The organism is Klebsiella terrigena (genome assembly GCF_012029655.1).
Lineage (GTDB): Bacteria > Pseudomonadota > Gammaproteobacteria > Enterobacterales > Enterobacteriaceae > Klebsiella > Klebsiella terrigena.
In genome coordinates, this window is record NZ_CP050508.1 from 4,170,376 (window position 1) to 4,285,718 (window position 115,343).

The following is a 115,343-nucleotide window of genomic DNA, read 5'->3' on the forward strand; positions in this document are numbered from 1 at the left end:
ATGATATTAATTATGCTTTTTAAGCATAAGCTTATCCGCATTTTGACTTTACGCCTTTGGTGAAGGGGCCTAATTTAGCGGCACATCAATAATCAAAACATCATTTTTCAGGGATTGCTCATGACTAAAAAACTGCTGTCATTACTGGTGCTGACCGCGCTATCCGCCGCCGTCCATGCCGCCACGCCGCCAACCACCCTGGTGGTTGCCCAGGGCCTCGACGACATCGTCAGCCTCGACCCGGCGGAAGCCAACGAACTCTCCAGCATTCAAACGGTACCGAGCCTCTACCAGCGTCTGGTGCAGCCGGACCGCGACAACCCTGAAAAAATCACCCCCGTTCTGGCCGAAAGCTGGCAGGCGGACCCGGCGGCGAAAACCCTGACCGTTAAACTCAAGCCCGACGCGAAGTTCGCCTCCGGCAACCCGCTACGCCCGGAAGATGTTATTTTCTCCTACACCCGCGCGGTGACCCTGAATAAATCCCCGGCCTTTATCCTCAACGTTCTCGGCTGGCAGCCGGACAACATTGCCAGCCAGCTGAAAAAGGTGGATGACCACACGCTGGTGCTGCACTGGACCGCCGAGGTGAGCCCGGCGGTGGCGCTGAATATTCTCTCCACGCCTATCGCCTCTATCGTCGATGAAAGGCTGGTGGCGCCGAATGCCAAAGATAACGATTTCGGCAACGGCTGGCTGAAGATGCACTCGGCGGGCAGCGGAGCCTTCAAAATGCGCGTTTACCAGCCGCATCAGGCCATCGTGCTGGAGGCCAACGACAGCTCGCCCACCGGCGCGCCGAAGCTGAAAAGCATCATCATCAAGAACGTTCCAGACCCGGCCTCCCGCCGCCTGCTGATCCAGCAGGGTGACGCCGACGTGGCGCGCGATCTGGGTGCCGATCAGATTGCCGCCCTGCAGGGCAAGCCCGGCGTGAAGGTGTTGAGCATTCCGTCGGCGGAGCAAAACTACCTGGCGTTTAACACCGGCAACGACGCCAACCCGCTGCTGAAAAACCCGGCGCTGTGGGAAGCCGCGCGCTGGCTGGTGGACTACGACGGCATCACGAAGGACCTGCTCAAGGGCCAGTATTTTGTCCACCAGAGCTTCCTGCCGGTGGGTCTGCCGGGGGCGCTGGACAACAATCCGTTTAAATTCGACCCGGCGAAGGCCAAAGCGATCCTCGCCAAAGCCGGAATTAAAGACGCCCACTTCACCCTCGATGTCGAAAACAAGCCGCCGTTTATCACCATCGCCCAGTCCATGCAGGCCAGCTTCGCCCAGGGCGGCGTCAAGATTGACCTGCTGCCGGCGGCCGGCAGCCAGGTGTACGCCCGGGTGCGGGCGAAGCAGCATCAGGCGGCGATTCGCCTGTGGATCCCCGACTACTTCGACGCCCACTCCAACGCCAGCGCCTTTGCTTACAACGACGGGAAGTCGAGCACCGTGGCCGGCCTTAACGGCTGGCAAATCCCGGAGCTGAATAAAGCCACCCTCGCGGCGGTGGCCGAGCCGGATGCCGCCAAACGCCTCGGACTCTATAAACAGATGCAGGAAGAGCTGCAGCGCAGCTCGCCGTACGTGTTTGTCGATCAGGGGAAAACGCAGATCGTGGTTCGCGACAACGTCAAGGGCTACCAGCAGGGGCTGAACGCCGATATGGTCTGGTACGATCGGGTCAGCAAATAGCGACGCGTTAGCCACCCGGGCGCGGATTGACGCCGCGCTCCGGGGATGTTATCCGCAACGTCCATACGGCACCCTTTACCTACGGAATAACCATGTCTGCTGTTGCACCCACCGGAGCGGAGCGGCGCGCAAAGCGCCCTCTGCTCGCGCTATTTCAGGGGCTGCTAACCCTGGCGCTGACCCTGCTCGGCCTGCTGCTGGTGACCTTCGCGCTCTCGGCGCTGTCGCCGGTTGACCGGGTTTTGCAAATCGTCGGCGACCACGCCAGCCAGTCCACCTACGATCAGGTACGCCATCAGCTCGGCCTTGACCGGCCGCTGCCGGTCCAGTTCTGGCACTATCTGACCCGGCTCGCACACGGCGATCTTGGCACCGCCAGCGCGACCGGCCAGCCGGTGCTTCACGACCTGCTCTCCACCTTCCCGGCAACGCTCGAGCTGGCGACGCTGGCGCTGATTATTGGCGCCCTGCTTGGCGTGACTGCCGGCGTGCTCTGCGCCCGCTACGTCGGCTCGCCCTGGGACCTGGCGGTACGCACCTTTACCCTGCTCGGCAACTCGGTGCCGATTTTTTGGCTCGGCCTGCTGATGCTGGCACTGTTCTACGCCAGGCTGCAGTGGACGCCTGGCCCCGGGCGGCTGGACGATATTTATCAGTACAGCGTCGAACCGCGCACCGGGTTTGCGCTGATTGACACCTGGCTGTCGGGTGATAGAGAGGCGTTTAAAAATGCCGTCGGCCACCTGCTGCTGCCGGTGCTGCTGCTGGCCTACTACTCGCTGGCGAGCATCACCCGCCTGACGCGATCCGCCTGCCTGAGCGAGATGAACAAAGAGTACGTCCTGCTGGCGCGCGCCAAAGGGGCCGGCGAAATGACGATCCTCTTTCGCCACGTGCTACCCAATATTCGCGGCACCCTGCTGACGGTCATAGCTCTGGCCTGGACCGCCATGCTGGAAGGCGCGGTGCTCACCGAAACCGTCTTCTCGTGGCCGGGAATCGGCCGCTATCTCACCACCGCGCTGTTTGCCGGCGACACCACGGCGATCATGGGCGGTACGCTGCTGATTGGCGCCAGCTTCGTCCTGATTAATAACCTTACCGACCTGCTGGTACGGTTAACCGACCCGAGGGTGCGCTGATGCCGACCTGGTTGTTTTTACGCCGCCTGCGCCGCTCCCCCGCCGCCTTCTGCGGGCTGGTGATTATTCTGCTGCTGGTGCTGATGGCGCTGTTCGCGCCGTGGCTGGCGCCGCTGGACCCCAACTGGCAGGATGCCGCCGCCCGCCTGCAGGGGCCGAGCGTCCAACACTGGCTCGGCACCGACAGCTACGGCCGCGACCTGCTTTCGCGCCTGATTTACGGCACCCGGCCGGCGCTGGGGCTGGTGGCGCTGGTCACCCTGATCACCCTTCCCGCCGGCCTGCTGGTGGGTATTCTCTCCGGCTACTACGGCGGCTGGCTGGAGCGCGGGCTGATGCGCTTTACCGACGTGGTGATGTCGATGCCGCGGCTGATTCTGGCCTTTGCCTTTGTCGCCATGCTCGGCCCGGGGCTGGTCAACGGCGCGCTGGCGCTGGCGCTCACCGCCTGGCCGGCCTACGCCCGCCAGGCGCGCAGCGAAATTCAGCGCCTGCGCCACAGCGACTACCTGGCGGCGGCGGAAATGATGGGTATTGGCGGCCGGCGGCTGCTGATGGGCCATATTCTCCCGCTGTGCCTGCCTTCGGCCATCGTGCGCCTGGCGCTGGATCTGGCGGGCATCATCCTCGCCGCCGCCGGACTGGGCTTTCTCGGCCTCGGCGCCCGCCCGCCGATGGCGGAATGGGGGGCGATGATCGCCGATGGGATGCAGGTGATTTTCGACCAGTGGTGGATTGCCGCCGCGCCCGGCGCGGCGATCCTGATTGCCAGCCTGGCGTTTAACCTGCTGGGCGACGGCCTGCGCGACGTACTGGAGCCACAACATGACTGATATCCGACTCAACGTCCAGGGGCTCTCCATTGACTACCCCAGCGCCAGGGTAGTGAACGATTTAAGCTTTACGCTCGGCAACGAACGCCTGGCGCTGGTGGGCGAATCGGGCTCCGGGAAATCGATGACCGCCCGCGCCCTGATGGGGCTGGTGCGCAGGCCGGGCGTGGTCAGCGCCGGCGCGCTCAACGTACTCGGCCGCGACGCGCTAACCCTCAGCAGCCGCGGCTGGCGCGCCCTGCGCGGCAACGATATGGCGATGGTGCTGCAGGACCCGCGCTATGCGCTAAACCCGGTGCTCAGCATCCAGGCGCAGCTGGAGGAGGCGCTTACGCTCCACCAGCGCCTGAACCGCCGCCAGCGCCTGGAGGCGGTGAAAGCCGCCGTGGCCGCCGTGGGCCTCGATTTACCGGTGCTGGCCCGCTATCCGGGGGAGCTCTCCGGCGGCATGGGCCAGCGGGTGATGATCGCCCTGGCGCTGCTTAATAACCCAAAGGTGCTGATTGCCGATGAGCCCACCTCGGCGCTCGACGCCCGCCTGCGCAACCAGATCCTCGAGCTGCTGGTCGAACAGTGCGAGCAGCGCCAGATGGCGATGCTGCTGATCAGCCACGACCTGCCGCTGGTCGCCGAGCACTGCCATCGGGTGCTGGTGATGTATCAGGGGGCGCAGGTCGACGGGATGGCGGCGCGCGACCTGCCTGCGGCCACCCACCCCTATACCCGCACGCTGTGGACCTGCCGTCCCGACGCGCAGACCTACGGCCGGATGCTGCCGACCCTCGACAGAAATCAATCTTTTACGGAGGCGACGCATGACGGTCGTTAATCTCGCGGCGTTACGGGTCATTTTCGGCGCTAAAACGGCGGTTTCCGCCGCCAGCTTCAGCGTTGACGCCGGGGAAACCTTCAGCCTGATCGGTGCTTCCGGCTGCGGAAAATCCACCATTCTGCGGGTGCTGGGCGGGCTGCAGCGCGACTGGAGCGGCGAGGTGGCGCTGTTCGGCAAGGCCATTACGCCGGGCGTTCGCTTCCAGGGCCCGCTGCGGCGCAACGTGCAGATGGTGTTTCAGGACCCCTACGCCTCGCTGCATCCAAACCATACCCTGTGGCGCACCCTCGCGGAGCCGCTGGAGATTCACGGCATCAGCGATATTGCGCAGCGGGTGACGACCGCCCTGGAGCAGGTTGGGCTGCCCGCCGACGCCGCGCGTCGCTATCCGCACCAGCTTTCCGGCGGTCAGCGCCAGCGCGTGGCGATTGCCCGCGCGCTGCTGCTGCGCCCGCAGATTCTGCTGCTGGATGAGCCGACGTCGGCGCTGGATATGTCGGTACAGGCGGAGATCCTCAACCTGCTGAACCAGCTGAAGCAGGAGCACGGTATGACCTACCTGCTGGTGAGCCACGACGCCGACGTGGTGGCGCATATGTCGGACCGGGCGGCGTTTATGGCTGAAGGGGCGATCCAGCGCTTCTTCGACCGCGAAGCGCTGGTTAACGGCGAGCATCGGATGAGCTGAGATTCGCGAACCGCAGGCCGCTCCCGGCGTAAACGCCCTGGTCGGGAAGCGGTCGCGGCGTCTGTTCTACTCCGCCAGAGAGGCAAACCGGGCGAATACCGCGTCAAAAATAGCCAGCCCTTTGGCGACCTGCTCGGCGCTGATGGTGCACGGCGGCACCACGTGGATGCGGTTTTCCACCACGAAGGCCAGCAGTCCGGCCTCGGTTAATGCCCCCTTGATCGCCGCCATATCGGAGGCCGCCAGCGGCGTTTTGCGCGCGCGGCTGCTGACCAGCTCCAGCGCCTGGAACAGCCCACGCCCGCGCACCTCGCCGATGATAGCGTGCTTCTGCGCCAGCGCCTCCAGCCCCTGGCGCAGTACGCCGTTGCCAATCGTCGCCGCATTTTCGACGATCTTTTCCTCTTTCATCGCGTCGATAGTGGCCACGATGGCCGCCATCGCCAGCGGGTGGCCGGAGTAGGTCAGGCCGCCGGCAAAGAAGTGGTCGTCAAAGTGGCGGGCAATCGGCTCGCTGATCAGCACCCCACCCGCCGGTACGTAGCCGGCGTTAACCCCTTTGGCGAAGGTCACCAGATCCGGCACAATCCCATCCTGCTCAAAGGCAAACCAGCTGCCGGTGCGGCCAAAGCCGGACATCACTTCATCGAGGATCAGCACGATGCCAAACTCGTCGGCCAGCGCCCGCACGCCCTGCATATAGCCATCCGGCGGCACGAGGATCCCGGCGGTGCCCGGAATAGACTCCAGCAGGATCGCGGCAATCGCGCCGGGACCTTCGCACTCGATCATTCTGCGCAGGTGCGCCAGCGCGCGCTGGCACTCCTCCTCTTCGCTGGTGGCATTGAATTCGCTGCGGTAGAGGTACGGGTTGAAGAAGTGAACGTGGCCGCGCGAATACTCGTTCGGCACCCGGCGCCAGTCGCCGGTGGCGGCAATGGCGCTGCCGGTATTGCCATGATAGGAGCGGTAGGCGGAGAGCACCTTATCGCGCCCGGTATACAGCCGCGCCATGCGGATCGCGTTTTCGTTGGCGTCCGCGCCGGCGTTGGTGAAGAACACCTTGCTAAAGCCTTCCGGCGCCAGCTCGACGATGCGCTTTGCCGCTTCGCCGCGCGCGAGGTTGGCGGTAGCCGGCGCGATGGTCACCAGCTCCTCCAGCTGCGCCTTCATCGCCGCCAGCACCCGAGGATGCTGATAGCCGATATTGACGTTGACCAGCTGGCTGCTGAAATCAAGGTACGTTTTCCCTTCGTAATCCCACAGCTCGCAGCCTTTGGCTCCGGCAATCACCAGCGGGTTCAAATTGCCCTGCATCGACCATGAGTGAAATACATAAGCGCGATCCAGTTGGCGTACGTCATCGTTGCTTACCGATACATCGTCTTGTAGTGCCAGCTTCATACCCTGCCCCTCTGATGGCGTTGTTGTTGTCACTATCATTGGGCGCATTGGCGAAAAAGGGATAGAGCCAGTGCGCGGCAGGCGATGTGACACGGTGTCACATCGCCGCATGACGACTGGCCCTGTGCGCGCCCGCCGCGGGTTTTTATAGTGGGAGGACCAGGCACACAGGAGAATGAAATGACGACCAACAACGTGGTATTTATTACCGGGGCAACCTCGGGTTTTGGCGAAGCGGCGGCGCAGGTTTTTGCCGAGGCCGGCTGGTCGCTGGTGCTTAGCGGCCGCCGTCTGGCGCGGCTGGAGAAGCTAAAGGATGCGCTGAGCCAGAAGGTGCCGGTGCATATTATCGAGCTCGACGTGCGCGACAGCGACGCGGTGGAGGCGGTGGTGGCCGCGCTGCCGGCGGATTTCGCCGATATTAAAACCTTAATCAACAACGCCGGGCTGGCGCTGGCGCCGCAGCCGGCGCAAAAGGTTGACCTGCAGGACTGGAAAACGATGATCGATACCAACGTCACCGGGCTGGTCAACGTCACCCACGCGCTGCTGCCGACGCTGATTAAGCACGGCGCCGGGGCCTCGATTATCAACATCGGCTCGATCGCCGGCCAGTGGCCCTATCCGGGCAGCCACGTCTACGGCGCAAGCAAGGCGTTCGTGAAGCAGTTCAGCTACAACCTCCGCTGCGACCTGCTGGGGACCGGCGTACGGGTCACCGACCTCGCGCCGGGGATCGCCGAGACCGAATTCACTCTGGTACGCACCAAAGGCGACCAGGCGGCATCCGATAACCTCTATCGCGGCACCACGCCGCTGAGCGCGCAGGATATTGCCGGGCAGATGTTCTATATCGCCACCCTGCCGGATCATATGAATATCAACCGCGTGGAGGTGATGCCGGTACGTCAGGCCTGGCAGCCGTTCGCCATCGATCGCGATTAACGCAGCGTATTGAGAAAGCCCGGTCGGCCAGCCGACCGGGCTTTTTAGCGCTAGCGGCTGCTCTGCAAAAACTGCCGCACCCGCTCGGAGTCCGGGTTAGTGAAGAACTTCTCCGGCGGCGCTTTCTCGATCAGCAGCCCCTTCTCCAGAAACACCACCTCGTCGGAGACCTGGCGGGCAAAGTCCATCTCGTGGGTCACCACCACCATGGTGTAGCCCTCGGCCGCCAGCGCTTTCATCACTCCCAGCACTTCGTTGACCAGCTCAGGATCCAGCGCCGAAGTCGGTTCATCGAACAGGATCACCTCTGGAGACATGGCCAGCGAGCGGGCAATCGCCACCCGCTGCTTCTGCCCGCCGGAGAGAGTGATCGGCCAGGCGTCGGCCTTGTGCGCCATGCCAACCTTCTCCAGCTGGCGCAGGGCTATCTCGTTGGCTTCGCCGCGCTTCATGCCCTTCACGTGCAGCAGGGCTTCGCTAACGTTCTGCTGCACGGTCAGGTGCGGCCACAGGTTGAAGCTCTGGAAGACCATGCCCACCCGCTCTCGCACCTTCGACAGCTGGCGGTGGGACATCGCCCGGCCGCTGTGTTCATCGACCCCGAGGCGCAGGCCGCCGATATGGATCTCGCCGCGATCCGGCTGCTCCAGCCAGTTCATGCAGCGCAGCAGCGTCGATTTTCCGGAGCCCGACGACCCCAGAATGCTGACCACCGAGCCTTTTTCAACCGTCAGGTTGATGTCGCGGAGCACTTCAATATTATCGAACTGTTTGGAGACGTTTTTAATGCTGACAGCGGTTGAATCAGGCATGGCTCATTCCTCTTTTCGCTCCCCAGGCGCTCAGCCGCTTAATCAGCAGCTCCAGCAGAATGCCGATCGCCCAGTAGAGCGCAATGGCGACGATAAACGCGTTGAACGGGATAAAATAGGTCGCCTGGACGCTGTTGGCGGCGGCGGTAATTTCCTGGACGGTGATAATGCTCAGAAAGGCGGTATCTTTCAGGCAAATAATCAGCTGGTTGCCCATCAGCGGCAGCGCCGACGAAACGATATTGGGCAGAATAATGCGGGTAAATATTTTGTAGCGCGAAAAGCCCTGGGCCACCGCCGCCTCAATATAGCCGCTGGAGAAGACCCGCCGCTGGCTGCGCAGTATTTCAAAGAAATAGGCGCCGTGATAGATAATCAGCGCCACCAGCCCCGCCGTCCAGGCCTCGAGGCTAATACCGATTTCCGGCAGTCCGTAATAAAGCAGATAGGCGAGAATTAAAAACGGAATGGCCCGCATCAGGCTGACGAAGCCAATAATGAGCCGGTTAAGGAACTTCTTCTGATATTCGCTGAGATAGCACAGCGCAATCCCGATAAATAAACCGGCCAGCGCCGCGATGATAAAAAGTTCAAGGGTGGCAAGCAAACCGGCAATAAAGCTCTCGCGCACCGACCAGATAACGGCCCACTGATTCATAGGATCTCCTGTTTTAGCGCGCCAGGCGTTTAGCTTTGCGTTCCGCCATACTCTGCAGCTTCAGCAGCAGCCCGATAATGACCACATACAGCAGCCCCGCGGCGAGGATCGGCGAGAGGGGTTCGTAGGTCACCGAGGAGATGCGGTTAGTGACGCGGGTCAGGTCCACCACCCCAATCACCGCAATCGCCGGGCTGCCTTTAATCAAAAAGGACATTTCGTTCACCAGCGCCGGCAGGCTCTCGATCCACATTTGCGGCAGCATAATGTAGCGGAAGTAGGTCCAGCGCCGCATGCCGACGGATTCGGCGGCCTCGCGCTGGTCGCGGGGGAAAGTGCGAAACGCGTTGCGCCAGATCTCGGCGTTAAAGGCCGAGGTATTCAGCGTCAGAGCCACGATTGCCGACAGGTTCTTATCGAGGTTAATCCCCATCGTCGGTAGCGAAAGGAACAGAAACAGCACCAGCGTCACCAGCGGCGTGGCGCGGGCGAGGCTGATATAGACGACCAGCAGCTGATCGACAAGCGGAATTCGCATCATCCGAACCAGGGCGATCAGCAGGCCAATCACTACCCCGAGGGCGATGGCAATGGCCGAAATCCAGAGGGTCGTCCACGCGCCTTCAATCAATAACTGCCAGGAAATTGCATCCATGTGGCCCTCCTTCGCATCAACAGGCGGCGGTTGCCCGCCGCGACGTGTTACAGACCCGCCAGCTTATGGAACTGCTCAGGACTGGTTATCGCCTCCGTCGGGAGGTTATCGTAGGTTTCGCCAAACCATTTTTTCTGCAGCTCAGCCAGACGCCCCGTTTCATGCATGTGGTTCATAAATTTGGTCATATAGGCCAAAAGCTGCGGTGAGTTTTTCGGAATAGGCCACGCCATATAGCCCGGACCGGACACCGCCAGCCCTTTGGCAAAGACTTTGGGCTTCGACTTCGCCAGATCGTTTACCGAAATCACCACGTTAATCACGTAATCAAGGCGCTTGTTGGCAAGATCGGCATAGGCTTCCGGATAAGAGGGATACTCCACCACTGGGCCAAGCTTGCCGCCGGTTTTCTCCAGCATCGCTTTCAGCTCCGGCAGTCGCGCCAGCAGTGCGCTACCGGCCTGCAGGCCGACCTTTTTGCCGCTGAGGGCGGCGATGGTGTCGAGGGAGTTGTCCCCGGCGCGTTTCACGAAGTAGTGCTGGGCCGACGCCCACGGCGGAGTGAAGTCAAACACCTTCAGCCGGTCGTCGGTAATCACCGCGCCGGTGAGGGCCATATCGTACTGGCCGGTTGAGACCGCCGCCAGCAGGCCGGTCCACGGTAGGATGCTCTGGTCAACGTTGAATTTCGCGTACTTGCGTAACTCATCGAGCATATCTTTGTTAAAACCATCCGCCTGGCCGTTATTCATAAAGTTAAAAGGCGCGTAGTCATCCTCGGTCGCAACCTTCAGGGTGCCCGATTTTTCTATTGCCGGAAGATCGGCGGCGGCGGCATGCCAGGAAAAGGCCATTGCCATCACGGCCCCCAGACAAACTGAACCCAATGATTTTTTCATCAATCTACCCCTTATTAATTCGCCAGACTGGTTCACTCCGGAACACGGAAAGGTTGTGCAAAATATGTGCCGACGGACGTTCCGGTCCACGACTGATAGACGGTTTCTTACTGTAGGGAGCGTTTTCAATTTCCCCATAGAGCCAGATTCGCCGCGCAGATGTGTCAGTCATTTTCAGGGTGGTATGGAGTTTGCAGCATGACCGATACCGTTTTTGCGTAAGGAGCTGAGCATGATCCGTCACCTTTTACACGTCGATTTCGACCCGCATCGCGGGCTGCAGGAACAGGTGCGAGAGACGCTGATTAACGCCATTCTGAGCGGCTTCTTCGCCGCCGATACCCCGCTCCCCTCCTGCCGTCAGCTGGCCAGCCAGCTGCGGGTCTCGCGCAATACCACGGCGCTGGTTTTTGAAAGTCTGGTCAACGAAGGCTATCTCATCAGCCGGCCGCGCAGCGGGTTCTATCTGCACCCGGATTATGTGCAGCCCGCCGCCGGCGCCGCCGTGCAAAGTGCACCGCAGGACGAGGCCGCTGCACCACGCTGGAGCGCCCGGCTGCAGATGACGCCCAGCCAGCAGGAGTCGATTCTCAAACCCGCAGGCTGGATGAACTACCGCTATCCGTTTATCTACGGCCAGCCGGATACCCGCCAGTTCCCGCTGGCCACCTGGCGCTCGGCGGCCAACTGGCTGCACGGCGGCGTGCGCGATCCGGCGTGGGTGGTCGATCACGTTGACCAGGACGTGCCGATGCTGATTGAGCAAATCCGCACCCGGGTGCTGCCGAAGCGCGGGATTGTGGCCGCCGCGGATGAAATTCTGATAACCCTCGGTTCACAGAACGCGCTCTACCTGCTCACCCGCCTGCTGATGTCCTCCGCCACCCGGGTCGGCGTGGAGAACCCCTGCTTTCGCGAGGCGATCAATACCTTCCTGCTGGCGGATGCCGACATCGTGCCGCATCCGGTGGATGACGAAGGGATTGTGCTCAACGAGGCCCCCTGCGATTACTACTACGTGACGCCCGGCCACCAGGTCCCCACCGGCGTGGCGATGAGTAAAGCCCGGCGCAGCCAGCTGCTGGAATACGCCGCGCGCCACGACGCGGTGATCGTGGAGGATGATTACGATTCGGAGAGTAACTTTATGCTCAACCCGCTGCCGGCGCTGAAGGCCAGCGATCGCAGCGGGCGGGTGGTGTACGTCAGCAGCCTGTCCAAAGCGCTGTCGCCGGGGCTGCGCCTGGGCTTTATGGTGGCCGACCCGGATCTTATCGACGAGGCGCGGGCGCTACGGCGCCTGATCTATCGCCATCCGCCCACCAATATTCAGTATCAGATGGCGCACTTCCTCGCCCAGGGGCACTATGAAACGCACCTGCGGCGCTACCATTACGACTCAGCCCAGCGCTGGGATCGGCTCAATAGCGCCCTGCAGAACCATCTCCCGGAGTGCCGGATCATCCCCGGCAGCGAGTACGCCAACGCCTTTTGGCTGGCGACGCCGGAACATATCAATACCCAGCAGCTCACCTGGCGCGCCGCCCATGCGGGAGTGCTGATTGAGCCCGGCGCGCGCCATTTTCTCAGCGACGCGCCGCCGGATAACTTCTTTCGTATGGGGTTTCACGCCATCAACCCCGACGCCATCGAGCAGGGAGTTGAGGTACTGTGCGGTCAGCTGGAGCAGATGGGGTAGCCCGGCTAAGGGCTACCGTTGCGCGAGTCGGACTATAGCGCCCGGGCGTACTGCAGCATCACCTGCAGCAGCACGTTAGCACCGGCGGTGACGTGCTCCGGCGAGGCGTACTCAATTTCGTTATGGCTGATGCCGTCCTTGCAGGGGATAAAAATCATGCCGGTGGGTGCCAGATAGCTCATGTAGACCGCGTCATGCCCGGCGCCGGAGACGATCTCGCGGGCCGGATAGCCCAGCCGCTGGGCCGCTGCGGCAATCGCCGCCTGACACTCGGCGTGGAACGGCGCCGCCGGATAGTGGCTGACCTCCTTTAGCGCCACCGCGAGGCCGCTCTCCTGCTCGATTTTGGCGATAAACTCCCGCAGCTGGCGGTCCATCTCATCCACCAGCGCGTCGCTGAGATTGCGCATATCAATAGAGAAGGTCACTTCGCCCGGCACCACGTTGCGGCTGTTGGGATAGACCTGCACCCGGCCCACGGTCCCGCGCCCCTCTTCGCTGCGCCCGGCGATCGCCACCACCTCCTGCATAATGTGGGTAGCCACCTGCAGGGCATCTTTGCGCAGGCGCATCGGCGTCGGCCCGGCGTGTGACTCCTGGCCGCTGACCACGCAGTCGTACCAGCGAATGCCCAGCACGCCCTGCACCACGCCAATCACCTTCTCTTCGGCTTCGAGGATCGGGCCCTGCTCAATATGCGCTTCAAAGTAGGCGCCGATCGGCCGCTCCCCCGGCGTCTGGCTGCCGATATAGCCAATGCGCGCCAGCTCTTCGCCCACCGTTTTCCCTTCCGCATCCTGTACGGCATAGATCTCTTCCAGCGCAAACATGCCGGCAAAGACCCCGGAGCCCATCATCACCGGCACAAAGCGCGAGCCCTCCTCGTTGGTCCAGAACACCACTTCAATCGGCGCTTCGGTTTCGATCTCAAGATCGTTGAGCGTGCGCACCACCTCCAGCGCCGCCAGCACGCCGTAGTTGCCGTCAAACTTGCCGCCGGTGGGCTGGGTATCGATATGGCTGCCGGAAACGATCGGCGGCAGCTGCGGGTTACGCCCTTCCCGGCGCATAAAGACGTTGCCGATTTTATCCACGCTGACGCTCATCCCGGCCGCTTTCGCCCAGCCGATCACCAGATCCCGCCCCTGCCTGTCGAGATCGGTTAAGGTCAGACGGCAGCAGCCGCCTTTCGCCGTGGCGCCAATCTCCGCCAGCGCCATTAACGAATCCCACAGCCGTTCGCCGTTGACCCGACCGGCGTCAATCCCGGCAACCGGGGTAAAAAGGACATCACTGCTCATGGTCTTCTCCTTGCATAAATGCGGCGGCCAGCTCGACCAGCAGACGATCGCTGCCGCGCGGCCCCAAAAATGAAATACCCAGCGGCAGGCCGCCCACCTGAGCGACCGGCAGCGTCACCTGCGGGCGCCGGGTCATCACGGAAATCAGCAGCAGATCGTGCGACAGGCGGCGTACCGCCTCAATTTCAGCGGCCTGCGCCGTCAGCAGCGGCGCGCCGTCTGGCACCGTCGGCAGCACTAAGATGGCCTCGCCCAGCTGCCGATCCCACCAGTCGCTGAAGCGGGCCCGCAGCTGACAGGCGCTGTCGAACTGTGCCGCCGTCACCGCTTTTCCCCACAGAAAGCGCTCGCGCACGTCCGGCCCCAGCTGCAGCCCGTAGCGCTCAATCGTCTCTCCCTGCGCCTGCCAGGCTTCATAGCCCTGGATCTGGCGGAAGGCGAGATAGATCTCGTCGACGTCCGGCAGCGGCGCGCTGAGCGAGGCGATTTCACCAAAAGCGCGGCCCAGACGCTGGCGTACCGGCAGCAGCGCCTGCTGGCTGCGCAGCGGCAGGCGCGAAAACAGCGCCTCGTGGCTGGTCAGCCTGACGCCATCTACCGCCGGGCGCTCGCCGCCGAGCAGGCATTCGGCGACGGCGCGAAAGACCTCCGCCGAGCGGGCAAAGAAGCCGCAGGTATCCATGGTGGCGCACAGCGGCTGGCAGCCGTCGAGGGAGATCCCCCCGTGGCTGGGGCGCAGGCCGAACAGCCCGCAGTAGCTCGCCGGCGTGCGCACCGAGCCGCCGGTGTCGGTGCCGAGAGCAAAATCGCAGACCGCACTGGAGACCGCCGAGGCCGACCCCGAAGAGGAGCCGCCGGGGATGTGATTCGGCGCAGCGCCGTTGCGCGGGGTGCCGTAATGCATGTTGTGGCCGCTCATCGAATAGGCCAGCTCGCTGGTGTGGGTTTTACCCATAAAGCGGGCGCCGCTATCCAGCAGCCTCTGCACGACCGGCGCGGTGCGGCTTTTAATCCCCGAGAGCGCCAGCAGATGCGGATTGCCGCCGCCGGTCGGGTAGCCCGCCACGTCGAACAGATCTTTTACCGCAAAAGTCATACCGCTTAGCGGCCCGCCGTGCGCGTGCGGCACCGGGTGCGCCGGATAGGGCATAAACGCGCGAATATCATCCTGCATGCTTGTCTCCTTTATTAATCAGGCGTACTGCGCCGGGCTCTCGACGCTGGCGGCCAGCTCCCGCCAGCGATGGCAGCTCACCACGTGGCGCTCGCCAGCCTGCTCCGTCGCCGGCTGGCTTTGCCCGCAGGCCGCCCTCGCGTGGGGACAGCGGTCGGCAAACGCGCAGCCCGCCGGCAGGCGCGCCAGATCCGGCGGCGAACCGGGGATGCAGCGCAGGGCATCGCCTTTTTTCAGCCCCTCTTTCGGGCGGCTGCCCAGCAGAACCTGGGTATAAGGGTGGCGCGGACGGTAGAGAATATCCTCCATCGACGCCTCTTCGACGATGCGCCCGGCGTACATCACCGCCACGCGGTCGGCAATCTCCACCGCCGCGCCGATGTCGTGGGTAACAAAGATAATCGACAGCCCGCGCTCCTTTTGCTGCTCGCGCAGCAGGATCAGGATCTGGATCTGCACCGTCGCGTCGAGGGCGGTGGTCGGCTCATCCGCCAGCAGCAGCTGCGGGTTGCACGACAGCGCGAGGGCGATCATCGCCCGCTGGCGCATCCCGCCGGACATCTCGTGCGGATAGGCATCCAGCCGCCGCTCGGGGCTCGGAATGCGCACCTGACGCAGCGCCTCCAGCGCCCGCTCCCTTGCCGCCGGGCGCGAAAGCCCTTCATGGCGGCGCAGGCCTTCGCTAATCTGCTGCCCGACGGTATAGACCGGGTCGAAGGCCAGCAGCGGCTCCTGAAATATCATGGCGCAGCGCGCGCCGCGATAGCGCCGCAGCCGGGAAGCGTTCATCTCCAGCACCGCTTCGCCATCCACCCGCAGGGTTCCGGAAAGAACGCTGCTTTTAGGCGGATGCAGGCGCATCAGCGCCCTGAGGGTCACGCTTTTTCCGGAGCCAGACTCGCCAATCAGCGCCAGCACCTCTCCTTTTTGCACATCAAAAGAGACGCCGTTAACCGCATTGATCGTCTGACCGTCGCGGCGGAACTCAACCCGCAGGTCGCGGATATGGACAAAGGCTTCATGCGACATGGCGCACCTCCCGTACGGTGACAGCCTGATGCCAGGGCGACGCCGGCTGCGCCATCAGGCAGGCGCTTTGGTGCCCCTCCCCCACGCTTTCGAGAGTAGGTTTCACCTCGGCGCAGACCGCTCTGGCGTGCGGGCAGCGGGTATGGAAGCGGCAGCCCGTCGGAGGGGAAATCGGGCTGGGCGGATCGCCGCTGAGCGGCGAGGTCAGGGTGCGGTTTTGCGGGTCCATCGACGGCATCGAACTCAGCAGCGCCCGGGTATAGGGATGGGCCGAAGCGGTAAACAGCTGCTCCGCCGGCCCGATTTCCACCACCTCGCCGAGATACATCACCAGGATCCGGTCCGACAGCCAGCGCACCACGTGCAGGTCGTGGCTGATAAATACGTAGGTCAGCTCCAGCGTGCGCTTCAGCTCCTGCAAAAGCTGCAGCACCTGCGCCTCTACCGATTTATCCAGCGCCGAAACCGCTTCGTCGAGGATCACCAGCCGCGGCTTCATCGCCAGCGCGCGGGCGATGTTCACCCGCTGGCGCTGGCCGCCGGAGAGCTCGTGCGGATAGCGGTGGGCGAAGCGCCCCGGCTCAAGGCCCACGTGCGCCAGCAGATAGCGCGCGTACTCGCTGGCCTCCTTCGCGCTGACCCCATGCACGCGCTGGCCGAAGGCGATGCTCTCCTCCATGGTCATCCGCGGGTTGAGCGAGGCGTAGCTATCCTGAAACACCATCTGCACCTGGCGACGGTACTCTTTCATCGGCAGGCGGGACGATCCCACCTCCAGCCCGTCGAAAACCAGCTCGCCGCGATCCTGGTTCAGGAGCTGCATCAGCAGCCGCGCGGTGGTTGATTTCCCGCAGCCCGACTCCCCGACGACGCCCAGCGTTTCGCCTTTGACCACCGTAAAGCTGACGTCATCCACCGCCTGCACCACTTCATGTCCCTTTCCGCCGCCGGCGCGAAAGTACTTCAACAGATTGTTGACCTGCAGCAGCGGCTGGGCCGGGCCGCCGAGGTCAATATTGACAAAAGGTTGCATCGTTTACTCCTTGATCGCCATCGCCGCGCGCAGGCGGTCGGCGAGGATATTGAACGAAATGGAGGTGATAAAAATCATCAATCCCGGCAGGGCCGCCACCCACGGCTGGGTGTAAATCGCCGTGCGCAGCGTGTTGAGCATCAATCCCCACTCCGGCTCGGGCGGACGCACGCCGAGGCCAAGGAACGAGAGCCCGGAGGCGAGGATCATGCAGACCGAAATTAAACCGGTTGAGAAGACGAAGATCGGCCCCAGCACGTTGCCCAATACCTGAACGCGGATAATGGTCAGCGCGCTGGCCCCGGTTGCCCGGGCGGCGTCGATATAGTCCATGTGCCGCACCTGGGCGGTGACGCTTTCGGCGATGCGCGCCACCTGCGGGACAAATACCAGCGTTAATGACAGCAGCGCATTGCCGATGCCGGCGCCCAGCGCGCCGGAGAGCGCGATCGCCAGCAGCACCGAGGGAAAGGCGTAGAACACGTCGACGGTGCGCATGATGATGGTGTTAGTTTTGCCGCCCGCGTAGCCGGCAACGATGCCGATAGCGCCGCCGATGAAAAAGGCGAAGACCACCGGGACAATCCCCATAAACAGCGACAGCCGGGTGCCGAGGATCAGCCGCGACAGCATATCCCGGCCCAGCTCGTCGGAGCCCAGCGGGAAGCCGTCGGTGCCAATCGGCTTCAGGCGCAGAAACATCGACGTCTGGTAAGGGTCTTTTGCGATCAGCCACGGGCCAAACAGCGCCAGAATGAGCAGCAGCAGGATGATTGACCCGACCGCCACGCCGCCGGGATCGCGCAGCAGGCGGCGGAATACGCCGTGCCAGTAGCCCTGGCGGGCGGGGATGGCCACGGATGCGGGTCGCGCTTTTGTCGTCAAGGTATCCACCATGGTTAGCTCCTCTTAATGCGCGGGTCGAGGGCGGTTTGCAGCATATCCACCAGCAGATTGAGCAGCACGAAGAACAGCGCCAGCACCCAGATGGTGCCCTGCAGCAGCGGCAGATCGCGCTGGAAGATAGCGGTGTTGAGCAACAGGCCGGTGCCGGGCCACGAGAACACCGTTTCCACCAGAATCGAGCCGCCCATCAGATAGCCCACCTGCAGCCCCATCACCGCCAGCGCGGTGGGGGCGGCATTTTTCACCACGTGGAGGAAAATGCGCGATTCGCCAAGGCCACGGGCACGCAGCCCGACGATAAACTCCTGGCTGAGAATATCGGCAACCTGCGAGCGCACGGTGCGGGCGATGATCCCGGTCGGGATAACCGACAGGGTTATCGCCGGCAGCAGCATAAACTGCAGATGCTGCCAGTCCCACTGCCAGCCGATTTCGCCGATCGGCCCGCCGCCGGTGGCGGGCAGGACCGCCAGCTTGACGCTAAAGGCGATCACCAGCAGCATTCCCAGCCAGTAGTGCGGCACGCTGACGCCAAACACCGACAGCACCGATGCCAGGCGATCGATAATGCTGTTGCGAAAATAGCCGGCGACAAAGCCGAACAGGCTGCCGAGCACGAAGCCGATAATCGTCGCCAGCAGCGCCAGGCGCAGGGAGTAGCTGACGGCGGTCATCACTTCGCCGATCACCGGGCGGCCGGTAGCGACCGACATCCCCAGGTCGCCGTGCAGCGCTCGCCACAGCCAGTGAACGAACTGCAGCGGCAGCGGTTTATCAAAACCGTAGGCCTGCATCAGCGTCTGGCGCAGCGCCTCCGAGGCGTCCGGCGGCATCACCGACACCAGCGGGTCCCCCGGCGCGATCTGCACCAGCATAAAACAGATTATCGCCACGCCGAGCATGGTCGGCACGGCCAGCAGAACGCGGTACAGCAGCGTATTGATCATCTTTGGCTCCCGTCACGATTACTCTTTCTTACTTACCAGGCTGAGATCGATAAACCAGCTCTGCGGCTGCACCACGCCGCTCACCGCCGGCGAAATGGCCCGTGGCCCCACGTCGTGCGCGACGAACAGGAACGGCACCTGGTCCACCAGCGCGGCGTGCAGCTCGCCGGCCGCCTTATTCATCTCATCGGGGGTAAAGGCGTGCTTCACCGCGGTCGCCAGCTTTTCGGTCTCCGGGGTGGAGAAGTAGCCCCAGTTGGTCGCCACCGGCGGGAACGCTTTGGCGGTCGAGAAGCGGATCATGCCGAAGTAAGGGTCGTTAACCGCCGCGCTGACGTTGATGGCATCAATGCCTTTTGCCGAAGGGTCTTTTGCCCCGAGGCGCCAGTTGGTGAACAGGGTGTTCCATTCGGTCACCTTGATGTCGACGTTAAAGAAGCAGCTTTTCAGGCTCTGCTGAATGTACTCGTTCATCGGCAGCGGCTGCATCTGTCCAGAGCCGGAGGCAGAGGTGGCGACGGTGACGTGCAGCGGTTTACCGGCGCTGTAGCCGGCTTCGGTCATCAGCTTACGGGCGGTTTCCGGGTCATATTTGATCTGGAAAGTGGGCTTGCCGTGCCACGGGCTGTCGGCCTCGTAGACGCCGGTCGCTTCGGTCATATAGCCGCCGAGGTAGCTCTTCAGCTCCGCGCGGTTAAGGCACAGGTTGGCCGCCTTGCGCACGCGAATATCCTGCCACGGCGAGCCCTTTTCGAATGAGAACTGCCACGGCCACAGGTGCGGCTGGGTGTTGGCGTAGATTTTAAAGCCCTGGGATTTAATTTGATCCACCGCGTCCGGGGCCGGGGCCTCAATCCAGTCCACCTGCTTCGACAGCAGCGCCGCGGTGCGGGCGTTGGCCTCCGGGAGCGGGATCAGCACCACCTTATCGACCCGCGGGATGCGATCTTTATTCCAGTAGTCCGGGTTTTTATCGAGGATCAGCTGCTGGCGGGGAACCAGTTTTTCCATTTTGAACGGGCCGCTGCCCACCGCGTGGGCGGCGAACTCCGTCCACGCCAGCTTGCTGCGCGCGGCGGTATCGCCGGCGCTGGCCGGCACCGCGGCATACAGCTTCTGCCATGCCGTCGGCGAGACGATAAACAGGTTGGTAATATTGTACGGCAGCAGGGCATCGGCTTCGGAAGTGGTGAGCGCCACGGTGCGATCGTCAATTTTTTCGGCCCCGGTTAGCGTCGGCATGCGGGACAGCGTATTGCCGATCTGCCCTGGCGCATACTGCGGGGCCGTTTTGTTCAGGACCTTATCAACGTTCCAGACGATGGCGTCGGCGTTAACCTCGGTGCCGTCATGAAACTTCACCCCGGGGCGCAGGGTAAAGATCCAGCGGGTCTGATTTTGCGGATCGACGTGCCACTCCGTCGCCAGGCCCGGCACCAGCCCGCTCGGTTTCTCCCCCTGCGAGAGGTCCCACTCCACCAGCGCGTCATACAGCGGGATGCCGGTAAAGCGGTTGCCTTCATAGCCCTGGTCAGGCTGCCCGAGGGTTAACGGGATATCGGCGGCGGTCATCGCGATCCGCAGCGTTGAGGCGCTCGCCTGCAGGGAGGTCAGCAGCGCCAGCGCGCCGGCCGCGGCGACGAGGGGGCGGCGTTTACGCAAAGGTAAGGTATTTTTGAGCATCACATTGTCCCTGTTAAATAAAAAGTCGTTATTTAACAGGCAAGATGCATACCACTTCTGAAAGCAAGGAAAATAAGTGTGAAAGCGCTTATAAAATAAGAATAAATTATACTATCTACATGATATATATTGATAAAATAATAACAGCTTATGCTTGCGCACCGCCGTTGTGAAATATGTTGCAGAACTGCACCAGCCTATTTTGTCGCGGCAGGTAATAATAACGCAGCGCAACTTAATATAAAATAAATTCATAATTCTGCTTTATTTATAAGGGCTCGCGCCGATCGCCTGAGGGGGCCGACGCTAAGCCGGAGAAATTTTACCTATACTTCCTGCATATCCGTACGCAAGGAATCGCCATGTCATTACCTGATTTTCACGTTTCGGCGCCTTTTACGCTCGGTATCGAGCTGGAGCTGCAGGTGGTCAACCCGCCGGGATACGATCTGAGCCAGGACTCCTCGGCGCTGATTGCCGCCGTGGAGGACGCCATTCCCGCCGGGGAGGTGAAGCACGACATCACCGAGAGCATGCTGGAGGTGGCGACCGGGATTTGCCGCGACATCCACCAGGCGATGGCGCAGCTGACGACTATTCAGCAGGAGATACTGCGCGCCGGCGCGCAGCAGCATCTGCAAATCTGCGGCGGCGGCACCCATCCGTTTCAGGCCTGGCAGCGCCAGCAGATCAGCAGCAACCCGCGCTACCTGAAAACCGTCGAGCACTTTGGCTACCTCGCCCAGCAGTCAACGGTGTTCGGCCAGCACGTCCACGTTGGCTGCCAAAACGGCGACGATGCGATTTACCTTGTCCACGGGCTGTCGCGCTTCGTGCCGCATTTCATTGCCCTTAACGCGGCATCGCCCTGGCTCGACGGGGCCGACAGCGGCTTCGCCACCGCCCGACTGAACCTCTTTTCCGCCTACCCCGACAACGGTCCGATGCCGTGGGTTACCAGCTGGCAGGCGTTTAACGGGCTGTTCCGGCGCCTCAGCTATACCAGCATGATCGACAGCATGAAGGACCTGCACTGGGACATCCGCCCCAGCCCGCGCTTCGGCACCGTTGAGGTGCGGGTGATGGATACCCCGCTGACCGTGGCGCAGGCGGTGAATATCGCCGGCTATATTCAGATAATTGCCTGCTGGCTGCTGGCGGAAAGGCCGTTTAAGCCGCAGGCCGAGGACTATCTGCTCTATCCCTTCAACCGCTACCAGGCCTGCCGCTACGGCCTTGAGGGGATCGTCACCGACGTCCACTCCGGCGAGCAGCGCAGCATTCGGGAAGAGATTTTACGCCTGGCGGAGCGCCTGGCGCCCTTCGCCCACAGGCTCAACGCCACCAGCGCCCTTGACGCCATCGTGCGCCAGGCGCAGCAGGATCGCAGCGAGGCCCAGCGGATGCGCGAATTTGTCGCCAACGGCGGCTCGCTGATCGGCCTGGTGCAAAAGCACTGCGAGATCTGGGCGGCGTAGCGGCGGCAAAAAGGTATACTGCCCGCCTTTACCGCCTCAAGGAATGCCCATGCCTCCGCGCCTCTCGCCGCGACTCGTCGCGCTTATGCTGTTGCCGTTTTCGGCCTTTGCCGCCGCAAAATGCGCCCTCACCGACCCGTCGCTGACGCTGCAAAGCTACGCCGTCAATCCGCAGCAGGAGCGGATCGCCATGTACTGGAAAAACGGCGACGGCAGCGCCTGGGGCTCCCTGCGATCGCTGCTGGCGGATATCAACCGCGACGGCCGGGTGCGGATGGCGATGAACGGCGGGATTTACGATAAGGCCTATGCGCCGCTGGGGCTCTATATCGAAAAGGGCAAACAGAGGGTTGCGCTCAACCGCGCCTCCGGCGGCGGCAACTTTTTCATTCGTCCCGGCGGGGTCTTTTTTGTCAAAGGCCAGCAGGCGGGGATCGTCAGCATCGATAAATACCGGCCGTCGCCGGCCATCGATTACGCCGTGCAGTCCGGCCCGATGCTGATTGAAAACGGCAGGATAAACTGGCGGCTGAAGCCGTCCGCCGGATCGCGCAAGCTGCGCAACGGCGTCGGCCTCACCCGCCAGGGTCAGGTGATATTCATGCTCAGCGAGCGCGAAACCAACTTCTACGATTTCGCCTGCTACGCGCAGTCAAAGCTCAACGTCCGGCAGATGCTCTACCTCGACGGCACGATTTCGAAAATGTACCAGCAGGGCGGCAGCGTGCCCTGGCAGTACCATCCGTTCGTCAGCATGATTACGGTGGAAGCCCGCTAGCGCCGGGCCGACATCCGGCGGTGCCCCCACTCGCGCAGGCGCTGAAAGAGAACGAACAGCGTGGGGATAAACAGAATGCCGATTACCGTCGCCACCAGCATGCCGCTGAACACGGTGGTGCCGATAATCCGCCGACTCTGCGCCCCGGCGCCGGTGGCGAACATCATCGGTACGATCCCGATAATAAACGAGACCGCGGTCATCAGCACCGCGCGGAAGCGGCGGGTGGCCCCTTCCCGGGCGGCATCGGCAATCGGCATCCCCTCTTCGCGCTTCGCGCGGGCAAACTCGACGATCAGGATCGCGTTCTTCGCCGCCAGCGCGATGAGCAGCACCAGGCCAATCTGCACGTACACGTCGTTGGCGTAGCCGGCTACCCACAGCCACAGCAGCGCCCCGCCGATGGCGAACAGCACCGACAGCATCACGCTCGCCGGCAGCGTCCAGCTTTCATACTGCGCGACGAGGAACAGCCACGCCATCGCCACCGCCGCCAGCACGATCCAGATAGCCTGGTTGCCGGTCTGCTGCTCCTGCCACGAGATCCCGCTCCAGGCGTAGTCGTACCCCTGCGGCAGATGGGCCTGCAGAATCGCCGCCATTGCCGCCATCGCCGCCCGGCTGCTGACGCCCTCAGCCGCCGATCCGCTTATCGAAACCGACGGGGACTGATTGTACTGCTGGATAAACGGCGCCCCCACCGCCGGGGTAACGGTGACCAGATTGCTCAGCCGCACCCGCTCGCCGTGGTTGCTGCGCACGTAGAGCTCGCTTATCTGCTCCGCCCGCTCGCGCCACTGCATCTCGTTTTGTATCACCACGTGGTAGACCCGATTATTGATGCTAAAGTCCCCGGCGCGGGTGCCGCCAAATGCCGTCTGCAGGCTGCTGAAGATCCGCGAAACCGGGACATCCAGGCGGGCGGCGCGATCGCGGTCAACGGTAAGCGTCAGCTGCGGCACGCTGCTGCTCCAGGTGGTAAAGACCCGGCTCAGCTGCGGATGCTGGTTGGCGATTTGCAGCACCTGCAGCGCCTCGCGCTCCAGCTCCGCCGACGACTGCCCGGCCTGGGCCAGAATGCGCAGGTTAAAGCCCGAGGCGTTGCCCAACCCCGGCAGCGTCGGCGGCGCAAAGGCCATAATCGTCGCCTCCGGCAGGGCCAGCAGCTGCCCCTGTAGCTTGCTCATCACCTGCTCCAGCGGCGGGCGCCGGTGCCAGTCTTTCAGCATCACCGAGATAAACCCGCCGTTTGAGGCGCTGGTGCCGTTCAAAATATTGAAGCCCGACACCTGAATGACGTCCTCCACCGCCGGGTTGGCCAGCAGCAGCTCGCGCGCCTGGGACATTACCGCCTCGGTGCGCTCCAGCGAAGCCGCCTCCGGCAGCTGGACGCTGGCGAAAAAGTAGCCCTGATCTTCCTCGGGCAGAAAGCCCTTCGGCATGCTGCTGAAGCTGAACGCCACCGCCCCGGCGGCCAGCGCGACCGCCGCCAGCGCCAGCCACGGACGGCGGTTCATGCGGGCGACGATCGCCCCGTAGCCGTCGCGCAGGCCATCGAGGCCGCGATTGAACAGCCGCCAGACGGCCGCGGGCTGCGCCGGTCGCGGGCGCAGCAGCAGCGCGCACAGAGCCGGCGTCAGCGTCAGCGCCACCACGCTCGACAGCGTGACCGCCGTGGAGAGGGTGACCGCAAACTGGCGATAAAGCTCGCCGACGATGCCCGGCAGCAGCGCCACCGGCACGAACACCGCCAGCAGCACCAGGGTGGTGGCGATAACCGGCCCGGCGATTTGGCGCAACGCCTGGGCGGTGGCCTCAAGGCGGCTCAGGCCTTCCGCCATCTGGCTCTCGACGCTCTCCACCACCACGATGGCGTCGTCCACCACCATCGTCAGGGCGAGGATCGCCGCAAACAGGCTGAGGGTATTGGCGCTGTAGCCCAGCAGATAGAGCACCGCAAAGGTGCCGATCAGCGAGACCGGGATCGCCAGCGCGACGATCAGCGTCGCCCGCCAGCTTTGCAGGAACAGCGAAACCACCGCGACTACCGCCAGCAGGGTGAGCACCAGCGAAACGCCAATCTCTTTGATTGTCGCCGACACAAAACGCGTGGTGTCGAATTTCACCTCCCAGGTGAGATCCGGCGGGAAGCGCGCGTGTAGCCGCGTGAGCTCGGCGCGCACCGCGCTGGCTACCTGCAGCGCGTTGGCGGTCGGCGTCGGATAAACCCCCAGATAGGCCGAGTCGCGGCCGTTGAGCTGCGCGCCGGAGCTGTAGCTGCGGGCGCCGAGCTCGATGGTTGCCACCTCGGCCAGGCGCACCAGCTGCCCCTGCTCGCCGCTGCGGATCGCTATCTGGCCGAAGCTTGCCGCATCGCTCAGGCGCCCGATACCGTTGATGGTCAGCGTTTGCTGCTGGCCGTTAAAGACCGGCGGCGTCCCCACCTGCCCGGCGGCGCCCTGCACGTTCTGCTCGCGCAGCGCCTGGGCGATATCTTCGCTGGTGACGTTCAGCGCATTCATGCGATCCGGACGCAGCCAGACGCGCATGCTGTAGTCGCGGGCGCCGAACATCTGCACCTCGCCGACGCCCGGCAGCCGGGCCAGCGCTTCGCGCACCTGGGTACTGGCATAGTTGCTGACAAACAGCGGCGAGAGCGTTTCCGTCGGCGAATAGAGGCTGATCCCCATCAGCAGATTGGTCGCCCGCTTGCGCACCTGCACCCCGTTCTGCTGCACCTCAGCGGGCAGCTGCGCCACCGCCTGCGAGACGCGGTTTTGCACGTCGATCGCCGCCAGGTCGGCGTCGGTACCGGCCGCGAAGGTCAGGCTCAGGCTGTAGGTCCCCTCGTCGGAGCTGGTGGACTCCATATAGAGCATATGGTCAACGCCGTTGAGCTGGGTTTCCAGCGGCGCGGCGATGGCCTCGGCCACGTCTGCCGCGCTGGCGCCCGGCCAGCTGGCGCTGACGCTCACCACCGGCGGCGTAATCTGTGGATACTGCTCAACCGGAATCAGCTTCAGCGCCACCGCGCCAGCAAAGGTTATCAGCAGCGCAATCACCATAGCAAAGCGCGGGCGACGGATAAAAAACGTCAGCATCCCTTCTCCTTTCTTATTTCAGTAGCACAACGGCGGCGCCGTCACGCAGGCGCTGTACGCCTTCCGTCACCACGCGCTCGCCAACGTCGAGCCCCTGCGCGACCGCGTAGCGCTGTCCCTGCTGCTCGCCGAGCGTCAGCCGACGCAGCGCGGCGGTGTTATTTTCCGTCAGCACCCAGCTGTAGAAGCCCTGCGCATCCTGCTGCACCGCCGCCAGCGGGATGGTCAGGCTTTCCTGCTGCTGGCGCGGGCGCAAAATCACCGTCACGCTACCGCCCGGCAGCAGGCGATGCTGCGGATTGGCAAATTCGGCGCGCATCACCACGCTGGCGGTGCGGCTGTCGATGCGGTTATCCACCGAGGTCAGCACCCCCTCTTCGCGCACGCCGCCGGGGGCGATCAACGCCTGCCACGCCTGCTTCAGCGCGCTGATATCGTCATGCTGCCCCGCCTTACTGTAAAAAGCGTTTTCATCTAAGGCAAAAGAGACGCGGATCGGGTCGAGCTGCACGATATCCACCAGCGTGCCGCTGGCCGGATTCACCAGGCTGCCAACGTGAAACAGGCTGTGGCCCACGCGCCCGGTCACCGGCGAATCAATGCGGGTGTAGCCGAGCGTAATCTGCTGCGCGGCAACGCGCGCCTGCGCCTGCTCCACCGCGGCGGCGGCGACGTCGCGCTGCATCTGCGCGTTATCGACATCGTTACGGCTAATCGAGTGGTTGTTTTTCAGACGCTGGTAGCGGCTCAGCAGCTGTTCGGCCTGGCGCAGCGAAGCCCGGGCGCTTTTCAGCTCGGCCTGGGCCAGCGCCAGCGCGGCGCGCGGCTGGGCGTCATCGAGGGTAAAGAGGCGGTCGCCCTGCCTGACGTACTGGCCGTCCGCGAAGTGGCGCTCGACGATGGCGCCTTCGGTACGGGCGCGGATCTCGACCGCGTGAATCGCCTCGACGCGTCCGGGGAGCTGCCGCTCATCGACGTGGGCGGCGCGCTCGACGGTCGCCACGCGAACCGGAATTGCCGGTGTCGCGGCGGCGCTGAGGGCGTAGCCGACCAGGCCGCAGGCCAGGAAGGCGCAGCGGAACATTTTTTTCATAGGGGGAATTCCTTGCTGACGTTATCGCGCCCCTCCCGAAGGGGAGGGGCGCGAAGGTTCAGGCGGTTTTACGCCAACGGCGGGTCAGGCGCTTCTCAACCTCCACCACCAGGAACATCACCATGCCGATGGCAAGAGTGACAAACCAGTAGCGCAGCGGCAGCCCTTCGGTACCGAACATCGTCTGCATCAGCGGGACGTAGATAATGACCAGCTGCATCAGCAGCAGCACGCCGCTCACCAGCCAGATACCTTTATTCCGCAGCAGGCCCATGTTGAGGGAGAAGCTGTCGCTGCTGCGGCAGTTAATCATATAGACCCACTGGGCGGTCACCAGCATCTGCAGCAGCACGGTGCGGATAAACTCCGGGCTGTGGCCGCGCGGCGCCAGCCAGGCCTCAAGGATAAAGGCGGCGACGGCGATCATCGTGCCGACAAACGCCACCCGCCAGACGGCAAAGGCGTCCATCACGTGCTGACCGGTTTTACGCGGCGGACGGTTCATGGCGTTGCGCTCGGCGACTTCAAAAGCGAGGCCGAAGGAGAGCGTGGCGGAGGTCGCCATGTTCATCCACAGAATCAGCACCGGCGTCAGCGGAATAATGTTCCCCGCCAGCAGGGCGATGATAATCAGCAGCCCCTGCGCCAGGTTGGTGGGCATGATAAACAGGATGGTCTTCTTCAGGTTGTCGTAGACCCGACGCCCCTCTTTGACCGAGCTGGCGATGGTGGCAAAGTTGTCGTCGGTGAGCACCATATCGGCGGCTTCTTTGGTGACCTCCGTCCCTTTGATCCCCATGGCGATGCCGACGTCGGCCTGACGCAGCGCCGGCGCGTCGTTGACGCCGTCGCCGGTCATCCCGACCACTTCGCCGCTATCCTGGAGGGCTTTCACCAGACGCAGCTTATGCTCCGGGCTGGTACGGGCGAAAATATCGTACTCGACGGCGGCTTGTGCCAGCTCGGCGTCATCCATGTGCTCCAGACGGTAGCCGGTCATTGCCTGGCTGCTGTTAGTGATCCCCAGCATCTGACCAATGCTCATCGCCGTCTGCGGGTGATCGCCGGTGATCATCTTCACGCGGATCCCCGCGTTCTGGCAGGCGTGGATGGCCTCGATGGCCTCCGGACGCGGCGGGTCCATCATCCCGGCGATGCCGAGGAACACCAGGCCTTCGCTCAGGTCATCGTGGGTCAGCGTCGTGCTGCCGGCGGTCGCCGGTTTGCCAGCGGCGGCAACCATGCGCAGGCCCTGGCGGGCGAAGCGCGCCATCTCATCTTCCCAGTACTGCAGCTCGAACGGCACCGCGCCCTGCTTGCTCATCTGCTGGCGGCACATGGCGAAGATAACGTCCGGCGCGCCGGTAATCAGCACCCGCTCTTCGTCGCCAATCTGCTGCAGGGTGGCCATATATTTGTACTGCGAGTCGAACGGAATTTTGGCTATCAGGCGCGTTTCAACCGGCGCCAGCTGCGCTTTCGCCGCCAGCACTTTCAGCGCGCCTTCGGTCGGTCCGCCGGTAATGCCCCACAGCCCGCGCTCGTCCTGGATAATCTGGCTGTCGTTGCACAGGTCGATGGTCCGCAGCCAGCTTTCCAGCACGCTGCCCGGCTTAATCTGCACCGGCTCGTCGCTGCCTTCGAGGCAGATATCGCCCCGCGGCTCGTAGCTGTCGCCTTCGACGCGGTAGCAGCAGTCGGCGGTCACGATCGCTTTGACGGTCATTTCGTTCATCGTCAGGGTGCCGGTTTTATCCGAGCACACGACGGTCATCGCCCCGAGGGTTTCGACGGTCGGCAGCTTGCGGATAATCGCCCGCTGCCGCGCCATCGCCTGCACGCCGAGGGATAAAATAATCGAGATGATGGCCGGTAAACCTTCCGGTACCGCCGCCACCGCGAGGCTAATCAGCGACAGCAGCAGTTCGCCAAGCGGGATGTCGCGCAGCGCCAGGCTAAAGATGAACAGCGCGGCCATCATCGCGAGGATGATGACGAAAATCGCCTTTCCGAGCTTGTCCATCTGCACCAGCAGCGGCGTGCGGTGCTTCTCAATCCCCGCCATCATCTGGTTGATATGGCCGAGCTCGGTCTGCTGGCCGGTGGCGGTCACCACGCCCACGCCGGCACCGGCGCTGATGGTGGTGCCGGAGAACAGCATATTGGTGCGGTCGCCCAGCGGCAGTTCGCCCTGCAGCGCGTCGGTGGTCTTATCCACCACCGTCGACTCGCCGGTCAGGATCGCCTCCTCCACCCGCAGGCTGTGGGTTTCAATCAGGCGCATATCCGCCGGGACGCGGTCGCCGGCGCGCAGAATGACGATATCCCCCGGCACCAGCTCGCGGGTCGCCACGGTTTCATGCCTGCCGTTGCGCTGCACCCGCGCATCGCTGGAGAGCATGTTGCGAATGCCCTGCAGGGATTTTTCGGCGTTGCTCTCCTGCACGTGGCCAATCAGGGCGTTGATCACGGTGACGCCAAGAATAACCAGCGTATCCACCCAGTGGCCCATGATCGCGGTGAGCGCGGCGGCGGCCAGCAGGACAAAAATCAGGACGTCGTTAAAATGCGCGAGAAAGCGCAGCCAGCCCGGCTTGCCTTTCTTTTCCGGCAGCGCGTTAGGGCCCCAGGTTTTCAGGCGCTCTGCGGCCTGGGCGGAAGTCAGGCCCTCGGCATGACTCTCTTTCTGTGCCAGAACTTCAGCCACGGTCTGCTGATAAGCCTGACGGGATGCGGCCTCCCCTGAAGGGGGCGCGTTGCGGGGATTTATCATTTTGCTCAAATTAAATTTTCCTTATAAATTCCGTGAGTCGGAAAGCCTGAAATCATTTCTGGCCAATGAACGATTATAATTTCACGGGATGCGCGAGATTATCCAGTGGCAATTTTTTAATCTCTCGCAAAATTCAAAATATGTGTTAAGTTGTTTCTCAGACCAACTATTACAGAAGATTAATAAACCTATATTAAACGAGGGCCATTATGACTAAAATCTATCGCGGACGCCGCCTGGCGTTGTACGTTGTGCTGGCTATCCTGATTGCCACGCTGGTGGGCTACAGCACCTATAGTTTTGTAAAGGCGATGCTCTAATAATGACTTTAATTTACATTAAAGCGTTATTAAATTAATCACAAAAGTCTCGATTTAAATTAACAGGAAAATTAAAAATGAGGCATCAGATATAATACAGCGAAGGGTAAATAATAGCCGATGAAATAATATTGCGTTAAAGAATATTTTACCCGACAATATGTTTTTTAACTGACGATTAACAAGTAATGAAACATCCGCTTGAAACGCTGATCTCTGCCGCCGGTATCCTGCTGCTGGCTCTGCTCTCCTGCCTGCTGCTGCCGGCCCCCTCCCTTGGGCTCACGCTGGCGCAGAAGCTGGTTGCGACCTTTCACCTGCTCGATCTCAACCAGTTCTACACCCTATTGTTTTGCCTGTGGTTTTTAGCGCTGGGCGCGATTGAATACCTGGTGTTGCGCTGGGTCTGGCGCCGCTGGTTTTCCCTTGAGCGTTAGTCCGGTGAAATCGCGCATCCCCGCCACCAGCGCTTCGCACCACGCGGCATAGTCGTGGCCGCTGGAGGAGGGGTGGAAGCTGACGCGATAGCCTTTGTCGCGCAGCACCTGCTCGAACTCCAGCGTATTGGCATAAATCCCGCCGTCCGGCCCCGAGGTCTCAAACTTGCCCGCCTGCAGCCAGAAGCGCACCGGATAGCGCGGCGACTGCTGGTACTGCCGCGTCAGCCAGCTCGCCTCCTCCCCCTTCGGCGCCCACCAGTACGACCCCGACAGGCTGAGCACGTTGGCAAACTGGCGCGGATAGCGTAGCGCCACCCATGAAGCGGCCAGGCCGCCGTAGCTCGAACCGGCGACCACGGTTTTTTGTCGCGTCGGGTTCAGCCCCTGCTGGCGCAGCCAGGGCAGCAGCTCGTGGGCCATAAAGTCGGCGAAGAAGGGATTGGGCGGCAGCTCTTTGGCCCGCCGCGGGTGGTCGAGGCTGTCGATAAACACCACGTTAATCGGCGGCAGCGCGTGGCTGGCGATCAGGCTATCGAGGACGTTGGCGAAGTGGTATTCATCCTGGTAGGTTTTGCCATCGAACAGCATCAGGGTCCAGCGCGCCGGCTGCGGCAGGCGCGGGCGATAGAGAGTCACCTCCCGGCTGTTGTGCAAAAAGTCGCTGTAGAGCTGATGGCGGGTCAAGGTGCCGTAGCGCAGCGGCTGCGCCATCCGCTGCGGGGTGCAGAAACGCGCCGGGTTGAGCGCCAGCAGCGAATAGCGGTTCCAGCGATCGCGGGCGGTGTTAACGCTGTGCGGATTCAGCGGATCGGCCTGAGCGCTGACCAGAATTGCCCGCCGCTGGTCGCGCGTGCTGCCGTCAATTACCGGCACGTCCGGCGCCAGCTTGTACTGCATCAGCGTATCCGCCGGGACCACGTAGCTGCGAAACCAAACGTCGGAGCTGCCGAGACGAAACAGCGGATCGTGATCGCCCGCCGGCGATCCCAGCAGAAACACGTTGCGGCTCGCCCCGCGCCACAGAAAAGTGACGCGCTTATGGTCGGCGTCCAGCGCCTCAACCATCGGCGTTCCCTCCTGCTCGCGCTCCTGCCAGAAACCCGCCGTTGAGCCCCCCGCCGCCAGCTCCTGCATCAGACGCTGCAGACGCGGGCTAACGGGGTCCAGAGGCTGGTTTTTTGCCAGCGCGGTCGTCTCCTTCATCCGCCACTGAAAGCGCCAGCGGGCCCCCTCTTCGCCGTGCAGCACCAGCGCCGAGGGGCGGTTGACCGGCAGAGAAAACAGCACCGTCTGCTCGCCGTCCGCCGGTCCGCCCGCCAGCAGCGTGCGCAGGCGGCGGTTGTGCTCATCCAGCAGGCGGGCATCCGTTACGCCTGAGAGGGTCGCGGTGACGTAGTTTTCCCCCAACGTCGGCAGGTCAAAACAGACCTCACCGCTGGCATCGAATTTTCCCTGCAGCTCTCCCTGCAGCGAGGGAGACTCGCAGTTCATTGCCGCCGCCGGTAGCGCGCTCATCCCCACCAGCAGACCACTCCATGCCATCTTCATTGCCCGATTATCCCTGTAAGAATTTGTTACCAACGCTAATGCAAATGGTAATGATTTGCAATAACATCTGAGCAGTTGGTGATGACCGTTACATTTTCCCTTAGCGGAAAAACGGGTTTCTATGGCAATTAAAACCAAGGATGTAGCTAAAAATATGTTTAACAATAATAAGATAACAAAACTCTGGGTCACGGGTATGGCGCTGGCTTCATGCGCGGGGCAGGTGCAGGCGACGGAGGAGACGCTGGTGGTCACCGCGGGGAGCAGCGAAGATCCCACCGCGCCGCTTCAGGGGATCGTGGCGACAAAAACGCTCTCGGCCACCAAAACCGCCGCCGAGCTTATCAAAACGCCGCAGTCGGTCTCGGTGGTCACCCGCGATCAGATGCAGGCCCTCGACGTCACCTCGGTATCCCAGGCGCTGCGCTACAGCGCCGGCGTCTTTACCGAGTATCGCGGGTCGTCCAACCGCAACGACGAGGTCTTCGTGCGCGGCTTCAGCTATGTGCCAAAGTATCTCGATGGCCTGAGCTACGGTGCCACCGCCTCCTCGCAAACCGGCACCGTTGACCCGTGGCTGCTGGAGCGCGTGGAGCTGGTGCGCGGCCCGGCCTCGGTGCTGTTTGGTCAGGTCAATCCCGGCGGGCTTATCAGCATGACCAGCAAACGCCCCACCGCCCAGCCGGTTCACGCAGTGCAGTTCCGCACCGGCAACAACCATCTCGCCGAAGGCGCCTTCGATTTTGGCGGCCCGCTGAGCGATGACGGCAGCCTGCTGTATCGCCTGAACGGTATCGCCCGCACGCAGAATAACCAGGTTGACGACTATAAAGAGACGCGGATGGCGATTGCGCCAGCGCTGACCTGGTATCCCAACCAGGCCACCCGCTTCACGCTGCTCACCAGCTATCAAAAAGATCCCGATGCCGGCTACCGCAACTTCCTCCCGCGCTACGGCACCGTCAGCAGCGTCGACGGGAGCTATATTCCGCGCGATTTTAACGTCAGCGACCCTAACTATGACCAGTCGTGGCGCGAACAAACGGCGATCGGCTATGAGTTTGAGCATCAGCTCAACGACACCTTTACGCTGCGCCAGAACGCCCGCTACGCCACCATCAAGCAGAAATACCGCTATCTGGTGTACAGCACCAGCGACGCCAACAGTTCGGTGCTGTCGCGCCGCGCCCAGCGCGAGGAGCGCCAGACCGATGAGTTCGGCATTGATAACCAGCTTGAGGCGCAGTTTACCAGCGGCCAGCTGGCGCATACCGTCATCGGCGGGCTGGACTATAAGACCAGCAAGGATAAACAGTACCTCGGCCGCGCCGGCGGCTCGCAGTACGATATCGACTGGCGCCATCCGGTGTACGGCGTTAACGTCGACGAAAGCACCTTCAGCACCGCCAGCGACGAGCAGCAGAATCTCGACCAGGTGGGGGTCTACCTGCAGGATCAGCTGAGCTGGGAGAGCTGGGAGCTGCTGCTTTCCGGGCGCTACGACTGGGCGGAGGTGCGAACGACCGACTTTACCGACGCCAGCCGCAGCCAGAAAAACGACAGCAAGTTCACCTGGCGCACCGGCCTGCTCTACGCCTTTGATTTCGGCCTCTCTCCGTACATCAGCTACAGCACCTCCTTTGAACCCAACCTGCAAACCAACCGGGCGCCGGGAGTGGGTCCGTTCGACCCGAGCGTGGGCAAGCAGGTGGAGGTCGGCCTGAAGTATCAGCCAAACCAGAATGCGCTGATGACCCTCGCGATGTACGACCTGACGCAGAGCAACGTCGCCACCTACAACAGCGCGGCGGGCTGGTTTGAAAACAGCGGCAAGGTGCGCTCGAAAGGGATTGAGGCCGAGGCGCACGCCACGGTATTCGACAACCTGAACCTGATCGCCTCCTACACCTGGACCGACGCCGAAACCGTCAGCACCACCGTGGCGGGAACCGAAGGGAAAACGCCGGCGCGCATCCCGACGCATATGGCGTCGGCGTTCACCAGCTATACGCTGCCGGGCGGCGCGCTGAAAAGCCTGACCGCCGGGGTCGGCATGCGCTATGTCGGCACCAGCTACGGTGATGCCAAAAACACCTTCAAGGTGCCGGCGGTGGATCTGTATGACGCCATGGTGAGCTATGAGTTAGGCGAGCTTAGCTCGCGCCTGCAGGGGGCGAAGGTGCAGTTTAACGTCAATAATATCGCCGATACCAAATACGTCGCATCGTGCGCCAGCGATAGCGCCTGTTTCTACGGTATTGGTCGGACGGTAACGGCGACGGTCAACTACGCCTGGTAAGAAAAGCATCCGCCGGTCTCCCCCGGCGGATGCGTCTCAATGCGCGCGGTGATGGTTTTCTTTGCGGTAGGCGCCCGGCGGCTGGTTAAACGTCCGGGTAAAGATGCGGGTAAAAGTCTGCTGCGAATCAAAGCCATATTTCAGGCAGATATCGTAAACCCGCTGGTCGGTATCGCGCAGGTCGCGCGCCGCCAGCCGTAGCTTACGCTCACGAATATAGCGCCCCAGACTCTCCCCTTTATATTGTAAAAACAGTCGTTGCAGATGCCATTTTGAGTAACCGGAGTGGCGAGCAATATCATCAATACGCAGCGGCTGATGCAAATTGTCATCAATCCACCCGACGATAGTCTCAATCACCTGAGCGGAAATAGTCATAAGTCCTCTCTCCTCTTAAACCACACTGGCGATTACCGCCACCAGGCATTAAATGATTGTGTCTTATCGGCGACCCAAACCGGCTCGCCCAGCATCGGCGTCAGCAAACGCCATGCCCGCTTTTCACTGGCCTCAGCCAGCCGTTTATAAGGGTCGTCCCAGCTGTGCTTTGCCAGCACGAAACGCCCGGCATGTCCCGGTAATACCGCGCGAGCGCCGAGATCGTCGGCTGCCTGCGCCGTCTCATCCGGCATCATATGAATATATTTCCAGTCCTGGTCGTACTGGCCGTTTTCCATAATCGCCAGATCTACCCCGCCAAACCGCTCGCCGATGGCCTTGAAATGCGGGCCGTAGCCGCTGTCGCCGCTGTAGTAAATTTTCTGCTGCGGCGTCACCAGCATAAAGCTGGCCCACAGCGTCTGATTGCGCTTGAGTCCGCGCCCGGAGAAGTGACGGGCCGGCAGGACGTGCACGGTGAGCTCATCGCTGACCTTCACCGACTCGTTCCAGTCCGCCTCGCTGATAATCGCCCCGTCCATTCCCCAGTAGCGCAGGTGCGAGCCGACGCCCAGCGGCGTGACCACGCGCTTAACTTTCGGCATCAGCGCTTTGATGGTGGCGTAATCGAGATGGTCGTAGTGGTCGTGCGAGATAATCAGCAGATCGATTTCCGGCATCTGCTCCGCGCGCCACGGGTAGTCGCCCGGGAAGGCTTTGTTGATAAACGAAAAGGGTGCGGCATAGTTGCTGAAGACCGGATCAATCAGGATGCGCTTGCCCGCCAGCTGCAAAAACCAGGAGGAGTGGCCGAGCCACACCATCGCGTCCTGCCCCGCCGGGAGGCTGGCAAGATCGGTATTGACCAGCGGCAGCGGCTGCTGCGGCCTGGCGTTTTCACGTTTGGTCACCAGAAAATCCCACCACGCGGCCAGCATGTTTTTCTGTCCGGTAAAGCCCGGCGTGGGCAGCTGGTTATGAAACTGGCCGTCATGATAGTGCGGCGATTGTTCAACGAGGCTAAGCTGTGCGCCCTGTGGCGCCTTACCAAACCCGGCATTTAACACAAACGGTAAAGCTGTTGCTGAGGCTAATAACATGATGGCGACCACGCTGACAATGACACGGTTCATATTCGGACCAGGCTAAACCCTCTGTCCCAAAGGTTTTGCTATAAGACTTGATTATGAGTGAGTAAGCACTCATTATTAGGAAGAAGACGAAAGTCGTCAAGACGATTTTCAATTTTTGACATACACCGTTGCAGTGCCATCACCAGGCATGCTTAGATCCGGGTTTAATTACGTGTGAGGTAAAGTGCAGTGGCTCGTCCTAAGAGTGAAGATAAAAAGCAGGCGTTACTGGAGGCCGCAACCGCCGCCTTCGCCCAGTCAGGTATTGCCGCCTCAACGTCGGCCATAGCCCGCAGCGCGGGGGTTGCCGAGGGGACGCTGTTTCGCTATTTCGCCACCAAGGACGATCTGCTCAACGAGCTGTACCTCTCTATCAAATCGGGCCTGGTGGAGTCGATGGTTGCCGGGCTGACGCCAAACGAGAAGCGCCCAAAAGAGAACGCGCGCAATATCTGGAACAGCTATATCAACTGGGGTATTCGCAACCCGATGGAGCACAAGGCCATCCGCCGGATGGCGCTTAGCGAAAGGATCACCGACGAAACGCGCACCCGCGTTAAAGAGATGTTTCCCGAGCTCAACGAGATGTGCCAGCAGTCGATCAAGGCTATCTTCCAGAGCGACGCCTATCGCGCCTTCTGCGACGCGCTGTTTCTGTCGCTGGCGGAAACAACTATCGAATTTGCCAGCCACGACCCGAACCGCGCCCGGGAGCTGATCGCACTCGGGTTTGAGGCCATGTGGCAGGCGCTGCATGAGGATGCTGCCTGATGACTCCCGATTCACTGCACGACAGCGCCCGGCGAATCGCGCTAACCTACCCGTTTACCGAGCACTGCTGGCCGTTCGGCCCGGAGTACGACGTGTTCAAAGTGGGCGGACGCATTTTTATGCTGACCACCCACGTTCGCGGCCGGGCGCTGGTGAACCTCAAGGCCGAGCCGCAAAAATCACTGCTGAACCAGGAGATTTATCGCAGCATTGAGCCGGGCTACCACATGAACAAGAAGCACTGGATTACCGTGGTTCCCGGCGCCGATATCAGCGAAGATCTGCTGGCGGAGCTGATTGACGATTCGTGGAACCAGGTGGTGAACAAACTGCCGAAAAAGGTCCAGCAGCGGCTGCGCCCTGAATGATTTTCAGCGCAGCGCGATAAGTGTTATCGCATTTTTGTCTCTTATCATTTCCCCGGCATCGCTGTACTCTTCCTTCCCTGAACGCTCCGTAAGGGGCTGTAAACTCAAATTATCTTGAGATTAAACCTGAGGAAGAGTTATGGATATCGTTGCCGTCGCCCTAAAACGCTACTCCACCAAGGCATTTGATGCCAGCAAGAAACTGACCGCAGACCAGGCGGAAAACCTGAAAACGCTGCTGCAGTTCAGCCCGTCGAGCACCAACTCCCAGCCGTGGCACTTTATCGTTGCCAGCAGCGATGAGGGCAAGGCGCGGGTGGCTAAAGCGGCCAGCGGCACCTACGTGTTCAACGAACGTAAAATCCTCGATGCGTCCCACGTGGTTGTTTTCTGTGCCAAAACCGAGCTGGACGATGCCTGGCTGGAGCGCGTGGTCGACCAGGAGGAGGCCGACGGCCGCTTCGCGACGCCGGAAGCCAAAGCGGGTAACCACAAGGGCCGCACCTTCTTTGCCGATATTCACCGCAAAGATCTTAACGACGCTAACCACTGGATGGCAAAACAGGTCTATCTGAACGTCGGCAACTTCCTGCTCGGCGTTGCCGCCATGGGCCTCGATGCGGTGCCGATTGAAGGCGTCGATTTCGCCATCCTCGACGCTGAGTTCGACCTCAAGGCGCAGGGCTATACCAGCATAGTGGTGGTGCCGGTTGGCCATCATAGCGTCGAAGATTTCAACGCCGCGCTGCCAAAATCACGCCTGCCGCAGGCGACCACCATTACCGAGATTTAATCGCCCCCGGCACGCCGCTCGCCGGCGTGCCAGATTCTTTCCGCGTAGCGGCCGAGCACGGCCAGCGACGCCGCCAGAATCAGGAAGAACACCACCTTATGCATGCTCCCCCAGAAATACTCGAAAAAGCGGGTATAGAGATTTATGGCGAGGAACGTCAGGCCAAACCCCCGCAGCATGCCGTCATCGGTTTTGAGGCTAATAGAGATACAGATAACCGCCGCCACGCCAAACAGCAGCGCCCACGGCAGCAGCTGCGTCGGTGAAAGGCCGTACCAGCTATCCAGATCGTGGTTGCCAAAAATCGACAAAATCCAAAGCGCAATAAACAGATAGGTCAGGCCCATCGCCTTGCTGACGCTAAACAGCCGCCGCTGACGCAGCCGCTTTTGCAGCGCAAAACAGAGCGCCAGCAGCGCGCCGCCAAACAGCACAAAGCGAATCGGGTAGCTCATCCCCAGCCAGTAAGCGCCCCACCCTGATACATAGCCGGTTTCCGCCCCGAACCAGTTGCCGAGCGCCAGCAGAAAAAATAGCCACACCAGCCCGGAGCGGCCGGCGTAGCCAATGGCGCCGTAAATCGCACAGCCGACGAGGAACAGCGGAGCAATATGGCCGCTGCCGTCATCCAGCCGCACGCCGAGCTGCCAGAGCGCCACCGCGGTAAACACAACGCCGGTAAACAGCATCGCCTCGGTGCTGTAGTGCCACTGCGCTTCTCGCCGCTGGCGGCGAAAGCCCCAGCCATAACACGCCAGGGCAATCACCGTCGGCAGGGCAATACGCGCCAGCGCCGAGTCGCTGAACAGGTTCACCAGCCAGGCGATCGCGTCGCTATCGGCGAACAGGCTGCCCAGCGCAATGAGCAGGCAGGCCAGCGCCGTCCAGAAGGCGTAGCGGCTCAGGCGCTGCCAGTCGAAGGGTGAACGAACTAAATGCGCGTTTAAATGCTGCTGCATCCGCTCATCGATGACGTTATCTTCCCGCCAGCGGCTCACGGCCTCGCGAATAATCTTTTCCTGTCTGCGCGTCACTTTCATTGATAGTCATATCCCTACGGCAATATCGCATCAGTATGACACGGAAAGCGCGCCGCGGCCTGCCGGCGCCCTCTCAGCCCTGCTTGTCCAGCCACGCCAGCGCCTGCTCGCCGGCCTCATCCATCGGCAGATAGACCAGCAGCCGCGAGCCGTTGCGCGGCGCCGAGTACCAGTACATCTGCTGCAGGCTAAAGCGCCCCAGCTGCGGATGGTGGAAGTTCTTCACCTGATTCTCCACGCCGCGGACCTCGTAGCGCTGATGCCACAGCGACTCAAACTCCGCCGAGGCGGCGAAAAATCGCGCCAGCTTATTTTCCCACAGCGGATCGCCCCGATGCTCGGCCATCGCCGCGCGGAAATAGGAGACAAAGGTCGCCAGCACGTCGCGGTTTTCAATCCGGCTGCGCCAGGTTTCGTTGGTCAGATACAGGTAGATGCAGTTGCGGTCCTCTTCCGGGAGACTCGCAAAATCGAGGCCCATCAGGCGGCAGAAGCTCTCGTTCCACGCCACGATATCGAAGTTCGGCTTTTGGATACTGGCCGGCTGCGGCATCAGGCTGTCGAGCATCCGCCGGGTGCCGGGGCTTATCCCTTCGCACACCGTCACCTGCGTGGCTTCCGGCGGCGTCAGCCCCGCCAGCACGAACAGGTGCCGGGTCTCCAGCGGGCTGCACTGCAGCGCATTCGCCACCGCAACCAGCACCGACTCCGAGGGGTTAACGTCCCGCCCCTGCTCCAGCCAGGTGTACCAGGTGACGCCGACGTCGGCGAGCATCGCCACCTCTTCGCGGCGCAGGCCGGGCGTTCGCCGCCGCCCGACGCGCGGCAGGCCGAGACGCTGCGGGTCGAGGCTCTCACGGCGGGCGCGCAGAAAGGCGCCGAGCTGTTTACGGCTGTCGTCGGGCGCGACCGACAGCGGCGCGCGTTGCGGCATTACGGTCATATGACCTCCAACATGGTAGTGTCAATACCAGTATAAGCAGGAACTGGTACCCGTTTAATTTATCGTTGATGCTACGTCCATCCGCTGAATGACGCAATGGAGAGATCCAATGAATTCGTCTGCTGTTTCACCCGGCCGCGCCGGTTTATTCCTGCTGTTAACCGGTCAGATGCTGCCGCTGATCGACACCTCAATCACCAACGTCGCGCTGGATTCCATCACCCACTCGCTGGACGCCAGCGCCACCCAGCTGGAGCTGATCGTCGCGCTCTACGGCGTCGCCTTTGCGGTATGCCTGGCGATGGGCAGCAAGCTCGGCGATAACTACGGTCGCCGGCGCCTGTTTATGTGGGGCGTGACGCTGTTCGGCGTCGCCTCTCTGCTCTGCGGGATGGCCAGCTCCATCGGCGAGCTGCTGGCGGCACGTACCCTGCAGGGCGCCGGAGCGGCGCTGATCGTCCCGCAGATCCTCGCCACCCTGCACGTTACCCTGAAGGGCAGCGCCCACGCGCGCGCCATCAGCCTCTACGGCGGTATCGGCGGGATCGCGTTTATCGTCGGCCAGATGGGCGGCGGCTGGCTGGTCTCGGCGGATATTGCCGGGCTGGGCTGGCGCAACGCGTTCTTTATCAACGTGCCGATCTGCCTGCTGGTGCTGGCCTTTAGCCAGCGCTACGTGCCGGAAACGCGGCGCGAAGGCCACTCGACAATCGACTGGCAGGGCACCTTCAGCCTGGCGCTGATCCTCTGCTGCCTGCTGTTCCCGATGGCGCTGGGGCCGGAGCTGCACTGGCCGTGGACGCTGCAGCTGATGCTGGTGGCGGTGCTGCCGCTGCTGGCATGGATGCGCGCGAGCGCGCTGCGCAAACAGCGTCGCGGCGAGCAGCCGCTGCTGCCTCCGCGCCTGCTCAGGCTCACCAGCATTCGCTTCGGCATGGCGACCGCCCTGCTGTTTTTCAGCGCCTGGTCCGGGTTTATGTTCTGTATGGCGCTGACCATGCAGGCCGGGATGGGGATGGCGCCGTGGCAGTCGGGCAACAGCTTTATCGCCCTTGGGGTGGCCTATTTCGTCTCCGCGCTGTACGCGCCAAAGCTGATTGCCCGCTACAGCATGGGGCGGATTTTGCTGATCGGCCTGATGGTGCAGATTATCGGCCTGCTGCTGCTGATGGCGACCTTTTATCATTTCGCCACCCGCACCTCGGCCCTGGCGCTGGTGCCTTCCACCGCGCTGGTCGGCTACGGCCAGGCGCTGATCGTCAACAGCTTTTACCGTATCGGGATGCGCGACATTAGCGCCAGCGACGCCGGAGCCGGCAGCGCGATCCTCAGCACCCTGCAGCAGGCCTCGCTGGGGCTCGGCCCGGCGCTGCTCGGTTCGCTCTTTTTAGCCCTCGCCCAGCGCAGCGGCGGCGACTACACGCTGGCGCTGATCGACTTTCTGGCGGTTGAGGTGGTGATGATGCTGCTGCTCGGCGCCATCGCCCTGCGCCTGCGCCATCATCTGAATATTCGCCCGCTGGTCGCCGCCTCATAATTCATCGGCGCGCGGCCGGAGATTTGCATAATAGGCATCCAGCGGTCATCATAACCGCTGGATGTAAAGGAGACGTTATGCAGGAATTAATATCGCAAATCGCCGCAGCCGGCATCAAAATTACCCCGACGACCTCGCTCATTATTATCTTCGGCATTATTTTTGTGACTGCCATTGTTGTCCATTTAATATTGCACAAGGTGGTCCTGCGGACCTTCGAAAAGCGCGCGCAGGCCAGCAGCCACCTGTGGCTGCAAATCATTACCCAGAACAAGCTGTTTCATCGGCTGGCCTTTACCCTTCAGGGTATTATCGTCAACGTGCAGGCGGTTCTGTGGCTGCAAAAAGGCAGTGAAGCCGCCGACATATTAACTACCGGCGCTCAGCTGTGGGTGATGATATATGCCCTGCTGTCCTTCTTCTCGCTGCTGGACGTAGTGTTCAACCTCTCGCAAAAATTCGCCACCGCGTCGCAGCTGCCGCTGAAGGGCATATTCCAGGGCGTAAAGCTGGTCAGCGCGATTATCATCGGAATTCTGGTGATTTCACTGCTGATTGGCCAGTCGCCGGCCATTCTGATTAGCGGCCTTGGCGCCATGGCCGCGGTCCTGATGCTGGTGTTTAAGGACCCGATTCTCGGCCTGGTGGCCGGTATCCAGCTCTCCGCCAACGACATGCTCAAGCTCGGCGACTGGCTGGAGATGCCGAAATACGGCGCCGACGGCGCGGTTATCGATATCGGCCTGACAACGGTAAAGGTCCGCAACTGGGATAACACCATCACCACCGTGCCGACCTGGTCGCTGGTTTCTGACTCCTTTAAAAACTGGAGCGGCATGTCGGCCTCCGGCGGCCGCCGAATTAAGCGCAGCCTGAATATTGACACCACCAGCATCCATTTTCTCGATGAGCAGGAGCAGCAGCGTTTAGTCCAGGCAAAGCTGCTGAAACCCTATATGGACTCGCGGCATGAGGAGATCAGCCTGTGGAATCAGCAAAACGCTGCCGATCGCTCGGTGCTGAACCTGCGCAAGATGACCAATATCGGCACCTTCCGCGCCTATTTGCAGGAGTATCTCCGCAACCATCCGCGGCTGCGTAAAGATATGACGATGATGGTGCGCCAGCTGGCGCCGGATGCCAACGGCCTGCCGATTGAGATCTACTGCTTCACCAGCACCGTGGTGTGGGCGGAGTATGAGAGCATTCAGGCCGATATTTTCGACCACATCTTCGCCGTGGTCGACGAGTTTGGCCTGCGCATTCACCAGTCGCCTACCGGCAACGACATTCGCTCGCTGGCCGGGCGTATCGGCGCCTGACCTCAGGTACTGGCGCGGGTAATCACGCGCCAGTCCATCATCACCCGCTCGGCTTCCGCCGTCGGGTTATCGATTTTCTTCAGCAGCAGGGTGACCGCCGTGCGGCCAATATCGCGCGACGGCTGCTCAACGGTGGTCAGCTGCGGCGAGACCATCTCCGCCAGCTCGGTGCCGTCAAAGCCGATCACCGCAATATCTTCCGGCACCCGCAGACCGGCCAGGGCAATGGCCCGCAGGGCGCCGGCGGCCAGCGAATCCGCCACCGCAAAAACCGCATCAGGCCGCTCTTTCGCCGCCAGCAGGCTTTCCATCGCCGCCTTTCCGGCCGCGGCGCTGAGATCGCTGGCATAGGCCACCTGCTGATAGCTGAGATCCCGCACGTGCAGCACGCTTTTATAGCCGCGCTCGCGCAGGCGGGCGTAGCGATAGCTCAGGTCGTGGTTGATCAGGGCGATTCGCTGACGGCCGCTCTGCGCCAGGCGCAGCACCGCCCCCTGCGCCGCGTCAAGATCGTTGATCCCCACGCAGGAGATATTGCCGGCGTCGGCGTATTCGGCGCACTGCACCCACGGCGCGTCGCCGATAAGCGTGGTCAGCTCCGGCAGGCTGGCGAGCGCGTTCATCGTAATCACACCATCGACCATTTTCCCGGAGAGCAGCTGCAGCCCAGAGGTTGAGCGCGCCAAATCGGAGCCGGAGTGGCAGAGCAAAATACGATACCCGTGCTTTTCAGCTTCCTCTTCTATCCCCTTCACTACCTCGGCGCAAAAGGGATTGGCGATATTGGAGACCATCACCAGGATCATGTAGCTGCGGGCGGTCCGCAGCTGGCGGGCCAGCAGGTTGGGCTGATAGTTGCTTTCCTCAATTGCCTGCAGCACGCGCTCGCGATTTTTCGCTTTAACGGTCTCGCTGTTGTTGAGCACGCGCGATACCGTCGCCACCGAGACGCCCGCCAGACGAGCAATTTTCTGAATTGACATAGGGGCTGCACTTCCTGCGATAAGCGTAATATGACGCAGGCTATCATAAATGAGCGTGCCGCAGGCATCCAGCGTCGTCGGGAGCGGCGAGATGGCCCGCCCGGGCGGCAAAATCCTTCGCCGGGCTGGCCGCGGCGAAAACTATCAATTATCAGGGCTCTTATCTTCTGGCGTTTACGCTGTCTTTTTTTTATGCAAAATAGGGCTCAAAGACGACGCCAGCGGTACGTTAGCTACGCCTTCTTAAAAGAAATAATTATTATATTTTCAATTAGTTAATAAACTCATAATTAGGGATGATGTTACCAATGAAATTAAAATCAACGATTATCGTTCTCGGCTGCGCGGCGGCCCTTCTTTCCGGCTGCAGCGCCTCAAAGTCTTCGCCTGAACGCCACGCCTACTATTTTGTCGCCCACCGCTCCGACTTTGTCGGCGGCAACTATGCCGTGAATCGCCAGGATAATTACCGCTTAAACCTGCCGACGTTCAGCAAAACCTATCAGCTCGGCAAAGAGGATCGCGCGGCGGGAATGAGTGAAAATGACGCCAGAAGCCGGGCCGAGCAGATTAAGCAGCAGGCCAGCAAAGGCACGAAGACCGAGCACTCTTTTGACCGCAAGGCGGACGATAAGTGGAGCGCGTCGATGGAAGATAAGGACGCCCAGCTGTTTGGCCGCGAGCTCTCCGCCGCCTATCTCGATGGTTATCTCGGCGTGAAATAGCCCGGCAGTGCGCCACCCGAGGTGGCGCATCTCCTTCGCTACCGCTCTACGCTGACCCAGCGCTGCTGCTGATGGCTGCGCAAAATAGCCTCAACGATGTACATCACGTCCGCCCCTTCATAAAACGAAGCGAACCGCCGCGAGCGCGCATCCGGCATCGCCCCGGCACGCACCGCCTGGTAGAAGCTCAGCATCATATTTTTGAAGGCGTCCGGCCAGCCCTCGATATGGCCGGCGGGGAAGTGGGCGCTGGCGGCAACGTCGCGCTGCATCAGGGAAGGGTCGTCGCTGAAGGTCTGATTGGGCCGGTCGCGCTGGCCGACCCACAGCCGCTGGGGGATCTCCTGATCCCACGCCAGGGCGCAGGCGCTGCCGCTGATTTCAACCGTCAGCTGATTCTTCCTGCCGGCGCTCACCTGCGAGACGCTGAAGCAGCCTTTACTGCCGTCATCAAAGCGTACCAGCACCGATCCCCGGTCTTCGGTATCCACCGCCCGCTCCTCGTCGCCCCGACCGTCGCCCTGCTGGCTGAAGGTGGCATCGCCCTGCAAAGCCGTCCGGCGGGTCGGCCACACCGTCGAGAGGTCGGCCATCACCTCGGTGATGCGGCGTCCGGTCATAAACTGCACCGTATCGCACCAGTGCGAGCCGATATCCGCCATCGCCCGCGACGCCCCGCCCAGCGCCGACTCCACCCGCCAGTTGTAATCGGTTTGCAGCAGCATCCAGTCCTGCAAATAGCTGCCGTGAGCCGAAAACAGCCGCCCGACCAGACCCTCACGGATCATGCTGGCCGCCTGCTGGACCATCGCAAACTGGCGGTAGACAAAGCTCACGCCGTGCACCACCCCGGCCTTTTCCGCCAGCGCCACCAGCTCGCGGGCCTCTTCCGGGCGCATGCACAGCGGCTTTTCCGAGAAGACGTGCAGCCCGGCGCGCAGGATCTGGCGATTAATCTCCGCATGCAGATGGTTCGGCGTGCAGTTGTGCACCACCTGCAGACCCGGATGCGCCAGCAGACCTTCGACGCTGCCGTAGGCGTGGGCCACGTTCAGCTGCCGGGCCTTCTGCTCGGCCTGCGCCAGGCTGTGGTCGCACAGCGCCACCACCTCAATATCGCCCACCCGGCGCAGCGCCTCAATATGCGCCGGACCGATAAACCCGCTGCCAATAATGCCGACCTGGATCATCCCCGTACCTCGCTTCCGGCGGCAAAATCATCAAACGCGCGCCCGGAGGCCGGAATGATATGGCGGCGGATAAATTCGCTGCCCTCGCGGGCGCCGGCCTCCGCCTCTTTCAGGCAGCACTCCCACTCCAGCACCGCCCAGCCGGCATAGCCGTACTCGGTGAGCTTGCTAAAAATCCGCTTAAAATCGATCTCGCCGTCCCCCGGCGAGCGGAAGCGCCCCGCCCGCTGGAGCCAGTTCTGGTAGCCGCCGTAAACGCCGCAGCGGCCGTCGCGGCGGAACTCCGCGTCCTTGACGTGAAAGGCTTTTATCCGCTGATGATAGATGTCGATATAGGCCAGGTAGTCCATTTGCTGCAGATGCAGATGGCTGGGGTCGTAGAGCATATTGCAGCGCGGATGGTTATCCACCAGCTGCAGAAAACGCTCGAAGGTCACGCCATCGTGCAGATCTTCGCCGGGATGAATTTCGTAGCACAGATCCACTCCCTGCTGGTCAAAGCCGTCGAGGATCGGCCGCCAGCGGCGGGCCAGCTCGCTAAACGCCTCCTCGAGCAGCTGCGGGTTGTGCGGCGGCCAGGGGTAAAAATAGGGCCACGCCAGCGCCCCGGAGAAGGTGGCGTGCGCCGTCAGGCCTAAGCGCCCGGAGGCGATCGCCGCCTGCTGCAGCTTTTCGCAGGCCCAGCGCTGCCGCGCCTGCGGATTTCCGCGCAGCGCGGGGGGCGCAAAGCCGTCAAACGCCGCGTCGTAGGCCGGATGTACCGCCACCAGCTGCCCTTCCAGATGCGTAGAGAGCTCGCTAATCACCAGCCCGTGCGCCGCCAGCCGTCCCTTAACCTCGTCGCAGTAGGTCTGGCTCGCCGCCGCCTGCTCGAGGTCAAAGATAGCCGGATGGTTGCACGGGATCTGCAGCGCCCGATAGCCCAGCCCCGCGGCCCACTCCGCCAGACCGTCGAGGGTGTTAAACGACGGCTGCGTGCCGATAAACTGCGCCAGAAAGATGCCCGGCCCCTTGATAGTTCTCATCACCACCTCCGAAAAATTAGCGCGGCTCTTTCTCGTTATACTGGAAAGAGAAAAGGAAAATCAGTGCGATAACCGCCGCCGCAACCGCCGGGATCCACCAGAAGGTGACCCACGCCTGCGGTACGGCCTGTCCGGCAACCAGCTGGTTATACAGCGCGCCGGAGATTTGCGAACCGAGCAGCATGCCGATGCCGTAGGTGAACATCACAATCATGCTCTGCGCCTGGCCTTTTACCTTCTCCCCCGCCACCCGGTCGGTATAGATAAAGCCGACAACAAAGAAAAAGTCGTAGCACACGCCGTGCAGCAGGATGCCGAGATAGAGCAGGAAGCGCCCCTCTTCGCTGACGCCGAGGGCAAAGAAGGCGTAGCGCACGAACCACGCCAGCATCCCCACCAGCAGCATATATTTCACCCCGAGGCGGCGGAACAGCAGCGGGATCACCAGCATAAAGACGATTTCCGACATCTGGCCGAACGACATCGCGGTGCTGACGTCAGCCACGCCGGCATCCGCCAGGTATGAGGCGGTGTAGGCGTAGTAGGTCCCCAGCGGAATGGAGATCAGCGTGGCGCACAGGCAGAAGATAAAGAAGTGGCGCGTTTTCAGCAGCGCAAAGGCGTCGGCACAGAGCAGATCGCGCAGCTTTACCGGCATCCCCTTCGCCGGCGCCGGCGTGTGGGGCAGCGTCAGGCTGTAGAGCGCCAGCACCACCGAGCACAGCGCCGCAAGGCTGAAGATGGCGGTGGTGTTGGAAATACCGGTCACCCCGATGCAGATCCCGGCGATAATCCAGCCGATGGTGCCGAAGACGCGCACCACCGGAAAGGTTTTATCGACGTTCGCCAGGCTGTGGAAAGCGATATTATTGGTCAGCGCCAGCGTCGGCATATAGCACAGCGTATAGCCAAACAGCAGGCCGATCAGCAGCGCGCCGTTTTGCGCGACCAGCGCCTGCGGGACAAACCACAGAATCGCCGCCCCCGCCAGGTGCATCACCGCCATCACCTTCTGCGACGGGAAGAAGCGATCGACCAGCATCCCCAGCACAAACGGCGATAAAATGGAGGCAATCGGCCCGGCGGAGAACGCATCGCCGATCAGCAGCGCCATATCGTAGCGCGTCATCACCAGGCCGAGGGTGACCGACCAGCTCCCCCAGATAAAGAACTGCATAAACATCATTAACGACAGGCGCGGCACCAGAAACCGGTGCTGCACGCGAACACTTTCACGACCTTCAGCTGTTGATACCATTTTGACCGCCCTCAAAAAGTAATCGATTACAAAACCGCTCGATTGACAAAGTAATCGATTACAAAAGGAAGATCCTTAAGCAAATGCGCTAAGCGCGAAGAAGATCACAATAAAGGATTACGGCTCCGTCGGACGACGGAGCCGCGGGCGTTACACCGGACGGCGCAGCAGCTTGAAGACCACAAACAGGAACAGGATCCACACCGGCAGCAGAACGGCCGACAGGCGCATTCCGTCGATCGTGCACATCAGCACCAGAATCAGCCCCAGGAAGGCGATGCAGAGATAGTTTCCGCCAGGCGCCAGCAGCGCTTTGAACTTCGACTCGCGTCCCTTACGACGCTGCGCGGCGCGGAATTTCAGATGCGCCATGCAGATCATTATCCAGTTCAGCAGCAGCGTCGCCACCACCAGCGCCATCAGCAGGCCCAGCGCCTTTTGCGGCAGCAGGTAGTTGAGCAGCACCACCAGGGAGGTGATCACCCCGGAGAGGATCAGCGAGTTGACCGGCACGCCGCGCTTGCTGACCCGGGCGAGAAACTTCGGCGCGTTGCCCTGCACCGACAGACCGAACAGCATCCGGCTGTTGGAATAGACGCCGCTGTTGTAAACCGACAGCGAGGCCACCAGGATGACGAAGTTGAGCGCGGAAGCCACCACGTTGCTGTCGAGATTATGAAAAATCATCACGAACGGGCTGCTGTCAGATTTCACGTCCACCCACGGGTAGAGCGCCAGCAGCACCACCAGCGAACCGATATAGAACAGCAGGATACGGTAGACCACCTGGTTCACCGCTTTCGGAATGCTCTTTTCAGGATTCTGCGCTTCCGCGGCGGTGATGCCGATAAGCTCCAGGCCGCCAAAGGAGAACATAATCACCGCCAGCGACATCACCAGGCCGTGCCAGCCGGTAGCCAGAAAGCCGCCGTGACGCCACAGGTTATCGAATCCCGCCTTGCTGCCGCCGTGGCCGCCGAACAGCATCCACAGGCCGAAGCCGATCATCCCGACAATCGCCAGCACCTTAATCAACGCAAACCAGAACTCCGCCTCGCCGTACAGGCGCACGTTCACGAGGTTAACGGCGTTGATGATAATAAAGAAGACCGCAGCCCATACCCAGGTCGGCACGTCCGGCAGCCAGTACTGCATGTAGATGCCGGCGGCGGTCAGCTCCGCCATACCCACCAGCACGAACATCACCCAGTAGTTCCAGCCGGAAAGAAAGCCGGCAAACGGGCCCCAGTATTTATAGGCAAAGTGGGCAAACGAGCCGGATACCGGCTCTTCAACAACCATTTCGCCAAGCTGGCGCATGATCAGAAAGGCGATGATCCCGGCGACGGCGTAGCCAATCAGAACCGCCGGTCCCGCCATTTGAATCGCCGGGCCAATGCCGAGAAACAGGCCGGTGCCGATAGCGCCGCCGAGGGCGATGAGCTGGATATGTCGGTTCTGTAAACCGCGATGAAGCGTCGGGCCGCCGTGTTCTACGGTATCCGACTGCGTTGACGCGTCTTTCACGTCGATCCCCTGTCATTTTTAGTGAAGGGGCACCTTTTACACTTATGCTCGCCCGACTTCAAGCCGCAGATGCGTTTGTTGCCGGCGACGAGGGGCGAGCCGTCCGGGCCCGCCCCGCGCTTTGGCCTTAGAAATCGTAGCTCATCGATACGCGAACGGTGCGCGGATCGCCCACCGACAGGTAGGTGCCGGAATCATCGACGCCGGACCAGTACTTCTCGTTGGTGACGTTGGTCACCCCCGCACGCCAGACCATTTCGTTACCATCGGCGTTGAGGCGCATGCGGTAGCGCACGCCCAGATCGAGGGTGGTATAGCTGTCGAGCTTCTTCGTATTCGCCGCATCGGCGTACTGCGAACCGGTGTGGTTAACGCGAGCGGTGGCCGTCAGGCCCTCGACCGGCTTGATGTCATACTCGGCCCCCAGCACCGCATAGAAGCGCGCCACGCCAACCGCGTCTTTTCCGTCGTTGACGCCCTTAGCCGTTTTGGTCTGCTCGGGATCGAGCCACTGCGTGCTGCCATTGAGGCGCAGCCCCAGCATCGGCTCGCCAAAGACGTTCAGCTCGGCGCCGCGGTTGCGCTGTTCGCCGTCCAGCCCGTAGTAGCCGTTCGCATCGGAGATCGCGTTCGGCTTTTTGATTTGAAACAGCGCCAGCGACCCGCCGACGGTGCCGTAGTCAACCTTCACGCCCACTTCATCCTGCTTCGAGTGCGCGATCCCGGTGCTCTGCCCGGCGTTGGCGGCGGTATTTGGCGCCACGCTGCCCGGCTGCAGCGCTTCGGTGTGGTTGGCGTACAGCGACAGCGTTTCCCACGGCTTGTAGACGAGGCCCAGGGTCGGCGTCCAGCGGCTTTGGGTATAGAGCGAAGCGGGGTCCTCCACGCCGGTTTTATTGCTGTAGTTACGCACCACCACCTTCTGATGACGGGCGGCGGCGGTCAGCAGCACCTTGTCGTTAAAGAAGCCCAGCGTATCGCTCAGCAGCCAGCCCTGAGTGCGGCTGCGCGAGGTGGTCAGGGGGTCGAAGTAGTTGCCGCCAAACAGGGTGTTATCCGGCATCGGCACGTCGCGGCCGTCATAAATATTGGTGGTCGGGTTTTTCGTCGACATCCGCCACGCGGTTTTATCGCGCTTGATCTGCGCCGAGTAGCCGACGTTAACCTGATGGGAAATCGCGCCGGTGTTGAAGTCACCGCGCACGCCGCCCATACCGCTGAAGGCGTCGATAATCCGGTTGGTGTCCAGGCGCCCGGCGGTCGCGTCGCCGTTTTCATTCAGCAGCTTCGCGGTGCTGTAGGTGCCGGTCTCGTGCGCGTGCTGGCCGCCGAGGGAGCCGTACAGCGTCCAGCTGTCGCTGAGATCGTATTCCGCCTTCGCCATCCCGAATTCGTTCTCGATATCGCTATAGCCCCACTTCTGGCCGTAGTTTTTGCGGTTATCCGGTACCGCGGGCACGAAGTCGACGCCGCTGACGTTCACCCCCATCTCCCCGCCGTGGAAGGTTTTTTTCTGGTAGCCAAAGTCGAGCGATGAACGGAAGCGATCGCTGCGGTAGTCCAGCCCCAGGGAGGCAAGCGTCGTGCGACGGCGGTCGTTTTCCACCGCCGCTTCGCCTTCGCGATGCACCAGGTTGACGCGCGCGCCGAACTGGTTGTCATCGCCAAAACGACGGCCGAGGTCGAGGCTGCCGCCGACCTGAGAATCGGAGGTATAGTCGACCCCCACCCTGGCGGTTGGGATATCCTCAGCCCGCTTCGGCTCAAGGTTGATCATCCCGCCGACGCCGCTGCTGGCCGCGCCGTTGAGCAGGCCGTTGGCGCCCTTAAAGACCTCCACCCGCTCCAGCATCTGGGTATCCATCACCTGACGCGGCACCACGCCGGCGAGGCCGCCCATGGTCATGTCGTCGCCGTCGAGCTTAAAGCCGCGAATGCGGTAGGTTTCGGCAAAGTTACCGTAGCCCTGCACCGTCTGGATCCCCGCATCGTTGCTGACCACGTCGGCAATGGTGCGCGCCTGCTGGTCCTGAATCAGCTTTGCGGTGTAGCCGATGACGTTAAAGGGGACGTCCATCGCCTTTTGTTCACCGAGCATGCCCAGCCGGCCGCCGTGGGCAATCTGCCCGTCGAGGAAGGCCGGCACCACCAGGTCGCCGCCGGCTTTAAAATCGCCGCCTTCGCTCGCCTGGACGACCATAACCTCTTCATTTTTTTTGCCGGCGCTGGCGTCGTCCGCCGCCGCCGCGCCCTGGGCGATGGCGCCAATCGTTAACGCCAGCAGCGTTTTACGCAGCGGGAAGGATGAAGTATGAGTGACGTGCATAATGTGTCCCGTGGAGGAGAAAAGTGAAACAAAGGGCCCGCTGCCGGGCCAATTTTAGTTATTGATTCGCCAGCTCGAGGCGGACAACGCTGTCCGGGCCTTTGGTCGAATGATCTTTATTAAACGGCTGTTTGACGGTCACAAACAGCGTCTGACCATCGGCTGAGAGCAGCAGGCTGTTGGGGTTAGCCGGGATATCCCACTGACGCTTCTGCGCATAGCTGGTGCCGTCGAGGCTGATGACCTTGCCGGACTCGCGCCGGGAGATATAAATCTCATTGCGTTTCGGGTTGAACAGCACCGCCAGCGAGTCGCCCACGTCGAGCTGCTTGATCACCTTGCCGCTGTGAATATCCAGCACCAGGGTGGTTTTCGCTTTTGAGTTATCGGTGACGAACAGGCGGCCGGTTTCGCTATCTTCGGCGATATTCAGCAGCAGCGCCGGCTTGTCGCCCAGCGGCTTCCAGCGCTGCTCAACGCGGTTATTACGCGGGTTGATAACGAGGATCTCTCCGCCGCCGTTGGCCGCGTACAGGCGCCCCGTTTGCGCGGAATAGTGCAGGCCGGTCATCCATTTGCCGGTGTTTTTAATCCGCGCTTTCAGCTTCAGCGTGTTGGCGTCAACCACCCAGATTTGCGCCGGATCGGCAACCGCACCCACGTAGAGAGTGTCGTTCAGCAGCAGGATCTGCCGCGCGCCGTACGGCAGCCCCTTCTCGTTGCGCTCGCTAAACAGCAGGCGCTTTTTGACTTTGCCGGTGGCGGTGTCAATGGCGCTGATGCCGCCGTCGAGGGAGTTGGTAACGAACAGCGTTGCGCCATCCGGCGTTATCTGGACGGCAAAGTTTTTCAGGTCGGTATAGCTCAGGCCGATGGTCTTCAGGGTTTTCGGGTCGAGCTTATAGACCGCCCCGCCCTGCACGTCTTTAAAACCTTCGGCGCTGGCAACGTACAGCGCATCGCCTTTCGGGCTCAGCGCCATTTCATAGAGGCCTTCGGCCAGCTCGCGCTTCAGCGGCTGCGCCAGGGTAGCAGCGGCGGCGCTGTCGACAGCCGGTTGCGCAACGGGCGGGGTATGGGTAGCGGCACAGCCGCTTAAGAGCGCAGAGATAGCCAGCGCGAGGGCCGGAATAGCGTATTTCACAGGAGGAATCCTTTACATAATCAATGACCTGATGGTAGCTCCTGGCCGATATTTTTTGCTTCAGCCTTGCCGTACCGAGCCCCACCCTACGCCTTCGCTGTTTCCCTGTGAGCCACTCACTGACGCAGGTCATTCCCTACTTAGCCTGCAAACAAAAAGAAGAATGAGAACTATACTCATTATCGTCATTCAGGCAAGCGTAATCACTTCCGCTGCGGGCAAAAACAGTAATCTGCTGATTTTAGAACATGATACGCGAAGGGATTTGTCGCCAGCCTGGGAGCGGGACGTTGCGCCTTCCCGGACGGCGGTGTCCGGGAGGCTATTTCATCTTTCGTGCAGCGTGTTTAGTGCAGCTTGAGGTGCGGACGAATGATGCGGTTAATCCCGCCGGAGAGCATCAGCAGGCCGGTTTTCACGTAGCCGTGCAGCGTCACCTGATGCATACGGTACAGCGAATCGTAGACCAGGCGCGCGAGCCTGCCCTCCACCATCATCGGCCCCACCGGCAGATGGCCCATAATGCTCCCGAGGGTGGTATAGCCTGAGAGCGAGACCAGCGAGCCGCGGTCGCGATAGACGAACGATTTCAGCGGTCGGCCCTTCAGCTGCGCAATAATGTTGTTCGCCGTGAAGAGGGCCATCTGGTGAGCCGCCTGGCCGCGCGGAGGAATAAATCCCCCCTCCGGGCGCGGGCAGGCAGCGCAGTCGCCGAAGGCAAAAATATGGCTATCGCGGGTGGTCTGCAGCGTCGGCTCAACGACCAGCTGGTTAATCCGGTTGGTCTCAAGGCCCGCAATATCGCGCATAAAGTCCGGCGCCTTGATGCCGGCCGCCCACACCATCAGATCCGCGCTAATTACGCTGCCGTCTTTGGTGTGCAGCCCCTGCTCGTCGGCGCGGGTAATCAGGGTTTGGGTCATCACGTTGACGCCCAGCTTCGTCAGCTCATCGCGCGCGGCCAGGGAGATGCGCTCCGGCAGCGCCGGCAGAATACGCTCGCCGGCTTCAACCAGGCTGACGTTCAGCGCCTCGTTGGTCAGATGCTTATAGCCGTAGCGCTGCAGCTCTTTCACCGCATTGTGCAGCTCGGCCGACAGTTCGACGCCCGTCGCCCCGCCGCCGACAATGGCAATATTCACCTTGCCGAGGTTCTGCGGGTTAGCCGAATGCCTGAGGAACAGGTTAAGCATCTGCTGATGGAAGCGTTTTGCCTGCTCGGCGCTGTCGAGGAAAATACAGTTCTCTTTTACCCCGGGGGTATTAAAGTCGTTGGAGGTGCTGCCCAGCGCCATCACTAAGGTATCCCAGCCGAGGGTGCGTTCGGCAACCAGCAGCTCGCCGTTTTCATCGCGCAGTTCCGCCAGGACGAGGGTTTTCGCGTCGCGATTAATATCGATAACGGCGCCGTGCTGGAACTCAAAATAATGCTTACTGGCATGCGCCATAAAGCTTAGGGCGTCCACGCCGGCATCCAGCGATCCGGTCGCCACCTCATGCAGCAGCGGCTTCCACAGGTGGCTCTGGCTGCGATCGACGAGGATAATCTGAGCCTTATTACGGCGGCCAAGCTTATGCCCCAGCTGCGTGGCCAGCTCCAGCCCGCCGGCACCGCCGCCGACAATGACAATTTTTTTTAATGGCGCAGTCACTGCAACCTCCTAAAAATAAAAAACCAATGTTAATTAAAAATTGTTAATTAAAAATTACTATGCAATATTTAATTAACAACAGTTCGCCGAATAGCAATAAGCAAAAGAAATAATTCCGCAGCCTGTAGTAATAACGCCAAAATGGATAAGCAGCCATTTTTAATCCGCTTATTATTGTACAAGTTTTCGCTGAATTCTCTGGCACACATATATGAGGTAAATAAAAAGGCCACTAAGTTGTTAGCTAGCGGCCGGAGGGAGGGTGATTTAAATATTAGCCCAAAGTATTATTTTATTGCCGACAACAGTTAAACCCTAAAGAGTATATTTCGTCAGGCCCGTCGGCTATTAATAGCGCACCATCACGGATTTAAGTTCAGTGTAATCATCAATAAACGAGCTGCCAAACTCGCGCCCGATGCCCGAGCCTTTCATGCCGCCAAAGGGGACCGCCGGGTCGGCGCCAGCGCGCAGGTGCTGAACGTAACGACGCACCGCTAGCCGGGAAAAGCCGGAGCCCGACGGCTCCGGCAGACGGCCATCAGGCGCTGGCGATCTCGAGCCGCGCCAGCTGCGCGGCGTTGAGCGTCAGCCCGGCGGCGCGGGCAAAGCTCTCAACCTGGGCGACGCTGGTCGCGCTGGCGATCGGCGCGGTCACCCCTTCCCGGCTCATCAGCCAGGCGAGGGCCACCTCCGCCGGCTTAGCGTTGTGCTGCCCGGCAACCTCTTCGAGAGTATCGAGAATGCGCATCCCGCGCGGATTGAGATATTTGGCGATGCCGCCGCCGCGCTGGCTCTGCGCGAGGTCAGCCTGCTGGCGGTATTTACCGGTTAAAAAGCCGGAGGCCAGGCTGTAGTAGGTCACCACGCCAATCTCGCGGCTGATGCAGAGATCGCAGAGCGCGCCTTCGAAGGCGGAGCGGTGATAGAGATTATATTCCGGCTGCAGCACCTGCCAGGCCGGCAGGCCGCCCTTGCGCGCTACTTCCAGCGCCGCCGACAGCTGCTGCGCGTCGAGGTTCGACGCGCCGGTCGCGCGGATTTTTCCCGCCTGCTGCAGGGCCTGGAAGGCTTCCAGGGTTTCCGCCAGCGGAGTTTGCGGATCCGGCCAGTGGGCAAAATAGAGATCGATATAGTCGCTATTCAGGCGGCGCAGGGAGTGGTCTACCGCCTTCTGGATCCAGGCTTTGCTCAGCCCTTTTTGCCCGTCGGGCCCCATATCTGAGCCGACCTTGCTGAAGATTTTAACCCGCTCACGCATCCCCGGCCGCGCCTGCAGCCAGCGGCCGATTATCGTTTCCGACTCTCCGCCCTGATTGCCGTCCGCCCAGCGGGAGTAAACGTCCGCCGTATCGATAGCGTCAAAGCCGTGGTCAACGAAAGCATCAAGAATGGCAAAACTGGTTTTTTCATCGCAGGTCCAGCCGAAAACGTTGCCGCCAAAGACCAGCGGCGCAATGGAAAATCCGGTTTTGCCCAATGGACGTGTCATCATGCCGTTCACTCCTTATTGACCCGTCGTCCTTCAGGTTGCCCGCGCCCGGCCTGGTTCAACTCGAATGAGTGAGGGTCTCGTTTATATTCTGCGTCCTGCGTTATCGGGCCAGGGTCAGAAATGATAGTAGAGAAAGGAAGCCTGAGGCGGGCTTTCCGTGCCCGCCGCCTGCATAACCGCATTATGTCCCGGAATAGACGTCAAAGCTAAAATATTTCCCGGCCAGTTTTTTATAGGTTCCGTCGGCAAGAATTTTGGCAATTGCGCCGTTAATCTCCTGACGTAAGGCGTCGTCGTCCTTGCGCAGGCCAATGGCCGCCCCGGCGCCAAACAGCTTATCATCCTGCAAATGACCGCCAACGAAGGCGAAATCTTTGCCCTGAGGCTGCTGCAGGAAGCTGTAGTCCGCCATCATTCCGGAGAGCACCGCGCCGTCGATACGCCCGGACTCCAGATCCCGCACCACGCTGTCGGCGCCCTGGTAGGCCACGATATTAATTCCCGCCGGACGCCAGTGCTGATTCACGTAGGTTTCCTGCGCCGAGCCCTGCTCCACGCCGATGGTTTTGCCCTTCAGCTGCTCCGGCGTATTGCCGCTCAGCGTATTTTTGCGCGCCACGAGGAACACCGGGCCGTTATAGAGCTTGTCGCTAAAGCCAATCTGCTCTTTACGCTTCTCGGTCATATACATACCGGAGAGAATGGCGTCAAATTTACGCGCCTTCAGCGCCGGAATGATGCCGTCGAAGTTGCTTTCCACCCACACGCATTTGGCCTGCAGCTGCTGGCAGATGGCGTTGCCTAAATCAATATCGAAACCCGCCAGCTTGCCCTGCGGGTCCTTCCATTCAAACGGCGCAAAGGTCGGATCGACGCCAAAGCGAATTTCCTTATTTTCTGCGGCCAGCGCCGACGTTGAGGCCATCAGCGCAACCCACAGCAGAAGTGATTTTTTCATTATTTACGAGCTCCAGAGATCAGCGGCAGTGCGTTTCAACTAACCGGGCGAAAAGCGTCGCGCCGGTGCTAATAATGTCATCATTAAAGTCGTAGCCTGGGTTATGCACCATGCAGCTGCCCTTGCCGCCCTTCTCGCCGTTGCCCAGCAGGAAGTAGCAGCCCGGACGCGCCTGCAGCATAAAGGCAAAATCTTCGCTGGCGTTCATCGGCGCGATCGACGGCAGCACCTTATCGCTGCCGAAGACCTCCAGCGCCAGCGCCCTGGCAAACGCCGTCTCCTCCTCGCTGTTGGTCAGCACCGGATAGGAGTCATAAACCTCGATCTCGCTGGTTGCGCCGTAGCTTTTGGCGGTGAACTCGGTGATTTCGTGGATGCGCTTAATCAGCAGATCGCGGACCTCGGGCTTCATCGCCCTTACGGTCAGCTCCATCACCGCGCTTTGTGGAATGACGTTGGAGGCGATGCCCGACTGGAAGGTGCCGACGGTCACGACGGCGGTTTCTCCCGGCGGCACGTTGCGCGCGACGATGCTCTGCAGCGCCATCACCAGCGCCGCGCTGGCCAGAATGGGGTCAACCGTGCGGTCAGGGTGAGCGCCGTGGCCGCCGTAGCCGTGAACGGTGATTTTGACCGTATCCGCCGAGGCCATAAAGTTGCCGGCATAAAAGCCGAGCTTGCCGACCGGCAGCCCCGGCATGTTGTGCAGCGCAAAGATGCGCTCGCAGGGGAAGCGATCGAACAGCCCGTCTTTAATCATTAAATCCGCCCCGCCGATGGCCTCTTCCGCGGGCTGGAAAATTAGGTGCACGGTGCCGTTAAATTCGCAGGCCGGAGAAGCGATATACTTCGCCGCCGCCAGCAGAATGGTGGTGTGGCCGTCATGGCCGCAGGCGTGCATTTTTCCCGCCACGGTGCTGGCCCAGGGCAGGTCGGTGGTTTCAAAAATCGGCAGCGCGTCCATATCAGCGCGCAGCCCGATGGTGCGCGGCGAGTCGCCCTTGCGCAATGAACCGACCAGCCCGGTTTTTCCCAGCTCGCGGGTCACCTGATAGCCCCACTCCGTCAGCTTTCCGGCCACCAGCTCGCTGGTATTAAACTCTTCGAGGCTTAATTCCGGATTGGCATGTAAATAATGACGGATCGCAATCATTTCATCTTCAGCTGCTTTAATTTCTGGAATTACAAAATCGGTCATGCCGGTCTCCGGGAAATAAGATCGTCATTCTGCCTGCATCCGCGTGGGCAATAGTCCGGCCGCTCCCGTTTTCGCCCGGTCGGGCGCGGTGTACGGCCGCTAATCCGGGTAAACGCCTGGGCGTTCGCCGCGCTGCAGAGCAAAATTCATTGGGTCAGGATATCTTCAATAATTGACGTTCCGACGGCGCCGAAACCTGAAGGATGAAGAATATACTCAGAGTCAATAACTTATCTGGATAAGCGGTTATTGCAAGCAGCATTTCTAATTCCTGAGGGAGTCATCATCTTATTTACTAATGATTATTCAGCGCCTTATCAAAAGCGCCGGGGAAAATACGCCGGCGCCTGGCGCAGTAGAAAAGGCGCCGCCGGGCAGGCTATTTCACCCTGGCTGGGAGCAGAGTAATAAGCTAATAAACAGGCAAAATTTAAATATAAACTTTTAAGTTCTGGGTCTTTATCACAATTTAATTCTACGATCGCCGACCTTAATCCCGTTTATCGCAACCCCTACGGCAGAGTGTAAAAATGAAATATCAGCTCCTTTTTCTGGCATCGGCGCTGGCGCTCGCCGGCTGCAGCGCGCAGGGCGATACCGCCAGCCAGCAGCGCGCCAGCATTCAAAAAATGCGTACCGAAACGCTGAGCAAACTTTATTCCCTGCACCCGGAAGCCCGCGCCGATATTCAGCATTCTGACGGCTACGCGGTATTTGCCAGCAACAGTAGCAAAATTCTGCTGTTCGGCTTCGGCAGCGGCTATGGCGTCGTTAAAGATATCCGCAGCGGTAAAGATACCTATATGAAAATGGCCCAGGGCGGTGCCGGCGTGGGAATGGGGATAAAACAGCAGCGCACCGTGGTGGTGTTCCACGATAAAGCGGCGCTGAATAATTTTATCACCCGGGGCTATGTCGTCGGAGCCGATGCCAACGCGGCGGCGAAATATGACGATAAGGGCATTGCGCCGGTCGGCGCCTCGGCCAACGGCGTCGCGAAGGAGACCGCGTCCCTGCCCTCGAAGGTTAACGTCTACGAAATGACCGAAAAAGGGCTGGCCGCCCAGGCGATGATTAACGGCTACAAGTACTGGCCGGATGACGAGCTGAATAAAAGATAGGACAGGCGCTCCCGGAGACGGTACGCAATACCGCTCCGGGATGCCGCAGGCTAGCGGCTAGTTGTTGAGAAGACCATTCACCAGAATTGAGGTGATGATCCCGGTCGCCGCCGCAATCAGTACGTAGTTACCGTCAATATAGGACCAGTGCTGCCCCTGAGGAGGCGCCGGCAGGCCGCGATCGTGCCAGTTATTAATCCGGTACGCGCTGCCGCGATAGTGCTCAGGCGCGGGCTGGCCTTTGCGGAAGTCGTGGCCGTTCCAGGCGAAATGCTCCTGCTCGTGGCGATCCTGACGATGCTGCTGCGAAGCACCTGTGCGCCCCTGCTCGCCGCGATTCGGTCCACGATGATTGCCGTTATCCTGATGGCCGTTCGCCTGGTTTCCCTGCGGCCCGTTGCCGGGCCCCTGCTGACGATTGCCGTCGTTTTTGCCGTGCCCGGACTCATTTTGCCATACCTGCTGCTGGCCGGGAGCGTTGTTGCCATTCGGGCCGTCGGCGTAGGCCAGCGACGTGATCGTGCAGGATAAAATAACTGCCAGAGTAATAATCTTTTTCATTGTCCACCTCCTGATATATTTCCTTTTTACCGGCGGAATGTGGAGAAACGGTGAGTATCGGGATAACCAGGAGTATTCCTGGCATATTGTCGCGGGCGCCAATCTTAATAATCTGGTGGATATGGCGTTTGCCAGAACCAATAAAAAAAGGCCGCTTGCGCGGCCCTTTTATACAGAACAGTCAGTATTTACTCAGTGACTTTCTTTTTCAAATCGTCAGCACCCTGCTTGGTTTTATCCCAGCCTTCCTCGGTGACGGCTTTGGTTTTATTCCAGCCTTTTTCAGTGCCTTCTTTGGTCTTATCCCAACCCTTCTCGGTACCTTCTTTGGTCTTGTTCCAGGTTTTCTGCGTGCCTTCGCTGACCTTGCTGCCCAGGCTATCGCTTTTGCCTTCAGCCGCGTGCTGAGACTTGAGCTTCAGCTCATCGCCTTCATTCTGGGCCTTATGCAGCTTTTCCTTCGCCGTGTTAGCCCCTTCATGGGCCGCCGCGACGGTTTCATCAGTAGCGTGTGTGGTGGTGGTTGCAGCAAAAACGGGAGCTGCTACCAGAATCGCAGATAACGCAATCATTGCCTTTTTCATAATTTCCTCTCTAACGTGCTTAGTGTTATGAGTCGCATTCAGCATGGCACAAGATTCTGCCGTTTGGCTTTAGGGATAGTTCTTAAAACTGCCTCTGGCGCTGACCGCCTGTTTTTTAGGCAGTTAAGTGCCGATCGCGGCCATTCTTATCACCTCCAGCAAAGTTGTTACATTTTATGAAATCGACGTTTCATATATCTGCCGTTTATTTTCACACGAGAATAATTATCAAAATCATTATATTTATAATTTGCAAACGGAACTCACATTATGGCAATGAAATCAGTAAGTTCGCTTATTCTTACTGCGCTAATCTCCGCCCCGCTGTCCGGCTATGCCACCCAGTACCCGCTCACCGTGACCGACATCGACGGCCGCAGCATTACTCTCCAGCACGAGCCGCAGCGCATCATCCTGCAGGACGGCCGGGATATTATGGCGCTGGCGCTTCTCGACCGCGATAACCCCTTTAAGCGGCTGGTTGCCTGGAATAATCTGGCGAAAAAACAGGACGTTGAAACCTGGAAGATGCTGCAGCAGAAGTGGCCGCAGTCGGCGAGCATTCTGGATATGGGCTTTAGCGATAAGGGCAATATTGACCTTGAAAGCGTGATTTCCCGCCAGCCGGACCTGATGATTGCCCAGCTGCGCGCGAAGCCGGCGCTGGAAGAGAGCGGCATTATCAGCAAGCTCGGCGCGCTCAATATTCCGGTGCTGTTTGTCGATTATGAAGTGAACCCGGCGAAGGATACCGCCCCGAGTATCGACCTGCTGGGCCAGGTGCTCAACCGTGAAAGCAACGCCAAAGCCTATACCGACTACTATCGCCAGCAGCTGCAGGCGATTCGCCAGAAAACCGCCGCCATCGCGCCGAAGGCGAACGTCTTCGTCGAGGCGCTGGCGGGCAACAGCGACGCCTGCTGCTTTACCCACGGACATAGCGGCTGGGGCGGGCTGGTTGAAGCGGTGGGAGCCAATAACATCGGCGCGCAGGTGCTGCCAGGCGCCTCCGGCTTTGTGGCGCTGGAGAAGGTAATTAGCATGAAGCCCGACGCCTATATCATGACCGGCTCAAAACGCGGCAACAGCCAGGTTCTGCCGCTGGGCTACCGGGTTAACCCGCAGGAGGTGAACGCCCAGGCTCAGGTTCTGCTCTCGCGGACCGGCGTCAGCGCCATCCCACCGGTGAAGGCCGGCCGGGCCTACGGGATCTATCACCACTTCTACAACCATCCGTGGAATATCGTCGGTATGGAGTATCTGGCGAAAGATATCTATCCGCAGACCTTTAGCCGCCTCAGCCCGGATGACAGCTACCGCTATATCGTGCGCCATTTCACCACCCTGCCCGACCTGCCCTTCGTCTTTTCCTGGAAACAAGGTGAGTAAGCGCCCATGAGCTCGACGACTGAATCCGCCCTCATAGCCCAAGGCGCCGGGCGGGACGTGATGGCCAACTACCGCCACATCGTGCGCCGCCGCATCGCTTTTATGCTGCTGCTGGCGGCGCTGATTATTATCTCTCTGCTGCTCGATTTTATGATGGGTCCGTCCGGGATGCCGCTGCAGACGCTGTGGCAAACCCTGATCGATCCGGCCAGCGCCAGCGCCGGAACGCGGGTTATCGTCTGGGATATCCGCCTGCCGTACGCCCTGATGGCAATTATTGTTGGCCTCGCGCTCGGCCTCGCCGGAGCGGAGATGCAGACCATCCTCAACAATCCGCTGGCCAGCCCCTTTACCCTCGGCGTCTCCTCGGCGGCAGCCTTCGGCGCGGCGCTGGCCATCGTGCTGGGGATCGGCATTCCGGGGATCCCCAGCCAGTGGTTTATCTCGGCCAACGCCTTTATCTTCGCGCTGCTGGCCGCCCTGCTGCTGGACGGCATTACCCGCTGGACCCAGGTGGCCTCCTCCGGGGTTATCCTGTTCGGCATCGCGCTGGTCTTTACCTTCAACGCGCTGGTCTCCATGCTGCAGTTTGTCGCCAACGAAGACACGCTGCAGGGGCTGGTGTTCTGGACCATGGGCAGCATTGACCGCGCCTCGTGGCAGAAGGTCGGCATCCTGCTGGCGGTGCTGGCGGTAGTGATGCCGCTATCGATGCTGAGCTCGTGGAAGCTGACGGCGCTGCGCCTCGGCGAAGATCGGGCTATGAGCTTCGGGATTAACGTGCGCCGCCTGCGCCTAACCACCCTGCTGCGGATCAGCATCCTGTCGGCGATTTCGGTGGCCTTCGTCGGTCCGATTGGCTTTATCGGCCTGGTGGCTCCGCACATCGCACGCCTGATTTTCGGCGAAGATCACCGCTTTTACCTCCCAGCCAGCGCCCTGATCGGTGCGCTGGTGCTGTCGCTGGCCTCCGTGGCGTCGAAGAATCTGATCCCCGGCGCCATTATTCCGGTCGGGATCGTCACCTCGCTGGTTGGCGTTCCGTTCTTTCTGAGCATCATTCTGCGCCACCGGGGGAACGTATGAATCCGCACATCTCTACAGGGCTGGCGCTATCGCGCTTCAGCGCCGGCTATCCGAAGCGCCAGGTTATCCGCGACCTGACGGTACCGCGTCTGCAGCGCGGTGAAATCACCGCCCTGCTGGGCCCCAACGGCAGCGGCAAATCGACCCTGATGCGGGCGATGGCCGGCCTGGGCCCCTCGACGGGAGAGCTGTCGCTTGACGGGGAAAACCTGCTGGCGCTGCCGTTTGCCCGGCGGGCGGAAAAGGTGGTCTATCTGCCGCAAACGCTGCCGGCGGGCGTCCATCTGCACGTGCTGGAGTCGATTATCGTCGCCCAGCGCGCGGCCGGCGGCGTGCACGACGCGCAAAGCCAGCAGCAGGTGATGTCCCTGCTGCGCCAGCTGGGCATTGAACATCTGGCGCTCAGCTACCTCGACCGGCTTTCCGGCGGGCAAAAGCAGCTCGTCGGCCTGGCCCAGTCGCTTATCCGCCAGCCGGCGCTGCTGCTGCTCGATGAGCCGCTCAGCGCGCTGGATTTGAACTATCAGTTCCACGTGATGGATCTGGTGCGCAGGGAGACCCGAAGACGCAATATCGTCACCCTGGTGGTGGTGCATGACATTAATATCGCCCTGCGCCACGCCGATCGCGTGCTGATGCTAAAAGAGGGGCGTCTGCTGGCCGAGGGGGCGCCGTCGCGGGTGATTACGCCGGAGATCTTAGCCGAGGTGTACGGCGTGCGGGGACGCATTGAGCCCTGCTCGCAGGGGGTCATGCAGGTGATTATTGACGGGCTGGTCGGCAGCGCGGTGCCGGCGTAGGCGGCGGTGGCCTTGAGCAGCGCCGACGCCCAGAACCGGGGCGCCGGCATGAGGCGGCAATTAATGATCGAGGTAGAGGTAGTTTTCCCAGCTTTTCATGCGGATCAGGATCTTACGAATAAGCGACAGGTGCTCGAAGTGTCCGGAATAGACCGCCGCTTCGACGTCGGTCCCCTGCGGTAAACGGTAATTTTGCAGGCGCGGATCGTTCACTTTGAAGACCACCAGCGCCCGGCCGTGACCGATTAGCGCATCGGTGGTCAGCAGCTTGCCCTGGCCCTGAAACTGGCTTTCACCGATTGCCGGCAGAACCTCGACGACCTCCGCGCTGAAAACGGTGCCCGGGATCGCCGGGAACAGCAGCTCCGCCTTCTCCCCGGCCTGCAGACGCTGCAACGAGTTCTGTCGAAACGCCGCGACGTATTCACGGGACTGATTCTCCGTCACCGGCACAAAGGTCATAACCGGCGCGAGACCCAGGGCCGTCGACATGGTGCCGGGCCGCAGGCCCACGGTGCTCACGTAGCCGTCAGACGGCGCGCGCACCACGGTATTCTCCAGCTTAAATTCGGCTTCCCGCAGCTGGGCCAGCAGCGAGGCAACCCGGGTATTTTCCCCGTGAACCACGGAGTGCAGGGCATTCCGCGCCTGGACAACGTTCTCTTTTGCGGCCGCTACCGCGGCTTCGTCCGCTTTCCACGTCTGGCGACGGGTATCGACCATCTGATCGGAAAAGGCACCCTTATCATGACCGGCCGCAAAACGGGCATACTCCCGCTGGGCCCGGTCGCGCTCGGCGCTGGCTTTATCCAGGCTGGCCCGGGCGCTATTTAGCGCCGAGTCGAGCGATAGCGCGTCCTGGCTGGCCGCTTTTACCTGCGCCTTGAGGTCATCCACTTTGGCCTGGAACGGAGTCGGGTCAATAGTAAACAGCACGTCGCCCTGCTTCAGCATCTGATTGGCCTGAACCGGAACGCTGGTCACGCGGCCCCGCGTCTGCGACACAATGGGCACCGTACGAAATACCTGCTTGCCCGTTTCGGTATACGGAAAGTTATAATTCATCCCTAAAATAAGCGTCCCGATAATAACAATCCCACCTAATACCGCGGTCGGTACCGTCCATTTATTGAGCGGAATACGAAATATTTTAAAAATAACGATACAGAGTGCGGCATAGCACAGCAGCAGCAGCGTTTCCATTATTTATCCTCCTTCGTGGCGACGCCTTCAGCAGCCACCGACAGCGGATGATGGCCTTTCAGGGTATTTAATTCCTGCTGCAGCGTATCCAGCCGCGTTAATACCTGAGTCAGGTGCCGATGCAGATCGCCGCTTTCCTGCTGCGCCTTCTGCATTCCCCAGCCGCGGTCCTCGCGCCACAGCGTCGCCCAGATCCACAGCAGCGGCCACAGCACGTGAAGCGTAAACAGGCTGACCCAGCCGGCGTAGTGAATAGCATCCTGGTGCGGATGGTTTCTTTTTTTGGCAATTTCGTACGGGATATCGTGGATCACAATTATCCCGTAAAATAGAATCAGCACCACCGCAATCAGGATGGCCAGAGCGATATAGTCAAGAGTCATCGAATACTCCAGAGTTCAATAAGAGAAATAAATACCATCCCGACGGCGTGCCGAGGCCGGGTGGAAATAGCGATACAGCGTGCTGCGAGTTTATTTTACGCGGCAGCTTGCGGGAGAGAGTAAATAACTACTCGCGGAATAATTAAAATTTATCAGGGATTTTTCGGTCGATAGATATTAGCCGGCCCTTTTTCACCGTAATATATCCTCCCTCTTTCAGAGCGGCCAGTACCTGATAAACGTAGCTGCGCGAAAGGTTGGTGCGTTTGATAATAAAGGCGGACAGGCTTTCACGTTGCCCGTCGTCAATCCCGGTGCGGAACAGGTAGCGGGAAAGCATCGATTTGATGGTCTGAAACCCCGACAGATTACCCCGTTCATTGTGGGCATCAATCGCGAAGATGCCCATATAGACCAGAATAGTGGTCAGCTCCTGCATATATTTTGGCGACGAGTGAAAGAATATGCGCTCAAAATCGGCGACCGTGACTTTGGCAAAACGACACTGCCCCTGGCACTGATAGAGCCAGTTCAGCTGCGGAAAGTAGCGTTCCGGCAGGCCCAGCGGCATATGCTCAATCACAATCCCTAACAGATTTTGCGCATCGCCCACCGCCAGCGTCATTTGCCCCTGCAAAAGGAAGTAGATGTACCCCTCTGCGGGCTGAAAGCACGTGCCGGCGGCCCATTCAACCTGCTCACCGCAGGCGATAACCTCGGGGAGATGCGTGCTCAGTTCCAGATTCTGATAGGAAGAGTAGATATCGCCAAAGCTGCTATTCACCCCGTTCTTTCCCCGTCAGAAAAATCCGCTGAACAAATCATTGCCTGACAAAATATACATAAGATTTATAGAGAGTAAAAGTCCACAGCTGGAGTTCCTGCCGCGATCGGCGGCCGCTTTGCGGCGTCAATCCGCGGGCCGCGTTTTTTTTGCCCTGTCTCCCACTTTAGGCATCACGGCGTTTCGATCTGCACGGGGCTATGCTTTAATAAAGCTAAACCGGTTTAATATAGTTTAGCAACGAGGTGAGATGAGCATGAACGCAAAAGTTTGGGTGGTCGGAGATGCGGTGGTGGACCTGCTGCCGGAGAGCGGAGGGCGGCTGCTGCAGTGTCCAGGCGGCGCGCCGGCCAACGTCGCGGTAGGCGTTGCCCGCCTCGGCGGAGAGAGCGGATTTATCGGTCGCGTCGGCGACGATCCCTTCGGCCGCTTTATGCACCAGACCCTAAGTCAGGAGCGGGTTGACGTGAGCCATATGCGTCTCGACCCGCAGCAGAGAACCTCAACCGTGGTGGTCGATCTCGACAGCCACGGTGAGCGTACCTTTACCTTTATGGTGCGCCCCAGCGCCGACCTCTTTTTGCAGCCGGAGGATCTCCCGGCCTTCGCGCCCCGCCAGTGGCTCCACGTCTGCTCTATTGCCCTCAGCGCTGAGCCAAGCCGGAGCACCACCTTCGCGGCGATGGAGCAGATCAAAAGCGTCGGCGGCTGGGTAAGCTTCGACCCCAATATTCGCGAGGACCTGTGGCAGGACCCGGCGCTGCTGCAGGCCTGTCTCGACAGGGCGCTGTCGCTTGCCAACGTGGTGAAGCTCTCTGAGGAGGAGCTGGTCTTTATCAGCGGCAGCAGCGATCTGGCGCAGGGTATTGCCATCTTAAGCCAGCGCTACCGGCCGGAGCTGCTGCTGGTCACCCAGGGTAAAGCCGGCGTGCTGGCGGCTTTTCAGCAGCAGACGATCCACTTTGCGGCGAAGCCGGTGGTCAGCGTCGATACCACCGGCGCGGGCGATGCCTTCGTCGCCGGTCTGCTCTCCAGCCTCGCCGCCAACGGCATACCGACCGACCTGGCGTCGCTGGAGCCCGCGCTGCAGCTGGCGCAAACCTGCGGCGCGCTGGCGACCACCGCCAAAGGCGCCATGACCGCCCTCCCCTGGCAGCACGATCTCAATCGCCAGTTTTGATCCCCCGCGGGCCGTCCTCAACGGCCCGCTTTGTTGCCTCCGTCACAATTATTAAATCGGTTTAGCAAAATTCATTTCGCTATGCTACATGTCGCGTTTAACATATGAATTAAACCGGTTTAGCAAAACAACACATCATTCATTTTTATCTTTGGGATGCGAACAGCATGTACAAAAAAAGCACACTTGCCGTCCTTATTGCTTTGCTAACCGGAGCCGGTACGGTCCATGCGCAAACGGATTTAAGCACCATCGAAGCCCGCCTGATGGCCCTGGAAAAGCGCCTCCAGGACGCGGAAAACCGGGCGCAGACTGCGGAGAACCGCGCCGACTCGGCCGAGAAGAAAGTTGAGCAGCTCACCACGCAGCAGCAGAAGACCCAGGACAACACCCAGCAGGTGGCCCAGCGCACCGCCCAGCTGGAGAAGAAAGCCGATGAAAAGAGCGGCTTTGAGTTCCACGGCTACGCCCGCTCCGGCGTAATCATGAACGACTCAGCCTCCAGTACTAAATCCGGCGCCTACATGACGCCTGCGGGGGAAACCGGTGGAGCTATCGGCCGCCTGGGGAACCAGGCCGACACCTATGTTGAAATGAATCTTGAACATAAGCAGACCCTGGATAACGGCGCGACGACCCGCTTCAAAGTGATGGTGGCCGACGGACAAACCAACTACAACGACTGGACCGCAAGCTCCAGCGATTTGAACGTTCGTCAGGCCTTCGTAGAACTGGGCAACCTGCCGACCTTCGAAGGCCCGTTTAAAGGTTCCACCCTGTGGGCCGGTAAACGCTTCGACCGTGATAACTTCGACATTCACTGGGTCGATTCCGACGTGGTCTTCCTCGCGGGTACCGGCGGCGGTATTTATGACGTGAAGTGGAACGACAGCCTACGGAGTAACTTCTCTCTCTACGGACGCAACTTCGGCGATATTGATGATTCGAGCAATAGCGTGCAGAACTACATCCTCAGCATGAACCACTTCATCGGCCCGGTGCAGGTGATGGTCAGCGGGATGCGGGCGAAAGATAATGACGATCGTAAAGATACCAACGGTAATCTGGTCAAAGGCGATGCGGCAAATACCGGGGTACATACGCTACTCGGTTTGCACAACGACAGTTTTTACGGCCTGCGGGAAGGCAGCAGCAAAACGGCCCTGCTCTACGGCCACGGCCTGGGCGCAGAAGTGAAAGGCCTCGGTTCCGACGGCGCGCTGCGTCCGGGAGCCAATACCTGGCGCTTCGCCAGCTACGGCACCACGCCGCTCAGCAAGAACTGGTTTATCGCTCCGGCGGTGCTGGCGCAGAGCAGTAAAGACCGCTATGTCGATGGCGACAGCTACCAGTGGGCGACCCTCAACATGCGTCTGATTCAGGAGATCAACCAGAACTTCGCTCTCGCTTACGAAGGCAGCTACCAATATATGGATCTCAAACCCGAGGGCTATAACGACCGTAATGCGGTGAACGGCAGCTTCTATAAACTCACCTTCGCACCGACCTTTAAGGTCGGCAGCATCGGTGATTTCTTCAGTCGTCCGGAGATCCGTCTCTACACCTCGTGGATGGACTGGAGCAAAAAGCTGGATAACTACGCCAGCGATGACGCTTTAGGCAGCAGCGGTTTTAAATCGGGCGGCGAATGGTCGTTCGGTATGCAAATGGAGACCTGGTTCTGACGGCAAGGGTCTGAAACCAGCTTAAAACCGCGGCATCAGTCCTCTGCTGCCGCGGAAATAAAACCAACAAATAATAATGCATTCAGAGGGTACTATGGATTTCGAACACATTTCCCGCTCGCTGCTTCCGCTGTTAGGAGGCAAGGAAAATATCGCCAGCGCCGCGCACTGCGCCACGCGCCTGCGCCTGGTGCTGGTCGATGATTCGCTGGCCGACAAGAAGGCCATCGGCGAAATCGAAGGGGTTAAGGGCTGCTTTAATAACGCCGGTCAGATGCAGATTATCTTTGGCACCGGCATCGTCAACAAGGTCTACGCCGCGTTTATCCAGGCCGCCGGGATCGGCGAGTCCAGCAAGTCGGAAGCCGCCAATATTGCGGCGAGAAAGCTCAACCCGTTCCAGCGCATTGCGCGCCTGCTGTCGAACATCTTCGTCCCTATTATTCCGGCTATCGTCGCCTCCGGCCTGCTGATGGGCCTGCTGGGGATGGTAAAAACCTACGGCTGGGTCGATCCGAGTAACGCTATTTATATCATTCTCGATATGTGCAGCTCGGCGGCCTTTATCATTCTGCCGATCCTGATTGGCTTCACCGCCGCGCGCGAATTTGGCGGCAACCCCTATCTCGGCGCAACCCTCGGCGGCATCTTAACCCACCCGGCGCTCACCAACGCCTGGGGCGTGGCCGCCGGTTTCCATTCGATGAACTTTTTCGGTCTGGAAATCGCCATGATCGGCTACCAGGGCACGGTATTCCCGGTGCTGCTGGCGGTGTGGTTTATGAGCATCGTCGAGAAGCAGCTGCGCCGGGTCATTCCTGACGCCCTCGATCTGATCCTGACGCCGTTCCTGACGGTGATCATCTCCGGCTTTATCGCCCTGCTGATTATCGGCCCCGCCGGCCGCGCGCTGGGCGACGGCATCTCGTTTGTTCTTAGCACCCTGATCGCCCACGCCGGCTGGCTGGCCGGGCTGCTGTTCGGCGGCCTCTACTCGGTTATCGTGATCACCGGTATTCACCACAGCTTCCACGCCATTGAGGCCGGACTGCTGGGCAACCCGTCGATCGGCGTCAACTTCCTGCTGCCGATTTGGGCCATGGCCAACGTTGCTCAGGGCGGCGCCTGTCTGGCGGTATGGTTTAAAACCAAAGATGCCAAAATCAAAGCCATCACGCTGCCTTCAGCCTTTTCCGCGATGCTCGGGATCACCGAAGCGGCGATATTCGGTATTAACCTGCGCTTCGTGAAGCCGTTTATCGCGGCCCTAATCGGCGGCGCGGCGGGCGGCGCGTGGGTGGTATCGATGCACGTCTACATGACCGCGGTCGGGCTGACGGCAATCCCGGGTATGGCTATCGTGCAGGCCAGTTCGCTGCTGAACTATATTATCGGGATGGTTATCGCCTTCGGCGTGGCCTTTACCGTTTCCCTGCTGCTGAAATACAAAACGGACGCTGAATAATGTCACTTCCTTCACGTTTGCCGGCAATTTTACGCGCCGTGATGCAGGGCCAGCCGCGCGCGCTGCGCGATAGCCACTATCCGCAGTGGCACCTGGCCCCCACCACCGGCCTGATGAACGATCCTAACGGCTTTATCGAATTTGCCGGGCGCTATCACCTGTTTTACCAGTGGAACCCGATAGCCTGCGATCATACGTTCAAGTGCTGGGGGCACTGGAGCTCCGCCGACCTGCTGCACTGGCAGCATGAGCCGATCGCGCTGATGCCGGACGAAGAGTACGACCGCAACGGCTGCTACTCGGGGAGCGCCGTCGATAACGACGGCAAATTGACCCTGTGCTATACCGGCAACGTGAAGTTTGAAGACGGCAGCAGAACCGCGTGGCAGTGCCTGGCGACGGAAAACGGCGACGGTACCTTTAGCAAAACCGGCCCGGTGCTGGCGCTGCCGAAGGGCTACACCGGCCACGTCCGCGACCCGAAGGTCTGGCAGCATGAAGGCCGCTGGTTCATGGTCCTCGGCGCCCAGGATCTGCAAAAGCGCGGTAAGGTGCTGCTGTTCAGCTCCGCGGATTTGCACCAGTGGGAGGCGGCAGGCGAAATTGCCGGCAGCGATCTCAACGGCCTGCGCGACGCCGGCTATATGTGGGAGTGTCCGGACCTCTTCCCGCTCGCCGACCAGCATATCCTGATCTGCTGCCCCCAGGGCATCGCCCGCGAGGCCGATCGCTTCCTCAACACCTATCCCGCCGTGTGGACGGCGGGCCGCTTCGACTACGCCAGCGCCCGCTTTGACCACGGCGCGCTTTATGAGCTCGATGCCGGCTTCGAATTTTACGCCCCGCAGACCATGCTGGCCGCCGACGGCCGGCGGCTGCTGGTCGGCTGGATGGGGGTTCCGGACGGCGAAGAGATGCGCCAGCCGACCCTCGCCCACGGCTGGATCCACCAGATGACCTGCCTGCGGGAGCTGGAGCTGCGCGACGGCAAACTCTACCAGCATCCGGTGCGCGAGCTGGCGGACCTGCGCGGCGAGGGCCGCGGCTGGCAGGGGCCTGGCCTGCCGCTGGCGCCGATGGACATGGTCTTTGAGGTGGCGCCCGGCGACGAGCTGGCGATTGATTTCGGCGACGCCCTCAGGCTCACTCTCGACGCCGACGGCATTCGCCTCGAACGCCGCAGCCTGGCCTGCGACGACGCGCTCTACCGCTACTGGCGGGGAGAGGTGCGGGCGCTGCGGATCTTATGCGACAGCTCAAGCATTGAGATTTTCATTAACGGCGGAGAAGGCGTGATGAGCAGCCGCTACTTCCCGCAGTATCCTGGGCAAATGATTTTCAGCGGTGCGACGCCGGCTGCATTCTGCTACTGGCCGCTGCGGCCATGCATGGTAGAATCAGCGTTTTAATTTCGGGCGTATGCTGTCGTGATGAAAACCAAACGCGTTACCATTAAAGATATCGCCGAGCTGGCGGGCGTCTCGAAAGCGACCGCCAGCCTCGTGCTGAACGGTCGTGGCAAAGAGCTGCGCGTGGCGCAGGAGACCCGCGAACGCGTCCAGACCATCGCCCGCGAGCAGCACTATCAGCCGAGTATCCACGCCCGCTCGCTGCGCGATAACCGCAGCCATACCATCGGACTGGTGGTGCCTGAAATCACCAACTACGGCTTCGCGGTCTTCTCCCACGAGCTGGAAATGCTGTGCCGCGAGGCGGGCGTGCAGCTGCTTATCTCCTGCACCGACGAAAACCCGGCCCAGGAAAGCATGGTGGTCAATAATATGATTGCCCGCCAGGTTGACGGCCTGATCGTCGCCTCCTGCATGCACAACGACGCGGATTACCTCAAGCTCAGCGAGCAGCTGCCGGTGGTATTGTTTGACCGCAGCCCCAGCGGCAGCAGCCTGCCGCTGGTGATGACCGACTCCATCACCCCCACCGCCGAGCTGATCTCACGGATTGCGCCCCAGCACGCCGAGGAGTTCTGGTTTCTCGGCGGTCAGCCGCGGCTTTCGCCTTCGCGGGACCGGCTGGCCGGCTTTACCCAGGGGCTGGCGCAGGCGGGCGTTGAGCTTCGCCCTGAATGGGTGATTAACGGCAACTATCATCCCAGCTCCGGTTACGAAATGTTTGCCGCGCTCTGCGCGCGGCTGGGGCGGCCGCCTCAGGCGCTGTTCACCGCCGCCTGCGGCCTGCTGGAAGGGGTGCTGCGCTACATGAGCCAGCATAATCTACTCGATTCCGGCATCCATCTCGCCAGCTTCGACGATCACTATCTGTACGACTCGCTGTCGCTGCGCATTGATACCGTTCAGCAGGATAATCGCCAGCTGGCCTGGCACTGCTATGACCTGATCAGCCAGCTTATCGACGGCGCCACCCCGGAGCCGCTGCAGCGCTATCTGCCGGCGACCCTGCAAATTCGCCACCGCTAGCCTATTCGTCCGAGCCGGTGATCCTCACCAGGTGGACGGTCAGCCACAGCAGTTCGTTGCCGCCCAGCGCTATTCCCAGCTGGGCCTGCACGTAGTCGCGGATCAGCTCGGCGCAGCGCCAGGCGTGCGGGTACTCCTTCACGACCTGCGCCAGCAGAAAGCTGTCCCGGGCGGTATCCAGCTCCCCCTCCTGCAGCCGCTGGAGGAAAAACTGCATATGGACGAGAAAGCGCGCGTAGTTAATCGACCCGGTGTCGATCTCCTGCTTAAAGTGGTACTGCACGAGGCTAAAAATATCCTTGAGCATTTTCACCGACTGCATGGTCTGCGCGACGTCATCGCCCTCGCTCTGCCCGTTAACCAGGTGAAAGGCGATATTGCCCGCCTCCTCTTCAGGCAGCGCTATCCCGTACTGCTGGCGAATCATCGCCACCGCCTCGCTGGCGACCCGAAACTGCTGCGGGTAAAAACGCCGCACTTCCGGCAGCAGCCGGTTTTGAATCGCAATCCCCTTCCGGCAGCGCGCTATGGCGAAATCGAGGTGGTCGGCAAGGGTGAAGAAAATCTGCTCCCGCACTTTGCTGCTGAGCTGCATATTGGCGCGGGAGATAATCATGGCGGCCATCTCGATAACCTCATCCGGTATCGCCGAGAGCGCCTCCAGGTAGCCGCTTCGGTTGATGGGCGTTTGCATCACAAACAGCTTTTCAATCTTCTCCTCGGCAATCTCATCCCCCGGCCTGCTGCTAAAGCCAATCCCCTTCCCCATCACGATAACCTCCCTGTTATCGCTGTCGGAAGAGAGTATCAGGCTGTTATTAAGCACCTTCTGAACAATCATCTCTAAGACTCGTCGTGGTTACCGTTGCGCGCAATGACATCCTTATACCACCAGAAGCTGCGTTTGCGGACCCTCTGCAGCGCTTTCAGCTCCTGTTCCCCGCGATCGACGTAGACGAACCCGTAGCGTTTGGCGTAGCCCTGGTGGGTGCTGACCACGTCAATGGCCGCCCACGGGCAGTAGCCCATCAGCGTCACGCCGTCGGCAATCGCCAGGCGTATCTGCTCGATATGGGCCTGTAAAAATGCGATGCGGTAATCGTCGTTGACCGTCCCGTCGTGCTCCAGCTTATCCGCAGCGCCCATCCCATTTTCGCTAATCAGGATAGGCAGGCCGTAGCGCTCGCAGACTTTGCGCAGCGTCAGGCGCAGGCCGACCGGGTCAATCACCCAGCCGTAGGGCGTTTTGCCGACCCACGGGTTCTCCGCCGGGCGATAAACCCCCTCTTCGCCCAGCATAATTTGCTGATCGCCGGCGCGCGGGGCCACGTCGCCGCCGTCTCCCCGGCTGGCGGCGATGGTCGCCGTTGAGTAGTAGTTGATAGCGATAAAATCGGGCCGCCCCTGCTGCAGGATAAGCGCATCTTCCGGCCGCTGCTCCGGCGCCAGCCCCCGGTCCTGCAGGTAGGCCCACGCCAGCGCGTTGTAGCGCCCGTGGACCGCCACGTCGAGAAAGCTCCAGCAGCGCAGCGTTTCCCAGTTATGGGCGGCGATGGCATCCTCGGGCCTGCAGCTCTCGGCGTACATCGAGGTGGTGTTAATCGCCGGACCGATTTGCAGCCCGGGAAATTCGCGATGGCACAGCGCAAAGATCTGCGCCTGGGCCAGCATCATATGGTGATTCTGCTGGTAGAGCGCCTTTTTACCCGGCAGCTCGCGGTCCTCCGGCACGCCGATGGCGCCGGGGTGCAGGATCATGGTGTTCTGCTCGTTGATGGTCAGCCACAGCGGCACCTTGTCGGCAAACTCGCTGAACAGCAGCCGGGCATAGCGCACAAACGCCTCCCCGGTCTCCCTGTTCATCCAGCCGCCTTTAAGCTCCAGCGCCCAGGGCAGGTCGAAGTGATACAGGGTGACTATTGGCACAATCTGATGACGCACCAGGGCGTCAATCAGCCGCCGGTAGAACCCCAGCCCGGCCGGGTTGACCGCGCCGTCGCCGTCGGGGATCACCCGCGACCAGGCCACCGAGAAGCGGTAGGCTTTTAGCCCCATCTGCGCCATCAGCGCGACGTCCTCTTCAACGCGATGATAGTGATCGCTGGCGACGCGGAAATCCGCCGTCCCCGGAGGATGGCTCAGCATATCAACCACCGACGGCCCCTTGCCGTCCTCATTCCACGCCCCTTCTACCTGATACGCCGACGTTGAGGCTCCCCAGAGGAAGCCCTGCGGAAAGCGGGCCTGCTGACGATAGATCATCCCCGTACCTCCTCGGCTGCCTGCGCCATCAGCGCATCGCCATAGTCAACCTGCGGCGCGCCGGTGGTCCATAGCGGGTGCTGCTTATCACCGTTTACCACAATAACCGGGGTAATCAGGTCGTAGCCGGCGCGCTCAATGGCGGCAATATCAAAACGAATCAGCTCATCGCCGGCCTTTACCTCATCCCCCAGCTTCAGCGACGAGCTAAAGTGCTGGCCGTTAAGGTTAACGGTATCAATACCGATATGAATCAGCAGCTCAAGGCCGCTTTCGCTCTGTAACCCCACCGCGTGGCAGGAGGGGAGGAACATCATCACCGTGCCGTTAAACGGCGCCTTCAGGCACCCTTCCTGCGGGCGAATCGCCACCCCCTGTCCGAGCAGGCCGCCGGAGAAAACGTCGTCATTCACTTCGCTCAGCGCGACCACCTGGCCGCGCAGCGGGCTTAAAATTGCGGTATCGCCCGCGGCGTGAGCGCTGGCGGCCGGCGACGGTGCGGCGCTGGCGTCGTCGCTCTCCTGAGGAATATCCTCGAAGCCGATAAACCAGGTCAGGGTAAAGGTCACGACCATCGCAATGGCGCAGGTGACCAGGGCATGGACGATATTCAGCGGATTTTCACCGATAAACGCCGGCAGCGCCGCGAGGCCCGGGGAGACAAAGGCATAGCGCACCAGCCCGCTTAAACCGGCGTACATCCCGGCGCAGCCGCCGCCGATCATCGCGGCAATCAGCACGCGACGGAACTTGAGCATCACCCCGTACAGCGCCGGCTCGGTGATCCCCAGCAGCGCGGTAAAGCCCGATGAGGAGGCCAGCTGGCGCAGGTTGCTGTTGCGGGTTTTCAGCGCCACGCACAGCGTCGCTGCCCCCATCGCCACGTTCGAGGCCAGCATGCCCGGGCCGTTAATCATCTCGTAGCCATTTTTGCTCAGCTGGCCGGTGGCGATCGGCGTCATCGCCCATGCGGTACCGGTAATAATCAGGAACGGCTGCAGCGTGCCCATCAGCAGCGGGATTAACCAGCTGGCGTGACGGTCGATGGACGCCGCGCCGGCGGCCACCAGGTCATTAAGCAAAATGCCCGCCGGGCCGACCACCACCAGCGCCAGCGGCGCGGTGATCAGCAGGATCAGCATCGGTTTAATGAAGAATTTGATAATTGACGGCGTGACCTTTTCGGCAAAGCGCTCCACCCACGACATCAGCCACACCGTCAGGATAATCGGCAGCACCGACCCGGCGTAATCCGAGAGCAGGACGTTGATCCCAACGAAGTCCACCGCTTTACCCGCCGCCAGCATCTGGCCGATTCCCGGATGCAGCAGCACGCCGGCAATGGTCATCGCCAGGATCGGGTTGCACTCAAACTTTATCGAGGCCCCGTAGGCCAGCAGAACCGGGAGGAAGAAGAATGCGGCGTCGGCGATGATATTAAGCAGCTGCCAGGTTGAGCTGGTTTCGCTAATGACGCCGGTCAGCTTGAGAATAGCCAGCAGCGCCTTGATCATCCCGGCACCGGTAATGGCCGGGATAACCGGGGTAAAGGTGGTCGAGATGACGCTGATCACGCTTGCCACTACGCCCTGGCGCGGCGCTTTTTTATCGCCTGCCGGGTGGTCTTTACTCGCCGGCAGCGCCTTTTTCAGGCGGCGAAAGACCTGCTGGACCTCGTTGCCGATAACAATCTGGAACTGGCCGCCTTTCTCTACCACGCTTATCACGCCGGCGATATTACCGATCTCCGCGGCGTTAACTTTTGCGCGATCGCTGAACTCCATGCGCAGCCGGGTGGCGCAATGGGTGAGCGTGCGGATATTCTCCGCGCCTCCTACGCAGTGGAGGATTCTGTCTGCCGTTTCGTTATAGTTCATAGTGTTCCCTGGTGTTGAGGCAAAAAAAAAGACCAAAACGGAGACGCTCCCCTTAGCGGGAGAGCATTCCTATTTTGGTCTTGCCTGCTTTCGCAGTAGCACGCCGTAATAAAAATGGGCTATTTCGCCGGATTATCTAAGCGGCCCGGCCCGGTTTCAATCGGGTCTGCGCAAAAGTGTGAGCCAGGTTGAGGAAATTCTTAAACCAACGCCGTTCCCCGGGACCTCAGCCCAGCGCTTCGCTGCGCAGCCAGCTCTGCAGCAGCCTGCCGTTGGGCGTCATTTCGCTGTCCTGGCGCACGCACAGGTAGTAATCCCGGCCGTCATCGATCGCCGCGTCAAAGATTTTCACCAGCTCGCCGCTGTTCAGATACGGCGCGATCAGCGGCTCGCGCATCAGCGCACAGCCCAGCCCGGCCTGCACGCCGGCGAGGGTTAACAGCCCGTCCTCAAACAGCGGCCCCGTCGATCGCGGCGGGCGCTTCACCCCCTGCTGCACAAACCACTGGTTCCAGGTGCTGCGCTCCTCGTCGTGGAGCAGCGGCATCTGCAGCAGCTGCTCCGGGGTATCAATATGTCCGTGCAGGCGGATAAACGCCCGGCTGCATACCGCCACCATTCTGCCGGAAATCAGCTTTTCGCTCTGATATCCCGCCCACCGCCCGTTGCCGAAGCGAATCGACATATCCGAGGCGTCGCTGAGGTAGTTGCGGTGGTTGGCGTAAACCACGTTAATTTCGGTCTGCGGGTTGGCGTGAACGAACGACGGCAGGCGAGGAATAAACCAGCCCATGCCAAACAGCGGGATCAGGCTGATCGTCACCTGCTGGCTCTGGACCTGATCGACCAGATGCTCGGTGGCCTGGCGCAGAACGTTAAACGCCGCGCGGATGGAGCGGTAGTATTCCCGCCCCTGCAGGCTGAGGGTCAGCCGTCGCCCCTGGCGCTCGGTAAGCGGGATCTGCAGATATCCCTCCAGCACCTTCAGCTGATGGCTGACCGCCGACGGCGATATCGCCAGCTCCTGAGCGGCCAGGGTGATGCTGCCGAGGCGGGCGATGGCCTCAAAAGCGCGCACCGCCCGCAGCGGCGGATCGTTGGCCAGGCCGCTTTCCGCCCAGCCTTCCCGCTCCGCCGATTGTTCTGTTTTTTTCATATATTGATTTTCTTAGCGCTAAGTGAGATCCGACACGTTATTTAATTATATTAAATATCATAAAGATAGATAAATTCGCGTTCATAATAAGAAAGAATATATCCGTATTTTACAATTTAATTCATTTATTGGATGGTAGCCGTAATTTGAGCACATTGTCGGGTAAATCGGTTGGACACACTCATACAGCAATTCATCAATGGCATCATGCTGGGAAGCATCTATGCCCTTATCGCGCTCGGCTACACCATGGTGTACGGCATCCTGCGCATCATTAACTTTGCCCACGGCGATATTCTGATGGTCGGCGCCCTGACGACGCTGTCGGCAATGAACGCGCTAAACGCCCATTTTCCCGGCTTGCCGCCGCTGGCCCAATTGAGCCTGGCGCTGATGCTGGCTATGGTCGTCTGCGCCCTGCTGGCGATGGCGGTTGAGCGCTTTGCCTACCGCCGCCTGCGCAACGCTCCGCGCCTGGCGCCGCTGATCTCGGGGATCGGCGTGTCGGTGCTGCTGCAAACCGTGGCGATGATTATCTGGACCCGCAACCCGCTGATGTTCCCGCAGATCCTGCCGATGGAGCCGATCGCCGTGACCCACGGCAGCGCGGCGCATCCGCCGGCAATCGTCACCGTGACCGGCATCGTCACCGTTGCGCTGGCTTTTGCGGTCATGCTCGGCCTGTGGCTGCTGGTGGAATTTACCCGCTTAGGCCGCGGCATGCGCGCGGTGGCGGAGAACCCGCGCATCGCCACGCTGATGGGGGTCAACCCCAACGCCATTATCACCCTCACCTTCGCCATCGGCGGCGCGTTTGCGGCGCTGGCGGGCGTCATGATGGCCAGCAACTACGGCAGCGCCAGCTTCTCAATGGGCTTCCTCCCCGGCATTAAGGCCTTCACCGCGGCGGTGCTCGGCGGCATCGGCAATATTCGCGGCGCGATGCTCGGCGGCCTGCTGCTGGGGATCATCGAATCGCTGGGCGCCGGCTATCTCGGCGACCTGACCCACGGCGTCTTTGGCAGCAACTATCAGGATATCTTCGCCTTTATGGTGCTGATAGTGGTGCTGGTATTCCGTCCCGCCGGTTTACTCGGCGAGCGCGTCGCGCATCGGGCATAGGAAAAAATATGACAACGGCACAACTCGTCGCGGCCCCCGCCGCATCCCGTCGCTTCTGGTCAGGTATGACCCTGTTTATCTGCGCGCTGCTGGTGGCGCCGATGGTCGCCAGCCAGCTCGGCGGCAACTACTGGGTGCGGGTTATCGACTTCGCCCTGCTGTACATCATGCTGGCGCTGGGGCTCAACATCGTGGTCGGCTACACCGGCCTGCTGGATATGGGCTTTATCGCCTTCTACGCCGTCGGCGCCTACCTGGCGGCGCTGCTCGCCTCCCCGCATCTGCTGGAGGCGTTTCCGCAGCTGCTGGACTGGTTCCCGGACGGCCTGCACACCTCCTGGCTGCTGATTATTCCGCTCGCCGCGCTGGTGGCGGCGGGCTGCGGCATCGTGCTCGGAGCGCCGACCCTCAAGCTGCGCGGGGACTACCTGGCCATCGTCACCCTCGGCTTCGGCGAGATTATCCGCATCCTGATGCGCAACCTCGATCGCCCGGTGAACATTACCAACGGCGCAAAGGGTATTTCCGGCGTCGATACGCTGAGCCTGTTCGGCCTTAAATTCAGCGGCGTCTATCACTGGTTCGGCGTTAAGGTTCCGGCGCTGTGGCTGTGGTACTACCTGCTGATGCTGGTGATTGTGGCGATTATCTTCGTCTGCCTGCGCCTGCAGCACTCGCGGATCGGCCGCGCCTGGCACGCCATCCGTGAGGATGAGGACGTTGCCCGGGCGATGGGCATTAACCTGCGTAACTATAAGCTGCTGGCCTTCGCCATCGGCGCCTCGTTCGGCGGCGTCGCCGGGGCGCTGTTCGGCGCTTTCCAGGGCTTCGTCTCCCCCGAATCCTTCACCCTGCAGGAGTCGATTGCGGTGCTGGCGATGGTGGTGCTCGGCGGCATGGGGCATATCCCGGGCGTTATCCTCGGCGCCGTTCTGCTGACCGCCCTGCCCGAGCTGCTGCGCAGCCAGGCCGCGCCGCTGCAGCAGGCGCTGTTTGGCGAAGTGCTGATTGACCCGGAAATTCTGCGCCAGCTGTTCTACGGCCTGGCGCTGGTGCTGGTGATGCTGCTGCGCCCGCAGGGCATCTGGCCCGCCGGACACAAAGGAGCCAAAGCATGAGCCTGCTCAGCGTGAGCCATATGTCCAAGCGCTTCGGCGGCCTGACGGCGGTCGATAACGTCTCGCTCGCCATCAACAAAGGCGAAATCTACGGTCTTATCGGCCCCAACGGCGCGGGTAAAACTACCTGCTTTAACCTGATAACCGGGCTCTATCCGGCGGACAGCGGCGAGTTCGCCATCGCCGGTCAGCCCTACTTTCCGAAAAACATTGAGAAAGTCACCGCCGCCGGCATCGCCCGCACCTTCCAGAACGTGCGGCTGTTTAACCAGATGTCGGTGCTGGAAAACGTGATGGTCGGCCGCCACGTACGCACCCGCAACGGCCTGTGGGCGGCGCTGAGCCGCCACCGCCGCGCCCGCGCCGAAGAGGCGCAAACCCGCGAGCTGGCGTGGCACTGGCTGGAGTATACCGGCATCGCCCAGTTCGCCCACTACCGCGCCTGCGACCTCGCCTACGGCCACCAGCGGCGGCTGGAGATTGCCCGCGCGCTGGCTACCGACCCGCGCCTGCTGGCGCTGGACGAGCCGGCCGCCGGCATGAACGCTGCGGAGAAAGTGGCGCTTGGCGAGCTGCTGCTGCGCATCCGCAACGACGGCAAAACGCTGCTGATGATTGAGCACGACGTCAAGCTGGTGATGGGGATCTGCGATCGCCTGATGGTGCTGGACTATGGCAAAACGCTGGCCAGCGGCACGCCTGAAACCGTACGTCGTGACCCGGCGGTTATCGCCGCCTGGCTGGGAGGAAACGCGCATGTCTGATCTGTTAACCGTTAGCGGTCTTGGGGTGCACTACGGCGGCATCCAGGCGGTACGCGAGGTGTCGTTTAGCGTGCAAGAGGGCGAGCAGACGACGCTTATCGGCGCCAACGGCGCGGGCAAAAGCTCCACCGTACGCGCGGTGACCGGGCTGGAGCCGTTTAGCGGCGACATCGTCTTCAACGGCAGGCCGGTACGCCAACGGCGGGCCGAAACGCTGCTGCGTGAAGGGCTGGTGATGGTGCCGGAAGGCCGCGGCATTTTCGCCCGCATGACGGTGCTGGAAAACCTGCAGATGGGCGCCTGGCTGCGCCGCGACGGCGCGGCGGTGAAGCGCGAAATGGACGATATCTTCAGCCAGTTTCCCCGCCTCGGCGAGCGCCAGCATCAGCTGGCCGGGCTGCTCTCCGGCGGCGAACAGCAGCTGCTGGCGCTGAACCGCGCCCTCCTCAGCCGCCCGCGGCTGCTGATCCTCGACGAGCCGTCGATGGGGCTGGCGCCGCTGATGGTGGAGAACGTTTTCCGCGTTATCGCCACCCTGCGCCAGCGCGGCGTGGCGCTGCTGCTGATCGAGCAGAACGCGCGCCTGGCGCTGGAGGCCACCGACAGCGCGTGGGTCATGGACAGCGGCAGCATCGTTGAGCGCGGCGCGTCGCAAACGCTGCTGGCTGACGACCGTATTGCACAGATTTATCTGGGCGAAATGCCCGTTTAACACACCAACCAACATCAGGGAAAAACAATGAAAACAGCAAAAATCAGTGCGCTTAGCGCCGCTATTGTGCTCAGCGGTTTTGCCTCTTCCGCCGCATGGTCCGCCGCCGGTGAAACCGTCACTATCGGCCTTGCCGGCCCGCTGACCGGCCCCTCCGCGCGTATTGGCAAGGATCTGGAAAACGGCGCTCAGCTGGCCATCGACGATATCAACAAGCAGCACCCGACGATCGGCGGCAAGGCGGTGACTTTTAAGCTGCAGTCGGAGGACGACCAGTCTGACCCGCGTACTGCGGTAGCCGTTGCCCAGCGCCTGGTGGACAGCGGCGTGGCGGGGGTGGTCGGCCACTGGAATACCGGCACCAGCATTCCGGCGGCGCGGGTCTATCACGACGCCGGGATCGCCCAGGTTGCGCCGGTGGCGACCGGTCATGCGTATACCAAACAGGGCTTCGACACCAGCTTTAGGGTGATGGGCCACGACGATGACGGCGGCCAGTTTGCCGGCCAGTACGCGGTACAAACCCTGAAGGCCAAACGCATCGCGGTGATCGACGATCGTACCGCCTTCGGCCAGGGCCTGGCGGATGAGTTTATTAAGTCGCTGAAGGCCCAGGGGATCGATATCGTCGATCGTCAGTACGTCGATGACAAAACGGTGGACTTCAGCGCCGTGCTAACGGCAATCCGCAGCAAAAACGCCGATCTTATCTTCTTCGGCGGCGTCGATAGCCAGGCCGCACCGCTGGCGCGCCGCATCAAGCAGCTGGGGATGAGCGCCACCCTGATGGGCGCGGGCGGCTTCGTCAGCCAGACCTTCCTGCAGCTGGCGCAAAAAGAGGGCAACGGCGTGGTGGCGCTGGAGCCGGGCCTGCCGGTGGAGCAGATGCCGGGCGGCAAGGCCTTTGAGCAGGCCTATCAGTCGCGCTATCACACCCATATCGAGCTGCACGCGCCGTTCGCCTACGACGCCACCCGCGTGCTGGCGGCGGCGATGGAAAAAGCCGACTCCGTCGATCCGGCGGTCTACCTGCCCGTCCTGCGCGCCATCAGCTATTCCGGCGTCACCGGGCAAATTGCCTTTGATAAAGAAGGCAATCTGAAGTCGCCAACCTTTACCGTCTACAAAGTCGTCGACGGCAAATGGCAGCCGCAAACCGTGCTCGGCGGCGCCACCACGAAGTAACGCAGTGAGGCAATGTGATGAGTGATAATAATGAGCTGGGCATTCTTGCCCGCCGCAAAATTGAAGCAGAGATAATCAAGCCGATTTACGACATCCTGGTCCGCGAGATAGGCAAAGCGCGCGCCCAGGCGGTCATCGGCGAGGCGATTGAGAACGCCGCCATTGAGGCAGGGAAAGCCTTTGCCGACCAGGAGCCCAACGGCGCGGATATTCAAAGCTTTGTCGCCCTGCAGTATCTGTGGGAAAAGGACAATGCCCTGGAGGTCACCGTTTTGGATGCCGACGATCGGCAGTACAACTACAACGTTAACCGCTGCCGCTACGCCGAAATGTATCACCAGATGGGCCTCGGCGAGATTGGTCACCTGCTCTCCTGCGCCCGCGATGACAAGTTTATCGTCGGCTACGCCCCGGAGGTTGAGCTGACCCGCACGACGACCATTATGCAGGGCGCGCCGTGCTGTGATTTCCGCTACCGCGTAAAAAAGGACCCATCATGATAACCGTCAACGGCGAGCGCCTGTGGGCCACGCTGAACGAAATGGCGACTATCGGCGCGACGCCCGCCGGCGGCGTCACCCGACTGACGCTGAGCGAAGAGGACCGCCGGGCCCGGGATCTGCTGCGCGACTGGGCGCTGGCGGCGGGGTTTGGCTACCGTGTCGACGGCATGGGCAATATGTTTATCCGCCGGGCGGGGAAAAACCCGGCGCTGGCGCCGGTGTTGACCGGTTCGCACGTTGACTCCCAGCCGCTGGGCGGGCGCTATGACGGTATTTACGGCGTGCTGGCGGGGCTGGAGGCGCTGCGGGTGCTTAACGAGCGCGGCATCGAAACCGAGCGCGATATCGTGCTGGTGAACTGGACCAACGAAGAGGGCGCGCGCTTTGCCCCGGCGATGCTCGCCTCCGGCGTGTGGGCCGGGCAGTTTAGCGAAGAGTGGGCCCTTGCCCGGGAAGATCGCAGCGGCGTCAGCGTCGGCGAGGCGCTGGAGGCGATCGGCTATCGCGGCCAGCACCCGACGGCGGCGTTTCCCCTGCACGCCTGCTACGAGGTGCATATCGAACAGGGGCCGATTCTGGAAGACGAAGGGATTGATATCGGCCTGGTGCACGCGGCGATGGGCCAGCGCTGGTTCAACGTCACCCTGACCGGCTTCGCCGCCCACGCCGGTACCACGCCGATGAACAGCCGCCGCGATGCGCTGACCGCTTTTGCCGAGCTGGCGCTGGCGGTGGAAGAGATCGGCATCGCCCGCCAGCCCGACGGCCGCGCGACGGTCGGTACGCTGCAGGTAACGCCCGGGTCGCGTAACGTGGTGCCCGGCCGCGTGGAGTGCAGCGTCGAGTTTCGCCATCCGCAAAGCGACGCCCTCGAAGCGATGGAGCTCGCGCTGCGCCGCGCCGCCGCGGTGCTGGGCCAGCGCGGCGTCACGGCAGAGGTCGAGCGTATTTTTGACTACGCACCTATCGCCTTCGACCCCGACTGCCTGGCGCGCAGCGAGCGGGCCGCCCTGGCGCTCGGCTACAGCGCGAAACGGATGGTTTCCGGCGCCGGACACGATACCTGCTATATCAGCAAAGTGGCCCCCGCCAGCATGATATTTATCCCCTGCGAGAAGGGAATTAGCCACAATGAGGCCGAAAACATTCTCCCTCTGTGGGCCGAAAAAGGGGCCAACGTCCTGCTTAACAGCCTGCTTAGCGCCGCGTGCGAATCCTCCTGATCCCCGCCTGTCGTCATAGCGAAGAGATTGCGCATGGCGACAAACGCTTCCCTCTCCGGGGGCCGCACGGCGCGACCTCGGAGAGGAAAACCCCAGCATAAATAAATTAAAACAGCACCTTACCCGGCGGTTAAAGACGTTTATTTTTGGATTCTCTGCTAAAATCAGCAGGAAGATCGCCTATAGTATGGCCAATGTACGCAGGGAAAGAAGTGGTGTCTGGCGGGCTTAAGGTCAACGTGCCGGGCACGCTGCCGGGTCATACTCGCCGCGAAAATAGCCTGATGGGATCCCTCTTACTGCTGACGCCGGGTACGTGTGAAAACGAAAAAAAAAGCCGCCGCATCGTCCAACGTACTCCGCTATATCTGGGGGTCTGCGTTAGCGACAATCTGTTTAACCACCATTCTCTCCTTCTGGCTGCTCTCCGGCTCATGGTCGATGTGGAAGAGCGCGCATAACAACGTTATTCAGTTCGATATTTTTTACCGCGTCCTGCAGGTCTCCAACGATTTAGCTGGCGAACGCGCCTTCGTTAACGAGCTGGTATTGAGCCCGCTGGCGGATAAAGAGCGGCAGTGGCAGGCGCTGGAGGCCCACCGCCGGGTTACCGATCGCGATATGCAAAGCATCCCGCGGCACCTGCTCTCCCCCGAGCTGATGGTGGAAATGCAGCATCAGCTGGCCCACGCCAGGCGCCTCGCCGATACCTTCCGCAGCCGGGAGCTCGGCGATCCGGCGACGGCAGAACACGCCATCCGCGATATGGTGGTGGCGACCGACTTTTACCATCAGGCGCTGTTTGAGCGCACCGCCGAGTTTTTACTGCTGGAGCCCAGCGCGCTGGGGCCCATTCTGCGCGCCCAGGCGCTGGGCGAGCTGCGCGACGCCACCGGCAGGCTCGGCTCGCAGCTGCTGATCCCGCTGGCAACCCAAACAAAAATTCCCCAGGCGAACCGCGAAGGGATCACCCGCGGCATTGAGCGGATTAATACCGCCTGGTGGCTGCTGCAAACCCAGGGCGACGAGGCGAGCTATATCCCGCACTTTCAGCGCCAGCTGGAGAATACCCGCCAGGCCTTCGAAACGCAGGGGATTGGTTTAATTAATCGCTTAAAAGAGGAGAGCGACGGCAATCAGCCCTACAGCATTAGCGCCGAGCGCTTCGCCATTGATTATCACGCCAGCCTCGGCGCTTTTGATAATCTGCTGAATACCTACATGACCGGCGTCAAAAAGCACTACACCGCCAGCGAGCGCCGGGCGCTGCAGAGTTTGCTCATCCGTTCGCTGGTGCTGGCCCTGGTCTACGCCCTGACGATCGCGATGATTTTCTATATTCGCTCGCGGGTTTTGCGCCCTATTCTGCGCTTAAATAATATTGCCGCCGATCTGATCGCCGGCAAGCAGGCGCACGTCCAGATCGATGACGACACCGCGGAAGAGGTGCAGGAGCTGTTCTCATCGCTCGGCACCCTTGGGAAAAAGCTGCGCGAAGATGCGCGCATCAGCCGCCAGTACCAGCGCCAGTCGGAGGAGGACCCGCTCACTCACCTGTTTAACCGCCGGGCGTTCAATAGCCGGGGCGAGGCGCTGCTGCGTCAGTCGAGCGAGGCCCTGAGCGCCTGGCTTATTATGCTGGACGTCGACCGCTTCAAGTCGATTAACGATAGCTGGGGACACCCGATGGGCGACGAAGTGCTGGTGGCGCTGGCAAAAACGCTGAACAAGTTTAGCCGCCCGAGCGACGTCGTGGGTCGCCTCGGCGGCGAGGAGTTTGCGGTGCTGTTTCTGGCCCCGACGGCGCAGGACGTTGCCAGCTACGCCGCGCGTATTCAGCATGAAATCCGCAAGCTGACCTTCCACACCAGCGGCGGCGAGACCTTTAAGGTCACCGCCAGCTTCGGCGTTTCTCAGGGCTGGCAGTGCCCGCTGGAGGAGCTGCTGTCGCGGGCAGATAGCGAACTGTATAAGGCGAAAAACAGCGGCCGTGACCGGATCTGCGGCCTGCCCTGAGCGCGGGCCGGAAGCCTGCGCTCGGGCGCTGCCGATGAGGTGGGCTAGTGCTTCTTACGGTTACGGCGCATATCGATGGTCACCGCGGCAACAATAATGATGCCCTTAATAATATCCTGCACGTAGGCATCGACGCCGACGAAGGTGAAGCCGCTTTTAATCAGCCCCAGAATCACCGCCCCAATTAGCGTTCCGGTAATCCGCCCAACGCCGCCCATCAGGCTGCTGCCGCCGATCACCGCCGCGGCGATGGCATCCAGCTCATAGGACATCCCCATGCTCGACTGGCCGCTGCTGACGCGCGCGGCCAATACCACGCCGGCCAGACCGGAGAGCGCGCCGGCAATGGTGTAAACGATGACCAGGTACTTGTTGACGTTGATACCGGACACTTTTGCCGAGGTCATGTTGCCGCCGATGGCGTAGACGTATTTACCGTAGCGGGTATGCTTGAGCGCGATATGGAACAGCGCGGCGATGACGAAGAAGATAATGACCGGCATCGCCCCCTGACCCACGGCGGTAAAGCTGTCGGACAGGAAGCTAATCGGGTTTCCCTGGGTGTAATACTGCGCGAGACCGCGCGCGGAAACCATCATCCCAAGGGTCGCGATAAACGGCGGGATCCCGGTGCGGGTCACCAGAAAACCGTTGGTTAACCCACAGAGCAGACCGACGCCGATCCCGGCGAAAATGGGGATCGCCGCCGGCAGGTTGACCAGCGAGGGAAACATCGGCGTGAGGCTGTCCGAGGTCTGCGCCAGGCTTGCCGCCACCACCGCCGCAAGGGCGATAACCGAGCCGGAGGAGAGGTCAATCCCGGTGGTAATAATCACCTGAGTCACCCCCACGGCGATAATACCGATAATCGCCACCTGTAAAACGATCAGCACCAGGCGGTTGCTATTCATTAAAAATGATTGGTCGCGAACGAACCAGCCGGCAATTTCAAACGTCAGGGCAATCACCACCATGACGATAAATATCCCGGTATCTTTCGGCATTTTATGCCGTAGCTGACTCAAGAAAGAGGGTTTCTCATTTACGGGAGCTGCGGTCAATTTCATATTGCTCATTCTCTACGCCTCAATTGGATGCCAACGACAAAATGGTTTCCTGATCGGCCTCATCTTTTTCAAGGATGCCGGTAATACGCCCTTCATGCATGACCATCACCCGGTCACTCATCCCGAGAATTTCCGGTAGTTCAGAGGAAACCATAATTACCGCGACGCCACGGTTCGCCAGTTCGCTAATCAGATGGTAAATTTCAGCCTTCGCGCCCACGTCAATACCGCGGGTCGGCTCATCGAGAATTAATATTTTGGGCTGGGCTAAGAGCCAGCGGGCAATCAGTACTTTTTGCTGATTACCGCCGCTGAGGTTATTAATAATTTGATCCATCGTCGGGGTTTTAATATTCAGACGGCGGATCTGCTCCATACAGTCTTCCGCCATTTTCACATGTTTAACAAACCCGCTTTTGCCGACATATTCCGGCATATTCACGATGCTCATATTCTCCAGCACCGACAGGACAAGGAACAGGCCGGACTTTTTGCGATCCTCGGTCAGCAGCGCCATCCCTTTTTCGATGGCGACGGAAGGAGAATCTATCTTCACCGGGACGCCATCAATCAACACCTCGCCCTCGTCAAAGCTCTCCATACCGAACAGACACTCCATCACCTCGCTGCGCCCGGCCCCGACCAGCCCGGCAACGCCGAGGATTTCGCCGCGGCGCACGCTGAAGCTGACGTCATCAAAGTAGCCCTTGCGCGACAGATTGCGCACGCTCAGGACATCCTCGCCGATCGTATTATTGAATTTTGGGAACAGCTGGGTTAATTCTCGCCCGACCATCTGAGTGATTAACGACTGGCGGGTATATTCCGCCGTCTGCTGGCTGGCGACCCAGCTGCCGTCACGAAAGACGCTGATTTCATCGGTAATAGCAAAAATCTCATCCATCTTATGGCTGATATAGATGATGGCTTTGCCCTGCGCCCGGAGGTCGCGAATAATCGTAAACAGGTGCGCCACCTCCCCTTCGGTTAACGCCGAGGTCGGCTCATCCATAATCACGATATCGGCGTTCCACGAGACCGCTTTAGCAATTTCCACCATCTGCTGGGCGGCGATGCTCAGATCGCCCACCAGCCGATCGGCGGAGAGGCGAATATTGAGCTTATTCAGCAGCGTCTGGGTCTGGCGGATCAGCTGGCGATGATCGACGAAGCCGTACTTCATCGGCTCGCGGCCGAGCCAGATATTTTCCGCCACCGTCATATGCGGCACCAGATTAAGCTCCTGGTGGATCATCGAGATCCCCGATCGCAGCGCATCCATGGTGTCCTGAAACTGAACCGGCTGGCCTTTGACTTTTATCGCGCCCTTATCGGGACGGTAAATCCCGATAAGGCATTTCATCAGCGTGGATTTACCGGCCCCGTTTTCGCCCATCAGCGCGTGTACCGTTCCAGGGCGCACGCGCAGTGAGACATTATCGAGCGCCTTCACGCCGGGAAAGAACTTGCTGATACCTTCGGCTTCTAGGGCAAAAGCGTTCATAGAAAAACCTCCGTACCGCTGGGCCTGGGATCGTTATTTTTGGTTGCGGCTGACGAAATCAGACATGTTTTCTTTGGTGATCAGCTGGTAGGGAACGTCGATGACCTTTTCGACTTTCTCACCGTTAGCCAGCTTGATGGCGGCGTTGACCGCGCCCTCGCCCTGCCCCTTCGCGTCCTGGAAAATCGTGGCGATCATCTTGCCGTTTTTGAGCATCTGCAGCGCGTCGGGGGTGCCGTCAACGCCGGCGATCAGAATGTGGTTCGGGTTGCTGCCCAGCGCCTGCAGCGCGCCGATGGCCATTTCATCGTTGTTTGAGGCAATGGCCTGGATATCTTCTCCGCTGGTCATCCAGTTGCTCACCACGTCGACCGCGTCGTTACGCATAAATTTGGCGGTCTGCTTCTGCACGATTTTAATATTCGGGTATTTCGCCACCACCTCTTCCACGCCCTTCGTCCGATCGCGGGTCGATTCATTAGCCAGGTCGCCCAGCAGGATCGCCACGTTTCCTTTACCGTTCATCGCCTTCGCCAGCGCTTCCATCTGCAGGCGCCCGGCGAGGACCGAATCCGAACCGACGTAGGCCATTTTGTCCGTCAGCGGCAGCTGCGGGCGACGGTTAACGAACACCAGCGGGATACCGGCTTTGGTCGCCTGATCGATAATCGGTTTCACCGCGTTGGTGTCGACCGGGGCAACGATGATGGCATCAACGCCCTGACCGATGAAGTTCTGTACCTGCTGCAGCTGCTGCGCCACGTCGCCCTTGGCGTCTTCAACCTGCGACTTAACGCCATCTTTTTGCATCTCTTTTTGCATGGCATTACGCAGGATGGTCAGAAAGTTATCATCAAAAAGCGCCATCGAAACGCCGACGGAGATATCTTTTGCCATAACAACCGCAGGCAACATACAGGCTAACAAAGAGGCAACAATCGTTTTCTTGATATTCACAGTTGATCCTTGAGCGTCGTTGATACGCCAGTTCATTGAGATAAATGAAAGATTCATTTCATTAAAAACGGGTCAAACACCTGCCTGTCCTTCGGCCAGAGAACGCGTCTCCGCCAGCGCCGTCGGCTTACCTTTTGCCACAAACCGCTAAAATCGGTTGATTTATAATGAATTATTAAAACAGTAGTTCATTAATCATCTCCGGTTCTGAGTACTCGATTTCAGTCGCTTTGTTTCATTAACAACTTATTTGAAACTTTTATAATTAAATAACTGAAATGAAAATTTTAAAACTACGTAGTAACAGAACTTTGACAGATATCTAACATTGCTGCATAAACGAGCGAAAAATGAGAGGCAACCAGCAGTTTGCTCACGAGCCGAGGGCGCGGGACTGGCATTCAGCAGGAGATGATTTGATTGGGGAATCATTCATGAATGGACAAGCTTTATCATAGACAAACGCGGGAGAGCGTCGCCGCCGGCTGGTACTGCAAACCATTCATCAGGCCCACGCCTCGATCCGCACGATCGCCTACGCTTTTCAGGCTGCGGATACTGCCCGCGCTGGCTGCCGCCGTGGATCGCGGCGTTGAGGTGCAGATCGTCGTGGATACGCGGCACAGCCGCGCGAAGGCCAGCCGGGTGGCGATGAAATAACCGCCCACAGGCGGTTGGTGTTGAGGCTGGTGCTGGGGCTGGTGCTGGTGCTGGTGCTGGGGCTGGGGCTGGGGCTGGGGCCGGCTAGTGGATAATTTTAAACGTCAGCTCATAGGGGCTGGTTTTTCCCTCATCGCGCGCGCCGCCCATCTGGTATACGCGAACGGTATATTTGCCGCTGGTCGCCAGGCGCTGCTCAAAATCGCCGTCGCGCATGGCGCCATTAAAAACCGTTTCATTGGCGGGGTTAATGACGTTGAAATAGGGATGGTGGGCGCCGCGTTTCATATTGACGCGCATCGTCTGGCCTGCCTTAGCCACCAGCGTATAGTCTTTTACATCGGCTCCGCTCACCGCATTATGAATAGTGGTACCGCTGGTGCCTTTATCGAAATGAATCGGCTGGGTATTTATTTTATAACTTGCCATCGATACTACCGGCGTTAATAAACAACCAGCGCAGATCAGGCTACCAACAATTAACTTAAATTTTTGCATTTAATTAACACCTTATGTTTTTATACGCGCTGTTATATCACATAAAGCGGCCGGGCCTGCTGCCATTATTTCCCGCGATGGAGCAAATCCTGATAAATAGCGGTCAACACGCCGCCCGGACGAAACTCCTTTTTAATCCACTGGGTCACCTGCCCGGTCGCCGCGTGCTGGGTGGCGAGCAGCATTCCCGAGTCCTGGCGCGGGTTGTGGATCTGACGCGTCACCAGCAGCCGCTCGTCCATCGCTTCATTGACCATATAATCCGGCAGAAAGCCAATTCCCTCTCCGAGGATCTGGCACTGGCACTTGGTATTAAAATCCGGCACCAGGATCGCCTCCTGGCCGTGCAGCAGCCAGCCGACTTTTTTATTAATCGTATTCGCGGTGTCTTCCACCATGATATTCGGATAGAGGCGCAGCTGGCTTTCGGAGATCGGTTCCGGCATAAACGCCAGCGGGTGATCCGGCGCAATAGCGAACACCCAGCGAATGGCGCCGATTTCGGTGTAATCAATACCGCCGCCGTCGAGCAGCGTATCCGGCGCGCCGATGGCAATATTGGCCTGGTTATTAATAATGGCGTCCCAGACGCCGTTGTAGACCTGGGTGGTGACGGTTATCTGACAGGTGGGGAACTGTTTTTTAAGCACCTGCAGCAGGCGCGCGGTGTGCCGCGGGGTATAGAGCAGCTGATTGATGCAGATGCGCACCCGCGCCTCGATGCCCTGGGCGATAGTATCGATGCTGCGCTTGATGGCGTGGAAATCGTTCAGCAGGTCGGTGGCTTTGCGGAAAAGGTAGTAGCCGGATTCGGTGAGCTCAATGCTGCGGGTATTGCGGGTAAACAGCACCACGTCCAGCCCGGTCTCCATGCGCTTAATGGTGTAGCTGATGGCGGAGGTTGTGAGCCCCAGCTCATCCGCCGCCTTGCTAAAACTGCCAAAGCGCGCCGCCGTGGTGAACGCCTGCAGATTCTCTTCGGTAAAAATTGAGTTCATTTGCCCGCTCCTGCTCTCGTCAACCGGCCATCCGTTAGATCCTCATGCTGAATGTATTTGCCTGCTGGATGATTGGGCAACCATTTTTGAATAACTTTTAACACCACGCTCACAATCGGCCTGAAAGAACGCGGGTTCTCTCAGGCCGCAGCGGCGCTTCAGGCTTCGGGCTTCGACGTCGCTTCGCTCAGCCGACGGCCGCTATATTCGGAAATGAGGCCGACGCAGTTGCCGGCAAAAAAGCCCAGCAGCGTCACCGGCCAGTTGAGCCCGGAGGCGAAGAACAGCGTCATGCCGAGGAAGCCGCCGGGGATAAACGAGGTCAGAGAAAACCGCCCCTGCCAGACGATCGCCGCCGAGAACGGCACCGTGACGATGACGCTGGCCCAGAAGCCCGATATGCCGCTCAGCGCGGCGAGCCAGCCCGAGGCCAGCGCCGCAAGAAACGCCCATACCGCCCCGGAGTAGTTAACAAAGAGGCTCCTGACGAACCCCGCCTTACCCCCGCCTGCGGCATAAAAACTGCAGAAGGCCACAAAGCCAATCGTGCCCAATAATTCCCAGCCGTGCTCAAGCCCAACGTGTGAGGAGATAAGCTGCCAGACGCCAGCGCTAATTCCGACAGTAATCCCCGTAGCCGTGAGTCCGTTCATCTGGTCCTCCTCCGAATAATTGTTTCCAGGCGTCGTTATTACCTTCGGAAACTATATATAAATAAAACCCGATTGCATTAAGGGGAATACGAGGAAACCAGCAAAGGGTGCACCACCGCACAGCCTGCATCTATTATTAAATAATATTCAACAATCAGCCGCTTTCCGGCGAATAAATTTTAAGCGGGTTCTTTTATCATTTTTTCATTGCTATCCTCAGCCCATCAACCAAAATCGTCAGCGCAAATTATCCGGAGCCGGTTTATGTCCAGGGAAAATCTCATCACTGAATACCTGTTAGCGGCGGAGCAAGGAAACCTCGCACAGTTAAAACAGTGCCTGCTCAAGGGCGTTAATATTAACAGCGCTAACCGCCACGGCCAGACCGCCATCGTCCTCGCCAGCTTACATCAGCACTATGACTGCGTGGCGCAGCTTATTGCTGCGGGGATCGATATTAATAAACAGGACCAGACCTGTTTAAACCCCTTCCTGATAAGCTGCCTGAATAATGATTTAACGCTGCTGCGCTTAATTCTTCCCGCCGCTCCGGACCTCAACTGCTTAACGCGTTTTGGCGGCGTCGGCCTGACGCCAGCCTGTGAAAAAGGCCATCTGGCGATCGTCAAAGAGCTGCTGACGCAGACCGGGATTAACGTTAATCACACCAACTTTGTCGGCTGGACGCCGCTGCTGGAAGCCATCGTGCTCAACGACGGCGGCAGCACGCAGCAGGCGATCGTTGCGCTGCTGCTGGAGCACGGCGCCAGCCCGCATATGACCGATAAATACGGCAGGACTCCGCTGGAGCTGGCGCGGGAAAAGGACTTTAGCGCAATAGCCCGCCTGCTGACTGCTGCGGGCGCCTAGCCGAGGAGAACCGCTATTGACACCTCCAAACGGCGGTGTGTGCAAGCGCTAACTGCGGACGAAAGGTTTCTCGCGCAGCGCGGCAGCGGGCGGGTTGAACAGCGCTTTTCCCGGGCGGTAAACCTGTTTGTTCCGGGTCCGCAGCGGATGCTGACGCTGCTTTGCGCAGATTACGACAACGCGCCCAACAGCTGTAGGTTGGCACTCACACACTTTGACAACCTGTTCCGGCCCGGCCAGCCGGTTCGCTTTCTTGATTCAGGCATCGCGTTTGGCGAGAGCGGATGGATAGAGACCTCGCAATGCCGGCGCTGGCAAATGACCAAACCCACGCTGAGCGACGAGCGCCTGCGGCATATTCCGTGGCGGCGCTGGAGCCAAACGCTCCGCCAGCAGCTGCACGACGATGAAACCTTATTTCTCTATCGCGGCAATAATCCTTTTCATCAGGAAATTAGCCGGCAATTACAGCAACGCCGCCGCGCTTTATTAGCGGCCCTGCAGCAGGGAGATGAAATTACGCCGGCGGTGTCCTCTATGCTGGGGCTGGGTATTGGCCTGACGCCGTCGGCGGATGATTATCTGGTTGGCCTCAGCGTTATTTTATTGCTCCCCGGACATCCGGGCGAAAAATACCGGAATGATTTTTTATTGGCCCTGCAGCGTGCCGGGAATAATACCACCCCGCTCAGCGCCATAACCTTAGAGGCCGCATTAAACCAGCGTTACCGTGAAAGTATTGCGCGATTTATTCATTATTTACTGAATGAACCAGCGTCCTTTTCTATCGAGGCTATTGCCGATATTAAAAATATTGGCTCAAGTTCCGGCTGCGACATGCTGTACGGCATGGCGGACGCCTGCGCCCTGAGCCAAACGTATGGAGGAAATTATGTCTGTCAAAATAATCGTTAAGCCGAATACCTATTTTGATTCCGTTTCGCTGATGTCGATTTCGACCCGGGCCAATCAGCTCGACGGCGTCGAGCAGGCGTTTGTGGCGATGGCCACGGAGATGAACAAAGGGGTGCTGAAAAATCTCGGGCTGCTGACGCCGGAGCTGGCCGGGGCGAAAAACGGCGATCTGATGATCGTCATTAACGGTCGCGACGGCGCGGACAACGAACAAACCCTGGCGGCCATCGAAGAGCTGTTCCACAACAAGGCGCAGAGCGGCCAGCATGAAGCCCGCTACGCGACGCTTGCCAGCGCCAAAAAGCATCTCCCCGAGAGCAATCTGGCGGTGATTTCGGTCAACGGCCTGTTCGCCGCCCGGGAGGCCCGCCAGGCGCTGCAAAACGATCTTAACGTCATGCTGTTTTCCGATAACGTCACGCCGGAAGAGGAGCTGGCGCTGAAGCAGCTGGCCCATGAAAAAGGCCTGCTGATGATGGGGCCGGACTGCGGCACCGCCATCATTAACGGCACCGCCCTGTGCTTTGGCAACGCGGTGCGCCGCGGCAATATCGGGATTGTCGGCGCCTCCGGCACCGGCAGCCAGGAGCTGAGCGTTAGGATCCACGATTTCGGCGGCGGCGTGTCGCAGCTTATCGGCACCGGCGGGCGCGATCTGAGCGAAAAAATCGGCGGCCTGATGATGCTGGACGCCATCGGGATGCTGGAAGACGATCCGCAGACCGAGATCATCGTCCTGATCTCAAAACCCCCGGCTCCGGCGGTGGCGCGCAGGGTCATTGAACGCGCCCGCGCCTGCCGCAAGCCGGTGGTGGCCTGCTTCCTCGGTCGCGCCGAAGCGCCTGCGGATGAGAGCGGCCTGCAGTTTGCCCGCGGCACCTACGACGCGGCGCTGAAAGCGGTCGCGCTCTGCGGCATTACGCCGGCGGGCAGCGATCGCCTGGCGGCGGATCGGGCGCTGATTGCCGACGTTCGCGCGCGCCTGACCCCGCAGCAGAAGTATATTCGTGGACTGTTCTGCGGCGGCACCCTGTGCGATGAGACGATGTTTGCGCTGCTGGAACACGAGGCCGAGGTCTACAGCAATATTCAGCCCGACCCGGCCCTGCGCCTGACGGATATCAACCGCAGCGTCGGGCATACCTTCCTCGACTTCGGCGATGACGACTTCACCAACGGCAGGCCGCACCCGATGATCGACCCGACCAGCCGCATCCAGCGGCTATTGCAGGAGGCGCGCGATCCGCAGGTCGCCGTTATCGTTATGGATTTCGTGCTGGGCTTCGGCTCCCACGAAGATCCCGCCGGCGCGATGCTGGAGGCGATCAAGCAGGCGCAGGCCATTGCCGCCGCCGACGGGCGCCCGCTGGCGATCCTCGGCTACGTGCTCGGCACCGATCTCGATACCCCTTCCCTGGAACAACAGCGCCGCCGGCTTAGCGATGCGGGCGTCATTCTGGCCAGCAGCAGCAGCCATACCGGCCTGCTGGCGCGTGAATTTATCTGCAAAGGAGAGAAAGCCTGATGAGCCAGCCACTATTCAACCAGCCGCTGAACGTGATTAACGTTGGGATCGCCCTGTTCAGCGAGGATCTGAAAAAGCAGCACGTCGCCGTTACCCAGCTCGACTGGACGCCACCGGGCCAGGGCAATATGCAGGTCGTGCAGGCGCTGGACGCCATCGCCGACTCCGCGCTGGCCGACAAAATCGCCGCCGCCAACCGGCAGGCGCTGGAGCGCATTATTCAGTCGCACCCGGTGCTGACCGGCTTCGATCAGGCCATTAACGTGGTTCCCGGCATGACCGCCAAAACCATCCTCCACGCCGGGCCGCCGGTCAAATGGGAGCAGATGTGCGGCGCGATGAAGGGCGCGGTGACCGGGGCGCTGGTGTTCGAAGGCCTGGCGCAGGATTTGAATGAGGCCGCAGAGCTGGCGGCCTCCGGGGAGATCATCTTCTCACCGTGCCACGAGCACGACTGCGTCGGCTCAATGGCGGGGGTCACCTCGGCCTCAATGTTCATGCATATTGTCGAGAATAAAACCTACGGCAACGTCGCGTTTACCAACATGAGCGAGCAGATGGCGAAGATCCTGCGCATGGGGGCCAACGACCAGAGCGTTATCGATCGCCTTAACTGGATGCGCGACGTGCAGGGGCCAATGCTGCGGGAGGCGATGAAGATCGTCGGCGAAATCGACCTGCGCCTGATGCTGGCCCAGGCCCTGCATATGGGCGACGAGTGCCACAACCGCAACAATGCGGGCACCACCCTGCTGATTCAGGCGCTGACGCCGGGCATTATTCAGGCCGGCTACTCCGTTGAGCAGCAGCGCGAAGTCTTCGAGTTTGTCGCCAGCAGCGACTACTTCTCCGGCCCGACGTGGATGGCGATGTGCAAAGCGGCGATGGACGCGGCCCACGGCATTGAGTACAGCACCGTGGTCACCACCATGGCGCGCAACGGCGTCGAGTTCGGTCTGCGGGTCAGCGGCCTACCGGGAGAGTGGTTTACCGGCCCGGCCCAGCAGGTTATCGGTCCGATGTTTGCCGGCTATAAACCGGAAGACTCCGGGCTGGATATCGGCGATAGCGCGATTACCGAAACCTACGGCATCGGCGGCTTTGCGATGGCGACGGCGCCGGCTATCGTCGCGCTGGTGGGCGGCACGGTTGAGGAGGCTATCGACTTTTCGCGCCAGATGCGCGAAATCACCCTCGGCGAAAACCCCAACGTCACCATTCCGCTGCTCGGCTTTATGGGCGTCCCGACCGCCATCGATATTACCCGCGTCGGCAGCAGCGGCATTCTGCCGGTGATCAATACCGCCATCGCCCATAAGGATGCCGGGATCGGCATGATCGGCGCCGGCATTGTCCACCCGCCGTTCGCCTGTTTTGAAAAGGCCATTTTGCGCTGGAGCGAGCGTTACCTCGCGTAGCCAGGGGTTCCCCGGGGGCGCCGCTCCCGGGCAACGGCGAACAACCAAAACTCTTACCCTCTGTAGCGGAACCCGGACAATGAAAGAACTCGTGGTCGTTGCCATTGGCGGCAACAGCATCATCAAAGATAACGCCAGCCAGTCGGTTGAGCATCAGGCCGAAGCCGTGAGAGCCGTGGCGGATACGGTACTGGAGATGCTGGCATCGGACTATAACATCGTGCTCACCCACGGCAACGGGCCGCAGGTTGGGCTGGATCTCCGTCGCGCCGAAATCGCCCACGAGCGCGAAGGCCTGCCGCTCACTCCGCTGGCCAACTGCGTTGCCGATACCCAGGGCGGCATCGGCTATCTGATCCAGCAGGCGCTCAATAATCGTCTGGCCCATCGCGGCGAGCAGAAGGCGGTCACCATCGTCACCCAGGTTGAGGTGGACAAAAACGATCCCGGTTTTGCCCATCCCACCAAGCCGATTGGCGCATTTTTTAGCGCATCCCAGCGCGACGAACTGCAGCTGGCGCATCCCGACTGGCGCTTCGTCGAAGATGCCGGGCGCGGCTATCGCCGGGTGGTGGCCTCGCCGGAGCCAAAGCGCATCGTCGAGGCCGAGGCGATTAAAACCCTCGCCCGCCAGGGCTTCCTGGTCATCGGCGCCGGCGGCGGCGGTATTCCGGTCGTGCGCGGCGAAGGCGGCGATTATCAGAGCGTGGATGCGGTCATCGATAAAGACCTCTCCACCGCGCTGCTGGCGCGGGAAATTCACGCCGACGTGCTGGTTATTACCACCGGCGTCGAAAAGGTGTGCATTCATTTTGGCAAAGCCAACCAGCAGGCGCTGGGAACGGTGACGGTCAGCGAGATGACCCGCTATCTGCAGGAGGGCCACTTTCCGGCGGGCAGCATGCTGCCGAAAATCGTCGCCAGCCTGGCCTTCCTGGCCCACGGCGGCAGCCGGGTCATTATTACCACCCCCGAACGCCTGCCCGCCGCGCTGCGCGGGGAAACGGGCACCCATATTGTGCATAACTAACGGCGCATAGCTTAAGGAAGAAAGATGAATAACGACAATAGCCGCCGGGCGTTTCTCACCCGCAGTGGAAAAATAGCCGCCGCCGCGGCTCTGCTCGGCGCAGCGGCCCCCTCGGCCTACGCGGACGGCAGCAGCCCGGCCGCCTGCAGCGATCCCCAGGGGACCACGAGCCTCGGCGATAAACACTACTACCTCGACAACGTGCTGCTGGAGAGCGGCTTCGAGTATGAGAACGGGGCGGTAGTCCATACCCGCACCGAGCTGCAGACCCTGGAGATTCGCGACGGGAAAATAGCGGCCCTGCGGAGCAATAAAAGCCATCCCGATGCCACCCTCCCCCGCTACGACGCGGCGGGCATGCTGATGCTCCCGGCGATGCGCGACATGCATATTCACCTCGATAAAACCTTTTACGGCGGCCCGTGGCGCTCCCTGAACCGCCCGGCGGGCACCACGATTCAGGATATGATTAAGCTTGAGCAGAAGCTCCTGCCGGAGCTGCAGCCCTATACCCAGCAGCACGCAGAGAAGCTGATCGATCTTATCCAGTCCAAAGGCTCCACCGTGGCCCGCAGCCACTGCAATATCGAACCGACCTCGGGGCTCAAAAACCTCGAAAACCTGCAGGCGGTGCTGGCACGGCGCAGTCCGGGATTCGAATGTGAAATCGTCGCCTTTCCGCAGCACGGCCTGCTGCTGTCGCACTCCGAGTCGCTGGTACGCGAAGCGATGCAGGCCGGGGCGCACTATGTCGGCGGCCTGGATCCGACCAACGTCGACGGCGCAATGGAGAAGTCGCTCGATATGATGTTCCAGATAGCGCTGGACTATGACAAAGGGGTCGATATTCATCTGCACGAAACCAGCCCCGCGGGCGTGGCGGCGATAAACTACATGGTAGAAACCGTGGAGAAAACCCCGCATCTGAAGGGCAAGCTGACCATCAGCCACGCCTTTGCCCTGGCAACCCTCAACGAACGGCAGGTCGCGGCGCTTGCCGAGCGCATGGCGGCCACGCAGATAACCATCGCCTCAACCGTGCCGATCGGTACCCTGCATATGCCGCTAAGCCAGCTGCGTGAGAAAGGCGTGTTTGTGATGACCGGTACCGACAGCGTTATCGATCACTGGTCGCCGTACGGCCTCGGCGACATGCTGGAGAAGGCCAACCTCTACGCCCAGCTCTACATTCGCCCGAGTGAGCAGACGCTCTCCCGTTCGCTGGCGATTGCCACCGGCGACGTGCTGCCGCTGAACGATAAGGGCGAGCGCGTGTGGCCCAAAGTCCAGGACGACGCCAGCTTCGTGCTGGTTGACGCCTCCTGCTCCGCCGAAGCGGTGGCGCGTATTTCGCCGCGCGCCGCAACCTTCCACCGGGGCCGAATGGTCTGGGGCAGCGTCGGCCGCGCCTGACGGCAGGCGGACATAAAAAAGCCCCGGGACGCCGACGCGCCTCGGGGCTTTGCTTTTTACAGTCGCTTATTTCTGCGGACGCATCGCCGGGAACAGGATCACGTCGCGGATGGTGTGGCTGTTGGTAAACAGCATCACCATTCGGTCGATACCAATGCCCAGACCGGCGGTCGGCGGCAGGCCATACTCCAGCGCGGTCACGTAGTCTTCGTCGTAGAACATCGCTTCGTCGTCGCCGGCGGCCTTGGCGTTCACCTGGTCGAGGAAGCGCTGCGCCTGGTCTTCGGCGTCGTTGAGCTCGCTGAAGCCGTTGCCGATTTCACGTCCGCCGATAAAGAACTCAAAGCGGTCGGTGATCTCCGGATTGGCGTCGTTACGCCGCGCCAGAGGCGACACTTCTGCCGGGTACTCGGTGATGAAGGTCGGCTGAATCAGGTGCGCTTCCGCCACTTCGTCAAAGATTTCGGTGACGATGCGGCCCAGGCCCCAGCTCTTCTCAACGTTGATGCCGATAGATTCGGCAATCGCTTTCGCCGCGTCGAAGCTATCGAGATCCGCCATCTCAGTTTGCGGACGATATTTCTTGATAGCCTCGCGCATGGTCAGCTTTTCAAACGGCTTGCCGAAGTCGAAAACCTGGTCGCCGTAAGGCACTTCGGTTTTACCCAGCACGGTCTGCGCCAGGGTGCGGAACAGCGACTCGGTGAGTTCGATCAGATCTTTGTAATCCGCGTACGCCATATAGAGTTCCATCATGGTGAACTCGGGGTTATGGCGCACGGAGATGCCTTCATTACGGAAGTTACGGTTGATCTCAAAGACGCGCTCGAAGCCGCCAACGACCAGGCGTTTAAGGTACAGTTCCGGCGCAATGCGCAGGTACATGTCCATGTCCAGCGCGTTGTGGTGGGTGATAAACGGACGGGCTGACGCGCCGCCCGGGATCACCTGCATCATCGGGGTTTCGACTTCCATAAAGCCGCGAGCCACCATGAACTGACGCATCGTCGCGAGGATCTGCGAGCGTACTTTAAAGGTGTGGCGCGAGGCGTCATTGGAAATCAGATCCAGATAGCGCTGGCGATAGCGCGCCTCCTGATCCTGCAGGCCGTGGAACTTATCCGGCAGCGGGCGCAGGGCTTTGGTCAGCAGACGCAGCTCGCTGCAGTGGATCGACAGCTCGCCGGTTTGGGTTTTGAACAGCTTACCGCGGGCGGCGATGATGTCGCCGAGGTCCCACTTTTTAAACTGCTCGTTGTAGACGCCTTCCGGCAGATCGTCACGCGCCACGTACAGCTGGATACGGCCGCCAACGTCCTGCAAGGTCACGAAGGAGGCTTTACCCATGATACGACGGGTCATCATGCGGCCAGCCACGGAGACTTCAACGTTCAAGGAGGTGAGCGCTTCGTTGTCCTTGCCGTCAAATTCAGCGTGCAGCTGGTCAGAGGTATGGTCACGGCGAAAATCGTTCGGGAACGGGATACCCTGCTCGCGCAGCGCAGCCAGCTTTTCACGACGGCTTTTCAGTTCATTATTAAGGTCAATTGCCTCATCGGCACTTTGTGCTTGTTGTTCAGACATGTTGGTTCCTCATAACCCTGCTTTCAAACTTGCTTCGATAATTGAACCAGGTCACCATCCAGCGCGGCCCGTCTCGGGCGCTATCGCCGGAGAACAATCTTAACGAACCTGGCTTCACTTCCGGCTGATCTCACTCAGCCATCGCTTCACTAACGATTTTTTATCTTAGGCTTCCGCGCCAGCCAGAATATCCTCCTCCTGATTATTGAACGGTGCAAGGAGCGTATGCCGCTCCCGCACCTGAGATAGCCTCAGGCCTTACGCGCCGCCGCCGGGAATTTCGCCGGCGGCGCGACGTTTGCTAAGGCTGCAGGTTGCGGCAAACGCCAGCAGCACGATCGCCGCCACGCAGCCGAGCGTCCATGCGCCCATCTGGGAGAAAAAGTGCTGATAAGCGGCAATGGCCGTTTCGCTGATTTGCGATTCGGTGGTCTGCTGCGCCACCATCCCCGCCAGCCAGTTGGCGACCGCGCCGGTAGCGAGCATGTAAATACCGGTCAGCACCCCGGTCACGCCGGGCATATTGAGGCGGGTGATCTGCGCCATCGCCACCGGGTCGATAAACAGCTCGGCAAACCCCATCAGCGCCAGGCCGCCGACCATCAGCCCCATTGAGGCCTGGCCGTCGATGGTTGCGTGGCGGGCGTTAAGCGCCAGCAGCATAAATCCGCAGCCCATCAGCACCAGGCCAAAGGCGAATTTCAGCCATACCCGCAGCGCGGAGCGGGTGGCGCCTTCCGGGCGCATCAGCCACGCCAGCGCCACCCCCGCCGCCATCACCGCCACCGCGTTGACCGACTGGAACAGCGCCGTCGGCACTTCAATATTCAGCAGGCGACGATTAACGAAGTGGTCGATAAACAGGCTAATCGAGCTGCCGCCCTGCTGCGCCAGAACCCAGAACAGCGTCCCGGTCAGCATCAGCAGAACGATTTGCCACAGCGCCCGGCGGTGCTGCGGGGAGGCTATCATGATCCGCGCGACCATCTGGGCGGCAAACACGCAGACGATCGCCAGCAGATAGCCGGACCAGTTATTTTGCAGCAGCAGCGTAAAGAACACCGGCGCTACGCACAGCATCACCACCAGCCAGCCCCAGGTCGGCAGCACAAACTTCACCGCCCGCAGCGCCTGCTTGTCGACGCCGCGGGTGTGGCGGAAGTAGCGGCTGCCGCTTAAGAAAATCAGCAGGCCGATAAACATGCCGATCCCCGCCAGCGCAAAGCCGATGTGCCAGCCGTACCACTGGGCGGTCAGCCCGCAGGCAATCGGCGCGGCGATTGAGCCGACGTTCCCCGCCGCGTAGAGCAGCGAAAAACCGCCGTCGCGACGAGGGTCGTCAACGGCGTAGAGCTCGCCGAGCAGGCAGCTGATGTTGGATTTGAACAGACCGTAGCCGCAGATGATGATCGCCAGCGCGAGGTACAGGCTCCAGGTTGCATCGGATTCGACGCCGAGCACCACGTGGCCGAGCGTCATCAGCAGCGCGCCGGCAATGACCGCCGTGCGGTTGCCGAGCAGGCGGTCGGCAAGCCAGCCGCCGAGAATAGGGGTAACGTAAACCAGAGAGGCGTAGGCGCTAAACAGGCTGATCGCGTGGCTGTCATCAAAGCCAAGCTGATGGGTGAGGTAGAGGATAAGTAGGGCACGCATGCCGTAAAAGCTGAAGTATTCCCAGATTTGAATCGCTACGATGTAATAGATCGCGCGCGGCTGTGAGGGTGTTTTCATGAGGTCTCCTTGCAGCGTGAAAAAGGGAAGTGGCAGGCCACTTCCCTTTGGTGCTTCAGTTACTTGGTGTTTTCGTCTTTCAGCACCTTAACGGTGTAGCGACCATCCGCCTGACGATATGCGCCGTGGATATCGGTTTCGAAGCCCGGGTAGTGGGCGCCGATTTCGCACAGCATCTGCAGGAACTCCAGCACCGGACGGCTCTCTTCGGTGATCATCTCACCCGGCATGACCAGCGGAACTCCCGGAGGATACGGCAGGATCATGTTGGCATTGACGCGACCAACCATCTCTTCGAGATAGACCTCTTCGGTCTGACCGTGCAGCTCTTTCTGGAACGCAGCGTACGGTGTCACCATCATTTTTGGCAGCACTTCGAACGCGCGGAACATCAGGTCCGGCAGGTTGTGATGCTCGACCAGTTTGTGAATGTTCTGTGCCAGCTCCTGAACGCGCATGTTTTCATAGAATTCAGGATCTTCGCGGTACAGAGACGGCAGCATGTTTTTCACACGCAGGTTGAGGTCGAACGCGCGTTTGAAGTCGGTTAGCGCGCGCAGCAGGCTCAGGGCCTTGGTTTTGTCGATACCAATGCTGAACAGGAACAGCAGGTTGTACGGACCGGTTTTCTCGACCACGATGCCGTGTTCGTCGAGGTATTTCGCCACGATGCTGGCCGGAATACCGAACTCATCCATGGTGCCGTCTTTTTTCATCCCCGGAGTCAGCAGAGTGACCTTAATCGGGTCGAGGTACATGTGCTCGTTATCGATGTTTTTGAAACCGTGCCATGCGCTGTCGGAGCGCAGCGGCCAGCATTCTGCACCGTCGATATGCTCCGGCTGCCATACGTCGAAGAACCAGCCTTCGGACTCGCCTTTCAGACGCTTGATCTCTTTACGGAACTTGATTGAACGTTCAATAGAGCCGTCGATCAGACGCTTACCGGCGTTGCCTTTCATCATCGCCGCGGCGGTTTCGGTGGAGGCCACGATCCCGTAGTGCGGAGAGGTGGTGGTGTGCATCATGTAGGCTTCGTTAAAGGTTTCTTCGTTGATGTCACCTTTCACGTGGATCATTGAAGCCTGGGAGAACGCCGCCAGCAGCTTGTGGGTGGACTGGGTTTCGTAAATGATTTTCCCTTCCACGCGGCCGCCGCTCATCCCGCATTTACCGGCATAGATTGGCGAGAAGTTGGTGTAAGGCACCCACGCTGAGTCAAAGTGGATGGATTTAACATCGAGGGTTTTCTTGATGAAATCGGTGTTGTACAGCAGGCCATCGTAGGTGGAGTTGGTGATAACCGCGTGCACCGGCCAGGTCGCGTTCGGGGTCTCTTTAACGCGCTTCGCGATGGTCGCGTGCTGGAATTCGCTCTGCGGGATGCCGCCGAGGATACCGTAGGCGTTACGGGTCGGGCGGAAGTAGATTGGCGTAATGTCGCTCATCATCATCAGATGGGTCAGCGATTTGTGGCAGTTACGGTCAATCAGCACGGTGCTGCCGGCCGGGGCCGAGTACATACCGACGATTTTGTTGGCGGTAGAGGTGCCGTTGGTCACCATGTAGCTGCGTTCAGCGTTAAAGACGCGGGCGATATACTCTTCCGCTTCTTTGTGCGGGCCGCTGTGATCCAGCAGGGAGCCCAGCTCAGAAACCGAAATCGAGATATCCGACTTCATGGTGTTCGGGCCAAAGAAATCGTAGAAGATGCTGCCTACCGGGCTTTTCTGGAAGGCGGTACCGCCCATGTGGCCTGGGGTACAGAAGGTGTATTTGCCTTCACGCACGTATTTGAACAGCGCCTTGGTCAGCGGCGGCAGAATCGTATCGATATACTCATCGGTGTTCTGTTTGATTTTATCGGCGATGTCGTCAGCCGCGCCCAGCGCATATTCGAAGAAGCGAACCTGCATCCGCAGATCGTTGAGACTGACGTCCAGCGTGGAGTAGGTGTTGGCGAAAGCGTACAGCGGCATATATTCGTTCAGCTTGCTGATCTCTTCGCACAGCTCAAGATTGTATTTATCCCAGTCAAAGATAACGCCGCACAGGCGGGAGTTATTTTCGATAAGTTTCAGTAAATCTTCGCGGTCGTTCGGATAGACAATACGGAAGTCCAGGCGTTCAAGGGCACGATGCAGTTCACGGATAGGCTCTTCTTTAAAGTAGACGCCCATGTGATTCATGATTGCGATAACGTTCATAGTCAAATCTCCAGATAGAGAAAGCCCCTCCCGCCACGTGGTGACAGGTGCAGGAAGGAGCTCCAGGAAAAGGGGTTACTGATTAATGTGCGCCGGCGGTAGAGTTGTCCGCAGAGTCATTGGCGTGCTGGCGTTGGTGCATTTTGCGGCCGTAGAACATCAGGATTATCAGACTGACGATAAAGGTCCCGGCCAGTTCGAAGGAGCTTGCCCCCATCAGGGCGATGAAGCAGAAGCCGCAGCCCAGCACCGAACAAATCAGGCTGACCAGGTTACGAATGTTGATGCCTTCGAAGCGAATCAGGTCAACGCAGGAGTAGAAGTAAGGCAGCATGGTCAGCAGTACGGCGATACCGGTCAGCTCACCGAACAGGTCAGAGGCTTTACCGCCGCTGGAGTTCATCAGGGTAATCAGCACCATCAGCACGGTCATTTTCACCGCTGCCAGCAGCAGGCCTTTTTTCGGGTTACCGTTGCTATCAAGCTCGCCGTAGATTTTCGGGAAGTTACCGTCGTTGGCGGCACGTACGCCGGCCTGGCCAACCAGCATCATCCAGGAACCGAGAGAGGTCAGGCAGGCAAAGGCGGTGAAGGCGGAAACCATCGGAGCCGCCCAGCCGCCGAGGATAGTTGAAGCACTAATGGCGAACGGTGCGCCCGATGCGGCCATCTGCGCAGCAGGGTACATCCCGGCAATAACCTGAGTCGCGGCGATATAGACGATACCTGCCAGCGCGGTACCCAGCATGGTAGCCAGCGGCACGGTACGTTTCGGGTTTTTCACCATCCCGGTACTGACGGCGGCGGATTCTACGCCGACGAAGGCCCACAGGCACAGCAGGATACTTTTCACGACCGCGTGGCTGTCGGTGGTGCTGGAGGTGTTCCAGTTTGCCTGATAGGTGGCAGCGTCAAACCAGTGCCAGCCGACAACCGCCGTCATGACCACCGGAATTAATACCAGCACCAGACCAATGGTGGTCAGGCGGCTTACCCAGGTCCCCCCGAGCATATTAACGAAGGTAAATATCCAGACGATTGCAATACAGGCAATACCGGCTTGAACCGGGTTATTTAATATAGGGAAGAATGTCGACAGGTAGGATACGGCGGTAATCCCGATAGCCAGGTTACCAATCCAGTTGGCATGATAATAAAGGACGCCAGTCTGGAAACCGAACGCCGGAGATATTTCGCCAGCGTACGCAATTGGGCCACCCTGCTGCGGATTCTTGGTCGCCAGTCGGGCATAAACATAAGCCAGAGACATTGCGCCAATAATAGAAATCACCCACCCCCAGATTGCAATTGAACCAATACTGGCGAGGTTCGCAGGTAATAATGCAATACCGCTCCCCATCATATTACCGGCAACTACGCCGGTACAGGCAAATAGCCCGATCTTCTTGGCAGAACTCATGTTTGCTTTTCTCCTAAGTTTATTTGGGAGGTACAGATCATGATAGTGAACCTTTTATTGACCCGACCAACTGCCAACCAGATTACTGATTCAAAGAAGATAAGTCCTAAAGATAAAGTGAAATAACGGCAAACATCAGACAAATGATATTTTGACCTTTTTTGATTAACATATCAGGATGACATGTTGATATCATAAAAAGATAAACATCATTAAATTACATGCAGTTACGAGAAGATTTTTATGTTGAAAATGTGTTGCAAGCGGCAGTTAAATCACTCCATAAATATAACAATCGCCGGCCTCATGAGAAACATAAGTTTAACCTCACCATGCTCAAAACCATTCGCGTGGTGAGGGTTTACTTATTCTGAAGAGAGGAAGTTATCGAGATACGGCACCACCCGGGTAACCGAGGTCTGGAATACCGCGTTTTCAATCCAGTAAAAGGTGTTTTCGCCAGGGCGTAAATTAAAAGCGGTCAGGTAAGCATCGGCTGCTTCCCGGTTCTCGCCCTTCATCTCGTAGACTTTACCCAGCAGTACGTAATTCATCCACGACATTTCCATGTCAATCCCGGTATTAATCGCATGGTACGCTTCGTCTACTTTCCCCTGCCCCAGCATATCCACGGCTTTAATTTGATAAAACACCGCCAGATCTTTAATACCCGGCATATCGCCAACCCGGTTTATTTCCGCATACAGCGCCGCGAGCTGCTGTTCATCCAGCGGCTGCTGCGAATGACGTAATACGTCCACCAGCGCCTTTTCCGCATACGCATAGGTAAAGTCAGGAGCCTGTTTAATAACGTCGTCAAGCAGCGCGCTGGCTTTTCCTAAGGATTCGACATCGCCATTCATTAATAGCTGATGCGACTGGTAGAAGTGGGTCAGCGCAACGCTTTGCGAAGGCTGGTACTGCTTAAGCATGGTCTGCATGCGTTCCGGCCACGGCTGCTTGAGCGCTTCCGACAGGCTATTGAGCAGATCGTTTTGAATCGACAGCTGGTTGTCGCTGGTGATGAAGTAGCGCTTGTCCATCATGGTGGAACCGTCGGCGTTATCCACCATCTGCACCGACATAAAGCACTGCTGGGCGCGGTAGTGGCGCTGGTTGACGAACTCAATGGTCAGCGTTTTACCCGAGCTGCTCGGTTCGTTGATGTTGTAGTTGGTTTTGTCATGCACCATAAAGGTGGAGAAGGTATTCAGCGAGGTGGTCACCAGGCTGCCAAGCCCCACCGCGTAGGAGTGCTGAGACGCCCAGTTGGTGCAGGAGTTACCGTTAAGCAGGTGGATATCGATGTCGCGCGGGTTTAACAGCAGGCGGGCTTTATTGACCGGCGGGCGCGATTCGATGCTCGACAGCGCCACCAGCGCCACGCAGGTTGCCAGCGCCAGCAGGAACAGCCCCCAGACGATAAAGGTGCTGATCCCCTTGCGTCTCTCCGGCCTGGCCGGGGGTTGAACGCCGGACGCGACGGGCGCGGATGGCGCAGCGGCTTCCGGCACCGCCTGCGGCGCGAGCGGCGAAAGGAGCGGCGTCAGCTCTTCCCCCTCCTCCGTACACCAGATGACCGGCACCGTCAGCTTATAGCCGCGTTTCGGTACCGTTGCGATATATTCGAGGCTGCTATCGTCGCCGTCCTTCAGCGACTTGCGCAGTTCAGAAATGCTCTGGGTGACGACGTGGCTGGTCACAACGTTGCGCGTCCAGACATTATCAATCAGCTCGTCCCTGCTGAGCACTTCGCCAGGATGGCGGGCAAAGAAAACCAGAAGATCGATTAAGCGCGGTTCAAGAGTGAGCTGGCGTCCCTTCCGGCTAATTTGGTTAACAGAGGGGGTAACCAGCCATTCTCCAACGCGAACAACAGGTTGTTGCATAAAAAGGGCCCAAACGAAAAGGGAAAGGCGCGATGATACCACATTTACCCTACCTATTTATGATAGGGGTCATGACCTTGAACGCGTTATATCGCTCTGCGTTTATTAAGTTTAGCCATTTTTTGTTTTTAGACAAAACCAGCAATAGTTTATTAACACTTTTGCCATTTCATTAAAAATATCCGGGAACCACTCTGCGTCCATCGTTTATTCAGCGCTCATTTCCTCAGGTGCGACGGCGCCGCACCGCCTGCTCCAGCGCCGTAATATCCTCCCCGGACAGCAGCGGCTGCAGCGCCAGCAGCTCGTCCTCCGGCAAAGCGTAGAGGTTCAGCGCAAGCAGGCGCTGAATATCCGACTCGGCAAAGCGGTATTTGATAAATTTGGCCGGGTTACCGCCCACCACCGCATACGGCGGCACGTCTTTAGTCACCACCGCGCCTGCGGCAACCACCGCCCCTTCGCCTATCGTCACGCCGGGCATAATCATCGCCCGCATGCCAAGCCAGCAGCCATCGTTGAGCACCGTATCGCCGCGGTGCTGATACGATGCGGCAATGGACTCCATAAACGGATAGAGGCTGATCCAGTCGATCCGATGAGTGCTGTTGCCGCCCATCAGGATCGCCGTTTCCGCGCCGATGCAGACGAAATTGCCGATGATGAGCTTATCCAGCTGTCCTAAGGGCTGCCACTGCTGGCTAACCGCATCCCCGTGCAGATAGCGCACCACGGAGCGCTCAAAGCCGTTGTCCCAGCAGTCGCTATAGTAGCTGTGGGTGCCTTTAATAATGATATTCGGATTGGTCACCGTCTGGTGCAGACGTTCGGTTCTCGACCAGTGTTTGTCGGTCATGGGGGCATTCCTTCCGCGTTAATATGTCCTGTTAGTCAGGACATATCATAAGCCGGAAACGCTCAACCGGCGCTCAATAGCGCGAAGCGACGCCGTCAGGGCAGGTTTTAAAGCGGCGATGGAGCCACATATATTGCTCCGGCGCCATCAGGATGCACTTCTCGACGATCTTGTTCATCCACGTCGCCGTGGTTTGCGGATTCTCCAGCGGCGGCCTCGACTCTGGGATCATAGAGATGAGCTCATATCCGCCGCCGTTTGGCTTACGCCGTGGGACGAAGGGGACGATCGTCGCCTTCGACATTTTGGCCAGCACCCAGGTGCCGGTCGTCGTTGCCGCCTGCTCCACGCCAAAAAATGGCGCAAACACGCTGCTGCCTGGCCCGTAGTCATGATCGGGCGCGTACCACAGAATTTCGCCCTCCTTCAGCACCCGCACCATTCCCTTCAGGTTTTTGCGATCGAGCATCGTCTTATTGGAACGCAGCCGCCCGCAGGTCTGCAGCCAGTCAAGCACCGGGTTGTCATTGGGGCGGTACACGCCGATCCCCGGCGTATGCATGCCGAACATCCGCGCCCCGAGCTCAAGGGTCAGAAAATGGACGCCGATCAGCAGCACTCCCTGCTTTTGCGCCTGTAAATCGATGACCGCCTCAAGCCCGCTGGTCTCGGTCCAGCGGGCAATCCGCCGCTCCGGCCAGAACCACGCCATGCCGGTTTCCATTACCCCCATGCCCAGCGATTCAAAATTCTGCACCACCATCTCGTGGCGCTGCGCGGCGCTCATTTCCGGGAAGCAGAGTTCGACGTTACGCCGGGCAATGCGCGCACGACGCGTCATAAAGCGCATCGCCAGGCGGCCAATCGAGGTCCCCAGGCGGTAAATAAGCGGATACGGCAGCTGCACAACCAGCCACAGCAGGCCGGCCCCCAGCCATATCAAGCCGTAACGAGGGTGCAGCAGGGATGCGGAAAACTTCGGTAACTGGGTCATATTATTCCTGTTAATTCAGTCAAATATATAGACGCTTCGATGTATAAGGCCAGAGGACGGGCATACTGTTTAGCAATAAACAGGTCGTGAATTCATCGTGCGGAAGTTTATTTCCGCCCAGGCCGCGCGCTATTTTCTGCCGGGGATTATAGGTCTTTCACCGCCATAAAATGACTTAATCCCGGTAACAAATTTATTATTAACTAAATAACCGCGAGTTTTATAGAAATAGCGCGATGGGCTTACGAGGATATCTACCGGTAATAGCATCATAAAGTAATACATCTCGTTGTCGTTTTAGTTTAACCAGCGATTTATTATCCAAAATTAAACAGCACGCTTGCAATTTCAGCGAACAGAAGTGGTACCAGGCAGGCTATTTTACTCTGCTGACAGGCTCTATCATGGTTAAAATGCTTATACTCCGCGCGGTGCTGCTTCTGACCTCGTGCATGGGGAGCGCGCCGGGAACGGCGCCGAAGGCTTTGAGCCGCTCTGCTGAAGCAAACCGGCTTCCTCGGTGCCATGACCTTGATAAGCTTATTATCTGCGACTGGGACCGCGACCGCTAAATAGGGTCAAAAATGCCGCATCAGGCCGACTGGCCGCCGACCTATCCGCCTCCCCCACACGCAGCGGCCTCCCCTGGGTCGCCCAGGCACCCGCTTCCCTCGTATTTACTGTGACCGAGCCAACGTCCTGAGAAATGACCGTCGGCCGCGGGGTGTACAAATATCCTGAACCGTTCATACTTACCGGTATAGATGAGTCATTGATTTTCAATATTAAATTAGCATCAGCACTGTCGTGTAGCAGAATAAATAAAAAGGAAGACCGGCCAATGAAATACAAATTAGTCAAACAGGTTAAGGATAATGATGCCCTGAGGAACAGCTTCATTGACCTGGCTATTAAGACCTTTGACCTCTCATTCAAGGACTGGTACAAAAAAGGCTACTGGACCGAGTCATACATTCCCTACGCTTTCGTTGATAATAATAAGGTAATTGCTAACGCCTCCGCCAACGTCATCGACCTCAAGTGGCAAGGGAAGCTCGTGCACTATATTCAGATAGGCACCGTGATGACCGATACCGACCATCGCGATAAAGGCCTTGCGACACAGTTGATTAATCATATTCTCGATGACTGGAAGGATAAGGCCGACGCGATTTTTCTGTTTGCTAACTCTACCACCGTCGATTTCTATCCGAGATTTGGCTTCGAGCAGTACGATGAGTATCAGTATACCCTGCCGGTGACCCCAGCCCAGGGCGACTTCCGTCGTCTTGATATGGATAAAGAGAGCGATGTGGCAATCCTCAGGCACTATTATCAGAAATCCAATCCCTTCTCTCAGCTCTCGGCGCACAATAACTTCGGCCTGCTGATGTTCTACTGCTCGGCGTTTATGAAGCACTTCGTCTACTATTCGGAAAAAAATAGTGCCGTGGCCATCGCGATGCAAAACGATCGCGCGCTGATTTGCTTTGATATTTTCTGCGACGCCAGCGGTTCGATGTCGGCTATCGTCAATGAGCTCGCCGACCAACGCACCCAGCTGGCGATTTTAGGTTTCACTCCGCTCGAAGGTCGCATCGGCGAGTATGAAAAAATAGAGGGCGACGACTTCTTATTTATCTCTACGGCCAAAGAGAACATTTTTAAAGGCAACAGGCTGATGTTCCCGACGCTATCCCATGCCTGAGCCGCGGCGGCCTGCAGCCTTTTCTCAGCGCAAAATCCCCTCATGAGAAATCATGAGGGGCAAAACCGAGACAGCGCTGAGAAAGAACGGAGAAAAGGCTGAGTCAAAACCGGGACAACGCGGGAGCAATGAAGGGACAAAGCAGGGACCACGCAGGGATAAAACGGCGGATGAGCGCCTCCGCTGCCGCTTATGATTTATCACCATCATTAATCACCGTGCTTTATTTTAATTTACCTCGGCAAAGCGGTTTAAATAAGCGCGCAATAAGGCATAAATAGGATTGACTTCATCCTCAGCCTAATAGAGGATCCCTTAATCATAATCTGCCCTGGCGGCAACGGCGAAAGTAAAGGGTCTATTCCTCTGCCCCTCGCGCCAAAACAGAGCGCGCCAGCCCCTAAGATAGCGCGCGATCGTAACCCGCATTAAAAACAATTAAAAATGTCAATGATGCAAATCAGCATCTAAAGAAAAATAAGAAATAAAAAGATCTGAGCTTCAGTGATTAAAATAACAACTTTCCTTACTAAAGATTACTTAAGATAAATTAACTACCCAAAACAATATAACCCGCCTTATGATTTTTCCCCATGAGTTCAGACGCTCCCTGTGAACAATTAAAATTGCGGGCATTCTCTATGCATGAACAAATAAGCGCACCCGGTCAACAGAGCAAGATAATTAAACCCGATACGGAACACTACGCTTACTTAGATCTTGAGCTATTGTTGAAAAACTATAGCGGCGGCAGCCTTACGGATATCCCGCCGGCAGCGGCGATCTCTGCATATTCCTATATGGCGAACCAGTACCTCAGCGACGGCCTTGAGACGCTAAAAGCCTCGATACGGCCCAGCGGTGCCGGGGATCTCTTTGTTCTTGAAGAAAGCTACTTCCCTAATATTTGTGCTCTTCTCACGGTTATTCAGGTGCTGATTATTCGCGGTAACGCGTCAATATTAATTATCAGTGACCGCAAAATAAAAGACGGCATGACCGATTTCTTTATCTCTAAACAGGCCGGATTACGCGAATGGCGCAGAAAGCTCAAAGGCAACAACGCCGCCAGCATCGGTAAGCTGCTGAGATATTATAGCGAACTGCGCAGCGGCGGCCTCTTAACAAAAAGAGAGTATGACGTTCTTCGCGCCGCATATACTTCACCGTCCCGCGGCGGCGTCGAACGGCTGCTCTCCATGAGCAATAAGCAGGTATCCCATTACTATCTGAGAATAAAAGACAAGCTTGGCATAAATAATAAGCTCGCCATGCTCAACTATATAGGTTGGCTATTCCCTTAGTTCGCGCAGGGCCTGAACAATTAAACCTACATTTAATAACCTGGAGGGCTGGTGAAGAAAATAAATCTCGACCTGGATGTGCTTGATGCGGCGCTGCTTCGCCTCGACTGGGTATTTGAATCATTTGAGCAGGTTTGTTTATCTTTCTCTGGGGGCAAGGACTCAACCATCCTGTTTCACCTGGCGGCAACCGTTGCGCGTAAGAAGCGCAAAAAGTTCGTGGTCCTGTTTATTGACTGGGAGGCGCAGTATTTATTAACCATTGAGCATGTCGAAAAAATGCGGGCTCTCTATCAGGACGTCATCAGCCACTTTTACTGGATTGCCCTGCCGCTGACCACGGTGAGCGGCGTATCACAGCACCAGCCGGAGTGGATCTGCTGGGAGCCCGGCGTCGAATGGGTGCGCCAGCCGCCAGCGGGGGCTGTCACCCACGGCGCCGACCTCCCCTTCTATCACTATCCGATGACCTTTGAATCCTTTGTGCCGGCGTTCATTCAGTGGCTGGCCGCCGGACGCAGCCTGGCCTCGCTGATCGGCATTCGCACCGACGAGTCGCTACACCGCTATATGGCGCTGACATCGCAGACAAAATCGCGTTTTGCTGATGACAAACCCTGGACGACGGCGCTGCCGGGAGGCAAAAGCTATACCTGCTATCCTCTGTACGACTGGCGTACTCAGGATATCTGGATCTTCAACGCCAAATCAAAGCTCCCCTATAACCCGCTGTATGACCTGATGTACCGTGCCGGCGTCACGCTGAAAAACATGCGCGTGTGCGAACCCTTTGGCCCGGAGCAGCGCCGCGGGTTATGGCTTTACCACACGCTCGAACCGGACACCTGGGAGAAGATGTGTCGCCGGGTGTCCGGCGCGCACGGCGCCGCGAAGTACGCTAACGAAAGCGGCGATTATTTCGCCCTCAGAACGCAGATGCGCAAGCCGGAGCAGCATACCTGGCGCAGCTACGCGCTGTTCCTGCTCGACAGCATGCCGGAGACAACCGCCGAGCATTACCGCAACAAGATAGCCATCTACCTGCACTGGTATCAGACGCGCGGCTTTCCGCAGGATATTCCTGATGCCCAGGAGAAGGACCTTGGCTTTCGCGATATTCCCTCCTGGCGCCGGATCTGCAAAACGATCCTCAAGAATGATTACTGGTGCCGGACGCTGTCATTCAGCCCGACCCAGTCCGAGCATTACAAAAGATACTGCAACAATATCAGTAATAAACGAAAGACATGGGGGACTCTGTAATGTCGAAGGATATCAGCAAGGTCGTGGACGAATACCTTGAATCTTTCTCAGATATGAAAAGTAAGATTGATGCCATAAACCAGCTCAAGACGCTTATCCACCGGCACAGCCCCTTCCGCGACGAGCCCGTGGATTGCGTATTATGGGTTGACGCCGAATCGGTCACGGCGAATGACTATAACCCCAATAGCATGAGCGCAACGGAGAAAAAGCTGCTGGAACGCTCGATTGAAATGGATGGCTTCACCCAGCCGGTGGTGGTCGCTCGCCAGCAGGAGCAGTATCTGGTTGTCGATGGCTTTCATCGGCATTTGATAAGCGCAGCCAACCCGCAGATTCA

The 115,343-nt window shown here is 60.0% G+C and carries 98 protein-coding genes and 1 pseudogene (1 of these 99 running past the window's edge); 44 read left to right on the forward strand and 55 right to left on the reverse strand.

Annotated features, from left to right (window positions below):
- The first annotated feature begins 120 nt into the window (after window positions 1-120).
- From HCK03_RS19645 to HCK03_RS19665, 5 genes are all read left to right on the forward strand, one after another.
- Window positions 121-1,689, forward strand: coding sequence for an ABC transporter substrate-binding protein (locus tag HCK03_RS19645; protein ID WP_167692064.1), 1,569 nt, complete (start codon window positions 121-123; stop codon window positions 1,687-1,689).
- Between the two features lie 92 nt (window positions 1,690-1,781).
- Entirely contained in the window at window positions 1,782-2,831 is a 1,050-nt protein-coding gene (locus tag HCK03_RS19650; protein WP_041144507.1) for an ABC transporter permease, read from the forward strand.
- Window positions 2,831-3,664, forward strand: a complete 834-nt coding sequence (locus HCK03_RS19655) for an ABC transporter permease (RefSeq protein ID WP_167692065.1) — start codon at window positions 2,831-2,833, stop codon at window positions 3,662-3,664. Before HCK03_RS19650 ends, HCK03_RS19655 begins: the two co-directional genes overlap by 1 nt.
- Complete coding sequence (locus tag HCK03_RS19660) at window positions 3,657-4,493, forward strand: ABC transporter ATP-binding protein (protein ID WP_076944872.1); 837 nt, start codon at window positions 3,657-3,659, stop codon at window positions 4,491-4,493. The genes HCK03_RS19655 and HCK03_RS19660 overlap by 8 nt, the downstream gene beginning before the upstream one ends.
- Complete coding sequence (locus HCK03_RS19665; protein WP_167692066.1) at window positions 4,480-5,184, forward strand: ABC transporter ATP-binding protein; 705 nt, start codon at window positions 4,480-4,482, stop codon at window positions 5,182-5,184. The genes HCK03_RS19660 and HCK03_RS19665 overlap by 14 nt, the downstream gene beginning before the upstream one ends.
- Before the next feature lie 66 nt (window positions 5,185-5,250).
- Here HCK03_RS19665 and HCK03_RS19670 read toward each other — a convergent pair whose 3' ends face one another.
- Complete coding sequence (locus HCK03_RS19670; protein WP_143967572.1) at window positions 5,251-6,588, reverse strand: aspartate aminotransferase family protein; 1,338 nt, start codon at window positions 6,586-6,588, stop codon at window positions 5,251-5,253.
- A gap of 180 nt (window positions 6,589-6,768) precedes the next feature.
- On the opposite strand from HCK03_RS19670, the gene HCK03_RS19675 reads away from it, so the two are divergent.
- Entirely contained in the window at window positions 6,769-7,533 is a 765-nt protein-coding gene (locus tag HCK03_RS19675; protein ID WP_167692067.1) for an SDR family NAD(P)-dependent oxidoreductase, read from the forward strand.
- Between the two features lie 50 nt (window positions 7,534-7,583).
- Here HCK03_RS19675 and HCK03_RS19680 read toward each other — a convergent pair whose 3' ends face one another.
- Genes HCK03_RS19680 through HCK03_RS19695 form a run of 4 tightly spaced genes read right to left on the reverse strand, consistent with a single transcriptional unit; the run spans window position 7,584 to window position 10,557 of the window.
- Window positions 7,584-8,345 (reverse strand): amino acid ABC transporter ATP-binding protein, encoded by a 762-nt coding sequence (locus tag HCK03_RS19680; protein ID WP_041144501.1) that lies wholly within the window; start codon window positions 8,343-8,345, stop codon window positions 7,584-7,586.
- Window positions 8,338-9,003: an amino acid ABC transporter permease gene (locus HCK03_RS19685; protein ID WP_041144500.1), complete on the reverse strand. Its 666-nt coding sequence runs from the start codon at window positions 9,001-9,003 to the stop codon at window positions 8,338-8,340. The genes HCK03_RS19680 and HCK03_RS19685 overlap by 8 nt, the downstream gene beginning before the upstream one ends.
- Before the next feature lie 13 nt (window positions 9,004-9,016).
- A complete protein-coding gene (locus HCK03_RS19690) occupies window positions 9,017-9,658 on the reverse strand; it encodes an amino acid ABC transporter permease (protein ID WP_041144499.1) in 642 nt (213 codons plus the stop codon).
- 47 nt (window positions 9,659-9,705) lie between these two features.
- Complete coding sequence (locus HCK03_RS19695) at window positions 9,706-10,557, reverse strand: transporter substrate-binding domain-containing protein (RefSeq protein WP_115193367.1); 852 nt, start codon at window positions 10,555-10,557, stop codon at window positions 9,706-9,708.
- A gap of 232 nt (window positions 10,558-10,789) precedes the next feature.
- Between HCK03_RS19695 and pdxR the strand changes: the two genes are divergently transcribed.
- A complete protein-coding gene (pdxR, locus tag HCK03_RS19700; RefSeq protein ID WP_041144497.1) occupies window positions 10,790-12,256 on the forward strand; it encodes a MocR-like pyridoxine biosynthesis transcription factor PdxR in 1,467 nt (488 codons plus the stop codon).
- Between the two features lie 32 nt (window positions 12,257-12,288).
- On the opposite strand, the gene HCK03_RS19705 is transcribed toward pdxR, so the two are convergent.
- Genes HCK03_RS19705 through HCK03_RS19735 form a run of 7 tightly spaced genes read right to left on the reverse strand, consistent with a single transcriptional unit; the run spans window position 12,289 to window position 20,329 of the window.
- Window positions 12,289-13,557: a Zn-dependent hydrolase gene (locus HCK03_RS19705; protein ID WP_167692068.1), complete on the reverse strand. Its 1,269-nt coding sequence runs from the start codon at window positions 13,555-13,557 to the stop codon at window positions 12,289-12,291.
- Window positions 13,547-14,731: an amidase gene (locus tag HCK03_RS19710; RefSeq protein ID WP_167692069.1), complete on the reverse strand. Its 1,185-nt coding sequence runs from the start codon at window positions 14,729-14,731 to the stop codon at window positions 13,547-13,549. The genes HCK03_RS19705 and HCK03_RS19710 overlap by 11 nt, the downstream gene beginning before the upstream one ends.
- 18 nt (window positions 14,732-14,749) lie before the next feature.
- Entirely contained in the window at window positions 14,750-15,760 is a 1,011-nt protein-coding gene (locus HCK03_RS19715) for an ABC transporter ATP-binding protein (protein WP_041144494.1), read from the reverse strand.
- Window positions 15,750-16,793, reverse strand: coding sequence for an ABC transporter ATP-binding protein (locus tag HCK03_RS19720; protein WP_123551063.1), 1,044 nt, complete (start codon window positions 16,791-16,793; stop codon window positions 15,750-15,752). Before HCK03_RS19720 ends, HCK03_RS19715 begins: the two co-directional genes overlap by 11 nt.
- A 3-nt stretch (window positions 16,794-16,796) precedes the next feature.
- Window positions 16,797-17,690 (reverse strand): ABC transporter permease, encoded by an 894-nt coding sequence (locus HCK03_RS19725; RefSeq protein WP_041144492.1) that lies wholly within the window; start codon window positions 17,688-17,690, stop codon window positions 16,797-16,799.
- Between the two features lie 2 nt (window positions 17,691-17,692).
- Window positions 17,693-18,646, reverse strand: a complete 954-nt coding sequence (locus tag HCK03_RS19730; RefSeq protein ID WP_041144491.1) for an ABC transporter permease — start codon at window positions 18,644-18,646, stop codon at window positions 17,693-17,695.
- 18 nt (window positions 18,647-18,664) lie between these two features.
- On the reverse strand, window positions 18,665-20,329 hold the full coding sequence (locus HCK03_RS19735) for an ABC transporter substrate-binding protein (RefSeq protein ID WP_115193372.1): 1,665 nt from the start codon (window positions 20,327-20,329) through the stop codon (window positions 18,665-18,667).
- A 362-nt stretch (window positions 20,330-20,691) separates the two neighbouring features.
- Between HCK03_RS19735 and HCK03_RS19740 the strand changes: the two genes are divergently transcribed.
- Both HCK03_RS19740 and HCK03_RS19745 read left to right on the forward strand, forming a co-directional pair.
- Window positions 20,692-21,807: a YbdK family carboxylate-amine ligase gene (locus HCK03_RS19740; RefSeq protein WP_041144489.1), complete on the forward strand. Its 1,116-nt coding sequence runs from the start codon at window positions 20,692-20,694 to the stop codon at window positions 21,805-21,807.
- A 49-nt stretch (window positions 21,808-21,856) separates the two neighbouring features.
- Complete coding sequence (locus tag HCK03_RS19745) at window positions 21,857-22,585, forward strand: phosphodiester glycosidase family protein (protein WP_143717077.1); 729 nt, start codon at window positions 21,857-21,859, stop codon at window positions 22,583-22,585.
- Here HCK03_RS19745 and HCK03_RS19750 read toward each other — a convergent pair.
- The 3 genes from HCK03_RS19750 to HCK03_RS19760 are packed head-to-tail and all read right to left on the reverse strand — an operon-like array spanning window position 22,582 to window position 29,561.
- On the reverse strand, window positions 22,582-25,686 hold the full coding sequence (locus HCK03_RS19750) for an efflux RND transporter permease subunit (protein ID WP_167692070.1): 3,105 nt from the start codon (window positions 25,684-25,686) through the stop codon (window positions 22,582-22,584). The two genes, HCK03_RS19745 and HCK03_RS19750, sit on opposite strands and share 4 nt — an antisense overlap.
- A gap of 13 nt (window positions 25,687-25,699) precedes the next feature.
- Window positions 25,700-26,779, reverse strand: a complete 1,080-nt coding sequence (locus HCK03_RS19755) for an efflux RND transporter periplasmic adaptor subunit (protein WP_167692071.1) — start codon at window positions 26,777-26,779, stop codon at window positions 25,700-25,702.
- Window positions 26,780-26,837: 58 nt separating this feature from the next.
- A complete protein-coding gene (locus HCK03_RS19760; RefSeq protein ID WP_167692072.1) occupies window positions 26,838-29,561 on the reverse strand; it encodes a cation-transporting P-type ATPase in 2,724 nt (907 codons plus the stop codon).
- A 499-nt stretch (window positions 29,562-30,060) separates the two neighbouring features.
- On the opposite strand from HCK03_RS19760, the gene HCK03_RS19765 reads away from it, so the two are divergent.
- Entirely contained in the window at window positions 30,061-30,309 is a 249-nt protein-coding gene (locus HCK03_RS19765; RefSeq protein ID WP_041144484.1) for a DUF1158 domain-containing protein, read from the forward strand.
- Here HCK03_RS19765 and HCK03_RS19770 read toward each other — a convergent pair.
- Window positions 30,238-31,860, reverse strand: coding sequence for an alpha/beta hydrolase-fold protein (locus HCK03_RS19770; protein ID WP_143967578.1), 1,623 nt, complete (start codon window positions 31,858-31,860; stop codon window positions 30,238-30,240). The genes HCK03_RS19765 and HCK03_RS19770 overlap by 72 nt on opposite strands.
- A 154-nt stretch (window positions 31,861-32,014) precedes the next feature.
- On the opposite strand from HCK03_RS19770, the gene HCK03_RS19775 reads away from it, so the two are divergent.
- A complete protein-coding gene (locus HCK03_RS19775; RefSeq protein ID WP_167692073.1) occupies window positions 32,015-34,159 on the forward strand; it encodes a TonB-dependent siderophore receptor in 2,145 nt (714 codons plus the stop codon).
- 36 nt (window positions 34,160-34,195) lie between these two features.
- Here the strand turns inward: HCK03_RS19775 and HCK03_RS19780 are convergent, their stop codons facing one another.
- Together HCK03_RS19780 and HCK03_RS19785 are read right to left on the reverse strand one after the other, a co-directional pair.
- Window positions 34,196-34,537: a RamA family antibiotic efflux transcriptional regulator gene (locus HCK03_RS19780; protein ID WP_041144482.1), complete on the reverse strand. Its 342-nt coding sequence runs from the start codon at window positions 34,535-34,537 to the stop codon at window positions 34,196-34,198.
- Between the two features lie 32 nt (window positions 34,538-34,569).
- A complete protein-coding gene (locus HCK03_RS19785) occupies window positions 34,570-35,670 on the reverse strand; it encodes an MBL fold metallo-hydrolase (protein ID WP_041144481.1) in 1,101 nt (366 codons plus the stop codon).
- 189 nt (window positions 35,671-35,859) lie between these two features.
- Here HCK03_RS19785 and HCK03_RS19790 point away from each other — a divergent pair, with 189 nt between their 5' ends.
- From HCK03_RS19790 to nfsB, 3 genes are all read left to right on the forward strand, one after another.
- On the forward strand, window positions 35,860-36,441 hold the full coding sequence (locus HCK03_RS19790; RefSeq protein WP_041144480.1) for a TetR/AcrR family transcriptional regulator: 582 nt from the start codon (window positions 35,860-35,862) through the stop codon (window positions 36,439-36,441).
- Window positions 36,441-36,809 (forward strand): MmcQ/YjbR family DNA-binding protein, encoded by a 369-nt coding sequence (locus HCK03_RS19795; RefSeq protein WP_041144479.1) that lies wholly within the window; start codon window positions 36,441-36,443, stop codon window positions 36,807-36,809. Before HCK03_RS19790 ends, HCK03_RS19795 begins: the two co-directional genes overlap by 1 nt.
- A 139-nt stretch (window positions 36,810-36,948) precedes the next feature.
- Entirely contained in the window at window positions 36,949-37,602 is a 654-nt protein-coding gene (gene nfsB / locus HCK03_RS19800) for an oxygen-insensitive NAD(P)H nitroreductase (protein ID WP_041144478.1), read from the forward strand.
- On the opposite strand, the gene HCK03_RS19805 is transcribed toward nfsB, so the two are convergent.
- Together HCK03_RS19805 and HCK03_RS19810 are read right to left on the reverse strand one after the other, a co-directional pair.
- Window positions 37,599-38,561, reverse strand: a complete 963-nt coding sequence (locus HCK03_RS19805) for a DUF2157 domain-containing protein (RefSeq protein ID WP_404680727.1) — start codon at window positions 38,559-38,561, stop codon at window positions 37,599-37,601. The two genes, nfsB and HCK03_RS19805, sit on opposite strands and share 4 nt — an antisense overlap.
- Window positions 38,562-38,715: 154 nt before the next feature.
- On the reverse strand, window positions 38,716-39,585 hold the full coding sequence (locus HCK03_RS19810; RefSeq protein ID WP_167692074.1) for a helix-turn-helix transcriptional regulator: 870 nt from the start codon (window positions 39,583-39,585) through the stop codon (window positions 38,716-38,718).
- A 109-nt stretch (window positions 39,586-39,694) separates the two neighbouring features.
- On the opposite strand from HCK03_RS19810, the gene HCK03_RS19815 reads away from it, so the two are divergent.
- Both HCK03_RS19815 and HCK03_RS19820 read left to right on the forward strand, forming a co-directional pair.
- The gene (locus HCK03_RS19815; protein WP_167692075.1) at window positions 39,695-41,122 is read left to right on the forward strand and encodes an MFS transporter; all 1,428 of its coding nucleotides are present in this window, start codon (window positions 39,695-39,697) and stop codon (window positions 41,120-41,122) included.
- Window positions 41,123-41,199: 77 nt separating this feature from the next.
- Entirely contained in the window at window positions 41,200-42,444 is a 1,245-nt protein-coding gene (locus tag HCK03_RS19820; protein ID WP_041144474.1) for a mechanosensitive ion channel family protein, read from the forward strand.
- Between the two features lie 2 nt (window positions 42,445-42,446).
- Here HCK03_RS19820 and HCK03_RS19825 read toward each other — a convergent pair whose 3' ends face one another.
- Window positions 42,447-43,427, reverse strand: a complete 981-nt coding sequence (locus tag HCK03_RS19825; protein ID WP_115193377.1) for a LacI family DNA-binding transcriptional regulator — start codon at window positions 43,425-43,427, stop codon at window positions 42,447-42,449.
- 308 nt (window positions 43,428-43,735) lie between these two features.
- On the opposite strand from HCK03_RS19825, the gene HCK03_RS19830 reads away from it, so the two are divergent.
- A complete protein-coding gene (locus HCK03_RS19830; protein ID WP_041144471.1) occupies window positions 43,736-44,152 on the forward strand; it encodes an Exc2 family lipoprotein in 417 nt (138 codons plus the stop codon).
- A gap of 38 nt (window positions 44,153-44,190) precedes the next feature.
- Here HCK03_RS19830 and HCK03_RS19835 read toward each other — a convergent pair whose 3' ends face one another.
- The 11 genes and pseudogenes from HCK03_RS19835 to HCK03_RS19885 all read right to left on the reverse strand — a co-directional run bounded on the left by HCK03_RS19835 (window position 44,191) and on the right by HCK03_RS19885 (window position 57,925).
- A complete protein-coding gene (locus HCK03_RS19835; protein ID WP_167692076.1) occupies window positions 44,191-45,342 on the reverse strand; it encodes a Gfo/Idh/MocA family protein in 1,152 nt (383 codons plus the stop codon).
- Entirely contained in the window at window positions 45,339-46,367 is a 1,029-nt protein-coding gene (locus HCK03_RS19840) for a sugar phosphate isomerase/epimerase family protein (protein ID WP_141334864.1), read from the reverse strand. Before HCK03_RS19840 ends, HCK03_RS19835 begins: the two co-directional genes overlap by 4 nt.
- Window positions 46,368-46,383: 16 nt before the next feature.
- Entirely contained in the window at window positions 46,384-47,589 is a 1,206-nt protein-coding gene (locus tag HCK03_RS19845; protein ID WP_166793768.1) for an MFS transporter, read from the reverse strand.
- Window positions 47,590-47,775: 186 nt separating this feature from the next.
- Window positions 47,776-49,152: a phenylalanine transporter gene (pheP, locus tag HCK03_RS19850; protein ID WP_167692077.1), complete on the reverse strand. Its 1,377-nt coding sequence runs from the start codon at window positions 49,150-49,152 to the stop codon at window positions 47,776-47,778.
- A 127-nt stretch (window positions 49,153-49,279) separates the two neighbouring features.
- Entirely contained in the window at window positions 49,280-51,478 is a 2,199-nt protein-coding gene (locus tag HCK03_RS19855; protein WP_143967584.1) for a TonB-dependent receptor, read from the reverse strand.
- Between the two features lie 58 nt (window positions 51,479-51,536).
- Entirely contained in the window at window positions 51,537-52,622 is a 1,086-nt protein-coding gene (locus HCK03_RS19860) for a YncE family protein (protein ID WP_135185076.1), read from the reverse strand.
- A gap of 347 nt (window positions 52,623-52,969) precedes the next feature.
- Window positions 52,970-54,274 carry an NAD(P)/FAD-dependent oxidoreductase gene (locus HCK03_RS19865; protein ID WP_041144464.1) on the reverse strand — a complete coding sequence of 435 codons (1,305 nt, stop codon included), beginning with the start codon at window positions 54,272-54,274 and terminating at the stop codon, window positions 52,970-52,972.
- A 348-nt stretch (window positions 54,275-54,622) separates the two neighbouring features.
- Window positions 54,623-54,736 (reverse strand): annotated as a pseudogene (locus HCK03_RS19870) (aldehyde dehydrogenase family protein); the annotation flags it as partial.
- 79 nt (window positions 54,737-54,815) lie between these two features.
- Complete coding sequence (locus tag HCK03_RS19875; protein ID WP_041144463.1) at window positions 54,816-55,769, reverse strand: aldo/keto reductase; 954 nt, start codon at window positions 55,767-55,769, stop codon at window positions 54,816-54,818.
- A gap of 181 nt (window positions 55,770-55,950) precedes the next feature.
- Window positions 55,951-56,727: an ABC transporter substrate-binding protein gene (locus HCK03_RS19880; RefSeq protein ID WP_041144462.1), complete on the reverse strand. Its 777-nt coding sequence runs from the start codon at window positions 56,725-56,727 to the stop codon at window positions 55,951-55,953.
- A gap of 19 nt (window positions 56,728-56,746) precedes the next feature.
- A complete protein-coding gene (locus tag HCK03_RS19885) occupies window positions 56,747-57,925 on the reverse strand; it encodes a M20 aminoacylase family protein (RefSeq protein WP_115193386.1) in 1,179 nt (392 codons plus the stop codon).
- A 530-nt stretch (window positions 57,926-58,455) separates the two neighbouring features.
- Between HCK03_RS19885 and HCK03_RS19890 the strand changes: the two genes are divergently transcribed.
- Window positions 58,456-59,046: a lipid-binding SYLF domain-containing protein gene (locus tag HCK03_RS19890; protein ID WP_041144460.1), complete on the forward strand. Its 591-nt coding sequence runs from the start codon at window positions 58,456-58,458 to the stop codon at window positions 59,044-59,046.
- Window positions 59,047-59,103: 57 nt separating this feature from the next.
- Here HCK03_RS19890 and HCK03_RS19895 read toward each other — a convergent pair whose 3' ends face one another.
- Together HCK03_RS19895 and HCK03_RS19900 are read right to left on the reverse strand one after the other, a co-directional pair.
- Window positions 59,104-59,607: an RcnB family protein gene (locus HCK03_RS19895; RefSeq protein ID WP_041144459.1), complete on the reverse strand. Its 504-nt coding sequence runs from the start codon at window positions 59,605-59,607 to the stop codon at window positions 59,104-59,106.
- A gap of 188 nt (window positions 59,608-59,795) precedes the next feature.
- The gene (locus tag HCK03_RS19900; RefSeq protein ID WP_041144458.1) at window positions 59,796-60,191 is read right to left on the reverse strand and encodes a hypothetical protein; all 396 of its coding nucleotides are present in this window, start codon (window positions 60,189-60,191) and stop codon (window positions 59,796-59,798) included.
- A gap of 270 nt (window positions 60,192-60,461) precedes the next feature.
- Here HCK03_RS19900 and HCK03_RS19905 point away from each other — a divergent pair, with 270 nt between their 5' ends.
- Genes HCK03_RS19905 through HCK03_RS19915 form a run of 3 tightly spaced genes read left to right on the forward strand, consistent with a single transcriptional unit; the run spans window position 60,462 to window position 63,466 of the window.
- Window positions 60,462-61,580 (forward strand): ABC transporter substrate-binding protein, encoded by a 1,119-nt coding sequence (locus HCK03_RS19905; RefSeq protein WP_041144457.1) that lies wholly within the window; start codon window positions 60,462-60,464, stop codon window positions 61,578-61,580.
- Window positions 61,581-61,637: 57 nt separating this feature from the next.
- The gene (locus HCK03_RS19910) at window positions 61,638-62,666 is read left to right on the forward strand and encodes a FecCD family ABC transporter permease (RefSeq protein ID WP_166793767.1); all 1,029 of its coding nucleotides are present in this window, start codon (window positions 61,638-61,640) and stop codon (window positions 62,664-62,666) included.
- Complete coding sequence (locus HCK03_RS19915) at window positions 62,663-63,466, forward strand: ABC transporter ATP-binding protein (protein ID WP_041144455.1); 804 nt, start codon at window positions 62,663-62,665, stop codon at window positions 63,464-63,466. The genes HCK03_RS19910 and HCK03_RS19915 overlap by 4 nt, the downstream gene beginning before the upstream one ends.
- Before the next feature lie 60 nt (window positions 63,467-63,526).
- Here the strand turns inward: HCK03_RS19915 and HCK03_RS19920 are convergent, their stop codons facing one another.
- The 3 genes from HCK03_RS19920 to HCK03_RS19930 all read right to left on the reverse strand — a co-directional run bounded on the left by HCK03_RS19920 (window position 63,527) and on the right by HCK03_RS19930 (window position 65,836).
- Window positions 63,527-64,669 carry an HlyD family secretion protein gene (locus HCK03_RS19920; protein WP_041144454.1) on the reverse strand — a complete coding sequence of 381 codons (1,143 nt, stop codon included), beginning with the start codon at window positions 64,667-64,669 and terminating at the stop codon, window positions 63,527-63,529.
- On the reverse strand, window positions 64,669-65,052 hold the full coding sequence (locus tag HCK03_RS19925) for a DUF3302 domain-containing protein (protein ID WP_041144453.1): 384 nt from the start codon (window positions 65,050-65,052) through the stop codon (window positions 64,669-64,671). Before HCK03_RS19925 ends, HCK03_RS19920 begins: the two co-directional genes overlap by 1 nt.
- A 142-nt stretch (window positions 65,053-65,194) precedes the next feature.
- Entirely contained in the window at window positions 65,195-65,836 is a 642-nt protein-coding gene (locus HCK03_RS19930) for a helix-turn-helix domain-containing protein (RefSeq protein WP_167692078.1), read from the reverse strand.
- Between the two features lie 256 nt (window positions 65,837-66,092).
- Between HCK03_RS19930 and HCK03_RS19935 the strand changes: the two genes are divergently transcribed.
- The 5 genes from HCK03_RS19935 to HCK03_RS19955 all read left to right on the forward strand — a co-directional run bounded on the left by HCK03_RS19935 (window position 66,093) and on the right by HCK03_RS19955 (window position 72,601).
- On the forward strand, window positions 66,093-67,016 hold the full coding sequence (locus tag HCK03_RS19935) for an aminoimidazole riboside kinase (RefSeq protein WP_041144451.1): 924 nt from the start codon (window positions 66,093-66,095) through the stop codon (window positions 67,014-67,016).
- 167 nt (window positions 67,017-67,183) lie between these two features.
- Window positions 67,184-68,701, forward strand: a complete 1,518-nt coding sequence (locus HCK03_RS19940; RefSeq protein WP_041144450.1) for a carbohydrate porin — start codon at window positions 67,184-67,186, stop codon at window positions 68,699-68,701.
- 94 nt (window positions 68,702-68,795) lie between these two features.
- The gene (locus HCK03_RS19945; protein WP_041144449.1) at window positions 68,796-70,166 is read left to right on the forward strand and encodes a sucrose-specific PTS transporter subunit IIBC; all 1,371 of its coding nucleotides are present in this window, start codon (window positions 68,796-68,798) and stop codon (window positions 70,164-70,166) included.
- On the forward strand, window positions 70,166-71,575 hold the full coding sequence (locus tag HCK03_RS19950) for a sucrose-6-phosphate hydrolase (protein WP_041144448.1): 1,410 nt from the start codon (window positions 70,166-70,168) through the stop codon (window positions 71,573-71,575). Before HCK03_RS19945 ends, HCK03_RS19950 begins: the two co-directional genes overlap by 1 nt.
- Before the next feature lie 21 nt (window positions 71,576-71,596).
- Window positions 71,597-72,601, forward strand: coding sequence for a LacI family DNA-binding transcriptional regulator (locus HCK03_RS19955; RefSeq protein ID WP_115193395.1), 1,005 nt, complete (start codon window positions 71,597-71,599; stop codon window positions 72,599-72,601).
- Window position 72,602: 1 nt separating this feature from the next.
- Here HCK03_RS19955 and HCK03_RS19960 read toward each other — a convergent pair whose 3' ends face one another.
- The 4 genes from HCK03_RS19960 to HCK03_RS19975 form a co-directional block, all read right to left on the reverse strand.
- On the reverse strand, window positions 72,603-73,442 hold the full coding sequence (locus tag HCK03_RS19960) for a PRD domain-containing protein (protein ID WP_123551043.1): 840 nt from the start codon (window positions 73,440-73,442) through the stop codon (window positions 72,603-72,605).
- Between the two features lie 2 nt (window positions 73,443-73,444).
- A complete protein-coding gene (locus HCK03_RS19965) occupies window positions 73,445-74,863 on the reverse strand; it encodes a glycoside hydrolase family 1 protein (protein ID WP_167692079.1) in 1,419 nt (472 codons plus the stop codon).
- Entirely contained in the window at window positions 74,860-76,740 is a 1,881-nt protein-coding gene (locus HCK03_RS19970; RefSeq protein WP_167692080.1) for a beta-glucoside-specific PTS transporter subunit IIABC, read from the reverse strand. The genes HCK03_RS19965 and HCK03_RS19970 overlap by 4 nt, the downstream gene beginning before the upstream one ends.
- A gap of 226 nt (window positions 76,741-76,966) precedes the next feature.
- Entirely contained in the window at window positions 76,967-77,896 is a 930-nt protein-coding gene (locus tag HCK03_RS19975; protein ID WP_041144445.1) for a LysR substrate-binding domain-containing protein, read from the reverse strand.
- A 207-nt stretch (window positions 77,897-78,103) separates the two neighbouring features.
- Here HCK03_RS19975 and HCK03_RS19980 point away from each other — a divergent pair, with 207 nt between their 5' ends.
- The 8 genes from HCK03_RS19980 (at window position 78,104) to HCK03_RS20015 (ending at window position 86,539) form a co-directional block, all read left to right on the forward strand.
- Window positions 78,104-79,018 carry a branched-chain amino acid ABC transporter permease gene (locus tag HCK03_RS19980; RefSeq protein WP_227503288.1) on the forward strand — a complete coding sequence of 305 codons (915 nt, stop codon included), beginning with the start codon at window positions 78,104-78,106 and terminating at the stop codon, window positions 79,016-79,018.
- Between the two features lie 8 nt (window positions 79,019-79,026).
- A complete protein-coding gene (locus tag HCK03_RS19985) occupies window positions 79,027-80,136 on the forward strand; it encodes a branched-chain amino acid ABC transporter permease (protein WP_167692081.1) in 1,110 nt (369 codons plus the stop codon).
- Window positions 80,133-80,900, forward strand: coding sequence for an ABC transporter ATP-binding protein (locus tag HCK03_RS19990; protein WP_167692082.1), 768 nt, complete (start codon window positions 80,133-80,135; stop codon window positions 80,898-80,900). Before HCK03_RS19985 ends, HCK03_RS19990 begins: the two co-directional genes overlap by 4 nt.
- Window positions 80,893-81,612, forward strand: a complete 720-nt coding sequence (locus HCK03_RS19995; RefSeq protein ID WP_167692083.1) for an ABC transporter ATP-binding protein — start codon at window positions 80,893-80,895, stop codon at window positions 81,610-81,612. The genes HCK03_RS19990 and HCK03_RS19995 overlap by 8 nt, the downstream gene beginning before the upstream one ends.
- Before the next feature lie 27 nt (window positions 81,613-81,639).
- Window positions 81,640-82,797, forward strand: a complete 1,158-nt coding sequence (locus HCK03_RS20000; RefSeq protein ID WP_134525373.1) for a branched-chain amino acid ABC transporter substrate-binding protein — start codon at window positions 81,640-81,642, stop codon at window positions 82,795-82,797.
- A gap of 17 nt (window positions 82,798-82,814) precedes the next feature.
- The gene (locus HCK03_RS20005; protein ID WP_041144439.1) at window positions 82,815-83,297 is read left to right on the forward strand and encodes an L-2-amino-thiazoline-4-carboxylic acid hydrolase; all 483 of its coding nucleotides are present in this window, start codon (window positions 82,815-82,817) and stop codon (window positions 83,295-83,297) included.
- A complete protein-coding gene (locus HCK03_RS20010; RefSeq protein WP_167692084.1) occupies window positions 83,294-84,523 on the forward strand; it encodes a Zn-dependent hydrolase in 1,230 nt (409 codons plus the stop codon). The genes HCK03_RS20005 and HCK03_RS20010 overlap by 4 nt, the downstream gene beginning before the upstream one ends.
- A gap of 318 nt (window positions 84,524-84,841) precedes the next feature.
- Entirely contained in the window at window positions 84,842-86,539 is a 1,698-nt protein-coding gene (locus tag HCK03_RS20015; protein WP_167692085.1) for a GGDEF domain-containing protein, read from the forward strand.
- 44 nt (window positions 86,540-86,583) lie between these two features.
- On the opposite strand, the gene HCK03_RS20020 is transcribed toward HCK03_RS20015, so the two are convergent.
- From HCK03_RS20020 to HCK03_RS20050, 7 genes are all read right to left on the reverse strand, one after another.
- Entirely contained in the window at window positions 86,584-87,606 is a 1,023-nt protein-coding gene (locus HCK03_RS20020; protein ID WP_172620482.1) for an ABC transporter permease, read from the reverse strand.
- Between the two features lie 19 nt (window positions 87,607-87,625).
- Window positions 87,626-89,110: a sugar ABC transporter ATP-binding protein gene (locus HCK03_RS20025; protein ID WP_041144435.1), complete on the reverse strand. Its 1,485-nt coding sequence runs from the start codon at window positions 89,108-89,110 to the stop codon at window positions 87,626-87,628.
- Window positions 89,111-89,143: 33 nt separating this feature from the next.
- Window positions 89,144-90,067, reverse strand: coding sequence for a sugar ABC transporter substrate-binding protein (locus HCK03_RS20030; RefSeq protein ID WP_041147543.1), 924 nt, complete (start codon window positions 90,065-90,067; stop codon window positions 89,144-89,146).
- A 452-nt stretch (window positions 90,068-90,519) separates the two neighbouring features.
- Complete coding sequence (locus HCK03_RS20035; RefSeq protein ID WP_167692086.1) at window positions 90,520-90,735, reverse strand: hypothetical protein; 216 nt, start codon at window positions 90,733-90,735, stop codon at window positions 90,520-90,522.
- Window positions 90,736-90,811: 76 nt separating this feature from the next.
- Complete coding sequence (locus tag HCK03_RS20040; RefSeq protein ID WP_228283751.1) at window positions 90,812-91,156, reverse strand: DNA breaking-rejoining protein; 345 nt, start codon at window positions 91,154-91,156, stop codon at window positions 90,812-90,814.
- 134 nt (window positions 91,157-91,290) lie between these two features.
- Complete coding sequence (locus tag HCK03_RS20045) at window positions 91,291-92,223, reverse strand: LysR substrate-binding domain-containing protein (protein WP_041144432.1); 933 nt, start codon at window positions 92,221-92,223, stop codon at window positions 91,291-91,293.
- Between the two features lie 158 nt (window positions 92,224-92,381).
- On the reverse strand, window positions 92,382-92,876 hold the full coding sequence (locus HCK03_RS20050) for a DUF1097 domain-containing protein (RefSeq protein ID WP_041144431.1): 495 nt from the start codon (window positions 92,874-92,876) through the stop codon (window positions 92,382-92,384).
- A 264-nt stretch (window positions 92,877-93,140) separates the two neighbouring features.
- Between HCK03_RS20050 and HCK03_RS20055 the strand changes: the two genes are divergently transcribed.
- From HCK03_RS20055 to HCK03_RS20080, 6 genes are all read left to right on the forward strand, one after another.
- On the forward strand, window positions 93,141-93,746 hold the full coding sequence (locus tag HCK03_RS20055; protein ID WP_167692087.1) for an ankyrin repeat domain-containing protein: 606 nt from the start codon (window positions 93,141-93,143) through the stop codon (window positions 93,744-93,746).
- Between the two features lie 39 nt (window positions 93,747-93,785).
- Entirely contained in the window at window positions 93,786-94,661 is an 876-nt protein-coding gene (locus HCK03_RS20060) for an oxamate carbamoyltransferase subunit AllH family protein (RefSeq protein WP_167692088.1), read from the forward strand.
- Window positions 94,639-96,186, forward strand: a complete 1,548-nt coding sequence (fdrA, locus tag HCK03_RS20065; RefSeq protein ID WP_135185094.1) for an acyl-CoA synthetase FdrA — start codon at window positions 94,639-94,641, stop codon at window positions 96,184-96,186. The genes HCK03_RS20060 and fdrA overlap by 23 nt, the downstream gene beginning before the upstream one ends.
- Entirely contained in the window at window positions 96,186-97,604 is a 1,419-nt protein-coding gene (locus tag HCK03_RS20070; RefSeq protein WP_148250831.1) for a YlbE family protein, read from the forward strand. The genes fdrA and HCK03_RS20070 overlap by 1 nt, the downstream gene beginning before the upstream one ends.
- Window positions 97,605-97,683: 79 nt before the next feature.
- The gene (locus HCK03_RS20075; RefSeq protein ID WP_167692089.1) at window positions 97,684-98,634 is read left to right on the forward strand and encodes a carbamate kinase family protein; all 951 of its coding nucleotides are present in this window, start codon (window positions 97,684-97,686) and stop codon (window positions 98,632-98,634) included.
- Window positions 98,635-98,658: 24 nt separating this feature from the next.
- Window positions 98,659-100,047, forward strand: a complete 1,389-nt coding sequence (locus HCK03_RS20080; protein WP_167692090.1) for an amidohydrolase family protein — start codon at window positions 98,659-98,661, stop codon at window positions 100,045-100,047.
- 66 nt (window positions 100,048-100,113) lie between these two features.
- Here HCK03_RS20080 and lysS read toward each other — a convergent pair whose 3' ends face one another.
- The 7 genes from lysS to HCK03_RS20115 form a co-directional block, all read right to left on the reverse strand.
- Window positions 100,114-101,631, reverse strand: a complete 1,518-nt coding sequence (gene lysS, locus HCK03_RS20085) for a lysine--tRNA ligase (RefSeq protein ID WP_041144424.1) — start codon at window positions 101,629-101,631, stop codon at window positions 100,114-100,116.
- Window positions 101,632-101,889: 258 nt separating this feature from the next.
- A complete protein-coding gene (gene dtpD, locus HCK03_RS20090) occupies window positions 101,890-103,362 on the reverse strand; it encodes a dipeptide permease DtpD (protein WP_115193410.1) in 1,473 nt (490 codons plus the stop codon).
- 59 nt (window positions 103,363-103,421) lie between these two features.
- Window positions 103,422-105,569, reverse strand: coding sequence for a lysine decarboxylase CadA (cadA, locus tag HCK03_RS20095; protein ID WP_041144422.1), 2,148 nt, complete (start codon window positions 105,567-105,569; stop codon window positions 103,422-103,424).
- Between the two features lie 82 nt (window positions 105,570-105,651).
- Complete coding sequence (gene cadB, locus HCK03_RS20100) at window positions 105,652-106,989, reverse strand: cadaverine/lysine antiporter (protein ID WP_167692091.1); 1,338 nt, start codon at window positions 106,987-106,989, stop codon at window positions 105,652-105,654.
- Window positions 106,990-107,354: 365 nt separating this feature from the next.
- Window positions 107,355-108,878, reverse strand: a complete 1,524-nt coding sequence (cadC, locus tag HCK03_RS20105) for a lysine decarboxylation/transport transcriptional activator CadC (protein WP_041144420.1) — start codon at window positions 108,876-108,878, stop codon at window positions 107,355-107,357.
- Between the two features lie 226 nt (window positions 108,879-109,104).
- Complete coding sequence (locus HCK03_RS20110; RefSeq protein ID WP_167692092.1) at window positions 109,105-109,734, reverse strand: CatB-related O-acetyltransferase; 630 nt, start codon at window positions 109,732-109,734, stop codon at window positions 109,105-109,107.
- 73 nt (window positions 109,735-109,807) lie between these two features.
- Window positions 109,808-110,728, reverse strand: a complete 921-nt coding sequence (locus HCK03_RS20115; RefSeq protein WP_041144418.1) for a Kdo(2)-lipid IV(A) acyltransferase — start codon at window positions 110,726-110,728, stop codon at window positions 109,808-109,810.
- 841 nt (window positions 110,729-111,569) lie between these two features.
- Between HCK03_RS20115 and HCK03_RS20120 the strand changes: the two genes are divergently transcribed.
- The 4 genes from HCK03_RS20120 to HCK03_RS20135 all read left to right on the forward strand — a co-directional run.
- Complete coding sequence (locus HCK03_RS20120) at window positions 111,570-112,436, forward strand: GNAT family N-acetyltransferase (RefSeq protein WP_134525363.1); 867 nt, start codon at window positions 111,570-111,572, stop codon at window positions 112,434-112,436.
- A gap of 641 nt (window positions 112,437-113,077) precedes the next feature.
- The gene (locus tag HCK03_RS20125) at window positions 113,078-113,740 is read left to right on the forward strand and encodes a hypothetical protein (protein WP_041144416.1); all 663 of its coding nucleotides are present in this window, start codon (window positions 113,078-113,080) and stop codon (window positions 113,738-113,740) included.
- A gap of 48 nt (window positions 113,741-113,788) precedes the next feature.
- A complete protein-coding gene (locus HCK03_RS20130; RefSeq protein WP_218645778.1) occupies window positions 113,789-115,003 on the forward strand; it encodes a phosphoadenosine phosphosulfate reductase in 1,215 nt (404 codons plus the stop codon).
- A protein-coding gene (locus HCK03_RS20135) for an IbrB-like domain-containing protein (protein ID WP_115193413.1) crosses the window boundary here: on the forward strand, window positions 115,003-115,343 show its 5' portion. 286 nt of this gene lie beyond the right edge of the window; the window shows 341 of its 627 coding nt (coding positions 1-341); it begins with the start codon at window positions 115,003-115,005; its stop codon lies off the right edge, out of view. Before HCK03_RS20130 ends, HCK03_RS20135 begins: the two co-directional genes overlap by 1 nt.

What these genes read in the sequence shown, in the direction of transcription:
- HCK03_RS19770 (WP_143967578.1), bottom strand. Translation starts at nt 31,860, where the DNA reads ATGAAGATGGCATGGAGTGGTCTGCTGGTGGGGATGAGCGCGCTACCG.
- HCK03_RS19795 (WP_041144479.1), top strand. Translation starts at nt 36,441, where the DNA reads ATGACTCCCGATTCACTGCACGACAGCGCCCGGCGAATCGCGCTAACC.
- HCK03_RS19680 (WP_041144501.1), bottom strand. Translation starts at nt 8,345, where the DNA reads ATGCCTGATTCAACCGCTGTCAGCATTAAAAACGTCTCCAAACAGTTC.
- HCK03_RS19765 (WP_041144484.1), top strand. Translation starts at nt 30,061, where the DNA reads ATGAAACATCCGCTTGAAACGCTGATCTCTGCCGCCGGTATCCTGCTG.
- HCK03_RS20075 (WP_167692089.1), top strand. Translation starts at nt 97,684, where the DNA reads ATGAAAGAACTCGTGGTCGTTGCCATTGGCGGCAACAGCATCATCAAA.
- HCK03_RS20020 (WP_172620482.1), bottom strand. Translation starts at nt 87,606, where the DNA reads ATGAAATTGACCGCAGCTCCCGTAAATGAGAAACCCTCTTTCTTGAGT.
- HCK03_RS19905 (WP_041144457.1), top strand. Translation starts at nt 60,462, where the DNA reads ATGGCAATGAAATCAGTAAGTTCGCTTATTCTTACTGCGCTAATCTCC.
- HCK03_RS19815 (WP_167692075.1), top strand. Translation starts at nt 39,695, where the DNA reads ATGAATTCGTCTGCTGTTTCACCCGGCCGCGCCGGTTTATTCCTGCTG.
- HCK03_RS20055 (WP_167692087.1), top strand. Translation starts at nt 93,141, where the DNA reads ATGTCCAGGGAAAATCTCATCACTGAATACCTGTTAGCGGCGGAGCAA.
- HCK03_RS20080 (WP_167692090.1), top strand. Translation starts at nt 98,659, where the DNA reads ATGAATAACGACAATAGCCGCCGGGCGTTTCTCACCCGCAGTGGAAAA.
- HCK03_RS19840 (WP_141334864.1), bottom strand. Translation starts at nt 46,367, where the DNA reads ATGAGAACTATCAAGGGGCCGGGCATCTTTCTGGCGCAGTTTATCGGC.
- HCK03_RS19915 (WP_041144455.1), top strand. Translation starts at nt 62,663, where the DNA reads ATGAATCCGCACATCTCTACAGGGCTGGCGCTATCGCGCTTCAGCGCC.
- HCK03_RS19660 (WP_076944872.1), top strand. Translation starts at nt 3,657, where the DNA reads ATGACTGATATCCGACTCAACGTCCAGGGGCTCTCCATTGACTACCCC.
- HCK03_RS20045 (WP_041144432.1), bottom strand. Translation starts at nt 92,223, where the DNA reads ATGAACTCAATTTTTACCGAAGAGAATCTGCAGGCGTTCACCACGGCG.
- HCK03_RS19995 (WP_167692083.1), top strand. Translation starts at nt 80,893, where the DNA reads ATGTCTGATCTGTTAACCGTTAGCGGTCTTGGGGTGCACTACGGCGGC.
- HCK03_RS19940 (WP_041144450.1), top strand. Translation starts at nt 67,184, where the DNA reads ATGTACAAAAAAAGCACACTTGCCGTCCTTATTGCTTTGCTAACCGGA.
- HCK03_RS19705 (WP_167692068.1), bottom strand. Translation starts at nt 13,557, where the DNA reads ATGAGCAGTGATGTCCTTTTTACCCCGGTTGCCGGGATTGACGCCGGT.
- HCK03_RS19895 (WP_041144459.1), bottom strand. Translation starts at nt 59,607, where the DNA reads ATGAAAAAGATTATTACTCTGGCAGTTATTTTATCCTGCACGATCACG.
- HCK03_RS19920 (WP_041144454.1), bottom strand. Translation starts at nt 64,669, where the DNA reads ATGGAAACGCTGCTGCTGCTGTGCTATGCCGCACTCTGTATCGTTATT.
- HCK03_RS19970 (WP_167692080.1), bottom strand. Translation starts at nt 76,740, where the DNA reads ATGAACTATAACGAAACGGCAGACAGAATCCTCCACTGCGTAGGAGGC.
- HCK03_RS19685 (WP_041144500.1), bottom strand. Translation starts at nt 9,003, where the DNA reads ATGAATCAGTGGGCCGTTATCTGGTCGGTGCGCGAGAGCTTTATTGCC.
- HCK03_RS20115 (WP_041144418.1), bottom strand. Translation starts at nt 110,728, where the DNA reads ATGACCCAGTTACCGAAGTTTTCCGCATCCCTGCTGCACCCTCGTTAC.
- HCK03_RS19890 (WP_041144460.1), top strand. Translation starts at nt 58,456, where the DNA reads ATGAAATATCAGCTCCTTTTTCTGGCATCGGCGCTGGCGCTCGCCGGC.
- HCK03_RS19655 (WP_167692065.1), top strand. Translation starts at nt 2,831, where the DNA reads ATGCCGACCTGGTTGTTTTTACGCCGCCTGCGCCGCTCCCCCGCCGCC.
- HCK03_RS19935 (WP_041144451.1), top strand. Translation starts at nt 66,093, where the DNA reads ATGAACGCAAAAGTTTGGGTGGTCGGAGATGCGGTGGTGGACCTGCTG.
- HCK03_RS19720 (WP_123551063.1), bottom strand. Translation starts at nt 16,793, where the DNA reads ATGCAACCTTTTGTCAATATTGACCTCGGCGGCCCGGCCCAGCCGCTG.
- cadB (WP_167692091.1), bottom strand. Translation starts at nt 106,989, where the DNA reads ATGAGTTCTGCCAAGAAGATCGGGCTATTTGCCTGTACCGGCGTAGTT.
- HCK03_RS19925 (WP_041144453.1), bottom strand. Translation starts at nt 65,052, where the DNA reads ATGACTCTTGACTATATCGCTCTGGCCATCCTGATTGCGGTGGTGCTG.
- HCK03_RS19965 (WP_167692079.1), bottom strand. Translation starts at nt 74,863, where the DNA reads ATGATCTATCGTCAGCAGGCCCGCTTTCCGCAGGGCTTCCTCTGGGGA.
- HCK03_RS19945 (WP_041144449.1), top strand. Translation starts at nt 68,796, where the DNA reads ATGGATTTCGAACACATTTCCCGCTCGCTGCTTCCGCTGTTAGGAGGC.
- HCK03_RS19900 (WP_041144458.1), bottom strand. Translation starts at nt 60,191, where the DNA reads ATGAAAAAGGCAATGATTGCGTTATCTGCGATTCTGGTAGCAGCTCCC.
- HCK03_RS19820 (WP_041144474.1), top strand. Translation starts at nt 41,200, where the DNA reads ATGCAGGAATTAATATCGCAAATCGCCGCAGCCGGCATCAAAATTACC.
- HCK03_RS19745 (WP_143717077.1), top strand. Translation starts at nt 21,857, where the DNA reads ATGCCTCCGCGCCTCTCGCCGCGACTCGTCGCGCTTATGCTGTTGCCG.
- HCK03_RS19810 (WP_167692074.1), bottom strand. Translation starts at nt 39,585, where the DNA reads ATGACCGTAATGCCGCAACGCGCGCCGCTGTCGGTCGCGCCCGACGAC.
- HCK03_RS19730 (WP_041144491.1), bottom strand. Translation starts at nt 18,646, where the DNA reads ATGATCAATACGCTGCTGTACCGCGTTCTGCTGGCCGTGCCGACCATG.
- HCK03_RS19725 (WP_041144492.1), bottom strand. Translation starts at nt 17,690, where the DNA reads ATGGTGGATACCTTGACGACAAAAGCGCGACCCGCATCCGTGGCCATC.
- HCK03_RS19985 (WP_167692081.1), top strand. Translation starts at nt 79,027, where the DNA reads ATGACAACGGCACAACTCGTCGCGGCCCCCGCCGCATCCCGTCGCTTC.
- HCK03_RS19980 (WP_227503288.1), top strand. Translation starts at nt 78,104, where the DNA reads ATGCTGGGAAGCATCTATGCCCTTATCGCGCTCGGCTACACCATGGTG.
- HCK03_RS19650 (WP_041144507.1), top strand. Translation starts at nt 1,782, where the DNA reads ATGTCTGCTGTTGCACCCACCGGAGCGGAGCGGCGCGCAAAGCGCCCT.
- HCK03_RS20070 (WP_148250831.1), top strand. Translation starts at nt 96,186, where the DNA reads ATGAGCCAGCCACTATTCAACCAGCCGCTGAACGTGATTAACGTTGGG.
- fdrA (WP_135185094.1), top strand. Translation starts at nt 94,639, where the DNA reads ATGTCTGTCAAAATAATCGTTAAGCCGAATACCTATTTTGATTCCGTT.
- HCK03_RS19875 (WP_041144463.1), bottom strand. Translation starts at nt 55,769, where the DNA reads ATGATGACACGTCCATTGGGCAAAACCGGATTTTCCATTGCGCCGCTG.
- HCK03_RS19885 (WP_115193386.1), bottom strand. Translation starts at nt 57,925, where the DNA reads ATGACCGATTTTGTAATTCCAGAAATTAAAGCAGCTGAAGATGAAATG.
- HCK03_RS19960 (WP_123551043.1), bottom strand. Translation starts at nt 73,442, where the DNA reads ATGATTGTTCAGAAGGTGCTTAATAACAGCCTGATACTCTCTTCCGAC.
- HCK03_RS19955 (WP_115193395.1), top strand. Translation starts at nt 71,597, where the DNA reads ATGAAAACCAAACGCGTTACCATTAAAGATATCGCCGAGCTGGCGGGC.
- HCK03_RS19740 (WP_041144489.1), top strand. Translation starts at nt 20,692, where the DNA reads ATGTCATTACCTGATTTTCACGTTTCGGCGCCTTTTACGCTCGGTATC.
- HCK03_RS20040 (WP_228283751.1), bottom strand. Translation starts at nt 91,156, where the DNA reads ATGGCAAGTTATAAAATAAATACCCAGCCGATTCATTTCGATAAAGGC.
- lysS (WP_041144424.1), bottom strand. Translation starts at nt 101,631, where the DNA reads ATGTCTGAACAACAAGCACAAAGTGCCGATGAGGCAATTGACCTTAAT.
- HCK03_RS20000 (WP_134525373.1), top strand. Translation starts at nt 81,640, where the DNA reads ATGAAAACAGCAAAAATCAGTGCGCTTAGCGCCGCTATTGTGCTCAGC.
- HCK03_RS19805 (WP_404680727.1), bottom strand. Translation starts at nt 38,561, where the DNA reads ATGCAGCAGCATTTAAACGCGCATTTAGTTCGTTCACCCTTCGACTGG.
- HCK03_RS19950 (WP_041144448.1), top strand. Translation starts at nt 70,166, where the DNA reads ATGTCACTTCCTTCACGTTTGCCGGCAATTTTACGCGCCGTGATGCAG.
- HCK03_RS19715 (WP_041144494.1), bottom strand. Translation starts at nt 15,760, where the DNA reads ATGTCGCATGAAGCCTTTGTCCATATCCGCGACCTGCGGGTTGAGTTC.
- HCK03_RS20120 (WP_134525363.1), top strand. Translation starts at nt 111,570, where the DNA reads ATGAAATACAAATTAGTCAAACAGGTTAAGGATAATGATGCCCTGAGG.
- HCK03_RS20125 (WP_041144416.1), top strand. Translation starts at nt 113,078, where the DNA reads ATGCATGAACAAATAAGCGCACCCGGTCAACAGAGCAAGATAATTAAA.
- nfsB (WP_041144478.1), top strand. Translation starts at nt 36,949, where the DNA reads ATGGATATCGTTGCCGTCGCCCTAAAACGCTACTCCACCAAGGCATTT.
- HCK03_RS20025 (WP_041144435.1), bottom strand. Translation starts at nt 89,110, where the DNA reads ATGAACGCTTTTGCCCTAGAAGCCGAAGGTATCAGCAAGTTCTTTCCC.
- HCK03_RS19830 (WP_041144471.1), top strand. Translation starts at nt 43,736, where the DNA reads ATGAAATTAAAATCAACGATTATCGTTCTCGGCTGCGCGGCGGCCCTT.
- HCK03_RS19750 (WP_167692070.1), bottom strand. Translation starts at nt 25,686, where the DNA reads ATGCTGACGTTTTTTATCCGTCGCCCGCGCTTTGCTATGGTGATTGCG.
- cadA (WP_041144422.1), bottom strand. Translation starts at nt 105,569, where the DNA reads ATGAACGTTATCGCAATCATGAATCACATGGGCGTCTACTTTAAAGAA.
- HCK03_RS19835 (WP_167692076.1), bottom strand. Translation starts at nt 45,342, where the DNA reads ATGATCCAGGTCGGCATTATTGGCAGCGGGTTTATCGGTCCGGCGCAT.
- HCK03_RS19785 (WP_041144481.1), bottom strand. Translation starts at nt 35,670, where the DNA reads ATGAACCGTGTCATTGTCAGCGTGGTCGCCATCATGTTATTAGCCTCA.
- HCK03_RS19710 (WP_167692069.1), bottom strand. Translation starts at nt 14,731, where the DNA reads ATGCAGGATGATATTCGCGCGTTTATGCCCTATCCGGCGCACCCGGTG.
- HCK03_RS19775 (WP_167692073.1), top strand. Translation starts at nt 32,015, where the DNA reads ATGTTTAACAATAATAAGATAACAAAACTCTGGGTCACGGGTATGGCG.
- HCK03_RS19855 (WP_143967584.1), bottom strand. Translation starts at nt 51,478, where the DNA reads ATGCACGTCACTCATACTTCATCCTTCCCGCTGCGTAAAACGCTGCTG.
- HCK03_RS19735 (WP_115193372.1), bottom strand. Translation starts at nt 20,329, where the DNA reads ATGCTCAAAAATACCTTACCTTTGCGTAAACGCCGCCCCCTCGTCGCC.
- HCK03_RS20050 (WP_041144431.1), bottom strand. Translation starts at nt 92,876, where the DNA reads ATGAACGGACTCACGGCTACGGGGATTACTGTCGGAATTAGCGCTGGC.
- HCK03_RS19880 (WP_041144462.1), bottom strand. Translation starts at nt 56,727, where the DNA reads ATGAAAAAATCACTTCTGCTGTGGGTTGCGCTGATGGCCTCAACGTCG.
- HCK03_RS19825 (WP_115193377.1), bottom strand. Translation starts at nt 43,427, where the DNA reads ATGTCAATTCAGAAAATTGCTCGTCTGGCGGGCGTCTCGGTGGCGACG.
- HCK03_RS19665 (WP_167692066.1), top strand. Translation starts at nt 4,480, where the DNA reads ATGACGGTCGTTAATCTCGCGGCGTTACGGGTCATTTTCGGCGCTAAA.
- HCK03_RS19990 (WP_167692082.1), top strand. Translation starts at nt 80,133, where the DNA reads ATGAGCCTGCTCAGCGTGAGCCATATGTCCAAGCGCTTCGGCGGCCTG.
- HCK03_RS19755 (WP_167692071.1), bottom strand. Translation starts at nt 26,779, where the DNA reads ATGAAAAAAATGTTCCGCTGCGCCTTCCTGGCCTGCGGCCTGGTCGGC.
- HCK03_RS19780 (WP_041144482.1), bottom strand. Translation starts at nt 34,537, where the DNA reads ATGACTATTTCCGCTCAGGTGATTGAGACTATCGTCGGGTGGATTGAT.
- HCK03_RS19690 (WP_041144499.1), bottom strand. Translation starts at nt 9,658, where the DNA reads ATGGATGCAATTTCCTGGCAGTTATTGATTGAAGGCGCGTGGACGACC.
- HCK03_RS20110 (WP_167692092.1), bottom strand. Translation starts at nt 109,734, where the DNA reads ATGACCGACAAACACTGGTCGAGAACCGAACGTCTGCACCAGACGGTG.
- pdxR (WP_041144497.1), top strand. Translation starts at nt 10,790, where the DNA reads ATGATCCGTCACCTTTTACACGTCGATTTCGACCCGCATCGCGGGCTG.
- HCK03_RS19670 (WP_143967572.1), bottom strand. Translation starts at nt 6,588, where the DNA reads ATGAAGCTGGCACTACAAGACGATGTATCGGTAAGCAACGATGACGTA.
- HCK03_RS19645 (WP_167692064.1), top strand. Translation starts at nt 121, where the DNA reads ATGACTAAAAAACTGCTGTCATTACTGGTGCTGACCGCGCTATCCGCC.
- HCK03_RS20010 (WP_167692084.1), top strand. Translation starts at nt 83,294, where the DNA reads ATGATAACCGTCAACGGCGAGCGCCTGTGGGCCACGCTGAACGAAATG.
- cadC (WP_041144420.1), bottom strand. Translation starts at nt 108,878, where the DNA reads ATGCAACAACCTGTTGTTCGCGTTGGAGAATGGCTGGTTACCCCCTCT.
- HCK03_RS19975 (WP_041144445.1), bottom strand. Translation starts at nt 77,896, where the DNA reads ATGAAAAAAACAGAACAATCGGCGGAGCGGGAAGGCTGGGCGGAAAGC.
- dtpD (WP_115193410.1), bottom strand. Translation starts at nt 103,362, where the DNA reads ATGAAAACACCCTCACAGCCGCGCGCGATCTATTACATCGTAGCGATT.
- HCK03_RS19675 (WP_167692067.1), top strand. Translation starts at nt 6,769, where the DNA reads ATGACGACCAACAACGTGGTATTTATTACCGGGGCAACCTCGGGTTTT.
- HCK03_RS20005 (WP_041144439.1), top strand. Translation starts at nt 82,815, where the DNA reads ATGAGTGATAATAATGAGCTGGGCATTCTTGCCCGCCGCAAAATTGAA.
- HCK03_RS19695 (WP_115193367.1), bottom strand. Translation starts at nt 10,557, where the DNA reads ATGAAAAAATCATTGGGTTCAGTTTGTCTGGGGGCCGTGATGGCAATG.